103 protein-coding genes, 1 tRNA gene and 2 pseudogenes (2 of these 106 cut by a window edge) are annotated in these 115343 nt (G+C 49.1%); 44 read left to right on the forward strand and 62 right to left on the reverse strand.

Features of this window, described 5'->3' with window-relative positions; genetic code table 11:
* The 9 genes from OMQ46_RS02510 to OMQ46_RS02550 form a co-directional block, all read right to left on the reverse strand.
* Positions 1–99: the start of an urease accessory protein UreD gene (locus OMQ46_RS02510; RefSeq protein ID WP_266235567.1), read on the reverse strand. It extends 723 nt beyond the left edge of the window; the window shows 99 of its 822 coding nt (coding positions 1–99); the start codon lies at positions 97–99; the stop codon falls past the left edge of the window.
* 107 nt (positions 100–206) lie between these two features.
* Positions 207–896, reverse strand: a complete 690-nt coding sequence (gene urtE / locus OMQ46_RS02515) for an urea ABC transporter ATP-binding subunit UrtE (RefSeq protein ID WP_266235568.1) — start codon at positions 894–896, stop codon at positions 207–209.
* A gap of 19 nt (positions 897–915) precedes the next feature.
* Entirely contained in the window at positions 916–1662 is a 747-nt protein-coding gene (gene urtD, locus OMQ46_RS02520) for an urea ABC transporter ATP-binding protein UrtD (protein ID WP_266235570.1), read from the reverse strand.
* On the reverse strand, positions 1659–2801 hold the full coding sequence (gene urtC / locus OMQ46_RS02525) for an urea ABC transporter permease subunit UrtC (RefSeq protein ID WP_266235572.1): 1143 nt from the start codon (positions 2799–2801) through the stop codon (positions 1659–1661). The genes urtD and urtC overlap by 4 nt, the downstream gene beginning before the upstream one ends.
* A gap of 26 nt (positions 2802–2827) precedes the next feature.
* Positions 2828–3751, reverse strand: a complete 924-nt coding sequence (gene urtB, locus OMQ46_RS02530; RefSeq protein WP_266235573.1) for an urea ABC transporter permease subunit UrtB — start codon at positions 3749–3751, stop codon at positions 2828–2830.
* A gap of 98 nt (positions 3752–3849) precedes the next feature.
* On the reverse strand, positions 3850–5088 hold the full coding sequence (gene urtA, locus OMQ46_RS02535; protein ID WP_266235575.1) for an urea ABC transporter substrate-binding protein: 1239 nt from the start codon (positions 5086–5088) through the stop codon (positions 3850–3852).
* Positions 5089–5122: 34 nt separating this feature from the next.
* On the reverse strand, positions 5123–5467 hold the full coding sequence (locus tag OMQ46_RS02540) for an FmdB family zinc ribbon protein (RefSeq protein WP_266235576.1): 345 nt from the start codon (positions 5465–5467) through the stop codon (positions 5123–5125).
* Between the two features lie 11 nt (positions 5468–5478).
* Entirely contained in the window at positions 5479–6702 is a 1224-nt protein-coding gene (gene fmdA, locus OMQ46_RS02545; RefSeq protein WP_266235578.1) for a formamidase, read from the reverse strand.
* A gap of 41 nt (positions 6703–6743) precedes the next feature.
* A complete protein-coding gene (locus tag OMQ46_RS02550; protein ID WP_266235579.1) occupies positions 6744–7880 on the reverse strand; it encodes a porin in 1137 nt (378 codons plus the stop codon).
* Positions 7881–8049: 169 nt separating this feature from the next.
* Here OMQ46_RS02550 and OMQ46_RS02555 point away from each other — a divergent pair, with 169 nt between their 5' ends.
* Together OMQ46_RS02555 and OMQ46_RS02560 are read left to right on the forward strand one after the other, a co-directional pair.
* Entirely contained in the window at positions 8050–8619 is a 570-nt protein-coding gene (locus OMQ46_RS02555; RefSeq protein ID WP_266235581.1) for a hypothetical protein, read from the forward strand.
* Between the two features lie 128 nt (positions 8620–8747).
* A complete protein-coding gene (locus tag OMQ46_RS02560) occupies positions 8748–9617 on the forward strand; it encodes an MOSC domain-containing protein (protein ID WP_266235583.1) in 870 nt (289 codons plus the stop codon).
* A gap of 189 nt (positions 9618–9806) precedes the next feature.
* Here OMQ46_RS02560 and rnk read toward each other — a convergent pair whose 3' ends face one another.
* Entirely contained in the window at positions 9807–10223 is a 417-nt protein-coding gene (gene rnk / locus OMQ46_RS02565; RefSeq protein ID WP_266235585.1) for a nucleoside diphosphate kinase regulator, read from the reverse strand.
* Positions 10224–10431: 208 nt separating this feature from the next.
* On the opposite strand from rnk, the gene OMQ46_RS02570 reads away from it, so the two are divergent.
* From OMQ46_RS02570 to OMQ46_RS02580, 3 genes are all read left to right on the forward strand, one after another.
* The gene (locus OMQ46_RS02570) at positions 10432–10932 is read left to right on the forward strand and encodes a YgjP-like metallopeptidase domain-containing protein (protein WP_266235586.1); all 501 of its coding nucleotides are present in this window, start codon (positions 10432–10434) and stop codon (positions 10930–10932) included.
* Positions 10933–11117: 185 nt separating this feature from the next.
* Positions 11118–11591: a cupin domain-containing protein gene (locus OMQ46_RS02575; RefSeq protein WP_266235588.1), complete on the forward strand. Its 474-nt coding sequence runs from the start codon at positions 11118–11120 to the stop codon at positions 11589–11591.
* Positions 11592–11827: 236 nt separating this feature from the next.
* The gene (locus OMQ46_RS02580) at positions 11828–13108 is read left to right on the forward strand and encodes a PQQ-dependent sugar dehydrogenase (RefSeq protein WP_266235590.1); all 1281 of its coding nucleotides are present in this window, start codon (positions 11828–11830) and stop codon (positions 13106–13108) included.
* Positions 13109–13349: 241 nt separating this feature from the next.
* On the opposite strand, the gene OMQ46_RS02585 is transcribed toward OMQ46_RS02580, so the two are convergent.
* The 6 genes and pseudogenes from OMQ46_RS02585 to OMQ46_RS02610 all read right to left on the reverse strand — a co-directional run bounded on the left by OMQ46_RS02585 (position 13350) and on the right by OMQ46_RS02610 (position 21069).
* The gene (locus OMQ46_RS02585) at positions 13350–13835 is read right to left on the reverse strand and encodes a pyridoxamine 5'-phosphate oxidase family protein (RefSeq protein ID WP_266235592.1); all 486 of its coding nucleotides are present in this window, start codon (positions 13833–13835) and stop codon (positions 13350–13352) included.
* A 184-nt stretch (positions 13836–14019) separates the two neighbouring features.
* Complete coding sequence (locus tag OMQ46_RS02590; RefSeq protein ID WP_266235593.1) at positions 14020–14337, reverse strand: HPF/RaiA family ribosome-associated protein; 318 nt, start codon at positions 14335–14337, stop codon at positions 14020–14022.
* Positions 14338–14413: 76 nt separating this feature from the next.
* Positions 14414–17266, reverse strand: coding sequence for an EAL domain-containing protein (locus tag OMQ46_RS02595; protein WP_266235594.1), 2853 nt, complete (start codon positions 17264–17266; stop codon positions 14414–14416).
* A 5-nt stretch (positions 17267–17271) separates the two neighbouring features.
* Positions 17272–17778 (reverse strand): prepilin-type N-terminal cleavage/methylation domain-containing protein, encoded by a 507-nt coding sequence (locus tag OMQ46_RS02600; protein ID WP_266235596.1) that lies wholly within the window; start codon positions 17776–17778, stop codon positions 17272–17274.
* Between the two features lie 147 nt (positions 17779–17925).
* A pseudogene (locus tag OMQ46_RS02605) lies at positions 17926–19059 on the reverse strand (methyl-accepting chemotaxis protein); the annotation flags it as partial.
* A gap of 396 nt (positions 19060–19455) precedes the next feature.
* Positions 19456–21069, reverse strand: coding sequence for a methyl-accepting chemotaxis protein (locus OMQ46_RS02610; protein ID WP_266235599.1), 1614 nt, complete (start codon positions 21067–21069; stop codon positions 19456–19458).
* 308 nt (positions 21070–21377) lie between these two features.
* Here OMQ46_RS02610 and OMQ46_RS02615 point away from each other — a divergent pair, with 308 nt between their 5' ends.
* A complete protein-coding gene (locus OMQ46_RS02615) occupies positions 21378–22991 on the forward strand; it encodes an AAA family ATPase (protein WP_266235601.1) in 1614 nt (537 codons plus the stop codon).
* A 156-nt stretch (positions 22992–23147) separates the two neighbouring features.
* Here the strand turns inward: OMQ46_RS02615 and OMQ46_RS02620 are convergent, their stop codons facing one another.
* From OMQ46_RS02620 to OMQ46_RS02630, 3 genes are all read right to left on the reverse strand, one after another.
* The gene (locus OMQ46_RS02620) at positions 23148–24188 is read right to left on the reverse strand and encodes a response regulator (RefSeq protein WP_266235603.1); all 1041 of its coding nucleotides are present in this window, start codon (positions 24186–24188) and stop codon (positions 23148–23150) included.
* 3 nt (positions 24189–24191) lie between these two features.
* Positions 24192–27539: a PAS domain S-box protein gene (locus OMQ46_RS02625; RefSeq protein ID WP_266235604.1), complete on the reverse strand. Its 3348-nt coding sequence runs from the start codon at positions 27537–27539 to the stop codon at positions 24192–24194.
* 314 nt (positions 27540–27853) lie between these two features.
* Positions 27854–29347: an alkaline phosphatase D family protein gene (locus tag OMQ46_RS02630; RefSeq protein WP_266235607.1), complete on the reverse strand. Its 1494-nt coding sequence runs from the start codon at positions 29345–29347 to the stop codon at positions 27854–27856.
* 166 nt (positions 29348–29513) lie between these two features.
* On the opposite strand from OMQ46_RS02630, the gene OMQ46_RS02635 reads away from it, so the two are divergent.
* The gene (locus tag OMQ46_RS02635) at positions 29514–30920 is read left to right on the forward strand and encodes a TonB-dependent receptor (protein ID WP_266235609.1); all 1407 of its coding nucleotides are present in this window, start codon (positions 29514–29516) and stop codon (positions 30918–30920) included.
* 65 nt (positions 30921–30985) lie between these two features.
* On the opposite strand, the gene OMQ46_RS02640 is transcribed toward OMQ46_RS02635, so the two are convergent.
* The 5 genes and pseudogenes from OMQ46_RS02640 to OMQ46_RS02660 form a co-directional block, all read right to left on the reverse strand.
* Positions 30986–32908 carry a Cache 3/Cache 2 fusion domain-containing protein gene (locus OMQ46_RS02640; RefSeq protein ID WP_266235610.1) on the reverse strand — a complete coding sequence of 641 codons (1923 nt, stop codon included), beginning with the start codon at positions 32906–32908 and terminating at the stop codon, positions 30986–30988.
* A gap of 106 nt (positions 32909–33014) precedes the next feature.
* On the reverse strand, positions 33015–33803 hold the full coding sequence (locus tag OMQ46_RS02645; protein WP_266235611.1) for a DUF6671 family protein: 789 nt from the start codon (positions 33801–33803) through the stop codon (positions 33015–33017).
* Positions 33800–34719, reverse strand: a pseudogene (gene cysD, locus OMQ46_RS02650) (sulfate adenylyltransferase subunit CysD). Before cysD ends, OMQ46_RS02645 begins: the two are co-directional and overlap by 4 nt.
* Positions 34716–37109 carry a YbcC family protein gene (locus OMQ46_RS02655; RefSeq protein ID WP_266235612.1) on the reverse strand — a complete coding sequence of 798 codons (2394 nt, stop codon included), beginning with the start codon at positions 37107–37109 and terminating at the stop codon, positions 34716–34718. Before OMQ46_RS02655 ends, cysD begins: the two are co-directional and overlap by 4 nt.
* Positions 37106–38680, reverse strand: a complete 1575-nt coding sequence (locus tag OMQ46_RS02660; RefSeq protein ID WP_266235614.1) for an NADH-quinone oxidoreductase subunit L — start codon at positions 38678–38680, stop codon at positions 37106–37108. Before OMQ46_RS02660 ends, OMQ46_RS02655 begins: the two co-directional genes overlap by 4 nt.
* A gap of 92 nt (positions 38681–38772) precedes the next feature.
* Here OMQ46_RS02660 and OMQ46_RS02665 point away from each other — a divergent pair, with 92 nt between their 5' ends.
* Positions 38773–39657 carry a LysR family transcriptional regulator gene (locus OMQ46_RS02665; RefSeq protein WP_266235616.1) on the forward strand — a complete coding sequence of 295 codons (885 nt, stop codon included), beginning with the start codon at positions 38773–38775 and terminating at the stop codon, positions 39655–39657.
* A 105-nt stretch (positions 39658–39762) separates the two neighbouring features.
* On the opposite strand, the gene OMQ46_RS02670 is transcribed toward OMQ46_RS02665, so the two are convergent.
* The 6 genes from OMQ46_RS02670 to OMQ46_RS02695 all read right to left on the reverse strand — a co-directional run bounded on the left by OMQ46_RS02670 (position 39763) and on the right by OMQ46_RS02695 (position 47429).
* Entirely contained in the window at positions 39763–40704 is a 942-nt protein-coding gene (locus OMQ46_RS02670; protein WP_266235617.1) for a TonB family protein, read from the reverse strand.
* A gap of 106 nt (positions 40705–40810) precedes the next feature.
* Positions 40811–41221, reverse strand: a complete 411-nt coding sequence (locus tag OMQ46_RS02675; RefSeq protein ID WP_266235618.1) for an ExbD/TolR family protein — start codon at positions 41219–41221, stop codon at positions 40811–40813.
* A 29-nt stretch (positions 41222–41250) separates the two neighbouring features.
* Positions 41251–41730 (reverse strand): MotA/TolQ/ExbB proton channel family protein, encoded by a 480-nt coding sequence (locus tag OMQ46_RS02680; RefSeq protein ID WP_266235620.1) that lies wholly within the window; start codon positions 41728–41730, stop codon positions 41251–41253.
* 533 nt (positions 41731–42263) lie between these two features.
* Positions 42264–45755 (reverse strand): TonB-dependent receptor domain-containing protein, encoded by a 3492-nt coding sequence (locus OMQ46_RS02685; RefSeq protein ID WP_266235622.1) that lies wholly within the window; start codon positions 45753–45755, stop codon positions 42264–42266.
* 111 nt (positions 45756–45866) lie between these two features.
* Entirely contained in the window at positions 45867–46856 is a 990-nt protein-coding gene (locus OMQ46_RS02690; protein ID WP_266235624.1) for a FecR domain-containing protein, read from the reverse strand.
* Between the two features lie 36 nt (positions 46857–46892).
* Positions 46893–47429: a sigma-70 family RNA polymerase sigma factor gene (locus OMQ46_RS02695; RefSeq protein ID WP_266235626.1), complete on the reverse strand. Its 537-nt coding sequence runs from the start codon at positions 47427–47429 to the stop codon at positions 46893–46895.
* Positions 47430–48020: 591 nt separating this feature from the next.
* On the opposite strand from OMQ46_RS02695, the gene pstS reads away from it, so the two are divergent.
* From pstS to OMQ46_RS02720, 5 genes are all read left to right on the forward strand, one after another.
* Entirely contained in the window at positions 48021–49079 is a 1059-nt protein-coding gene (gene pstS, locus OMQ46_RS02700) for a phosphate ABC transporter substrate-binding protein PstS (protein ID WP_266235628.1), read from the forward strand.
* A 98-nt stretch (positions 49080–49177) separates the two neighbouring features.
* Positions 49178–50155 carry a phosphate ABC transporter permease subunit PstC gene (gene pstC, locus OMQ46_RS02705; RefSeq protein WP_266235630.1) on the forward strand — a complete coding sequence of 326 codons (978 nt, stop codon included), beginning with the start codon at positions 49178–49180 and terminating at the stop codon, positions 50153–50155.
* The gene (gene pstA, locus OMQ46_RS02710; protein WP_266235632.1) at positions 50152–51051 is read left to right on the forward strand and encodes a phosphate ABC transporter permease PstA; all 900 of its coding nucleotides are present in this window, start codon (positions 50152–50154) and stop codon (positions 51049–51051) included. Before pstC ends, pstA begins: the two co-directional genes overlap by 4 nt.
* A gap of 12 nt (positions 51052–51063) precedes the next feature.
* A complete protein-coding gene (gene pstB / locus OMQ46_RS02715; RefSeq protein WP_266235634.1) occupies positions 51064–51891 on the forward strand; it encodes a phosphate ABC transporter ATP-binding protein PstB in 828 nt (275 codons plus the stop codon).
* An 87-nt stretch (positions 51892–51978) separates the two neighbouring features.
* Positions 51979–52641: a hypothetical protein gene (locus OMQ46_RS02720; protein WP_266235635.1), complete on the forward strand. Its 663-nt coding sequence runs from the start codon at positions 51979–51981 to the stop codon at positions 52639–52641.
* On the opposite strand, the gene OMQ46_RS02725 is transcribed toward OMQ46_RS02720, so the two are convergent.
* The 6 genes from OMQ46_RS02725 to OMQ46_RS02750 form a co-directional block, all read right to left on the reverse strand.
* Entirely contained in the window at positions 52642–52941 is a 300-nt protein-coding gene (locus OMQ46_RS02725) for a hypothetical protein (RefSeq protein ID WP_266235637.1), read from the reverse strand.
* A 333-nt stretch (positions 52942–53274) separates the two neighbouring features.
* On the reverse strand, positions 53275–55494 hold the full coding sequence (locus OMQ46_RS02730) for an NADP-dependent isocitrate dehydrogenase (RefSeq protein ID WP_266235639.1): 2220 nt from the start codon (positions 55492–55494) through the stop codon (positions 53275–53277).
* Positions 55495–55898: 404 nt separating this feature from the next.
* Positions 55899–56927 (reverse strand): ABC transporter ATP-binding protein, encoded by a 1029-nt coding sequence (locus OMQ46_RS02735; protein ID WP_266235641.1) that lies wholly within the window; start codon positions 56925–56927, stop codon positions 55899–55901.
* The gene (locus OMQ46_RS02740; protein WP_266235642.1) at positions 56924–58450 is read right to left on the reverse strand and encodes an ABC transporter permease; all 1527 of its coding nucleotides are present in this window, start codon (positions 58448–58450) and stop codon (positions 56924–56926) included. Before OMQ46_RS02740 ends, OMQ46_RS02735 begins: the two co-directional genes overlap by 4 nt.
* The gene (locus OMQ46_RS02745) at positions 58447–59484 is read right to left on the reverse strand and encodes an ABC transporter substrate-binding protein (RefSeq protein WP_266235643.1); all 1038 of its coding nucleotides are present in this window, start codon (positions 59482–59484) and stop codon (positions 58447–58449) included. The genes OMQ46_RS02740 and OMQ46_RS02745 overlap by 4 nt, the downstream gene beginning before the upstream one ends.
* Positions 59485–60297 (reverse strand): hypothetical protein, encoded by an 813-nt coding sequence (locus tag OMQ46_RS02750; RefSeq protein WP_266235645.1) that lies wholly within the window; start codon positions 60295–60297, stop codon positions 59485–59487. It lies immediately after the preceding gene.
* A 328-nt stretch (positions 60298–60625) separates the two neighbouring features.
* Here OMQ46_RS02750 and OMQ46_RS02755 point away from each other — a divergent pair, with 328 nt between their 5' ends.
* From OMQ46_RS02755 to OMQ46_RS02775, 5 genes are all read left to right on the forward strand, one after another.
* Positions 60626–61369 (forward strand): dienelactone hydrolase family protein, encoded by a 744-nt coding sequence (locus OMQ46_RS02755; RefSeq protein ID WP_266235647.1) that lies wholly within the window; start codon positions 60626–60628, stop codon positions 61367–61369.
* A gap of 129 nt (positions 61370–61498) precedes the next feature.
* Positions 61499–61933 carry a chemotaxis protein gene (locus tag OMQ46_RS02760; protein ID WP_266235649.1) on the forward strand — a complete coding sequence of 145 codons (435 nt, stop codon included), beginning with the start codon at positions 61499–61501 and terminating at the stop codon, positions 61931–61933.
* A gap of 188 nt (positions 61934–62121) precedes the next feature.
* A tRNA-Val gene (locus OMQ46_RS02765) sits at positions 62122–62197 on the forward strand.
* A gap of 168 nt (positions 62198–62365) precedes the next feature.
* A complete protein-coding gene (locus OMQ46_RS02770; RefSeq protein WP_266235651.1) occupies positions 62366–62701 on the forward strand; it encodes a hypothetical protein in 336 nt (111 codons plus the stop codon).
* A gap of 41 nt (positions 62702–62742) precedes the next feature.
* Positions 62743–63459 carry an SDR family NAD(P)-dependent oxidoreductase gene (locus OMQ46_RS02775; protein ID WP_266235653.1) on the forward strand — a complete coding sequence of 239 codons (717 nt, stop codon included), beginning with the start codon at positions 62743–62745 and terminating at the stop codon, positions 63457–63459.
* Here OMQ46_RS02775 and OMQ46_RS02780 read toward each other — a convergent pair whose 3' ends face one another.
* Together OMQ46_RS02780 and mltF are read right to left on the reverse strand one after the other, a co-directional pair.
* Positions 63460–64116 (reverse strand): tetratricopeptide repeat protein, encoded by a 657-nt coding sequence (locus tag OMQ46_RS02780; protein WP_266235655.1) that lies wholly within the window; start codon positions 64114–64116, stop codon positions 63460–63462.
* 215 nt (positions 64117–64331) lie between these two features.
* Complete coding sequence (gene mltF / locus OMQ46_RS02785) at positions 64332–65690, reverse strand: membrane-bound lytic murein transglycosylase MltF (protein WP_266235657.1); 1359 nt, start codon at positions 65688–65690, stop codon at positions 64332–64334.
* A 186-nt stretch (positions 65691–65876) separates the two neighbouring features.
* On the opposite strand from mltF, the gene OMQ46_RS02790 reads away from it, so the two are divergent.
* Complete coding sequence (locus OMQ46_RS02790; protein WP_266235658.1) at positions 65877–66197, forward strand: hypothetical protein; 321 nt, start codon at positions 65877–65879, stop codon at positions 66195–66197.
* A gap of 247 nt (positions 66198–66444) precedes the next feature.
* Here OMQ46_RS02790 and OMQ46_RS02795 read toward each other — a convergent pair whose 3' ends face one another.
* Both OMQ46_RS02795 and OMQ46_RS02800 read right to left on the reverse strand, forming a co-directional pair.
* Entirely contained in the window at positions 66445–67413 is a 969-nt protein-coding gene (locus tag OMQ46_RS02795) for a response regulator (protein WP_266235660.1), read from the reverse strand.
* A gap of 127 nt (positions 67414–67540) precedes the next feature.
* Positions 67541–68518, reverse strand: coding sequence for a LysR family transcriptional regulator (locus OMQ46_RS02800; RefSeq protein ID WP_266235662.1), 978 nt, complete (start codon positions 68516–68518; stop codon positions 67541–67543).
* A gap of 158 nt (positions 68519–68676) precedes the next feature.
* Here OMQ46_RS02800 and OMQ46_RS02805 point away from each other — a divergent pair, with 158 nt between their 5' ends.
* Both OMQ46_RS02805 and OMQ46_RS02810 read left to right on the forward strand, forming a co-directional pair.
* Positions 68677–70251 carry a methyl-accepting chemotaxis protein gene (locus OMQ46_RS02805; RefSeq protein ID WP_266235664.1) on the forward strand — a complete coding sequence of 525 codons (1575 nt, stop codon included), beginning with the start codon at positions 68677–68679 and terminating at the stop codon, positions 70249–70251.
* Between the two features lie 22 nt (positions 70252–70273).
* Positions 70274–72388, forward strand: a complete 2115-nt coding sequence (locus tag OMQ46_RS02810; RefSeq protein WP_266235666.1) for a putative bifunctional diguanylate cyclase/phosphodiesterase — start codon at positions 70274–70276, stop codon at positions 72386–72388.
* A 46-nt stretch (positions 72389–72434) separates the two neighbouring features.
* Here the strand turns inward: OMQ46_RS02810 and fae are convergent, their stop codons facing one another.
* From fae to mtgA, 5 genes are all read right to left on the reverse strand, one after another.
* Positions 72435–72986 carry a formaldehyde-activating enzyme gene (gene fae, locus OMQ46_RS02815; protein WP_266235667.1) on the reverse strand — a complete coding sequence of 184 codons (552 nt, stop codon included), beginning with the start codon at positions 72984–72986 and terminating at the stop codon, positions 72435–72437.
* A gap of 180 nt (positions 72987–73166) precedes the next feature.
* Positions 73167–73616, reverse strand: a complete 450-nt coding sequence (locus OMQ46_RS02820) for an RT0821/Lpp0805 family surface protein (RefSeq protein WP_266235669.1) — start codon at positions 73614–73616, stop codon at positions 73167–73169.
* A gap of 474 nt (positions 73617–74090) precedes the next feature.
* The gene (locus tag OMQ46_RS02825) at positions 74091–75698 is read right to left on the reverse strand and encodes a GGDEF domain-containing protein (protein ID WP_266235670.1); all 1608 of its coding nucleotides are present in this window, start codon (positions 75696–75698) and stop codon (positions 74091–74093) included.
* Between the two features lie 327 nt (positions 75699–76025).
* Positions 76026–77105 (reverse strand): NAD(P)-dependent alcohol dehydrogenase, encoded by a 1080-nt coding sequence (locus OMQ46_RS02830; protein WP_266235671.1) that lies wholly within the window; start codon positions 77103–77105, stop codon positions 76026–76028.
* A 116-nt stretch (positions 77106–77221) separates the two neighbouring features.
* Positions 77222–77917 carry a monofunctional biosynthetic peptidoglycan transglycosylase gene (gene mtgA, locus OMQ46_RS02835; protein WP_266235673.1) on the reverse strand — a complete coding sequence of 232 codons (696 nt, stop codon included), beginning with the start codon at positions 77915–77917 and terminating at the stop codon, positions 77222–77224.
* A gap of 140 nt (positions 77918–78057) precedes the next feature.
* On the opposite strand from mtgA, the gene OMQ46_RS02840 reads away from it, so the two are divergent.
* On the forward strand, positions 78058–78381 hold the full coding sequence (locus tag OMQ46_RS02840; RefSeq protein ID WP_266235675.1) for a hypothetical protein: 324 nt from the start codon (positions 78058–78060) through the stop codon (positions 78379–78381).
* A gap of 5 nt (positions 78382–78386) precedes the next feature.
* Here OMQ46_RS02840 and OMQ46_RS02845 read toward each other — a convergent pair whose 3' ends face one another.
* Positions 78387–79547: an HD-GYP domain-containing protein gene (locus OMQ46_RS02845; protein ID WP_266235676.1), complete on the reverse strand. Its 1161-nt coding sequence runs from the start codon at positions 79545–79547 to the stop codon at positions 78387–78389.
* A 183-nt stretch (positions 79548–79730) separates the two neighbouring features.
* Here OMQ46_RS02845 and OMQ46_RS02850 point away from each other — a divergent pair, with 183 nt between their 5' ends.
* Complete coding sequence (locus OMQ46_RS02850; protein WP_266235678.1) at positions 79731–80006, forward strand: cupin domain-containing protein; 276 nt, start codon at positions 79731–79733, stop codon at positions 80004–80006.
* A gap of 260 nt (positions 80007–80266) precedes the next feature.
* Here OMQ46_RS02850 and OMQ46_RS02855 read toward each other — a convergent pair whose 3' ends face one another.
* Positions 80267–82462: a TonB-dependent receptor gene (locus tag OMQ46_RS02855; protein WP_266235680.1), complete on the reverse strand. Its 2196-nt coding sequence runs from the start codon at positions 82460–82462 to the stop codon at positions 80267–80269.
* A 200-nt stretch (positions 82463–82662) separates the two neighbouring features.
* Positions 82663–84708 carry an LTA synthase family protein gene (locus OMQ46_RS02860; protein ID WP_266235681.1) on the reverse strand — a complete coding sequence of 682 codons (2046 nt, stop codon included), beginning with the start codon at positions 84706–84708 and terminating at the stop codon, positions 82663–82665.
* A gap of 214 nt (positions 84709–84922) precedes the next feature.
* Between OMQ46_RS02860 and OMQ46_RS02865 the strand changes: the two genes are divergently transcribed.
* A complete protein-coding gene (locus tag OMQ46_RS02865; RefSeq protein ID WP_266235682.1) occupies positions 84923–85933 on the forward strand; it encodes a sensor domain-containing diguanylate cyclase in 1011 nt (336 codons plus the stop codon).
* A 1-nt stretch (position 85934) separates the two neighbouring features.
* Here the strand turns inward: OMQ46_RS02865 and OMQ46_RS02870 are convergent, their stop codons facing one another.
* Both OMQ46_RS02870 and OMQ46_RS02875 read right to left on the reverse strand, forming a co-directional pair.
* Complete coding sequence (locus tag OMQ46_RS02870; RefSeq protein WP_266235684.1) at positions 85935–86951, reverse strand: DUF3080 domain-containing protein; 1017 nt, start codon at positions 86949–86951, stop codon at positions 85935–85937.
* A gap of 43 nt (positions 86952–86994) precedes the next feature.
* The gene (locus OMQ46_RS02875; protein ID WP_266235686.1) at positions 86995–87312 is read right to left on the reverse strand and encodes a cupin domain-containing protein; all 318 of its coding nucleotides are present in this window, start codon (positions 87310–87312) and stop codon (positions 86995–86997) included.
* A 358-nt stretch (positions 87313–87670) separates the two neighbouring features.
* Between OMQ46_RS02875 and pqqA (OMQ46_RS02880) the strand changes: the two genes are divergently transcribed.
* The gene (gene pqqA / locus OMQ46_RS02880) at positions 87671–87742 is read left to right on the forward strand and encodes a pyrroloquinoline quinone precursor peptide PqqA (protein WP_266235936.1); all 72 of its coding nucleotides are present in this window, start codon (positions 87671–87673) and stop codon (positions 87740–87742) included.
* Positions 87743–87986: 244 nt separating this feature from the next.
* Positions 87987–88193, forward strand: coding sequence for a cold-shock protein (locus tag OMQ46_RS02885; RefSeq protein ID WP_266235688.1), 207 nt, complete (start codon positions 87987–87989; stop codon positions 88191–88193).
* A gap of 49 nt (positions 88194–88242) precedes the next feature.
* Here OMQ46_RS02885 and OMQ46_RS02890 read toward each other — a convergent pair whose 3' ends face one another.
* Positions 88243–88992 carry an SDR family oxidoreductase gene (locus OMQ46_RS02890; RefSeq protein WP_266235690.1) on the reverse strand — a complete coding sequence of 250 codons (750 nt, stop codon included), beginning with the start codon at positions 88990–88992 and terminating at the stop codon, positions 88243–88245.
* A 147-nt stretch (positions 88993–89139) separates the two neighbouring features.
* Here OMQ46_RS02890 and OMQ46_RS02895 point away from each other — a divergent pair, with 147 nt between their 5' ends.
* The 3 genes from OMQ46_RS02895 (at position 89140) to OMQ46_RS02905 (ending at position 91658) form a co-directional block, all read left to right on the forward strand.
* Positions 89140–90441 carry a mechanosensitive ion channel family protein gene (locus OMQ46_RS02895; RefSeq protein ID WP_266235691.1) on the forward strand — a complete coding sequence of 434 codons (1302 nt, stop codon included), beginning with the start codon at positions 89140–89142 and terminating at the stop codon, positions 90439–90441.
* 160 nt (positions 90442–90601) lie between these two features.
* Positions 90602–91000, forward strand: a complete 399-nt coding sequence (locus OMQ46_RS02900) for a hypothetical protein (protein ID WP_266235692.1) — start codon at positions 90602–90604, stop codon at positions 90998–91000.
* A 199-nt stretch (positions 91001–91199) separates the two neighbouring features.
* Entirely contained in the window at positions 91200–91658 is a 459-nt protein-coding gene (locus OMQ46_RS02905) for a MarR family winged helix-turn-helix transcriptional regulator (protein ID WP_266235694.1), read from the forward strand.
* Positions 91659–91715: 57 nt separating this feature from the next.
* Here the strand turns inward: OMQ46_RS02905 and OMQ46_RS02910 are convergent, their stop codons facing one another.
* Positions 91716–92501, reverse strand: a complete 786-nt coding sequence (locus OMQ46_RS02910; RefSeq protein WP_266235696.1) for a hypothetical protein — start codon at positions 92499–92501, stop codon at positions 91716–91718.
* 141 nt (positions 92502–92642) lie between these two features.
* Between OMQ46_RS02910 and pqqA (OMQ46_RS02915) the strand changes: the two genes are divergently transcribed.
* Positions 92643–92714, forward strand: coding sequence for a pyrroloquinoline quinone precursor peptide PqqA (gene pqqA, locus OMQ46_RS02915; RefSeq protein WP_081443609.1), 72 nt, complete (start codon positions 92643–92645; stop codon positions 92712–92714).
* Positions 92715–92773: 59 nt separating this feature from the next.
* Here pqqA (OMQ46_RS02915) and OMQ46_RS02920 read toward each other — a convergent pair whose 3' ends face one another.
* The 3 genes from OMQ46_RS02920 to OMQ46_RS02930 all read right to left on the reverse strand — a co-directional run bounded on the left by OMQ46_RS02920 (position 92774) and on the right by OMQ46_RS02930 (position 95305).
* Positions 92774–94216 (reverse strand): sensor domain-containing diguanylate cyclase, encoded by a 1443-nt coding sequence (locus OMQ46_RS02920; RefSeq protein WP_266235697.1) that lies wholly within the window; start codon positions 94214–94216, stop codon positions 92774–92776.
* 154 nt (positions 94217–94370) lie between these two features.
* Positions 94371–94691, reverse strand: coding sequence for a hypothetical protein (locus OMQ46_RS02925; protein WP_266235699.1), 321 nt, complete (start codon positions 94689–94691; stop codon positions 94371–94373).
* A 32-nt stretch (positions 94692–94723) separates the two neighbouring features.
* Positions 94724–95305 (reverse strand): 5-formyltetrahydrofolate cyclo-ligase, encoded by a 582-nt coding sequence (locus tag OMQ46_RS02930; RefSeq protein WP_266235701.1) that lies wholly within the window; start codon positions 95303–95305, stop codon positions 94724–94726.
* Positions 95306–95412: 107 nt separating this feature from the next.
* Here OMQ46_RS02930 and hmpA point away from each other — a divergent pair, with 107 nt between their 5' ends.
* Positions 95413–96621: an NO-inducible flavohemoprotein gene (gene hmpA / locus OMQ46_RS02935; protein ID WP_266235703.1), complete on the forward strand. Its 1209-nt coding sequence runs from the start codon at positions 95413–95415 to the stop codon at positions 96619–96621.
* A 28-nt stretch (positions 96622–96649) separates the two neighbouring features.
* Here the strand turns inward: hmpA and OMQ46_RS02940 are convergent, their stop codons facing one another.
* Positions 96650–97081 carry an RrF2 family transcriptional regulator gene (locus OMQ46_RS02940; RefSeq protein WP_266235705.1) on the reverse strand — a complete coding sequence of 144 codons (432 nt, stop codon included), beginning with the start codon at positions 97079–97081 and terminating at the stop codon, positions 96650–96652.
* 366 nt (positions 97082–97447) lie between these two features.
* Between OMQ46_RS02940 and OMQ46_RS02945 the strand changes: the two genes are divergently transcribed.
* The gene (locus OMQ46_RS02945; protein ID WP_266235707.1) at positions 97448–97996 is read left to right on the forward strand and encodes a lipocalin family protein; all 549 of its coding nucleotides are present in this window, start codon (positions 97448–97450) and stop codon (positions 97994–97996) included.
* 313 nt (positions 97997–98309) lie between these two features.
* Here OMQ46_RS02945 and OMQ46_RS02950 read toward each other — a convergent pair whose 3' ends face one another.
* Positions 98310–98903, reverse strand: coding sequence for a cysteine hydrolase family protein (locus tag OMQ46_RS02950; RefSeq protein WP_266235709.1), 594 nt, complete (start codon positions 98901–98903; stop codon positions 98310–98312).
* Between the two features lie 122 nt (positions 98904–99025).
* Between OMQ46_RS02950 and OMQ46_RS02955 the strand changes: the two genes are divergently transcribed.
* Positions 99026–99865, forward strand: a complete 840-nt coding sequence (locus OMQ46_RS02955; protein ID WP_266235711.1) for an ion transporter — start codon at positions 99026–99028, stop codon at positions 99863–99865.
* Positions 99866–99896: 31 nt separating this feature from the next.
* Here OMQ46_RS02955 and OMQ46_RS02960 read toward each other — a convergent pair whose 3' ends face one another.
* A complete protein-coding gene (locus OMQ46_RS02960; RefSeq protein ID WP_266235713.1) occupies positions 99897–100364 on the reverse strand; it encodes a Dps family protein in 468 nt (155 codons plus the stop codon).
* Between the two features lie 254 nt (positions 100365–100618).
* On the opposite strand from OMQ46_RS02960, the gene OMQ46_RS02965 reads away from it, so the two are divergent.
* The 5 genes from OMQ46_RS02965 to OMQ46_RS02985 all read left to right on the forward strand — a co-directional run bounded on the left by OMQ46_RS02965 (position 100619) and on the right by OMQ46_RS02985 (position 103762).
* Entirely contained in the window at positions 100619–100837 is a 219-nt protein-coding gene (locus OMQ46_RS02965) for a DUF2061 domain-containing protein (RefSeq protein ID WP_266235714.1), read from the forward strand.
* A gap of 75 nt (positions 100838–100912) precedes the next feature.
* Positions 100913–102094 (forward strand): chromate efflux transporter, encoded by a 1182-nt coding sequence (gene chrA, locus OMQ46_RS02970; RefSeq protein ID WP_266235716.1) that lies wholly within the window; start codon positions 100913–100915, stop codon positions 102092–102094.
* Complete coding sequence (locus tag OMQ46_RS02975; RefSeq protein ID WP_266235718.1) at positions 102091–102579, forward strand: GNAT family N-acetyltransferase; 489 nt, start codon at positions 102091–102093, stop codon at positions 102577–102579. Before chrA ends, OMQ46_RS02975 begins: the two co-directional genes overlap by 4 nt.
* 59 nt (positions 102580–102638) lie before the next feature.
* Positions 102639–102833: a CPXCG motif-containing cysteine-rich protein gene (locus OMQ46_RS02980; protein WP_266235720.1), complete on the forward strand. Its 195-nt coding sequence runs from the start codon at positions 102639–102641 to the stop codon at positions 102831–102833.
* Complete coding sequence (locus OMQ46_RS02985) at positions 102830–103762, forward strand: MBL fold metallo-hydrolase (protein WP_266235722.1); 933 nt, start codon at positions 102830–102832, stop codon at positions 103760–103762. The genes OMQ46_RS02980 and OMQ46_RS02985 overlap by 4 nt, the downstream gene beginning before the upstream one ends.
* Before the next feature lie 63 nt (positions 103763–103825).
* On the opposite strand, the gene OMQ46_RS02990 is transcribed toward OMQ46_RS02985, so the two are convergent.
* From OMQ46_RS02990 to doeB2, 4 genes are read right to left on the reverse strand one after another with little or no spacing between them, the layout of a single operon-like run.
* A complete protein-coding gene (locus OMQ46_RS02990) occupies positions 103826–105187 on the reverse strand; it encodes an NAD-dependent succinate-semialdehyde dehydrogenase (RefSeq protein ID WP_266235724.1) in 1362 nt (453 codons plus the stop codon).
* Positions 105188–105194: 7 nt separating this feature from the next.
* Entirely contained in the window at positions 105195–106466 is a 1272-nt protein-coding gene (gene doeA / locus OMQ46_RS02995; protein ID WP_266235726.1) for an ectoine hydrolase, read from the reverse strand.
* Positions 106463–107737 carry an aspartate aminotransferase family protein gene (locus tag OMQ46_RS03000; RefSeq protein ID WP_266235728.1) on the reverse strand — a complete coding sequence of 425 codons (1275 nt, stop codon included), beginning with the start codon at positions 107735–107737 and terminating at the stop codon, positions 106463–106465. Before OMQ46_RS03000 ends, doeA begins: the two co-directional genes overlap by 4 nt.
* A gap of 53 nt (positions 107738–107790) precedes the next feature.
* The gene (gene doeB2, locus OMQ46_RS03005) at positions 107791–108951 is read right to left on the reverse strand and encodes a N(2)-acetyl-L-2,4-diaminobutanoate deacetylase DoeB2 (protein ID WP_266235937.1); all 1161 of its coding nucleotides are present in this window, start codon (positions 108949–108951) and stop codon (positions 107791–107793) included.
* A gap of 221 nt (positions 108952–109172) precedes the next feature.
* Between doeB2 and OMQ46_RS03010 the strand changes: the two genes are divergently transcribed.
* From OMQ46_RS03010 to OMQ46_RS03035, 6 genes are all read left to right on the forward strand, one after another.
* Entirely contained in the window at positions 109173–109787 is a 615-nt protein-coding gene (locus OMQ46_RS03010; RefSeq protein WP_266235729.1) for a TetR/AcrR family transcriptional regulator, read from the forward strand.
* Positions 109788–109845: 58 nt separating this feature from the next.
* The gene (locus OMQ46_RS03015) at positions 109846–111006 is read left to right on the forward strand and encodes an iron-containing alcohol dehydrogenase (RefSeq protein ID WP_266235731.1); all 1161 of its coding nucleotides are present in this window, start codon (positions 109846–109848) and stop codon (positions 111004–111006) included.
* 16 nt (positions 111007–111022) lie between these two features.
* Positions 111023–112012, forward strand: a complete 990-nt coding sequence (locus OMQ46_RS03020) for a zinc-dependent alcohol dehydrogenase family protein (protein ID WP_266235733.1) — start codon at positions 111023–111025, stop codon at positions 112010–112012.
* A gap of 11 nt (positions 112013–112023) precedes the next feature.
* On the forward strand, positions 112024–113121 hold the full coding sequence (locus OMQ46_RS03025; protein ID WP_266235735.1) for an alkene reductase: 1098 nt from the start codon (positions 112024–112026) through the stop codon (positions 113119–113121).
* Positions 113122–113144: 23 nt separating this feature from the next.
* The gene (locus OMQ46_RS03030) at positions 113145–115088 is read left to right on the forward strand and encodes an SMP-30/gluconolactonase/LRE family protein (protein ID WP_266235737.1); all 1944 of its coding nucleotides are present in this window, start codon (positions 113145–113147) and stop codon (positions 115086–115088) included.
* 243 nt (positions 115089–115331) lie between these two features.
* Positions 115332–115343 carry the 5' portion of a trypsin-like serine protease gene (locus OMQ46_RS03035; RefSeq protein ID WP_266235739.1) on the forward strand. The gene runs 933 nt beyond the window's last position, so the window shows 12 of its 945 coding nt (coding positions 1–12); its start codon is at positions 115332–115334; the stop codon falls past the right edge of the window.

The following is a 115343-nucleotide window of genomic DNA, read 5'->3' on the forward strand; positions in this document are numbered from 1 at the left end:
TTGAAAAACCAACGGCCCCTGGTGCTGTCGTTTTATCAAACGCGTAAACGGAGAGCGATAGGCAAACTCCAGCTTCAGCGATGCGTTCCAGCCATTCATGTAGGAAAGTGCAGTCTTTTTGTCCCTGGCACAGTTCAAAGTTAGTCTCACCAATACCGTTGTGGTTTAACAGACCAGTCTGCCGTCCCTGGCAGTCCAGTGATTGACTAGACAGTCAGGTACTGCTTTATCTTATCTGCATCGACATTATCCCGGTGGTCTTCATGAATAAGCTTGCCTTTGTCGATGACCATAATCCGATCGGCTATCTCCATGGTGAAACTGAGCACCTGCTCGGAAACGACGATAGTAATATCGCGCATTTGTCTGATTTCATTTAAAACTTTGGCAATATCCTTGATGATGGAGGGTTGTATACCTTCCGTGGGCTCGTCCAGCAGTAATACCTTCGGGTTGGTCACCAGGGCTCTGGCAATCGCCAGTTGCTGTTGTTGTCCGCCAGATAAATTACCCCCTTTTCTATGCCGCATTTCATGCAGGACGGGAAAAAGATCAAAAATATCTTCTGGAATGGTTTTCTGTTTGGATACGCCAAGCCCAGTCTCAATATTTTCCTTAACGGTCAGGTTGGGAAAGATCATCCGTCCTTGAGGCACATATGCCAGCCCACTGGCGACCCGTTGATAGCTTTCCGCTTGACTGACATCCTGCCCATCCACAATCACTTTGTCTGATTGGCTCGGTAAAATCCCCATCAGCGATTTGAACAGGGTGGTTTTCCCCATGCCATTTCGCCCCATGATCGCAACGGTCTCATTTTTCTGGGCGGTAAAACTCACGCCATGAACCACTTCACTCTGGCCATAGCTAACATGCAATTTTTCAACTTCAAACATGATTGAATCTCCAGTGATATTAGTGGCCGAGGTAAACTTCAATAACTTTTTCGTCGTTTTGAACTTTATCCATATCGCCTTCAGCAAGAATCTGTCCCTGGTGCAGCACCGTGACTTTGCGGGCAATCTTCTTCACGAATTCCATATCATGCTCGATGACAATAACGGAGCGGTTTTTACAGATCTGATTCAACAACTCGGCAGTTTCATCGCGCTCTTTGGCACTCATGCCGGCAACGGGCTCATCCAGCATCAGCAGCTCCGGGTCCTGCATCAGTAACATACCGATTTCAAGCCACTGTTTTTGTCCGTGACTTAATACCGCCGCCTCGGTCTCCAGTTCATCCAGTAACTGGATTTCCCCGGCGACTCGCAGCACGGTCTCCCTGACCGCTTCATTTGATTCGAAGAACAGGCTCCCAAAGACCGAGCGTCCCTCCGGGTAAGAAACCTCAAGATTTTCATAAACGGTCAGCGTTTCATAAATGGATGGGGTCTGGAATTTTCTGCCCACGCCTGTTCTGACAATTTCATGTTCTGCCTTTTTGGTCAGCTCCTGGCTTTTGAACTTAATGGTCCCCGAACTGGCTTTTGTCTTGCCGCATATCAGGTCGAGCAATGTGGTTTTACCCGCTCCATTTGGCCCAATGATGACGCGTAACTCATTCTTATCGATGTACATATTTAATGAGTCAACCGCCCTGAAACCATCAAAGGAGACGGTCAAATCTTCGATGGCCAACAAGAAGTCAGTTTCAGTACTCATTTGGCAGCTCCTTGTAATTTATTATTTGGCTTGTGGCTGTCACCCGCTTTTTTGCCTAAAGACATCAGCTTTCTGACAACCGGCAGGTTTTTGAAATACTTGTCATAGATACCAGCCAGGCCATTAGGGAAAAACAGCACGACAGCGATGAACAAACCGCCCATCAGGAAAAGCCAAAGTTCGGGGAAGGTCTCTGAAAAGGCGGTTTTACCGGCGTTGATAAGCAGCGTGCCGTAGACGACGCCGACCAGAGACATCCGGCCGCCGACAGCAGCAAAAATAACCATTTCAATCGACGGTACGATGCCCACAAAAGACGGTGACATGAAGCCAACCTGGAGCGTGAACATCGCGCCACCGATGGCAGAGATAACGGCAGCGACACAGAAGATGAAGATCTTGAAGCTGGAAACGTCATAACCGGAGAAGCGAACACGATCTTCCTTGTCCTTCATAGCCAGCAATAGCCGACCGAACTTACTGGTCAGAATGAATTTGCTCAGACAGATCACGGCCAGGAGCAGGATCGCATTGATGAAATACAGTGTGTACTTGGCGGAATCGGTTCTGATATCCCAGCCGTTTAAGGTTTTCAAGTCGGTAATACCATTGATGCCACCGGTATAACCCTGCTGTCCCACAATCAAAATGGTCAGAATGAGTGCAATGACCTGTGTGATAATCGCGAAATAAACACCACCGACGCGGCGTTTAAACATGGAGTAACCAATCAGATAAGCAAACACCGCCGGCACGATAAAGATTGCCAGAATGGCGACCCACAAATGCTCAAACGGCACCCAGAACCAGGGCAGTTCGGTTAACTGATTCCAGTCCATAAAGTCAGGAATACCCGGGGTTGACTGTATCTTGGTACTTTCCGGATCGGAAGCCTCAAGTTTGAGGAACATGGCCATGGCATAGCCACCCAGACCAAAAAACACCCCCTGGCCCAGACTGAGAATACCGCCGTACCCCCACAGCAGGACCAAGCTCAATGCCGCAAAGGCATAAGTGAGATATTTACCTACCAGGTTGAGCCTGAAAAGATCCAGACTCAACGGCAGGACAATAAGAATCAAAATGGCGAGAATAGCGACGCTGATAGCCCCTTCACGCCCACCCAAAAATCTTTGCAAGAAAAAGTTCATCTTTATCCCCTTTATTACTTGCGAACTTTCGCTGAGAACAGGCCTTCAGGGCGAAGCATCAGAATGATGACAAGCGTCAACAGTGTCAGCACTTTGGCCATAGAGCCGCTGATGAAGAACTCAAGAATGGATTGCGCCTGGGCGATAGTAAATGCGGATGCGATAGTGCCAAAGAGACTGGCAGCGCCACCGAACACCACAACCATGAATGTGTCCACGATATAGAGAGAGCCTATCGTTGGACCGGTTGAAGCGATCGTCGTGAAAGCTGCGCCTGCGATCCCCGCAATGCCGCAACCCAGTGCAAAAGTGAGACGATCTGTTCTCTTTGTATTAATGCCTACAGCACCACTCATCATTCGGTTTTGTGTGGTAGCACGGACATTGAGGCCCCAGGAAGAGCGATACATCAGGATGAATACCCCCAGTGTCACCAGGGTTGTCAGTCCAAGTACAAACATGCCGTTGATAGGGATAAAAATGGTTTCTGTCGGTGTATAGGAGCCCATCAACCAGTCCGGTAAGGTTGGACTGACTTCGCGGGCACCAAACAGTGACCGGAACATTTGCTGCATGATAAGACTCAGGCCCCAGGTGGCAAGCAAGGTGTCCAAGGGTCGCTTGTACAAGTGTCTTATCAGCAGGAACTCAACAAAGTAACCGACGATGCCAGCCACGATGAAAGAGGCAAATATGGCGAATATGAAGTAGTAAGACATTAACTCCGGAAAGTATGTCTCTGTCATTTTGGAGAGCATATAGGTGGTATAAGCACCAATAGCCATGAACTCACCATGGGCCATATTGATGACACCCATCTGTCCAAAAATAATGGCCAGCCCCAGTGCCATTAGCAATAAAACACTAAATAGACTGATTCCGGCAAAACCTTGCATGGCGAGAATTGATGTCAATTCTTGTATTGAGTACTCACCCATAATTCTTACTCCAAGGGATTAGTCAATAAAATCAGGATTCAAGATAATTGTGAGAAGGAAGGCAGGCTGCCAGGCAGCCTGCCAACGCAGACAGATGTCTATTGATAACCTTCTGGGAATGGGTTGGGTTCAATCAGCTCAGGCGACTCATAAACCACTTCAGCCTGACCGTCTTTCTTCCATTTACCCACGCGGGTGTAACTCCACAGGTGATGATTAGGGTGAAGTCTGACGTAGCCTTCTGGCGCTGTATCCAGTGCAATTTCCCCTTTCTCGGAGACAGCCACTACTTTATCGACATCGAAACTACCGGCTTCCTCAACAGCCGCTTTCCAAAGCCATGGACCAAGGTAAGCAGCCTGAGTCACGTCACCAATCACACTATCGGCACCATGCATCTCTTTGAAGGCTTTCACAAACGCTTCATTGTTGGGATTATCCAGGCTCTGGAAGTACTTCATGACTGAATAAAAGCCTTCCAGGTTTTCACCACCAATGCCCAATACTTCATCTTCCGTTACGGAAATGGTCAGCAGTGTTTGCTTATCCGCGGTGATACCGGCAGCGTTCAATTGTTTGAACCAGGCCACATTGGAACCACCCACAACGGCAGCGAAGATAACGTCAGGCTTTTTCAGGCGGATCTTGTTGATAACAGAGCCAAACTGAGTATCACCCAGTGGCTTGTATTCCTCACCAACCACTTTGCCACCCAATACATTTTCAATGTGCTTGCGGGCAATTTTCATGGAGGTGCGTGGCCAGATGTAATCTGAACCAATCAGATAAAACGTCTTGGCACCTTTCTCTTCAGCGACCCAGTCGAGACCTGCGAGGATCTGCTGTGTTGCTTCTTGACCGGTGTAAATCACGTTATGCGATTGTTCCAGGCCTTCATAGAATGTTGGGTAGTACAACAGGCCATTCTCTTGCTCGAAAACCGGCAGAGCAGCCTTGCGTGATGCTGATGTCCAGCAACCAAACACCGCGGCCACTTTGTCCTGAACCAGCAGCTTTCTGGATTTCTCCGCGAAAGTTGGCCAGTCACTGGCACCATCTTCCTGGATAATCTCAATCTGGCGACCTAGGATACCGCCACTCTCATTGATTTGTTTGATAGCGAGTTTTTCAGCTTCCTGTGCGCCTGTTTCACTGATGGCCATGGTCCCGGTCAGTGAGTGCAGGATACCGACTTTGACGGTGTCATCGGTCACGGCCAGACCTGTGGTATTCACTTCGTCAGCAACGACCGAGCTACTCATGACACCCGCAGCCATCATGGCACCCAACAGGGCACCTGTTTTGCCTAAAAAGGTTCTTCGGTTAAATATTTTCATCTTCTTTCTCCAGTTGAAAAAATCGAATTGATGCTCAATGCCCAAGCATCCAGGGTCTTGCTGTTTTCTTGGTTTGCATCTGTAGGCCGGGCTTCTCAGTTTGCTGCTTTGCAGAAGCCCTGGCTGTAGTGGAACAGGTATGCGTTCCACTACAGCCACAGCTTGAGCGCCTTGCATGCCGAGGAGCATGGGCCGATGCTTCGTTACGCTCCATGGCTGTTCTTGTGCCCCGGTCCATCAGAGCCAGGCGTGGTGCCGAGATAATTCGGTCAGCCATGGCGCCACAGGCGGGGCAAACAGCAGGAGCTGAGGATTGACTCATTTTTTGCATGGCAGAGAATGAACCACATGAGTCACAGCGATAGTCGTATAAAGGCATTTCATTAGCCCCTAAGAGGTTTTACTCATGTCGGTGCCGGGCGTGACAAACTCCACAGGACCGTCGGGGCTGGGCAGCATGTCGAACTCAAAGATTTCCGTCGGCAGCCACAGCGTGGCGCAGGCATTCGGAATATCGACGATACCGCTGATATGCCCTTCCACAGGCGCCGTACCGAGTATCGATAAGGCCTGTTCACCGGTGTAACCAAACTTCTTCATGTACTCAATGGCATTCAAACAGGCTTGTTTGTAGGCTACATTGACGTCCATGTAGTGTTGCTTACCCTGTTCATCGACAGAAATACCCTCGAATATCAGGTAGTTGCTGTATTTAGGCTCGACAACGCTTGGTTGGAATAACGGATTCTTGATGCCATATTTCTTCACGCCGCCTTTAATCAGATTGACTTTGATGTCCAGGTAACCGGCCATTTCAATCGCGCCACAAAATGTGATTTCACCATCACCTTGAGAGAAGTGAAGGTCACCCATTGAGAGCCCGCCGTCCTTAACATAGACAGGGAAGTAAATTCTTGAACCCTTGGTTAAGTTCTTGATATCGCAGTTACCACCATGCTCACGAGGCGGTACGGTTCTGGCGCCTTCTTTTGCCGCGGCAGCAGCTGCATCTCCTTTGAGCTTACCCATCACTGCAGCTTGCTCTGTGGGGGGGCATGCTAATGGCGGCACAGCATTCGGGTCAGTCGCAATTAACTCGCCCTCACGCTTATTCCATGTTTCCAGCATTTCCTTGGAGGGCAGGCAGCCAATCAATCCCGGATGCATGATGCCAGCGAAACGAACATTGGGAACGTGCCGTGAGGTGGTGTAAATGCCGTGGAAGTCCCAGATGGACTTACGTGCTTCCGGGTAGTGGTCGGTCAGAAAACCGCCGCCATTTTCACGTGCAAACAGCGCATTAAAACCCCATTGCTGATCTTCAAAGGTGCCGACATCCAGGATGTCTACCACCATCAAATCACCCGGTTCTGCGCCTTCGACACCAATTGGTCCACTCAAATAATGGACCTGCTCCAGTTCCACATCACGAATGTCGTCGGCACTATCATTGTTTCCAATTTGGCCGCCAGTCCAATCCATGCACTCGACACGAAACTCGTCCCCGGGTTTGACCATGGCGATCATCGGCAGGTCTGGATGCCATCGGTTGTGAATCTGACCATCCTGTTCCCATGGCTTTTTATCTAAATCTAACTTCACTAAGGTTTTCATCTATCGCTCCTGTGTTGAAGAAAAGCGTTTGATTTCAATAATTAAAATTGCAACTGAACCGACACATCGAAAATATCGGCGTCATCGTCACCTTCAATTTCAAGGTCTTTATAAACGGCCGTCACTGAGGCGTTGTAACCGTCAATGATGTAGTTCACACCGAAGTCTGTTCTTTCAATTTCGCTACCACTATCGCGATCGAAGCTTTGGTAACGGGCAAATGGCATGAACTGGCCCCAGCCCACTTTTTCATTGAAGATATAGCCGAGGCTGGCGTAGTAAGCCTCGCCCTGTTCGGTCAGGAAAACGTCGTCGGTGTCATAGTCGAAGTAAGCTGCCTCAAGAGACACTGCCCCCGCTGCCAGTTTTTTCTCGAGCAACAAGTCAACAGTCCATTGGGAATAATCACCGACTTCGGTTGTAGATGCTGACCCATCGCCCTTTTCACGGGCAGCGACACCAATGGTGAAGATGTCTTTTTTACCCAGGTAATTACCGGTGCCGTAGTAACCCGGCTCTTTATCCCAGAAGCTGTATTGCAGGCGACCCGCGTACATCAGGTCATCGTCTTGATCAGGATTGCTGGTGCTCTCAAGGCCACTGCCATCGGCACCGACAGAGAATCGAAACAGGTCTTTGCCTTCAAAGGCACCAAAAGAATAGGCCAGGCGTTGATCCAGCGCGGTACCGACAATAGCCACACCGTCATCACGACCAATCACACCACCATTCCAGCCGTAACGTGCAGTGATATCAGCCCAGTAGCCATCGCCTGATGTAAAGAATGGGCCTGCCATATTGGCGCGGCTGCTTGGAGACAGGAAACGACCTGCCCAGATTGAAAATTCAGGCGTCAGCTCAAAAATACCCACGGCATCAATAACCTGAAAGTTGTCATTACCGCCTGACTTTTCGGTATTGAGCATGCCTTTGATGTACTTGTTCAACGCACCGGCTAAATACAGCCGTCCATGATTCAAGGTAAAGTCATTTGAATCACTGCCGTCATTGGCGGCATCTTCCGTGCTGTTATAACTACCGATAAATCCAAAGCCGACGCTGACGTACTGATCTTCGCCGAAAGTGATTGTGCCTGCTGCCTGTGACGATAATGGCGCGGTCATGGCGACACTGCCTAATGCTACAGCGTAGGTAAGTGACTTGAAGTGTGTTTTCATCTGTTTGCCCCTGTGAGATGTCGAAAAAACAATTGCGTTTGGAAATTGCTTCAGGGGCAATGTTAGGTTCAGCAGCGCGATGCAGGAATACGTCAAACTGCGTAGAAAAAACTCAGCTTGCTTAATGTAATCTGTGATTAGTCAGGTTATTTAAGGGAGCGCATAGGGAATGAAATCATGTATTAAAATCAAGGCCTTGGAATCGATACCTCTGGTTATTATTTTTACACTTCTGTCAGCCTGTGGCGGCGAGTTCAGCTACAAAAGAGGCGCTGGCGTTGATGAATTAGAAGATCAAAAGTCGCTCTGTAAAAAGCAAAGCCTGACTGAAGAGGCCCTGGGTGAATGTTTAAGAGAAAATGGCTGGGTCGTGGTTGATTTAGATAACGATGCCCCCCTATTAGGCCATTCACTCAAGTCCAGAAAAATACTTAATCCGATATCCACCAGTTATAAAAAAGCCTCTAATGATCCATTTGCTGACAGTACAGAGGCAGCCCTTACAGATGAATCAACTGAGGTAACAGCAGAAGTTGAGCCTCAGAACCCCACAGACATGATCAAAGTTAATTCATGGTGGAAAGCCGGGGCAGGCGCCGATGAGCTCAAGCGAGATGGCGCTGATTGTCTGCAAACACTCTCAGAGCCTCACTCTGCAAATGAGAACTACAGCGAAGTCACGCTGGGCCTCGCCTATTGCATGCAGGATAAAGGGTGGCGTGTACTTTTGGCTCAGTGAATCATTTCGATGCTTTTCTACTGACATCCATGATCACCCTGTGTTGAGCTTGTTTGTCTACTGCCAGACAACGCTGATGAGCACATCCAGTATCAATTCCTATTTGACCCAAAAATGTGAAAAGAAACATGAAAAAAGTCGGCACTATCAGAGAGATTTGGAAATATCCGGTTAAAGGTATGGGGGGCCAAAAAGTCAGTGAATGTCACTTGGGCATGAAAGGACTGACTGGAGATAGAGTCTGGGCCCTGCGTGACACCAAACGCGGAGAGATTCAGAGCTGTAAGATGAGACCAGATTTACTCAGATGCAAAGCACAATTTAAACAACAATCCGGGCCCCCATCACAGCGCCACGAGGTAGATATTTTTATGCCCGATGGGACTGTAATCAGTACCCAAGATCCTGAAATCGAGTCGGTTTTATCTGAACTTGTCGGTCATGAATCCACGCTGGAATATCTGGGCTCGGTTGATAATCAGGACTTCTTCAGGCGATACAAAAAAGATCAGGTTCAATGGCTTGAAGAGCTTAAAGCGACCTTTGAAAGAGAGCCTGGCGAGCCGTTACCTGATCTGGATAACTTGAGTGATGTTCTGGTGGACTACATCACTATCCCAGGCACTTTCTTTTTAGTCATGCCTTTTCATATTGTGACCACATCAACAATCTCACATTTGAAAAAATTGAACCCTTCTGCTGACTGGCGTATTGAGCGCTTCAGACCAAACATCGTTATTGAAACCTTGCCAGACATTGAGGGCTTGGTTGAGCAGGACTGGTTGGGGAAGAAAATCTTGATTGGAAAAAGTGTCGTCAGTTGTGAAAGTTCAACGCCACGCTGTGGCGCTGTAACCAAGAAGCAACAGGATCTCGAACAAGACACCGCTCTGCTTAGAACAATAGTCAAAGATGCTGCTCAGAACTTGGGCGTATATTCACAGACAGATACTGAAGGCATGATAAAAGTTGGCGATGAAGTGTTTATTTCAGACTAGCCTTAACATATCAAACTACGTAGTCACTGAACTGTTTACCGTATTTTTATGCGGTGTTTAATTAAGCTGGCAAGCCATGTCACGTGAAGACGCGCATACCCTAAATATTGAATCCGCATTATTGATATCGAGCTCAATCGATTAAAAAAGCCGACTTTGCGTCGGCTTTTTGTGTCTAGACTGTCTCGCTCAGAGATGGAATTCCCCGGCTCTTTCCGGCTGATAAAGGATCTCTTCCACTTTCACTTTCATGGCTTTGCCATCCGGTGTCGGCCACTCAATTTCATCGCCTTCCAGCAAACCCAGCATGGCGCTGCCCGCCGGAGCGAGAATAGAGATGGTTTTTCCGTCGTCGGTCATATCCTTGGGATAAACCAACGTCAGACAAAATGTTTGCTGTGATGATGACACACTAAACTTCACCGTGGAGTTCATCGTCACGACATTGCCGGGGACGGCGGCAGGTTCAACGACATGGCCTCTTTCCAGTTCGTCTTCCAGTGTCATCAGTTTTTCAAGTTCAGTCGATGACAGCGTGGACAGAATCCGTTCAATACGTTTCACATCCAGTTCTGATAGAACGATTTCGGGTTGTAATGCTTTCATAATGCGTAACTCCAACGCGTACTTTCACCCGCCGAGGTTGGCAAGTGTAAACAGTTAGATAAGGAAGTGGCTCACGGAAAGTGAGCTAGAATGGCTATCATGCCATAAGCGTATCGAAAGTGATATGACAAAAATCCGGCGACGATATTATCGCTGCGGTATAGTCTGATGACTCTGTCATCTCACTGGCTGCAAAGCCATTTCACACATGCAATTAAAGTATTTAACAGGCTACCCGGAACAAGTTCTAAATCAAGTCAGATCAGCGATTGCTGCTGAAACGCTCGGCCAGTTTCTGTTAAAGAAATACCCGCATACCCACGACATCAAAACCAATAAAGCCCTGTATGCCTATGTGATAGATTTAAAGCACCAGTACCTGCGTCAATCCAGCCCTTTAAGTAAAGTGATCTATGACGACAAGCTGGATGTGCTGCATCAGGCGCTGGGTTTACACACCTATGTCTCACGGGTTCAGGGCAGCAAACTCAAAGCCAAAAATGAAATGCGAATCGGTTCAGTATTTAAAACCGCTCCACCCGAATTTCTGAACATGATTGTGGTGCATGAATTGGCGCATTTGAGAGAGAAAGACCATAACAAGGCTTTCTATAAGCTCTGCACGCATATGGAACCGAACTATCACCAGCTGGAGTTTGATGTGCGGGTTTATCTCACTTATCTGGAACAGTTTGGCGAACTGTATTAGCCTTTGTCATTACAGATTTCAACGTACATCTGTTACAGACATGCATAGAAAAATACTGACTCACAATCAGCATTTTCCGCAGACTATCTCATGTTTTTCTCCAGTTACCGTGTCATTCGCTTCTGCAATGATTGGTTCAATCCGAAGCAGTCGCTGACGAGATAAAAACATACTGGAGAAAGACAATGAAACGACTATTAATTCCCCTTCTGCTGTTACTGAGCGCCCCGCTTTATGCCCAGGATAGGATCGAGCGGATGACTGCAGATGAAATGCAGTCTTTCCGTGCAGAGGAAATCGTCTGGAATGATGAAGCTTTACTACCGGATGGGGCTAAAAGCGCCCTGATAGTGGGCGATCCATCTAAACCCGGCGTCTTTATTGCCTGGCTTAAATTCCCTGCGAACTACCCTATCCCGGCACATACACATCCTTTCACCGAGGTGATTACCGTGCTGAAAGGCAGTCTGGGTAATGGCATGGGTGAAAAATTTGATAAAGCATCAGGCGAGATTCTGAATGTCGGAGACAGTTTTGTCTTACCCGCAGGTCATGCTCATTATGTCTGGACAAATGAGGAAGAGACGATAGTCGAACTCATTGCTACAGGCCCATGGGATATTTCCTATATCAACCCGGATGATGATCCAAGAAAGTAATTCACATGCTTCTCCGTTCACCCATCTCCTGGGTGAACGTTTTTTTTGTTTGCCAGCCACTCTCGTTCAATCCGGTTTTCTGCCGCCGCTAGTACCAATCTGCAAGGAACAATCTGCAGGGTTTTGACGTCAGCTTCAGTAAGGGTCAACAAAGAAAGAACGGATCCTTTCTGTAATCTCACATTTGACAGTGTGTGGAGTACATACAGCATCTCACCAACAAAGGAGAAGCGAACATGTCTCACAAACTTACGAAACGAACGACGAATATTATGGTGGCCTCGGCCATTCTGGCTGGCTTACCTGCCATGGTCACAGCAAATACTGGTGCGTCCGAACTCAGCCAGACCGAGGTGATTTCCGGTCTTGAAAACCCTTGGGATATCACCTTTTTCGATGACGGCACGATGTTATATACCGAAAAATGTCGTGGTCTGTCAGTCAGAATGCCTGACGGGTCAGTGAACCATCTGTTGGGTATGAAAGACACGAAAGACTATGCCACGACGGAAACAGATCTTTTCTGTCAGGGTCAGGCCGGTATGAACGGCGTTGCAATCGACCCGAATTTTGAGGATAACCGTTACATCTATGTCTATTCGGCCTCTGACAAAACGCCACCAGCAACCAACCGGGTGCTGCGCCTGAAACTGAATAAAGACTTCACCAAAGTATCGGATCGCACCGATATTGTTGAAGCTATACCCTTCAAGCCAAAACCGACGGATCACCCTTTCGGTGAAGCCGGTGCGCATAACGGGGGTCGAATTGGCTTCGGTCCGAACGATACCTTTCTTTATGTGCCCACGGGTGATAACCACAACAGCCGTATCCCACAGGACCCGCAATCCCTGGGCGGCAAAGTGCTGCGGATTGACCGCAACGGTAACCCTGCACCCGATAATGGCCTGTCTGACAAATACGATCCCAGAATATACACCTATGGTCATCGGAATGTTCAGGGCCTGACATTCCATCCGGAAACCGGCCAGCCCGTAGTCACTGAACATGGCCCATGGCACTCGGATGAGGTGAATATGCTGGTCGCCGGTGGCAACAGTGGCTGGGACCCGAAGCCTAACATGGCGGGTCGTGGCGACTGCCCGGATGACTACTGCGGTTACATGCCTAACCAGAAAGAAGGTATGGACCCGGATAAACGTGCTGAGTACATGCCCATCACGGATATTGAAACCTATCCGAATGCGATTAAACCGCTGTGGCAGAACAATCAGCTGTCTCAAGGTATCAGCACTGCTGATTTCCTGACAGGTGATCAATGGGGTGCCTGGGAAGGACGCCTTGCCGTCGGTTTCATGGGGATTGGCTTCGGTGGTACCCCGGTAGGCAACCGTATCGATCTACTTAAAGTCTCCGATGACGGTAAGCTCGTTGATGTCACCGAGATGACTTTGCCGATGGAACCGGGTCGCTTCCGGGCCATCGCACAGGGACCTGAAGGTGACCTGTATACAGTCATGGGTGAAGGTGCTATCTATCGCCTTAGCCCTGAATAAGCGATTGATCGCACGGCAGGGAAGCTGTGCTTTTTCCTAAACTAAACCTTTGACTGTAAAATCCGGCCTTGCTGCCGGCTTTTTTATATCTGATCGTTGTTTTATAGGACTGGGTGGAATGCGACACCGTTTGGGCTTTTTTGCGTGACGTCGATGCATAAAAAATCGGGCAGGATTCTCCTGCCCGATTATCTCTCAACGGTGGCAGCGTATGCCCTGTTCAGCAAATTGATACATGGTGTTAACCGCCAAACTTTTCATTTTCGCCAATATCGGGCGTGGTGTTTTTGATATTGGCTTTGGCAAACTCATAGAGCTGAAAAGCTTTGCTTTCCTTCGCTTTCCAGTGTTCGCCCATTTCTACCTTGACTTCCAGCAAGGCGACTTCAGGATCGTCCTTGCCTTCGGGGAACCACGCGGCGATAAAAGGATTCCAGTACTTATCGACCAGTTCCTGATTATCAATCAGTTTCGCTTTACCTGAGAGCGAGACGTAAACACCCTCTTCCTGGTCGGAAAAGGTCAGGCAGACATCATGGTCCTTGTCAGTTTCCGAGACTTTCTCGGCACTGCGACGGGTATAAAACCAGAGCGTGCCATCATACTCACCCTGAACAAGATGCATGGGCCTGGCACGAGGCATTTCCTCGTCCAGAGTCACTAACATGCCAACTTTGATGTCTTTAATCATTTCCCAGATTTTTTTCTTATGCTCAGGGCTGGACATAAATAAACCTCCTGTGGAATAAGAAACAAACAAGCGTGGCTGAGCCACGCTTTAAGATTGGGCCAAACTCGTCTGACCACAGCCGATTGTCCCGGAATGTGGTTCTGGCGAGTTCAGTATGGTGTTGAAACAGATGAAGTTGAGGGGCAGCACATCGCTTGCCCCTCGTAGTGTTGGTGAAGTTCTAGTGGTTACGCTGGCGCTCGATAATCTTATCCAACTGACGCACCAGCTTGTCTTCAGCGCCGGTGAGGGCTTGTTTGACATTGGCCCCATCGTGACTGACCACATTGGGTTGATGTTTTTCCAGTCTGGCTTCAATCAGACAACGGATATCATCACCGCCGCCGCGTTTATCGCTGTTTTTATCGCTAATGTGCACCTCGACCCGAGTGAGATGTTCATCAAAACGCTTCAGGCTACGCTGTAACTCTTCACGAATTGAATCGGCCAGTTCTACTGCACCATGGATATTGTGATCCGTATTTACCTGGATTTGCATATATTCTCCTTGTTAAGGAACCGTACGGCTGAGAATAAAAGAGCCAGCAAGTTAGAAATCTAACAGTTAAGAAGGTTCATACAAAAGATGAAAGATCCAGTGTTTCTTGTTTTAGTAATTCGAGAAAGTCTTTTTCCGGTATCGGTCTGCTGAACCAAAAGCCCTGAAACAGCCTGCAACCATTGTTGAGCAAGAAATCTAATTGTTCCGGCGTTTCCACGCCTTCAGCTATCACTTGCATTTCAAGACCTTGTGCTAAAGCGATAATCGATTTGATGATAGCTTGGCTTTTTCGTCCCTGTTCTATATTACGAACAAACTGTTGATCGATTTTTAGCGTATTTAGTGGAAAATCTTGCAGATAAGACAGTGATGAGAATCCTGTACCGAAATCATCCATGGTTAAATCCAAACCTAACTCCCGAATGTCTTTCATGCGTCGGATACAGGTTTCCTTATCTGTAATAGCAACTGTCTCTGTCAATTCTAATTCAAGATAGTGGGGATCAGTCTGGGTTCTGTCCAAAATTTGAGAAAGATTAGTAATCAAGTCTTCCCTATTAAACTCAATAGCAGACAGGTTGACAGCAATAGGAACAACGGGCAGTCCTGTTTCAACTAAGTGATTGATTAATAGACAGCACTGTTCAAACACCCAACAGCCAATATCTATTACCAACAGTGTCTGTTCTGCTATTGGAATAAATTTAGCCGGTGAAATCAAGCCGAGCTCTGAATGCTCCCACCTTATCAGCGCCTCAGCGCCTACTACATCTTGATTGACATCATATTTAGGTTGAAGATAAAGTCTCAACTCATGATTTTTTATGGCATTTCTTAGTGCCCGTTCGAGCTCCATATTCTCGATAGCAAGCAAGGTCATTTCAGCTTGATAAAAGTTGAAAGTCCCTCTGCCCGATGCTTTTGCGTGATACATTGCAGCATCTGCATTTTCCAACATACTTTCAGGAGTCTCAGCATCATCCGGATAAACCGCGATCCCGATACTGGCTGTGATATGGAGAATCTGATCATTAATGAAAAAAGGCTCAGACAAAGCCGCTAGCAATTTTTCGGCAACGGCTGCCAGGTCTTGAAGTGCGTGATGTTGGTCCCCGGTATCCGTGAGTACGATAACGAACTCATCACCACTGATTCTGACCACAAGATCTGTCGTTCGTGAGCTATCAACCAACCGTTTCGCCACCTCAATGAGCAAGTTATCACCCATGGCATGGCCCAATGAGTCATTGATATTTTTGAAGCGGTCCAAATCTATGAAAAACAGGGCGAAAATCGAATTGTCACGACGTGCCCGAGCGATGACCTGCCCTAGACCTTCATGAAGAACCCTTCTGTTTGGTAATCCTGTAAGACTGTCATAGTGTGCTTGTTTATAGAGTTTGTCTTCCCATGCAGCATTGGATAGTGCGACTGCTATCCTATCGCCAAAATTTCTGGCGACTTTTTTTACTTCTTCGTTGATTGAGGTCATGTCACGATATGCAAACCCAACTATCGCCGACAGTGTTTGTTCAACTACAACAGGAATAACCAGATAATAATAAGGTTTGGATTTCATTACCTTCCTGATGTAGGAGTATGGTGGAAGTTCTTCTGCAGACAGAGTTACATAATGTCCACCCAGTGCTTTTAATTTTTCCAAGTCTTCATCAGACAGAACGCTGGGGTTATCGACAGTTTCAATAGGCTTACTGGAAATACGGTAATGCAGCTTTTCTAATTTCGGCGACTTTGGTTCAAGCGTGGCGATTGCCATCATACTGGCATTCAAAATAGGAAGCAGTCTGTCCAGTGCCGCCTCTATCACCTCGTTGGCATCACGTGCAGACAGAATCTGCCTGTCAATTTCAGCCATGGTCGCCTGAACTTCAAACTGCTTTCGAAGCTGATCAGTCATTTTGTTGAATGAATTGGCTAAAGAATAAAATTCATCTCGGCTTGCGACTTCAACCTCATACGAAAAGTCACCCTGAGATAGCTTTTCTGTTGCGACCTGCAATTCTGTTAGAGGTGATAAATAGCGGGTAATAAGCTTGGTGATCAAATAGAGAATAATCAGAATGACCAAACCAACGATGGGAGGATATATGGACTTGAAGTATCTACTGGCTGATAGCGCCACTTTTTCAGGTTTGAGTAAAACAATTACCGGTTCAGGAGAGTGAAACATATTGCGTAGTGGAGCATGCCAGAAACTACCAAAGTAAGCTTCCCGATGTGTTTCTGCAGTTGACCACCTGAAAGAACCACTGACCTGCTCCAGGATATGCTGCTCAACTTGATCTGAGAGTTGAGTGTCGTCTAATGTGGTAAACCAGAGTTCACCATTTTTCCCATAAACCATCAACTCATTCACACCTAGTAGCTCCCTCTCCCATATTGAGTCGTGAAAAAAACGTCCCATCAGGTAGCCGTCTTGAGACGCTGAAAGAGGTACAATGACCCATATTGAGACGGTACCATTTTTTTGATCAGTGGTTGTGATAACAACCTCATCGCTGTTCAAGACAGCCTTGTCTTGGGCATTGAGACTGGGCAAGAGAGTCGGCTGCCCTTTGACAAACCACTCCATATCATTGCTGTAGTGAACTATATGACTGAAAAGTTCTGAGGTATTGTCAGTGCTGTATGGATCAATGATTTGGCCCTCATTATGTAAAGCACTGACTTTGCTTTGTAGGACACGTAATGCTGTCTCGGCCAGTTGAATTCTGGCTATCAAACCCAACGCATATTCTTTACTGCTTTGTCTCAAGTCAGAAAAGGCACTCTGCTCAAGCTCCTCTGTGACTTGATGAAATGAAAGTATCCCGAGAAGCGAAACAGGAATCACGGCCGCAAGTACAAAAGCCCATAGTAGGCGTTTAGCAACAGAGTTCTGGGTAAAGAGCGACCGAGTGAGCATGAAAGCTAAAAATCTCGGGCCAGTCCGATGAACTGACCGTCGCGTGCCAGGATAACGTCATCGAGGCTGTCTTTGTTGGAAATCTGTTTTTTAGTCACCCCATCTTCTCCCATACTGTAAAGGTCATATTCAGTATTGATGGGGTTTAGCTTTCTGTCTTTTCTAACCTGCCCCATTACCCCGGGACCTGCATTTGCGATATTCAGGTAAACAAATTGATTCCCCCATGGGTCTTCACCATTATTAGGCAGATTTCCCAAATCCGCCAGTCCAGCAGGGAAACGATTTGTTTCTACAAAGTATCTTTCAATACTGCCTCGTATAGTTTGTAAGTACCCCACGGCAATCTGATTGTTGACATCACGACGATACTTTTCATAGCTGGGAACCGCTATCATCGCAATCACACCTACGATGGCAACAACCGTCATCAACTCGATTAACGTTAACCCAAAACTTGCTTGAAACGGTCTTGTTAGTTTGATGTAGTTTTTTGTGGTTTTACAGTTCATTACAAACCAAGGTAAGTGCTGTTCATAAATTTACCAACCCCAGACTGGTCAGTGAAGTTCAGCAGTTAGTTAATATTGTTGCCTTTTTATAATGTTAGACACTGCACTGACAATTTCATCTGAGCCTTTTTTTATACTAGTCAGTGTATTTTGTGTGTGCGAAAGTTGCTCATTACATCCTTCCACCAGATCATGGATTGCTTCCATGTATTCAGATGACTTCTCAGTCAATTGACTGTTTTTTTGCACAATTTCGCTGATTTCTACTGTAGCATCTGAAGTATTGGAGGCAAGCTTTCTGACCTCGTCAGCGACCACCGCAAACCCCTTGCCGCTCTCTCCTGCCCTCGCCGCTTCTATTGCCGCATTCAGTGAGAGCAGGTTAGTTTGTGAAGCAATCTGAGAAATCGTAGTGACTATCTCTGAAATTTGTTGAGACTGCTGAGCTAACTCATTCATCACCTGAGCAGCTTTATCTACTGTGTTAGATATATTTATCGCGGTTTTCGAAGCAGTATCGAGTTGAAGAATACCTTCCTCCCCCACATCCAATGTGTTTTGTGCAGTTTGATAAGCCAGCTCTGTTGTCTTGGTTAGCTCGTTCCTCTGATTGATACGCTCGGTTACATCACTGGCAAACTTCACCACGACCTCAACACTACCATCGCTATTCACCACCGGGTTATATGTGGCTTCAAGCCAGATAGTCTGACCGTATTTATCCAATCGTTTGAATAAGCCTGATTTAAACTCGCCAGCAGCCAGACTTCGCCAGAAACTCTCATAGTCTTCGATAAACTCGTCCGGACAAAAAATACGGTGTTCTTGTCCACGAATTTCATCGAAATTGTATCCAACAACAGTACAGAAATTATGATTTGCGTCGATAATCCGACCGGTATGATCAAACTCAATAAAGGCAAGAGAGCGCTTGAGCGCATCAACCAAGGCACTCTGGTGTTTGAGTTGTTCATGCTCCTCTGTGACATCATTAGCAATCTTGATGATTTTATAGACCTCGCCATCATCATTTTTTACTGGAAAGTAGGTCGCATCAAGCCAGACATCGGAACCTGTTTTAGTAATACGGTGAAATACGCCTTTCTTAGCTTCTCCAAGCGCTAAATCTGTCCAAAAGGATTCATACTCTGTTGATGAAGAATAATCATCTGTGCAGAAAACACGATGGTGCACACCTCTGAGCTCATCTAAGCTGTATTGCATCAATTCAAGGAACAACTCGTTCGCTGAAATGATATTTCCATCAGTAGAAAATTCAATAAGGGGGATGTATTCGTTGAGAGCCAGCAAAGATTGTCTGGTATCGACCTTTTGTTGTTCTGATATATCGATGTTTCTATCTTTGTTTTTCTGTTTTGTGCGACTTATTTTATTGAACATCGTTTTTACATCTAAATAACACGTTAGCCTCTCATAAGTATTGTCAATTTTGTGTCAATTCTTAGTGACAATCAGCATCAGATTTTCAGTGATCTAACTGAAAAGGAAGGAAAGTACTTTTGGCTTCGTATGCAAGCCACTCCAGAGTGCTCTCGGCTCCACCTGACTCATGATAATAGGTTTATTCGAAGCGCTAACAGGACTTTTGAATTACCTCTGGCTTAACCTGTTTCGAAAGATTATGCTCGGGGGAAAGACTGCGCTTTGGCGAAGCCGTTATACTTTGAAACGCCCCATCAATTTAGCCATGGCACCTGAGAAATCTCGGATTTCTTGTGACAGCAGATCACCGGTTTCTGCGACTTCTCTGGCCGACTCTGTCTGTTGGTTGAGGCCGTGCAGATTTTTACTGATTTCATCGCCAACCGCCGTTTGCTCTTCAGTTGCTGAAGCGGTTTGCGTTGCCATGTCGTTTACACGCTCCGATGAGTGTTGGATACTTCTGAACACTTCTCTGGCTTCATCGAAAGACTCTGCGGTTTCATCGGCGTTAACTTTACCCTGGTTGATTGCCGTGGAAGATTCCGACACGGCCTGTTGCAGTTGTCCAATGATCTCATTGATATCATCCGTGCTCTGCTGTGTCCTATTGGCCAGCGAGCGAACCTCGTCAGCGACCACGGCAAAACCGCGACCATGTTCACCGGCACGGGCTGCCTCAATCGCGGCATTCAGCGCCAACAGATTCGTTTGTTCAGCCACACTGCGAATGACATCCAGGACAGAAACGATATTCTCGGCATTCTGCTGCAGTATGTTTGAACAGCCCAGTACCCGCTCCATATCCTGACTAAGCGCATTGATACGTTCATCTGCCCGTTTAACAACTTCCATACCACGTGAAGCAAAACCTGCTGTTTGATCGGCTTCAGATGCCGAATTCGTGGCGACTTCTGCCATTTCTTTGTTCGCCAGTGACATTTCATGTACGGCACTGACGATAGATTCAGTGGAAAGATTAAGGTTTTCGTTAATAGATTTTGTCTGCTCAGATGAGGCAGATAACTTCGAGGTAAGGCCTGTGAGGCCGTTGACCTGCTCAAGAATATTTTTGACCAGTTCCTGCAGGTTACCCACGAACTGATTGAATGCACCTGCCAGTTGACCAAATTCATCGCGTGAATCACTCTCGATTCTTGCCGTCAGATCACCATCCCCCGTTGCTATCTCGTTGACGCGTCCAATCAGTTTATTCAAATCATCAGTGAGTCTCTTGGGGATGATATAGCTGAAGAACAAGGACACCGCCAGCACCAATAAGACCACCGAGATAGTAATCAGCAACATTTTTTTGATGTCTGCACGCACCGCCTGATCCAGCGCTTCAAACTTGACTAACAGGGCTTCACCGGATTTATCCAGCAAGTCACGTAATGTGGTAAAAGCTTCCGCTTCCAATTCGGCTTGCCGGTTCACGCCAATCGAATTTTTTCCCATACTCACCAGCTTGTTAGCCTCTTCCAGCCACAGCTCGTAGGCGTTATTGAAGGCCTGTTTATCGCCCAGCACTTCCGGATAGTCCGACATAAACTGGCTGAATTCGACATAACGCTCTGCGACCTGGGCCGCATTTTCAGCAAAGTCAGCCCGTGCCTGTTCCATATCTCCCTCACCATGCCAGACATCACTAGCAGCGAGCTTGGCTTGGTAGAGGTCCCTGTCGGCATTGAGTATCGTCGCGTTGGCAGGCATAAATTGCGTACTTAAACTCTCAATAGCCTGGCTTTGCATTCTGAGCATCAGTGTGAACAGAACGATGACAACGATGAGGGTGATGNCCATNGCCAGGACGGGCAGCGAAGTTTTGATGCGTATGCTGTGAAGATTCATGCTTTGAACGCCTTAAAATAGTGTGGTTCCATGTAGTTAAGCGGCGGATTTCTGGAAATCTTTAACCTATTTCACTGATAGCATCCTTTCTGTGTCAGGATGATGACAGGATCTTTATTATCGACATCTTAAGCTGTGGCATCATTGTGAAAGGGAGTCACAGCGTCACTGATAGAAGCCGTGCTAAAACCTAGCCTGATATCGCGTGAGATGACCTTATTCGGTCAGGCTATGCGCGATAAAAACGCTGCCGTATGAACTAAGCTGCGCTGCCCCGGTCTTTTTTTCTTTCAATACAGGTCAGACAAGTGTCATTTATTGTTTCTCACGACTTCATCAAAGCAACGCAACATCCCGAACTCGCGCCATACCGTGAGAGAGTGATGCGGGAAGAAGCTGACCAGCGTGGTTATATCAAAACCACGGAAATGGAAATTGAGCCCCGGCAATTATCGCTTGCCGCATTGCAGAATATGGCTGAGGTCGCTAAATCACTGGACGATGTGAAATCATCGCGTGCTATCGAAGCTATCCTGATGGCGCGTGATGGTGAATTTGATTCCCCCCTCCCCAATTTCAAAGCCTTTTCCTCCACACTGGAAGCTTATCTCAAACATAAACTGATTGATGGCTGGGTCTATCTAAAAAAGGCCGACGGCAAACTTTACCCGGCCCTGGTAACCGATTTCAGTTACAAACCGGCCACCGCCCATGCGGAAGAATCCCTGCTGATGCATGTCTGTCACCTTTCGCCCAACCTCAAGAAAGGCTATTTCGGCTTCGAGCATGACTACATCGCCTTCAGCCCCGGTGATGTCAACAGAAAACGTATCAATGAAGCTTTGGCGCTGAAACAGGTTTATAAAGAAACAGATGCACTGAAAGCCGACTATGAAGCGAGTTATGCCCGCTATTGCCGGGAAATAAAAGACCAGTTTTCCGAGCAGTTTATTGCCAGCGGCTCGATCTACACCGACAAAACCCAGGCTAATTCCGATGGCACACCCATCGATACCAAAGTCATTCATGATATGGCGGCCAGTGATGTCAAAACCTATTCACAGTTAAGAGAATCCTGTCTGGTCGAGGGCGAGGATAATGTACTGGCGATGCCCGAATGGCCGTTACTCCGGGTGTTTAATCTTAAAACACAGGGTTTCGTCTGGATCCACGCTGATTACCTGACACGTTACCACTATGACCTATCACTAAAAGACAAACTAATTCTGCCTAAAACACATCATGATCTGCTGGATGTACTCACCAGCAATGTCGATATCTTTAGTGGCGATATTATTGAGGGAAAAACGGCCGGCAATGTGATTCTCTGTAAAGGCGTGCCCGGTGTCGGTAAAACCCTGACAGCAGAGATTTATTCGGAACTGATTCAGCGGCCTTTGTACCTGCTGCACTCCGGATCCCTAGGCACCAATGCCAAAGATATCGAAGCCAATCTTCGTGTCATTTTTGCCCGTGCTGAGCGCTGGAACTGCGTGCTGCTGCTGGACGAAGCCGATGTATTCATTGTGACCCGCGGTAATAACATTGAACAGAATGCGATCGTCGCGGAATTCTTACGAACAATGGAATATTTCAGCGGCTTGCTGTTTATGACGACCAACCGACCTTCCGATATTGACGAAGCCATCATCTCTCGATGTGCTGCGATTATAGAATATCAAATCCCGACCCCGGAAAATGCCGCCCGCATCTGGCAGGTATTCGCACAGCAATATGAGTTTGACTTATCCAGGGCATTATTGGCCCAGTTACTTGCCACGTTTCAGGAAATCAGCCCAAGAGATATGAAGATGCTGCTAAGACTGGTATTGCGGGTGTCGCGCAATATGAATGTCGAACCGGATATTAACGTCTTCCGTCAATGTGCGATGTTCCGTGCCATTAAAATTACTGACACCTGACAACACATTCAACGAGACCTGGCGTCAATCTAATCAAGAGTAGCCCCCATCCTGGACAAATTTCAGTGGATGTCCTTGGTTTGCTGAGATGTTGTTAAACTGAAACGTTATAGATCAATGAGCCAGCAAAGAGCTCGGACATAAACCAGATAAAGGCTATGCTTCTGTCGCCGCGGTCTCGGCAAACTTTTCAGTTGCTACGCCCTGCTCTGACAATTGCGCCTTGATTGCCAGTATCTCCGGTAATTCTTGCTCAATTAAGGGGGGCAACGCCGGATCGAAATGTTTACCAGACTGCGACTTGATGAATTCGAGCGCATCTTCTACTGACCAGGCTTTTTTATAGGGTCTTTCACTGGTGAGTGCGTCAAATACATCGGCAATCGCCACGATTCTGCCTTCAATGGGTATGTCTTCGCCTTTAAGACCGCGGGGATAACCGGAGCCGTCCCATTTTTCATGGTGGCTGAGCGCCACTGAATGTGCCAATTGAATCAGCCTCGAATGTGAGTTAGCCAGGATCTCGGCACCGATCTCGGCGTGTTTTTTCATTTCCGCATATTCTTCATCGCTCAATTTACCGGGTTTGAGCAATATCCGATCGGGAATACCAATCTTGCCGATATCATGCATTGGTGCTGCCATCATCAGCTCATCAGCTGCTGTCTTGTCAAAGCCGTAAGCCATGGCAATAATTTTTGAGTAGTGACTCATACGCTGCACATGCAGCCCTGTCTCATTGTCTTTATATTCAGCGGCTCGCCCCAGTCGCTGAATCAAATCAATCTGTGTCTCATGAAGCGCTTCCGCACGAACCAGAGATATGTGTGTTTTGACCCTGGCAAGTACTGTTGAGGGCACCACTGGCTTAACGATGTAATCTACAGCACCAATCTCAAACCCCTGAGCCTCATCAACCGAATCCTGCAATGCGGTCACAAAGATAATGGGAATATGACTGTATTCCGGGTCAGCTTTGAGTCGTTTACAAACCTCAAGACCGGTCATTTCGGGCATCATGATGTCGAGAAGAATCAGATCCGGGCGTTCCTTAGCAACGAGCTCCAGCGCTGCCTGTCCTGAGCGTGCAAAAGAGAGTCTGTAGTCATGCTGCAAAACCTGTCTCAGCACTCTTAAATTGGCCGGCTCATCATCAACAATCAGGATTTTCGGCGAGGATGCATTTCTTAGTGTCATGACTTAACCCTTCGTCAGTTGCTGCTTGATGCTATCAAGATGATGTTGTGCTGTTACAAAGTCGAATTCATCCAGGGCATTTTGTACGCCCTGCGCCAGACTGTGGAGATCCGCTTTAATGCCATTGACCAGTTTATCTACCATGGACTCATCCATTTCACCCAACCCCGTCAAGGCTGAGAGCTGTTCTACCAAATCGAGTGTGTCCGATTCAGTCAGTGTCTGACTCTGGCGGCTGTTTTTTTGCTCCAATTGATGCAGTTCAGCTAACGCTTTCACTTCCAGCGCTAATGCCGACATCGCCTCCTGCAGCGCTTTTATCTCTTCGCTGCATTGCTCACTATCGCTATTCCCCGCCTGTTGCTCCAGACTGATCGAGATCTGATAAATTGCAGTGAGTCCCAGATTACCAGACAAGCCTTTGAGCCGATGCGAATCGGCCTTTAAGGCTGCAAAGTCGGATGCTGCAGCCAGATTCAGCAGATGCGCAGGCAGGTCAGCATGCTGGTTTAAAAACCGGCTTAACTCCTCAACGTAGGTGACGTGACTCCCCCACAAATCAAGTCCCTGCTGAAGGTTGATTTGACCACTATGGTCATCCACCAAGGTCTCGGGTTCAATGTCATCATCAGCAATGCTGATTCCCAGCACTCTGGCCATTTCCCGGGTCAAAGCATGTATATCCACCGGTTTATGAGCAAAGCCATTCATGCCGGCACGTTTCGCTTCCATTTTGTCCTCTGACAGCACACTTGCAGTCAAGGCCACAACAGGCGTTGGACTCAAATCATTTTCAGCTTCATAATCCCGAATCAGTTTTGTCGCGGTAAACCCATCCATCACCGGCATTTGCAGGTCCATCAGCACAATATCCGGTCGAATGTCTTTGAATAATGCCAAAGCATGTTCACCATTTTCTGCCTGAACCGTTTTATGATGTTGGCGCTCCAGTAATAGTGTCAGTAAGGTTAGATTTTGTTCAATGTCATCGGCAATGAGCACTGTCTGAGGTGGCAATGAGAGCGGTTTTCCTTCTGAGACGGGCTCGATCACCACGTCGGTTTTCTGCAAAGGCAGTTCAAAGTAGAAAACACTGCCAACACCCAACTCGCTTTTTGCATACAACTCGCCGCCCATCAGTTCGACGAGTTGTTTCGATATGGTCGTTCCCAAACCGGTTCCACCGAAACGGCGACTCATGGAAGCATCAGCCTGAGAAAATGGTTCAAACACCTGCGCCAGGGTAGTCGCATCCATACCGATACCGGTGTCTTCTATCACGAAGCACAGTTGTTGTTGCGGGTTGCTCGACACACTGAGTTTAACCCCGCCTTTTTCCGTAAATTTAATGGCATTACCGACCAGGTTGATCAATACCTGGCGCAGACGACTTTCATCGCCGATATAGCTTGGATGAATATCGCTGGGAATCTCAAAATTAAGATATAAGCCTTTATTTTTGGCTTGCAGCCACAGTGTAGAGACCACCGAATCGACCAGGCGTGTCAGGTGAAAAGCCGACTCATCCAGTTCTAATTTATCTTTCTCCAGCTTGGCACTGTCCAGCACATCATTGAGCAAGTGCATCAAAGAGCGGGCTGATTGGCTGATCGTTTTGAGGTGTTTTTTGTCTTCCACCGACAAGCTGTCGGCGTCATTCAGAATATCTGTGAAACCGATAATGGCATTCATCGGTGTGCGAATCTCATGACTCATGTTGGCCAGGAATCTCGCCTTACTCTCCGCTGACAGCTCTGCTGCTTCCTTGGCCTCGATGAGATTGTGCTCCATTTGCACTCTCTCGCTGATATCGAGAATCAAACCATCTATCCATAATGGTTTGTCATCCTTCCAGATGACAGAGCCATTCTCCAGTACCCAGATATAGTCTCCATTCCTGTGCTTCCAGCGAAACTCAACGGTGTAATTAGATTTGCTCTCAAGTGCTTGCGCCACTGCCTGATCCGTTTTCTCAACATCATCAGGATGAATCAGGTCGGAAAAATGAATCCTGCCTTCATAAAAGTCTTCCGGATGCCAGCCGCATAAATCAAATATGGCGTCACTGACCAGCACGGCGGTCCAATGCTCATCCAGAAGACAACGAAAACTGGCGCCGGGAATATTTTTGATCAGTGAGCTGTATTGCTCTTCGCTTTTCCTGAGCTTTTCCTGCATTTCCCAGCGTTCAGAAATATCAGTCACAAAACTCACAAACATGGAGCCCTGTTCTTTTAACTGGATATGTCCAAGCCCAAGCCGTACCGGAAAGATATGTCCATCTTTATGCTTGGCAAACACCTCTCTTGCCTGTCCACTTATCTGCGTCTGCCCGGTTTTCTGAAAATTGAGTAAATAGCCCCGGAACTCTTCTATCGCCTCGTCAGGAACGAGTCGGAAAAATGACTGACCGATGATGTCTGAAGGCTGCCAGCCGAAAATGTCAGTGGCAGATTGATTGAAGTCCTGAATAATGCCGTTACTGTCTATAGTAAAAATACCGTCAACGGCCGTGTTCATCATTGTTTGCAGACGACGCTCATTACTGGTTTTCTCAACCAGTAGCTGACGGTAACGTAGCTGTGAAGCGATGGTTGCAGCCAGGGCTGAGATGATTAAGGTTGTGAAAGCAACAATGTAGGATAATTGCTGGTGTTCCTGATTCATTGCCTGATGAATAACCGTCACATCAATATCACTAAACCTGGCGCCAGCCATACCGGTGTAATGCATACCAGAAATGGCAATGCCCATGATAATCGCACTGATCGCATTGATCAGGTTTGCAGATAAGTTCTGGGAGAACTGAGAAAGATAATAGCGAACTGACAAGGCGACAAAGGCAAGCACAATGGCGACGACAATGGAAGCGAAAAACCAGGCCGGCACATACTGGAGCTTGGCCTCCATTTCCATCGCCTCCATGCCTGTGTAATGCATCATGCCGATACCAGCACCCACAAACAGGCTGCTGTAAACTAATTGCCAGAACGTCAGCCTGGCTTTCATCAGTATTTTAAGCGTGATGTAAGTCGCTATCAGACTGGGGATGACTGACAAAAATGTCAGTGTCAGGTCGTAGCCCACATGCCCACCGATGTCGTGGGCCAGCATTCCGACAAAGTGCATACTCCAGACACCAGCGGCCATGATGCAGGCACCCGCAATCACGGCGATATGTCGCTGTCGTTCGACAAGCAGGCTTTGCGCCATAGACGCAAAATGCAGAGCGATAAACGATGCAACCGCGGCAACTATCACTGACAGTACAACTAAGGTGTAATTGTAAGACCCTGTTATATAATTCTGTTGTTCTTGCGGGGCAATAAAAAACGCGTCGAGCCAGTTCATTCAGGGTCCTGATGGTGTGTTGTACCTCAATGTGCAACAGTCGTCCCTGACGTTACCTGAGATTATGCGAAAACATTGTGTACTACTTAAGTATATTTAGCGACCTTACACTCTTAAACTTTAAGGTTGTACATCAATTAATCAGATGTAGGATAAACTAGCCTCAATAAGATTGTGTGAAGACGCGATGACGGCATCGGCGAACTTAAGCATTACCCGCCTCCATGCAGTTTAATCCCGGCGCTGATAACACGACTATTACTTACAGCGCTACCCCGCACCTGAGCCGAGCTCCTGCTAAAGCGATTGAATAACTAGACCAGCGGATAACTGGGCTTGTTTGTTTTGCTTTCACAAATCCAGTTTACCCAGAGTTTCTCGTCTGTCCCTGCTTCCAGCGTGACATAATTTCTGGCCCGAATATATTTATCTGAGCTGAACGGCTTTAGCATGGAGATTTTAATCGTTCTGTCTTCGTTCAGAAACTCATCATCATCGTTAGTCACCGCCATAATACCCAGCCAGGCAATCCGGCTGGGAGAGCTGTGCACAACACCCGATGACACTACCTGATGGATTTTTATTGGCCTGGCTGTTTTGCGAGCGTCGTTGATGATGCCAAGGCAACCCAAATGCACGTCGCCTGAGAGAATGACGGTTCTGTGCTGTTTGTTATCAGCCCGTTTTTCAGCATTATTCAGCAGGCGCATAATCAACCTCGCCCGCTCGCCCTGATGCTCTTTGGCGCGCCAGTGATCTTTGAGATCATCCGTGAGCTCCTCCTCCCAGGGCGTGACGTCAAAGCTGGACTCAGTCAATGAAAAGTCTCGATAAACGACAGGCACTGCAGACAGTACCAGGAGATCGCCCGCATTGATTTGACTATCAAGATGATCATTAACGGCCTGCCACTGCTCATTACTCATTACCTGTTCCCGTGTACGTTCAGCCCGGTTATCCAGCGCCAGCAGATGATAGTTGCGGAAAGAGAAGCCAAAGGCATAATGATTGGCGCTGTTATCCAGCAGACTCTGATTAGCATTTGAGCGGATCTGAAACAATTCAAAGTAGCGCCTGGCAATACTGTATATCCCCTGGTAAACCTCACAGTTTTGCATCGGTTCCGGGAAGCTGCCCCAACCATCAAAGATATCGTGGTCGTCCCACATCATCACACTGGGGATTGAAGCCAGCATCAGTGCCATAGCGGGGTTGGTCCAGCGCTCGCAGTATAGTTTCTCGTAAAAGCGTTCAACTTGATCACGCATTGTGGTATTGAACTTACGCGTGATTTTGTCGGCTTTGTCGAGCATGGACCATTTCTGCAGCTCAGGAACCACAGACCAGATTTCATCAGCGTAGAGCTGGTCTCCTCCCATCATCAGCAATGAAAAAGGGCGCTGGTAATGCTGGCGCTGCATCTGTTCCCAGAGTGCATAAGGTTTCTCAGTTTTGGTCAGGATATCGGCACTGGAAAAGCCATTGCAGGAGGTGTAGGCAAAGCGCGGCTTTTCAGCGGCGGCAGGTACATAGAAAGTCCAGCGATCACGCTGGTGAATATCCGTTGCCCGGGTTTCGTTTAAGCTGATGGTGTAGCCAACAAGATAATTTGCCTCTCGGGGCGGCAGCTCGACTTCAGCGCGCCAGAAAAAACCTTTGGGCGTTTCGGCCTGTCGCTGTGCTTCAACCGACTGGTTATTAAAACTGACGGTCGCTGTAGTCACCGACTTGTCAGATAAGAAGCAAACGGTGTAAAGCTGATTGGACTCAATGCCAAGCAAGGGTCCGGCAGATAATTTAATGGCCATATTCTCTCCCTGATTTTATGCATTCCGATCACAGGATAGCGTGACAAACAATGCGTATTTATTCCAGTGAAAGGGCCCGCTTTTTTTGCGGTTGGCTCGGCCCTGTTATAGTCACTCCACTAAGGCGTTACACTTGATAACTGGATCGCAACTGAAATGAGGCCCTATGGAACAGAATAAATCGCTCTCCCCGGGTGCAAAAGCACTTGCCGTTAATCTGGATGAAATTCGCTATGGTTCATTTGCCGAAATCGGTGCTGGACAGGAAGTGGTACGTTGGTTTTTCCGGGTCGGTGGCGCCGCCGGCACGATTGCCAAAAGTATTTCCGCCTATGACATGAAAGTCAGCGATGACATCTACGGCAAAGCCCCGCGCTATGTCTGCAGAGAGCGGCTGGAAGACATGCTTGATCTCGAGTATAAACTGAATATTGAGCGCCTCAGCGAACAGCGCGGAGAAAACACGGCCTTTTTTGCTTTTGCTGATACCGTATCCGCCCGCAACTATCATGGCACCAATGAGTGTCACGGCTGGCTGGGTATCCGTTTTCAGACTGAACCAGAGGCAGCGCCCAGCGATATCGTCATTCATGTGCGCATGCTGGATAATGAAAACGCGCTGCAACAGGAAGCACTGGGCATTATTGGGGTGAACCTGATCTATGGCGCTTTTCACCTCAGTCATAACCCGGATCTGCTGGTCAAGTCATTGCTGGATAATCTGACTACGGATCGTATTGAAGTCGACATGATTGATCTCAGCGGCGATGCCTTCCTGCACGTCGACAATCGTGTGGTGAGTTTAAGACTGGTTCAACTGGGGCTGAGTGATGCCGCGATGTTCTCGGCTGACGGTAAAGTGCTGCAGCCTTCCGAACACCTGCGTAAGAAAAATGTACTGGTCGAGCGTGGCCGCTTCCGTCCGGTGACCCATGTCAATATTGATATGCTCAATGCGGCCCGGAAACAGTTCGAAGCAGAGGATGATTCGGCGCCGGATGAAACCATCTCTATCATGGAAATCACCATGCATAACCTGCATAGTGGTGATGACGGCATTGACCTGGAAGACTTCATCAGCCGGGCCGATGTGCTGGAAGCCACCGGCCACACGGTCATGATTTCTGACTATCCGGAATATTATCGCCTCGCAACTTACCTGTCCCGCTACACCAAGCGCCGGATTGGGATAACGATGGGGGCACACAGCCTGATCGAACTGTTCGAAGACAAGTACTACAGTGACCTGAAAGGCGGGATTCTGGAAGGCTTCGGTCGGTTGTTCAAAAACAACGTCAAGCTCTATATCTACCCCTACAAAGATGCTGCGACGAAAACACTGTATAAAGTCGATAATCTGCAGGTTACTGAGCAGCAGAAACATTTGTATCAATACCTGAAACAAAATGATGAGATTGAACAGATTCAGGAATTCAACGAAGAATATCTGGATATCTTCTCTCCTGAAGTGCTGAAGATGATCACTGATAATAAGCCGGGATGGGAGCGTCTGGTGCCGGATGTGGTGGCTGATAAAATCAAGCGCCAGCAACTGTTCGGTTACAAGCCCTAGCTTTCCGTCAGCCTGAAAAAGCCCTCATTCGAGGGCTTTTTTTACGTGCACTGATTGTGACATTATCAGGTTTTATATTGAGACATCATGTCACTGATTGCCAGTGCCATACTTTGCAGCTTCTGGCTGGCTTTTGATGTTTCTGCTGCATAATCAGCACTCTCGCGCGCATGCTCCTTAATGCTCGTGACATTGCGGCTGACCTCCTCAGAGACTGCGCTTTGCTGCTCGGCAGCACTGGCTATTTCACTGTTCAGTCCGTGTATCCTATCTGCAGCCGATAAAACACCCTCTATAGCGGCTATGGCTGTCTCGCTGGATTGTACATTGTGATTCGCATGCTCAATCTGCATCAGCATGGTCTGTGACACTTTGTCCACGTCCTCATGCAAGCGCTGAATCAGTCTTTCAATTTCCCCGGTGGAGCTTTGTGTTTTACCGGCCAGGGATCTGACTTCATCCGCTACCACCGAAAAACCGCGCCCTGATTCACCGGCTCTTGCCGCCTCAATGGCCGCATTCAGTGACAGTAGATTCGTCTGCTCAGCGATACTATGAATCACCTCGGATACCTGTCCAATGTCCGAACTGGCTTTTTTAAGTGATAACAGGGTTTGTTCTGACGCTTTGATTTCATCCGCCTGGGATTTCAGCGAACCGGCCATCTCCTTCAGGAATGTTGAGGCTTCAGATGCCTGTTGTTGTACCTGGTTAGAGGCCTGCTCCCCGGACATTGTACTCTCTGCAACGCTCTGTGCAGTGGCACTCATCTCATTGACCGCTGTCGCCGCTTGCTCAGTTTCCTCGGCCTGCTCTTTACTGATTCTGTCTGCGTCCTGAGCAATTTTATTGAGCGACTCAGCAGAATTGACCAGTTCCCTGGACTTCTCCTCTACTGCGACGATGGTTTTCCTGACACGCTCTAGCAGACTGTCAAAACCCTTCGCCATCAGACCAAATTCATCTTCGCTGCTGGAATTAAACCTTTGTGTCAGATCGCCCTCGCCCTCGGTAATAGAAACCAGTGCTTTCGTGGTCTGACTCAGCCGGCTGATCACGACACGCTGTAGTAGCAGATAAACCAGCGCGACCACGGAAAACCCCAGTACGGATGCCACCACGAAATACATCAGGGCTTTTTGCCACAGCAAGCCGGTAATGTCTTCTTCTGAATAGGCGACGACAATCTCATAGCCCCATGGTGTGAAGGATTGCCGATCGACACGCCAGCCTGATCCCGGGTTGTCGATCACTGAACGGATAAGCGCCTCAGTCTGGTGCGCAGCATGTTGGCGGATTTGATTGTTACCATCTACCAGAGCGATAAATCCCTGATCCAGCAGTCGCCCGGAAGCAATCACCGCATTGACTTCCTCCATGTTGACCTTGTAACCGACATAAGCAATGCCGATGACTTTCCCCAGGGCATTTTTCAGGGGCTCATAACCCGTAAAATAAGGCTCTCCCAGGATGTCCACCACACCATAAAAAGCGTCGCCCTGTCGGATCTGTTTGATGGCCAATCCATTGGGATCAAGGATGGTGCCGACTGCACGCTTTCCTTCTTTCTGAACGTTGGTACTGACCCGGACGAAATCATCATTATGTTTACTGAAAATCGTTGCAGTGCCACCGTTAAGCTGAGTCACCTTATCCACCAGCGCATAGTTCAAAGCCTGCGGCTCACCCCCAAAGCTGATATCCGTGACGCTATTGCCGTTGACAGTGATCGAACCTGATTGTGAAATACGGCCTTTGCTGCGAATCATCTCCAGGGTAGAACGCATGCTGCTATTCACCTGATCCAGCATCAGGTTGTTGATCACATTCAGCATGTTCGCCGTGGAATTAGTGAGTTGTTGTGACTGGGCGGAAAGGCGTTTATGCAGGGATTGATTTTCTGAATAAGTTAAGCCGGCAACCGTCAGCATGGCCAATAACAGCATGCACGAAGCCAGGGCGATGAGGAATTTCTTTTGTATGCTCACAGGTGCGCTCTCTCGGTAGTGATGGCTCAGGCCATTCTTTAGTTATTCACTACACAGGGTATCGCCCTGATTTCAAGCAACTTTAATATGCAGACAACGGCCTGATTCAGGGATTACACTGATCACAAAAACGTTCATCACCGCTGACAAGCACGGTCTCAGTGTCCCGGTAACCACAGGATTTGCAGGTGCTTGTGAGCGCTTTGACTTCATTAGTCGGGTAACCACACTGTTGGCAGGCCGGACCATACGCCTTTTCATCCGGCCAGAAATCGATAGCGTCGCACTGAGGACATTTGGATTGAATACGCTCAGCGAGGTTCAGTGCCGCCTTCTGGATCATGAGCTGTCTGAGTGGTGAGTGCATCGCTCTTAAGTCGGGCTCCAGTTCGACGGGCCATTGGGTGAAGGGAGCCTGATAAATACCTGCCACCTCATCTTGCGTGAGCCCTTTGAGAATACCGTCCGGGCATCGGACAATCCATCGCTGCTGCTGAAAATCCGACATTTTGCTGACCAGCTCGTCGATATTATCGGCTTTGATGGCCCTGATCGCAGTTGGGCCCTCAGCAGAGGCGTAGACGACCAGTTCCGGCTCTTTCTGGTACAGGCAGATAATCTCCTGATTCCAGTTCATCAGACCACCAAGCGGTCCGCCACCGAAACTGCCCTCACTACCCAGCCCCATGTTGAGACCGCTCATTTCAGCAGCTTTTTTGGCCTTTTCCAGCGCGCATTCACTGGGTGTCAGGACTCTTTCAACTTCTCCGGCAAAAGTCCCCAGCGTGTCGGTATCGAAAAAATCGATTTCGACCAACTCAATACCGATATCGTACAAAACAGGCGCCAGCTGTTGAGATTTACGATGCCTGGTAAGCAACGCAGCCGTTTTCAAAAATACCCCTCCTGTTTTTTCCGCTCCATGGAGTTGGCCTGGTCTTTATCCAGCATGAGTCCCTGCCGTTCACTGGTTCGGGAATTAATCATTTCAATAATGATATCGCCCACTGTTTAAGAACGGCTCTCAACTGCGCCTGTCTGGGGATAACAGCCCAGCGTTCTGAAGCGTATCCAGCGTTCTTCAATGCTCGCTTTTTCCGATTCAGACAGGTAAGGCAGGATACGCTCATCATCCAGCCCCAGAATCTGGCCAGTGCCCTCATCGACCCAGGAAAGTCTGGGCCTGGCGAAATAGAGCGGCACGATATCAATGTTTTCTCTGAGGATGTACATCCAGATATCCAGCTCAGTCCAGTTCGATAAAGGAAAGACTCTCACTGTCTCCCGCGGGTTCAACCTGGTGTTGTAAATATTCCAGAGTTCAGGACGTTGTGCTTTGGGGTCCCAGCGGTGGGTGGGGCTTCGGACCGAAAAATGCGTTCCTTGGCTCTGGAGCGTTCTTCGTCACGGCGCGCTCCACCCAGGGCAGCATCAAAACCGTGTTTATCCAGCGCCTGTTTCAGCGCCACCGTTTTCATCAGGTCGTTATAGACCACTGAGCCTGATTCAATCGGGTGTACCCCTTCAGCCAATGCAGCCTCATTCACATGAACAATCAGATCCAGGTCGTGCCTGTCGACCAGCCGATCGCGGAAGCTGGCCATCTCGGCAAACTCCCAGGTGGTATCAATGTGCAGTAACGTGAATGGCACTTTACCGGGCGCGAAAGCTTTGCGGGCAAGATGCAGCATGACGGTTGAATCCTTGCCGATCGAATAGAACATGCAGGGATTCTCAAAGCCTGCGGCCACCTCACGCATAATGTGAATACTTTCGGCTTCCAGTTGCTGAAGGTGGTTGAGTGACTTCATTTCGCCAGCTCCCACTGATTACCTGGCAGGTATCGTTCAATCACGTTGTCATCATCCCAGCAGAACAGGAACAGCCAGTTGTTATCGACTAACTGCCTGACGGTCTCATGGTCCGCGATGACTCTCTCTATCGCGGCTTTGGGTGCCGCAATATAGACATTGAGACGCAGGGGCTGATGACGCCATTGATTGCCGTCGTGGATCGACTGATATGACAAGCCGATACGCAAGTCACCGCCGTTGCCCTCAAAAACCCCGATGTGCTGATTAACCGCATTGTGAAGCAGCTTGTTGCCACTGCCGAAAAAGTTGTTATCCGCGACAGACAGGTTGTATTGCATATTGATCCAGTGAGTCACCACCATGGGGGCGGTCATGATCTGTTCCAGTAAGGCGGCATCCGGATCCTGACGCCAGTCGTAATCATGTAGAAATACCCGACCATCGAGCGGCAAGGCGCGTGTGCGATCACGCGGTGCTACAATAAACGCAGCATTGTTGGCCAGTCCCCATTCCGGGCGGACTTCAGACCAGTCTCTGGCACGGTTTGACAGTGCTTTCTCCAGTTTATGGTCGTCAAGCTCCTGCAATCCCGTCTCCATCGTCGCTACGCGTTCACGGCGCGTGGCGTTGGAAGCCTGTTTCAACCAGCCCTCGATCTCCGTGTCGATTTCCCCGAAGCAGCTCACTTCATCGGTGGTGGTGTTATGTAAACCGGCAACAAAACGCGTCTGTTCTGGAATCTGAATGCCCGCTTCTGCCAGCTTCTGTCTTATGACCGCATCATTGAGCAAACTCGCCAGCACACGAACATTGACCTCACCGGTCTGGCCGCCACAGGCACCGCAATCCAGACCCGAGGCATGGAGATTATTGCGGGTCTCACTGCCATGACCGAGCAGGAGTACGGTCGGAGCAAACTGCTGGGTCAGTCCCATGCCCTTCAGAACGCCACTGACCAGACTGGTTTTCTCCTCAAGACTGAGCGGCTGGTCCTGGTTCAGCAGTTCCCAGTCATGATGGTGACTGAGTGAATCAATCAGATTCTCTTTTTTCTTACGCAGAAAATTGTCCTTGAGCAGCTTGAACGCATAAGTCCAGCCCACCGTTTCGACCATGGTGAACGCTGAGACCGAGGAATTGCCCCAGCTCTTCCAGTGGCTCAGCGTGTGCAGGTTATGAAGCTTATCCTGACTTGCTTTTTTCTCACTGACTCTGATCGCCGGTGCAACCAGACCCGGTAACTGAGGACGCACTGTCGGTGTCTCTGCGGGCTGATAACTGATAGGCAGGCCATAGAAGCCGGCAAAGCCGATGGTCTGAATCGCTGGACTCTGATTTTCCAAAGCTCTTCTGAAACGTTCGGAACGAACATCGATGCAAAACGCGGCCTGCAACACAGGCGTATCCTGACCGGATCGTGCTGAAGTTTTCAGGATCTGATGCAGCTTTTTCTGGTATTCCAGTTCCGCCGCATGCGTCCAGGCCCAGAAATAACGCAAATGCTCAATATGCTCATCAATGAGCTCGTTAATTTGAAACTTCTGTTGGGCCCAGCGGGCTTCCAGGGTGCGAAAGTCTGTGGTCTCGTTTTTCTTTTTTAGCTGACGCCAGACAACCAGGTCCCAGGCCATTCTGATCGCGAGCAGTGACTCCACATACTGGCTGTCCTGTCCCTGCAGTTGTTTTTCCCAGCGCTGCCAGGAGAAATAGCTGGCCCAGCCATTGATACTGAGAAGCAGTTTGTGTGCGTATATCTCCAGATCGTAGTTGCTGAGATCGAGTTCAGCGGCGACTTCGGCAAACAGGGTATCGAAATCACCAGGCAGATCGACGAAGGCTTCCCGCAGATGCTTCTCCCCCATCAACAGAGACATACCATAATCATGCGTCGTGAAATCCAGCCAGCGGGCATAGAGACTTTCCAGGTTGTCCGGGTGCTGATTGATAAACTCACCACAAAACTGGCTGATTTGATGGATAGTCTCGTCCTGCCAGCGCATTTTGTGGTGGTCGCGACTCAGATCTGCAATTTCAGCGATACTCAGCCAGACAGCCGGGGAGGATTGCTTCAGACCGGCTCTCAGATCAGGAATGTCAGTGCTCAGCTTATAAGCCTTTGCGGCTGCAATAAGTGATGATTCGGAGATAGTGCCATTATCAAAACTGGCCAGCAGTTCATCCGCAGACAGGGTCGTTTTGACACCGGCCAACGCCGCGTACCTGGCTGAGACCAGTTCGATGGGATGATGACGACATTCCCACAAGGCATTGACAGCGATGAAACGGTCCAGTGGCCAGTTGGGCGCAATCTGTGCGCAGGCATGACGAATAGCTGCAAGCTGCTCGGCACTTGCTTCCCTGTTGAACTCAGCTTTGGCGTCAATCATACCCAGGACTCCTCAATAGATTGTTGTTCGGTCTTGTTGTGCTGAAGTTTCGGACGAAGCACGACAGGCCAGAGCTGAAGTGTCAGGCGTGTCATCATTTCATCCAGATACAGGCCGGAGAATAACCAGCGATAGAGGGTTTGTGTCTGTTTGGCTTGCGGGAAAACCCGAATCTGCACCGTCAGGATAAACAAGGCCAGCACCAGCGCCATTAGCCAGATATCCATGGCTGAGAACATGCCGGTCACTGGCAGTTCAGCTATCAGATTATCAAGCAGCGCCTTGCCGCCAAGATAGAAACCGACTAACCCTGCGGCGATGAACACTGCAGACAGACTGGCCAGTGACAGCCCCTGTCTCAATGCCGAGACCAGATACAGCGCCAGCGCGGCGTTCACCAGCAACCAGATGCTGAGAGGCCCTTGATAAGCCGTCAAAAGAGGAATGGATGCCGTCGCGACGACAGCCAGTGACAAACAGACAAGTGCCGTATCAAACGTCACTTTTTGCTGTGGTGCCAACTGCTTGAGCGTGTAATCCTGAACCGCTTCACCGGTACTCAGGAATGCATAAGCCTTATATAGCGAGTGCGTCAGAAGGTGTAGCAAGGCAAGCTCATACAATCCCAGGGCACATTCGATCAGCATCAGTCCCATCTGGGCACAGGTCGACCAGGCCAGCCGGACTTTGAGGCTGATTCGGGTCACCATCACCAGCGCACTGATCAATGTGCTCAAGCCGGCCACCACAATCAGGGTCCATTGGGCGACCGGTGCCAGTGCCATCAACGGCGCAAAACTGATGAGCAGAAAACCGCCCAGGTTGATGATACCGGCATGTAACAGCGCACTGATAGGTGTGGGTGCCTCTACAACCTGAATCAACCAGCCATGCAGCGGTAACTGGGCACATTTTATCAAGGCAGTCTGCACGAGCAGGAAAGCCGCCGCTTTTTCGACAAAACTCAGTTCGTGGCCGGGTGCGACACTGAGGTAGTAGTCCAGAACGGCGTTGAGCTGGAATGTACCGTGCTGATAATACAACAGCAGCACAGCGCCCAGCAGACAGATCTCGGCGACCCTGGCTAGAATAAATTTCTTGTGCGCAGCCAGCACAGCGCGGGGTCTGTCGGGATAAAACAACAACAGGCGATGGAAACACAGACTGATCGAGACCCAGCCCAGCCATAACAACAACAGATTATTACTCAGCACAACCACAGAAACTGAAGTCAGACTCAGTAATAACCAGCGCCAGAAGCGGTCAGAGCGTGCTTCTGAACGGATGTATCGCTCAGAAAATTTAATCAGAATCACAGCCATGAAGCTGATCAAAAACAGGACCGTAAGATTGATGCCGTTCATCGCCAAAATGCCTGTCGAAGCCTGGTGAGAAAGCAGAAAATAACTGGCTGTGACAATGAACATCGAGACTATGATAGCGAGGGAGACTGTTCTCAGTATCCTGCGGCGTTTGTTGTCAGAGAGACCCGGGTTGCCGGCCAGCCAGGCACCCATGGCTAAAACCAGAGGGATAAGAATGGATAAGTGAGACGAGATGAATTGATTCACAGGCATACCTCCTTTGCTGGCAGCAGTATGTCAAACGCGATAACATAAATAAAATAGATAATAATTAATAAATTAATAAGTTTTGGTTAACCATGGCTAAAATTAACTATCATCATCTTTATTACTTCTGGCGGGTTGCGATCTCAGGCAGCATCACGCGAACGGCGGAAGAGTGTCACGTGTCGCAATCAGCGCTGTCACAGCAAATCAAACAGCTTGAAACCACCATGGACGTACAGTTATTTGAACGCGTGGGAAGACAGCTTGTCCTGACCGATACCGGCAGGAAAGTGCTGAGTTACGCCGATGAAATCTTTACCACCGGTGAAGAGCTGCAATCCTTTCTGAAGAAGGGAGAACTGGCGACACAACGTCATATCAATATCGGCGTACTCACTACCCTGTCGAGAAACTTCACCGAATCCTTCATCAGTCCTCTATTACAGGAAGCCAATGTCAGCTTTACGTTGAGTACCCGGGGGATGACAAACCTGTTGAATGGTCTCAGCAGCCACGAACTCGATCTGGTATTGACCAACCGCTCCGTCAGCCAGCAGAACGACGACGCTATCTGGCAGAGTCAGCTGGTTTCAAGGCAATCCGTCTCTATTATCGGACCTGCTGAACTTAAACCCGACACGACATTCCCGGACGGCTATGACGGCTTGAAGTGGGTTCTGCCTACAGGCATCACAGAAATCCGTTCTGCCTTCGATGCCTATTGTTCGACAGTCGGTTATAGTCCGGCAGTGATGGCAGAAGCCGATGATATGGCGATGCTGCGCCTATTGGTCAGAGACACCGGGGCGGTTACCGCCCTGCCTTCAGTTGTGGTCAAGGATGAAATCGCTAATGGCCGATTAGCCGAATACCAGGTACTGCCAAATGTCTATGAGCACTTTTACGCCATTACCATTCGACGCACCTACGTACCAGAAATTGTGACGGATCTGCTGAAAAAGAATATGGTGGATTGACTGCGAGACTCGTTCAGGCTCTTAACCCGGGGCAATTACTCAATGTGTAATCATTAATTGCCATCTCAACCACCCCGGCCAGATAGCTGGCATCACACTCTCGACTCAACTGGTCAGTTTAAAATCGACTGGCACAACAACAGAGAAAGTCTTTCCAGCCAGATCGCCTCGCACGGGGATGGCTCTGACTGCTTTTTCCAGCATCTTCCTCGCCGCCCTGTCCAGCACTGCATGGCCACTGCCCGGATTGACGATTTTAATCTCTACCAACTCACCTTTCACGAACTGCACGTTGACCAGCACGATGCCTTCCAGATTCCGGCGTATCGCCAGCTGCGGGTATTCCTTATTCTTGGACACCATCGCATACAGCAGTTGCCCATAGCCTTTCCAGGCCGCATTACGATCAACCTCGCCGGTACTGACATTACCCTGGTTCCTTGAGTCTGTGTCTTTGCCGTTAGTGCTGGCACTGGTCGCATTGGGATTAGTGACCTCGGCTGTTGTCTCGGCGCTATTCTCTGTCACAGTCTGATCCGGCGCGGTGTCAGCCTCGACAAGCTCGGTGGCAGGCGGCGCTTCTACCGGCTCGGGCTCAACCTTTTCTTTCACGGGTTCCGGCTTGGGTTTCGGTTTTGGATCTGGCTTGGGCTGTGGTTTCGGTTCTGGCTTCGGCTCTGGTTTTGGCTTCGGTTCAGGCTTTTTTTCCGGCTCGGGTTGTTTCGGTTTCTCGACTTCAGGCAGCGCTGGCGATTCCGGCTCGACTTTGGGTTCGACCTGTTCCACCTGCTCCGGCACCAGGATCTGATCCGGTTTCTGCAGCTCATTTTTAGCTGTCAGCAATGGTTTGCTATCAATCGGTTTTGGCTGCATGACTTCCGGCACCGGCGGGGGTGGCTCAGGTTCAGGCATGGGCTTAGGCTCGGATTCCGGTTCTGGCCGTAGCTGATTCACTGACACGACGATTTTCGTAGGCGCTGCCGGTTGCGCCGATTGCATGGAAGGCATAAAGGCCACTATCACCAGCAGATGAATCAACAGTGCCAACAGAAAGCCGGGCCATAGTCGATCAGCCCCAATAGCACTTGATGATGATAAATCTGTAACCAGGGCAGTCATAAAAAGACCATCTGAACAAAGGCCGCTTTCAAACTCACTGCCCCGTCTCAGGCTGCATCACAAAGGTGAAATTACTGATACCGGCACGCTGGATCGCAGCCATCACATCAGCCACCGCGCCATACTCGGCCTTTTCGTCAGCAAAGATCTCAACAATCTGATCCTGATTAGTTGCTGCCACCAGTAGCCTGGCATCCAGCGAATCAGGCGTCACCGGTTCTTTATCAAAAAAGGTACTGCCATCCTCGGTGACACTGATAGTGACAGACTCAGGCTGCGTCACCGCAATATCTGCTGTGGCCTTGGGTAAGTTCAGCGGCACCGCATTCATCAACAAAGGCGCCGTCACAATAAATATAGTGAGCAATACCAGCATCACATCCACCAGCGGGGTGACGTTGATTTCGCTCATCATGTTTTCACTACCACCGCTATTCATTGCCATGGCGTTTGCCTCTTATGAATAATGAAAAATCAGTTGCCGGTTTGTCTGTTGGAAATCGCACCGGACTTAAGGGCTAATAACTGAAAAGCGGAGGCGAAATTATTCATCGTCGCTGATGACAGACGCACCTTACGCAGAAAATAGTTATAAGCCAGCACCGCCGGAACCGCCGTGGCAATACCAACCGCTGTCGCAATCAAGGCCTCGCCAATCGGCCCGGCCACCACATCCAGACTGGCCGAACCGGAAGCCGTGATTTCTTTCAGCGCATTCATAATCCCCCACACCGTACCGAACAGACCAATAAACGGTGCCGTGGAACCCACGCTGGCAAGAATCGACAAGCCGTTTTCCATCCGGGCCTGCTCCACATGCGCCTGCTGCTGCAATGCGTGGTTCAGAATCTCCCGTTTTTCATCGTTACTGACCTTGCCCTCCAGCGTCTGAATTAAATCCAACTCAGTCAGCCCAGCATGGCAAACACGCGCTAGCCGACCTTTTTGATTCATCTGCGCGTCATCAAGCTCCCTTATGTGGTTAGACTCGGAAAAGCGCCTGAGAAAAACCCTATCTGCCCTTGCATAACGCAGGAACGTGACATATTTGGACATGCCCACTGCCCAAATCAGGACGGATAAAAAGATAAGAAAGATAAGCACGGATTCAACGATATTCGGCGCAGTGATATCCATTGGTGATTTTCCTTAGTGATGATTGGCAGATTGAGAACACACACGGCTAAACTCTGGGAAAGGTGGCGTCTCTACTAACCATGCCAATTAAGAAAGACAAAGTGACAACGGTCACCCAATCAAGCATCCGGCTGCATAAGTTGCACTACTAGCAAAAAGAGGATGAAAACAGCAATACAAAGGTATTTGATTAACTTCAAACTCAACCGGAATTTACGGTGAATATCCATATTCATTTATCCAGGTATGTGATGCCAGCAGTCATTTCATGAGCTGAGAAATAACGATTGAAGAAAAAATGCTGACCCTCATTACATCAAGAGCCAGCACTGAGAGAGACCTATCATGAACTAGAACTGCCAGTGCATGCTTAACCAAGCTCCTCTTGGGGCGCCGGGAGCGACAAAGTTTGTACTGTTCCATTCCAGTGAATTATGGTTATAACCGTCAGGTCCAACAGCACCATAGGTTGCAGGAGAGAAAGGGTTTCGACCCAACATTCCAGCTGTAAAATATTCTTTATCGAATATGTTATTTACAAGTAAATTGACTCTGAAGTTGTCTGTAAAACGATATGTGCTCTGTAAGTTAAAAATCATGTATCCAGGAACTGTGCCGGGATTGTTGGATGCTTTTCTTGGAGCTGTCTCCATACTTCCAGAAACTTCAACTGACTCATAGACAACTTGGCCGGGACGATGTTTGTTATTTTCATTCCCGCGAACATAGCTCTCTGAGTGTGCTATTGCTGTCAGGCCTACCTGCCACTTGGGTGTCACGTCATAAGTTACTGTCGCGTTGAGATTATGCAATGGCACCCCCGGCATACGAGCTCCGGGCTCCACATCAATCACTCGACTGTAGTTATTGTTTCCAGAAAATCCTTCATATGAACTACTGTTATCATGCCCACCAGTAGTGAAATTATCTTGAAATGTCGCCTCAGTTAACGAGTAGTTGATGCTAAATCCCCATTTATTTTTTTGACCTGAAATACCTAGCTCCAAGCCTTGTCGTTGAGTTTTCCCAATACTGTCAAAAAAATCCTGTCCTCCAAAAAATGAGACTAGATATATATCATCTTTGATGTTTGTCTTGTATGCAGTGACATTCCATTCAATAAAATCATCAATGTATCCCCGAAGGCCAACTTCAAATGTCTCGGCTTTAATTTGTGGCAGATAAGGGTCACCTGACAGTGTCGAAGGTAATGAGCAACTTCGTTTCTCCGCAAGACTTTTGTACATATTATTTGGCGAAACAGGTGTTTTATCTAGTGCACAACCAAGTTCAATCACAGATGGGACACGCACCCCTTGAGCAAAATTTGCATAAACATTGAGCTCATCCCTAGCTTGCCATGCCACGCCCAGAGAAGGATTTAAAGAGTAGTAGCTAAACTCTTCGGTTTCCCCACGGTTAAGAAAATTGAGTTCGTCAGGAACGACGTATCCAGTAGGGCAATCCTCCCCCGGTGCACATGCGTCGTAGGCGTTAGGGTTGGCTTCATATCTCGCTATACTCGAAACATAACCTCGTCCCCATGTTCTGGATTTGATACGGTTTTCACCATGCGTATCATTATATCGGGCTGAAAAATTAAAGTGCCACGTATCTACAGGGCTCCATGTTTCACTGAAATAGATACTCTTAGTAAGTTGTTCACCATCAAAGTTATTGTTGGCGATAGGCCTGTCGGCTGCAATATACTGGTCCCTGATTTCATCCGGTGCAAAATAAAACTCACGATCAGCTGTTAACAGACCTAACTGCTGAGTCGTAATGTATTCAGCATAGGGCCGGTCAACAGACGCTCCGATCATAAATTTGTGCTTGTCTGTGTTCCAATTCAATTGAATCGAGGCCCCATCAGTGAGTTGGTTAATTGTGTTATCTGTAAGAATCGCTGTCGGAGTGCCATCGACAAATCCCGGTGCTGTCAGGGCGTTATCTCCACCGTCTACAAACTGTCTCCGGTTATTTTCATCTTCCAAATAAATATCCTCTTCTGCTGTAACAAGAGTATCCCCAATACATGTATCTGCGTTCCTGGGATTTTTAAAAACAAGCGCGTGTTTGACTCCGTCAGGTGTGTAATAATAGAAGTATGTTTGCCCGAAATATGCAGAGAATAAAGGGTCTACGTTTTTATATTGTGAAAGGATGTAAAGAGGTTCAAACTCATAAGAAAATTCCGAGTTTGAATAGGAAGTTCGCTCTCCAGGAGGAAGCGTTTGGTATCCTTGCTCATCAACAGAATTAAGAAACAAACTATTCTCATGGTTTTTTTTCTTGTGGAAATTATCTAGCGCCATCTCGACATAATAGTCAGGAAGATCAGGATTGATCATCGATGAGTCGAGAGTTGCAAAAGCTTCCTCGAAGTCGGTCTTTTGCGTGAATTCATAATATGGAGATGATGGGTCAAGAATCGAAAAGAAATCGCCATTTGGCAAATCGAATACAGCATAATCTGGAAGGCCATATTTGTTATTAGAATCAAATATGCAAGTAAACTCTTCTCCTTCATCTAAATTACGTTTTACATATTGATCTTCGAAATCGGTATAAACGTCCGCTCCCTGTGACTCACGTTTACTCTTCCTACGATAAACCTGTCCCGTGATACTAAAAGTGTCATTCACTTGATAGGCGCCAGATAATTGAAACTGTTGCAACCTGTTCTTAGTAACGTCTGGTGATGTAAAAACACGTTCTCTATCAGCAGCATACTCTTCGGTTGGAATCAGACCATTCCCAACCAGGCTTGTATCGACAATCAAAGTACTAAGGTGAAGATCTAATTTCTCACCTCGGTAACTCGCTTTACCAAAAAACTGATTCACCTTACTGGGTGAATTGTCACGCCAGCCCTCCTCATCAAAAAAGCTACCAGCACCAAACAAACCTACAGTCCCGTTATTCCAGCCTTTTTCTGCCTGAACCTGTTTGCGCCCAAATGAACCACCAAGAACCTGAACATCAGTGCCAGTGTGGTTAAACCCATCTTTTGTTTTTAAGGCAAAGGACCCCCCCAACGTATTCAAACCAAAGATAGGGTTAGAACCGGGAAACACATCAACACTAGCAATAGCATTCATTGGCATCATGTCCCAGTTAACGACATCACCAAAAGGCTCATTCACTCTTATACCATCCAAGAAAACACTTAAACCTTGCGGAGTACCAATTTGAGGTCCTGCCGTAAAACCACGATATTGCAAATCCATCTGGAAAGGATTGCTTTGGTAGTCGTTGACTGTAACGCCCTGAAGTTTTGAATTAAAAAGGTCTGTCATACTGATCGAGTGAGACTCCCTGATCTCCTTTGCAGAAATACTTTGTACGTTACCCGGAATTTCCTCCTTGGTCAGACCCAGTCCGGGTAAGGGACCCACTTCATAAAAGCGCTTCGCACGCACTTTAACGGTATCCAGAATCAGACGGTCCTCCCCCAATCCAGGTAATCCTTCCTGCCCCGGCACCAGGAAATAACCGCCAGCCTGATCATCCACCACTTGCAAGCCACTGCCTTGCAGTAGTTTTTCGAAACCTTCAGTAACCTTGTATTGCCCTTGCAGCCCATCGGTGCTTTTGCCGTCAGCTAAGGCCGGGTCGAAGGTTAAGCGCACACCGTTCTGGGCAGCATAACTGGAAATCGCCGTGCTCAATGGACCTGCAGGTATATCGTAAGTTGTTTCTGTGGAAGTAGATTCAGGCGCATCAGCAGCAAAGGCGGTTTGCTGTATATCAACGAGTGGCGTTGCCCCGAGAATGGCCAGGGTGATACTAAGGTGGAGGATTTTCTTGGGGCTGATCGCACCCGGATTAACTGGTTTCACTTTTCTCTCCCGCTATATTTTTTGGCTTTTATACTGGTTATGCCAATCGAGATTGGAAAAGTGTCAGTCGATTTTGAAAAAATTATTAATTTTTGAAATTCAACGTTTCATCTAGCCAGACTCTTTCTGAGCTGGCTTTATCATGGTCCAGTAACGGGTATGGCTCTCGACCTGAATCGGCAGAATCTGGCTGATGCTGTTCAAGGTGGCATCCGTGTCAGTCAAAGGGAAGGCACCTGAGATAGTCAGATCAGCAATAGCCGGGTCACAACGTAAAACGCCGGTATGGTATCTGGAAAGTTCATCGACAAAGGTTTTCAACGGCATTTTGTCAGCAATAATAAAGCCCTGTGTCCAGGCTTTGGCTGAGAGGTCGAAAGCCTCTTTTTCAGGGAGTTTATTACGTGTGAATGAGACTTTCTCACCCGCGTTAAGCCTCACAGAGTGTGAACTCACGTCACTGGCCTTAACTTCGACCGCATCTTTGAACACACCCACCTGACTCTGCTTGTCATGAATACGCACACTGAACTGGGTGCCGAGTGCGGTGGCAGAGCCATGTTCGGTTGTGACGATAAAGGGGCGATGTTGCTCGACGGGCTGCTTGGCAGTTTCGATGTATATTTCACCCTGAAGCAGTTGAATATGACGGTATTGCTTATCAAACTGCACCGCCACTGTTGTATTGGTATTCAGCACCAGTTTGCTGCCATCCTGTAAGGTGACATGCTTTATTTCACCTTTGGCTGTAGCGAAATCAGCCATCAGTCCATGCCAGGGTTTGTGCTGATAGGCGAGCCAGCCACTGGTGCCGACCATAAACAAAAGGCTCAGGTGTTNGATANCACGACGTCGTTGCTCAGCGAAAATGGCGAGCCTCTCATGCAGTGGACGATCCAGCACAGAAAGACTGGCTCTGCTGTCGAGCCCGGCAAAGCGTCCTGTCACCGATTCCACTTTTTGCCAGGCTCGCTCATTTTCAGCAGAGGCTTTGAGCCAGTCTTCCCAGTCCCGGCGATCTCCGTCGGTGGCCTCGCCAGAAGTCAGCAGCACGTACCAGTTAGTGGCTGAGGTGAGTGGGTTGGTGGTCTTCGGGTTCATTGTCATTTTGCCAATATGCGGGGGTTGGCTGGCGTGCTAGGCGAATTCGATACAGTGCAATAAAGCTTTGGCAATGTATTGTCTGACCGAGCTGACCGAAACCGACAGACGAGAGGCAATTTCGGCGTGACTGATCCCTTCAAGCTGGAACCAGAGGAACGCACTGCGAATATGATCCGGCAGACCATCAAGCATCTCGTCGATCTTAGTCAATGCTTCTACCATCATACAGAGCGTCTCTGTCGATGGTGACTCAGCTTCCGGCAACTGGGATAGTGCCATGAGATAAGCTTGTTCAATATCCCGCCGACGCAGATGGTTGACCATGATGCCATGGGCAATAGTAGTCAGAAAGGCGCGGGGTTCTCTAATGTCGGACAAATCATCTTTCTGCAATACACGGGAAAAGGTATCGTGCATCAGATCCGCGGCGTCATCACTGCAACCCAGTTTTCTTCGCAGCCAGCTCAGGAGCCAGAGATTATGTGAGCGATAGAGATCGCCGACGGTCTCATTTTTGACTGACGCTGTCGTGTCATTATCTACCTGCTGATGAATAGATGGTGTATTCATCACACACTCCCCCAGAGCCTGGCTAGCTCAGCAAAATAATTGATTGACTCCAAGATGTGATGAAATTCACACAACTTGTTTCCGTTAAATTACTACTTGCAAACCCTCATTAAACATAGGAAAAAATCCTGAAATTTAAATTTCTGGGTTTACGCCAGGAGTGAGTCGTCTTTTCCGTAGGTAGCAGGCTTGACCGATATCATCTTCAAACTCAGCATCGCTTTCCCTTCTGGTCAGCGGCATCGGATCTGGCCACCTTCGGCAGGTGGAGGCCGGTTAGATGTGCGATTCAGTGTCATTGATCGTCGCTGAAAAGCCCGATCACCCGGAAACGAGTTGAATACGCTGAATGAGCCTCGCAGAGGACATTAATATAACCTCGATCCCGTGGCGATAATCCCGGGACTATGAACGTTTTTTTACCGATTTACTCTCCGCCTGATTGCTGCAGTGCCGGCAGACACATCATGCTGATTGCATGTGCTGCATGCATTTATTTCATCACTGTCATAAAACTTTAATCAAACTTCTTTAACGTGCAGCAAATACACATGACGTATTGCATTAGGTTTTTCTAAATCGGGAGTTTTTATGAAGTTATTAGCACGCAACTTAAAGTCGGTCCTGTTGGTAGGTGCTGTTGCTGTCGGCCTGTCATCAGCCACAGCTCACGCAGAATTGAAGCTGAATGGATCTGGCGCCAGTTTCCCCGCACCGCTTTATAACAAATGGTTTAAAGACTACAGCAAACAAACCGATGGCGTTCGTGTTGATTATCAATCAAAAGGTAGTGGCGCGGGTATTCGCGACTTTATCAATGAAACTGTCGACTTTGCTGCCAGTGATGCGGCAATGAAAGACAGCGAAATTGAGCAGGTTAAAAAAGGCACTATCCTGCTGCCGATGACGGCTGGTGAAGTGGTGCTTTCTTATAACCTGGATGGCGTTGAGCAACTGAAACTGCCTCGCGATGTTTACCCTGCTATCTTCATGGGTAAAATCAGCCACTGGAACGACCCGAAAATTCAGGCTGCCAACCCTGGTGTTGAGCTGCCAGACGAGAAAATCACTGTGGTTGTTCGTTCTGATTCCAGCGGCACCAGCTATGTATTTACTAACCACCTCGCTGCGATTAATCCTGAATTTAAAGACACCGTCGGTGCTGCTAAATCTCCCAACTGGCCCGATGATATCAAGCTGGTCAAAGCACCTAAAAACGATGGTGTGACAGCCACTATCAAACAAACCCCCGGCGCCATTGGTTACATTGAGTACGGCTTTGCCAAACTGACCGGCTCACCCACTGCGATGCTGGAAAACCAGGCTGGCAACTTCATTCCTGCTGGTAGCGAAACCGGTGCAGCCGCGCTGGCTACAACCACCTTCCCGGAAGGAAATCTGCCGGGCAGCGACGTTCCTGACCTGCGTGCCTGGGCCACTGACCCATCTGGTGAAGATGCCTACCCCATCGCTTCATTCACCTGGCTGCTGGTTTATAAAGACCAGGATGATGAAAAAGCCAAAGCGCTGCGTGACCTGATCGAATACATGGTGACCACCGGTCAGGAATCGGCTGAAGCAATGGGTTACATCCCACTGCCCGAAAATGTAGTAGAGCGCGTTCGTAACGCTTCAGCAATGATCAAATAAATCATTGAGAGCTAACTGCTTTGGTTCAATGCTGCAAGCGCCTGACTGGTGCTTGCAGCATTTTGCTATCAATCTCCGTATCCTGAACAGGTCTTCTCATGGTCTACGATCCCTTTAAACCAGCCAGCAGCACGCGGACACTCTCTGCACCACCCTCTGCTTCTGACTACCTGAAAGATGCCATTTTCAGAGCCTTTGCTTACTTCTGTGCGCTTTCCATTCTGCTTCTTGTGGGCTACATCGTATTCGAGCTGGGCTCTCAAGCCATGCCCGCGATAAAAGCACACGGCCTCGGCTTTGTTACAGGCACCACATGGGACACCAACGAGCAAGTTTTCGGGGTACTACCGGAAATTTGGGGAACAATCTACAGCTCACTACTGGCCTTACTGATTGGCGGTGGGCTGGGTGTAGGCATTGCCATTTTCCTGACTCAGGGGTTTGTCCATGCCAAGATTGAAGTGACATTCAGAACCATCATTGAATTGCTGGCCGCCATTCCTTCTGTTGTCTACGGTTTATGGGGCATTTATGTACTCATCCCCTTACTCAGACCCGGTGCGGAATGGTTACATGAAAAACTGGGCTGGTTCCCCCTGTTTGGCACTGAACTGAGCGGCCCTGGCCTGGCACCGGCTGCCCTGGTGTTATCAATCATGATATTACCCACCGTCGCGGCTATCTCTGCTGATGCCTTCCGTCGGATTCCCTACAAAGTGAAAGAGGCGGCTTACGGCATGGGGGCGACGAAATGGGAAGTCATACTGAAAGTCATGCTGCCCACCGCCTCTTCGGGCATTTTAGCCGGTATGGTACTGGGTTTCGGCCGCGCTCTGGGTGAAACCATGGCACTGGCGATGCTGATTGGTAACGTCAATAACATCAGTGTTTCCCTGTTTGCGCCTGCCAATACCCTGGCCTCATTACTGGCCTCCACTTTCCCTGAAGCAGGCCAGTTGGAAATTCAGGCACTGATGTACGCCGCCCTGGTGCTACTGGTTATTACGTTTATCGTTAATGTCGCTGGGCTCGCAGTACAGCAATACACCATGCGTAAATTTGAGGGCAAAAAGTGAATCAACTCGACGAACAGGTCATGCCACCCCAATTCGATCTCCCCTCGCTGGAGAGGAATGCACTTGAGTGGCGGGCGCTGAAAAATACATTGTTGACAGGTTTGGTATGGGTACTCGCTGTCATTGCCAGTATCCCCCTGTTCTCTGTCATCTACATGCTGATTGTGGAAGGCGGTGCACGTCTTGATATGGAAGCAATCACCGCCCTGCCACCGGCCGGGTTTGAAATGGGCGGCGGTTTCGGTAACGCGATTGTCGGCACCCTGGTGATGGTGGGTATTGCTGCCGCTATCAGTATTCCTCTCGGCACCATGGCCGCCATCTACCTGGCCATACTCGACCCCAGCAGCAAGCTGGCCACGACTTCCCGCTTTCTGGCGAAAGTACTGACCGGCTTCCCTTCTATTCTGGCTGGTGTCTTCATTTATGCCGTACTGGTGGTGACTACCGGTACCTACTCGGCCTGGGCCGGTGGCGTGGCATTGGCGGTATTGATGCTGCCTACCGTGACCCTGGCTGCCGAAGAAGCCATGAAACAGGTACCGCAAAAGATGAAAGATGCGGCATTCGGTATGGGCTGTACCAATACACAGGTCATCCTGAAAGTCGTTTTACCTACAGGCCTGCCGGGTATTCTGACGGGCGTGATTCTGGCTGTAGCCGGGGCCGCCGGTGAATCTGCTCCATTACTGTTCACGGCGCTGTTCAGNAACTNCTACATGGCGGAACTGGCTGAGCCAACTGAATCTCTGTCAATTTTGATTTACAACTTCTCCGGTATGCCGTTTGACAATCAGATCGAGCTGGCCTGGGCCGCGTTCTTGGTACTGGTTATGATTGTACTGATATTCAATGTCCTGGCTCGCGTTGTCGGCAAAAGCAAATTTAAAGATTAGTCGAGGTTTAACATGAACAATCAATCCGAACTGGACACTTTTATCGCTGAAAAGTACGTGCCACAAGGCCCGGTCGTGCTGGACTGTCAGGTAAACAACATTTACTACGGCGACTTTCGTGCCGTGCGTGACACCAACATCCCGGTTGAAAAAAACAAAGTCACCGGTTTTATCGGCCCCTCCAGTTGCGGTAAAAGTACGGTGCTGAGAAGTATGAACAGAATGAATGATCTGATTGATTCGTTCAGGTTCGACGGTCAGATTCATTACCATAACCAGAATATCTACAGTAAAAAGGTCGATGCCGTTGTCGTCAGAAGATACATCGGCATGGTATTCCAGTTACCGAACCCGTTCTCGATGAGCATTTATGACAATGTCGCTTTCGGCTTGCGTCTGAACCGCTTTAAAGGTGACGAAGAAGAAATGGTTGTCAGAGCATTAGAGCGTGCTGCTATCTGGAACGATGTGAAAGACAAGCTCAATAACAGCGGACTGTCTTTGTCAGGTGGTCAGCAGCAGCGTTTGTGTATTGCCAGAGCTATCGCCACTGAGCCTGATGTCCTCTTGATGGATGAGCCCTGTTCTGCCCTGGACCCCATTGCCACACGTCAGATTGAAGAACTGATGATCGAGCTGAAACAGCACTATAGTGTCGCGCTGGTCACGCATAACATGCAGCAGGCGACCCGTGTTGCAGATGTGACGGCATTTATGGGCGTGGATATCTCTAAAGGCGGTCGCACCGGTCATCTGGTAGAGATGGGTGACACGCAACAGATTTTTGAAGATCCCAAGCAGAAATTGACTCAGGCTTATGTCCGGGGTGAGTTCAGCTAATTGATGATGAGTATGATTAAAACGGATGTTAATCAGACTCGGGCTGCAGTTACTTGTTTTATCACGGTGTCGGGGTAAGGCTTGATCATGACACCATCACGGTTAAACTTGGCTGAGATCCGATCTTCTCTGAACCGGACACAACAGCGGTTCCATCAAATCAATGCTACGCTGACTGTTAAAAAGACGCCCCCCTCGGATGAGGTCATCGCCAATCTCCTGTCGGGGTATGCCTTGATCGATCAGTTTATCGCTCAGGGCATTGAGCTGTTTGAGTACGGGAATTCGCATTACTTACTTGAGCTCAATCATACCGTGCTGTTTGAACATGCACCGGTGTCAGCGACTGAAGATGCCTCTCAGTTTGAAGCAACCGAAAGTTACTTCTACGAAAACCAGACAGCAGGTATCGGACAATTAATGGAGTGGCTGAATATTCACGACCACGACAGTGTCTGGAAGCAAGCTGCCGGCATTTTTACCTTTATGCTCAGTCAGCCACAGTTATTTCTCGAAGGCAATCACAGAACCGGCTCGCTGATCATGAGCTACGTGATGATGCAACAAGGTCATGCCCCTTTTGTTCTTACTGCAGAAAACGCCAAATTCTTCTTCGAACCGGCTGAGATGACAAAAAAACGCAGTAAAAATAATATTGTCGATGACTGGCTTTACCTGCCAAAGCAAACCAGAAAGTTTGCCGGCCTGTTGGAAAGTGAACAGAACAGGGACTTTGTGCTTGCTCTGTGACTAGTGGTAAGCATCAGTAGATTTTTTCTGCTTGAGCTCGCCACGATTTGATTCCAGTATCCGCTCAAACTTATCGGGGTCCTGTTTGAGGATATCGACGTATTCCTGAACCATTTGCTGCCAGCCCGCTCCTGCGTGAATAGAGAATTTTTCCAGGGCCACAATCAATAGCTTGGCGGCCACGCGTAACTCTTTTTTATCTGCTTCACCATACCAATTGACTAACTCGTTATAGAGCACTTCAATTTTCTCCAGTGGCGTAAATTCAATAGTCAAATCATCTGGTGATTGTGTTTTCATACGCTTCGTGCCTGCTGATTACAGTGTCTGAAATTATGCCTAGTGGATGTCGGCCTTATTGATTAAGCACCTGCCATTGACATTATCTACCCAAATCGTGTGCCCAGGGGCTGCCAGATCAATTTAATTTTGCGCCTGGCAATGCCCGAATCGCTGAGCAGATGCCTCAATTATGAAAACCCAGCTTTCCTAAAATAAGGCGTAAATATCTCATTATGACCGCAGTCAATGACGCTAATATGACAAGCTTGAATGATGACGCCAGTCAAACAGCATAAGCATAAAAAAAAAGCCCTCTACTGAGGGCTTTTCATCTGCCATTGGCTGTTGCTGTTAAATCAGTTTAGCCAGGATCTGGTTAAAGGTCTCGCTGGGACGCATGATATTGAGCATCTCGGCATCATCAGGCAGGTAGTAGCCGTCCATATCGACACTTTTTCCCTGCACCTTATTCAACTCATTAACGATCTGCGGTTCCTGATCAGACAATGCCTTGGCGATAGGCTCGAAAACTGTTTTCAGCTCGGCGTTATCCTCCTGCTCTGCCAGCGCCTGTGCCCAGTACATTGCCAGATAAAAATGGCTGCCACGATTATCCAGATCACCGGTTTTCTCTTTGGGTGATTTGTTTTCCTGAAGCAGTTTGCCAGTGGCTGCATCCAGCGTATCGGCCAGCACTTTAGCTTTGGCATTGTTCTGCGTGTTGGCCAGGTGTTCGAGCGATGCAGCCAGGGCCATCAGTTCACCCAGAGAATCCCAGCTCAGGTGATTTTCTTCCAGGAGTTGGCTCAGCAGTTTCGGTGCAGTGCCTCCGGCGCCGGTTTCAAACAGGCCGCCGCCTTTCATCAGTGGTACGACAGACAGCATCTTGGCTGAGGTACCGAACTCCAGAATCGGGAACAAATCTGTGTTGTAGTCACGTAGTACATTACCGGTTACCGAGATGGTATCTTCGCCCTTACGCATCCTGTCCAGGGTAATTTGCGTTGCGACCACCGGATCCAGAATCCGGATATCGAGCCCATCGGTGTCAAGATCGGGCAGGTACTGATGGACTTTGCTAATCAATTGAGCATCGTGAGCACGGTTCTGATCCAGCCAGAAAATCGCCGGGGTGTCAGACAGTCGTGAGCGATTCACGGCAAGTTTGATCCAGTCCTGAATCGGCTCGTCTTTGGTTTGACACATACGGAAAATATCACCCGCCGCCACATCAAATTCGAAGATGGTGTCACCATCCCGATCTGTCACTTTTATCACGCCTTCGGCTTGTGCCTGGAAGGTTTTGTCATGGGAGCCGTATTCTTCGGCTTTTTGGGCCATGAGGCCAACATTGGGCACAGTGCCCATGGTGACCGGATCCAATGCGCCTTTGGCTTTGCAGTCATCAATGACCGTTTTATAAACACCGGCATAACAGCGATCAGGAATCATTGCCAGCGTGTCTTTCTGCTCACCGTTTTTATCCCACATCTTACCGCCGGCACGAATCATCGCCGGCATGGAGGCATCCACAATCACATCAGACGGCACATGGAAGTTGGTAATACCTTTATTGGAATCAACCATGGCCAGACTGGGTTGCTCAGCGTAAATCTCTTCGATATCGGCTTCAATCCGGGCGCGGGTGTCAGCATCGACATTGTCCAGACGACTGTAAAGATCACCAAGACCATTATTGAAATTAACGCCTAACTCATCAAACAACGCGCCGTGTTTTGCAATCAGCTCCTTGAAATAGGTTTTCACGGCAAAGCCAAACAGAATCGGATCCGAGACCTTCATCATGGTGGCTTTCAGATGTAAAGACAGCAGTACATTGTCCTGCTTGGCTTTGGCGATAGCATCGGCATAAAAGGCCTGCAGACTGCTGGCTCGCATTCGGGTAGCATCGATTACTTCACCGGCCAGTACAGGAATGGATTGCTTGAGCACGGTTTCATTGCCGGCTTTGTCCACAAAGGTCACTTTATATTCATTGACCTTGCTCGATGTCACAGACTGTTCGCTGCCATAGAAATCATCTGCTTCCATATGGGCTACATCTGTCGCGGAATCAGCTTTCCACTCCCCCATAAAATGCGGGTTGCTGCGGGCATAGTTTTTCACTGCTGCCGGGGCCCGGCGGTCAGAATTACCTTCACGCAGGACTGGATTCACAGCAGAACCAAGCACTTTGGCGTAGCGATCTTTAATTTTCTGTTCTTCGTCGTTTTTCGGGCTGTCCGGATATTCCGGCAGATCATAACCCTTGGCCTTGAGTTCTTTGATCGCGGCTTTCAGCTGTGGAATAGACGCCGAGATATTCGGCAATTTGATGATATTGGTGTTGGGGTCCTGGGTGAGTTTGCCCAGTTCTGCCAAATGGTCAGGAATGCGCTGCGCTTCAGTCAGATTATCCGGGAAGTTGGCAATAATGCGACCCGCCAGTGAAATATCACTGATCTCAAAATCAATATCCGCCGGTTTGGTGTAAGCGCGGATGATAGGCAGCAACGAAAATGTCGCTGCAGCGGGTGATTCATCAACTTTAGTGTAGATAATTTTCGACATGCTAATTCCTATGTAACACCTTATCCAGACCGCAGAGACACTGAGACTCTGCAGCATTGCAGTTAACAGGTTTGTGATGTGGATTGTAATGGGCGCAGTGAAGTTAAGCTATGCGCCGCTCAATGGCGATTTATTATACCGATTCAGCCAGGCTTTGTTTGCCTGGTTTGGTAAAACGTTCAGGGCTGAGTCACTTTTCTGGGCTTGTAGATGTCTCGACTTCGCTCGTCATGACACCATTCTTGTCATGCCGACGAGTGGAGGCATATCTGAAAAGCGTTGAGATGTTTCGGCTCCGCTCAACATGACACCAGCCTTGTCATGCCGACGAATGGAGGCATCTGCAGGGTTTGTGTTGACGCAACTGCGCTTGATATAAACGCAACCGCTATCAAACTCACCAGCTACGAGGCCTGCTCCCCACGGGCAAAAACAGCCAGAGGATGCGTGGTAATGATGTGCATCATCACACGCTGGCCCGGCTCTGCGATGTTCTCATGACTGCAACGAATTTTGACCATAGCGCCAGTATCAGTTTTGATACCGTACAAGCGGGCACTCCCTTCATAACGGCTCCAGATGATCTCGCCATTACCGGTGTCATCCAATGTTAACGAGAGATCGTCCGGTCTGAGCAATAAGTCGACATCACCCTGCGCACCATTCACCGGTGCTGCCGGTGCATTACCCAATGCGGTGGCAACGATATTACTTGCCGCATCCAGCGTACCGGGCAGAAAACTGGCATCGCCCAGGAATCGGGCAACAAAGCGATTTTGTGGTTCGCTGAAACAGCGCTCCGGTGTGCCAATCTGTTCCAGCTTGCCGTCTTTGAGTACACCAATCCGATCGCCAACAGACAGGGCTTCTTCCTGATCATGGGTGACCCAGATAGCCGGTACACCGGCATCTTTCAGTGCGTGACGAATTTCCCAACGTAAATCGTCTTTCAGTGCCGCGTCCAGATTGGATAAGGGTTCATCCAGCAAAACAAAAGCCGGCTCATGCGCCAGTGTCCTTGCAAGAGCGACACGCTGTTTCTGGCCACCGGATAGATTCGCCGGTCTGGTATCCCGCCAGGGGCTCAACCCCAGCAGTTCAATCCACTGTTCCGCTTTGCTTTTGTCTTTGAGTTTGAAGCCGACATTTTCAATCACTGTCAGATGCGGAAATAAGGCAAAGTCCTGAAACACCATGCCGACCTGCCGTTTCTCAGGCGCAATCGTTTTGTTGGCCGTCACTGTTTGCGAGCCCAGCCTGATCGTGCCTTCCGAAATCGGAATCAGTCCCGCCAGTGCCTGGAGAATGGTGGTTTTGCCACACCCGGTGGGGCCGACCAGTGTCAACAACTCGGCATCACCCAGCGTGAAACTGAGGTTGTCGACAACTTTTTTCTGACCGTAATGGACAGAGACATTCTGCACTTCAATCATGAGAGAGAGGGTTCCTCTTCGATGACATCGGTCTGGTTCCAGCGCTCGCCATAAAACATGACGGCCAGAGCCAGAGCGGAGATCACGACTAATAACAGCCCGGGGATCGCTGCCTGCCCAAAATAGCCGGCTTCATAGACACGCCAAAGGTAAGTGGCCAACGTCTCAAAATCCAGCGGGCTCAGGATCAACGTTGCCGGTAATTCTCGCATGACCTCAAGGAATACCAAAGCGGCACCGGCAACGATGCCACGAATACTGAGCGGCAGTGTTATGCGACGGAAGGCCTCTTTGCGACAGGCCCCGAGCAATCTGGCTGCCTTCACCAGACTGGGATCAAGACGCTCAGAGGTAGAGCGAATCGACCCCACCGCGAGGGGTAAAAAGCGCATCACATAAGCCAGCACCAGCAGAGCCAGCGTCTGGTAAAGCAATGAGAGCTGCAGACCAACATAGACCAGGGCTGTGCCCATCACGATACCGGGTACCCCAAAACCGAGATAACTCACCCGCTCCATCAGTCGACCAAACTTACCGCTGATAGCCGCCTGGGCTACAGGCAAGGCAAAGATGACCGTTGCGATCGCCGCAAAAAACGCAGCATAGGCTGAGTTCCAGGCATAAACCAGCTCAAAGTTACCGGCGCCCTCCCGCCAAAGCCAGATAGCAAACACAGCCAGCGGCAGGATGATGGATAAGGCAATCACCGGCATGGTGGCCAGCAGCATGGCTGAGATACGAAGCCTGCCCGGCCATAACGTCAGCGATTTGCCCGGTCTTTCATGGGTTCCCTTCACGCGTGACTCCAGAAACAAAATCAGGCCGACGATTACCAGCAATTGTAGTGACAGCATCGCCGCCTGACTCAAACCGAAGCTGTTGTACTCGACATAAATCATGCGGGTAAAGGTATCCAGGCGCAGAATAGCTGGGGTACCAAAATCAGAAAGCGCATACATCGCAGCCAGGAGTGCACCGGCTGCAATGCCATTGGTGATTCGGGGCAACACGACTGACCACAAGCTGCTGAGCAAAGACATTCCCAATGTGCGGGCAGCGTAAACCAGACTGGCATCAAGACTCAGCAATGAGGCTCGCACGGTTAGCATCACAAAAGGATAGGTGTACAGCGCCATCACCACACTGGAACCTAACAAGCCATCAAAACTGGGGGTAGTCAGGCCGGTTAACTGTTCGATTTCGCCACCGGGACCGAAAGCCGCATAGAGCGTGAAAGCACCGATATAACTGGGGATAGCTAATGGTGCAGCCAGCACAACCAGCCAGAACTTACCCCAAGGCAGCCTGACATAGGCTGTGAGCAGTGCCAGCGGCACGCCAAGGAGTACCGCCCCGCCGGCAGTGAACAGCATCAAAGCCAGCGTATTGGTGAGAATCTCCAGATTACGGGCATCAAAAAACTGCGGGCTGTCTGCTGCCAGTGCTATCAATACCACCACCGGCATCACTGCAATCAACGCAATGATAAATGCCAGTGGATACGACGGGGACCATCGCTTCATAGCACCCCGACATTGCGCATCAGATCGATGGTAGGTCGCAGATCAGCCAGACGAGTCAGATCAATTTGCGGCGGATTGATGGTATTAAGTCTCGGCAGCCCTTCCGGTGGCATAACGCCATTGACCAGCGGAATCTCACAGGCCTCCTCGGCCAGATATGACTGAACTTCCCGGGTCAGCAGATAACGGATGAAATTAACCGGCAGCTCCCCTTCCCTAAGCGCCAGAATACCGGAAGCATTGACCAGACAGCCGGCATCATTATTGGTGAAAGCCAGATCCACATTGGCATCCGGTTTACCGGCTTTCAGGCGCAGCGAGTAATAATGATTGGCAAGACCGATATCGACTTCACCACGCTCTACCGCCATGACCACACCCAGTTCACCGGCAAATGTTTTGGCTTTCCTTTTCATGGCTTTCAGCCAGTCGGCAGTCACCTCATCTCCCTCGAGAATCCGCATCCCGGTGACAAAAGACTGAAATGCTGCATAAGCCGGTGCCCAGCCGATACTGAAGTCGGTATCAGGCAACGCCATAATATCCTGTGGGATTTTATCAACAGTCAGTCTTTCCGAATTGAAGGGAATGGTTCTGATTCGGCCCGTGATCGGCACCCAATCTGGAAACTGGAATTCCTCTCGCAGCTGGCCGGTCAGGTCACTGGGTAATGGTTGTGCAAGTTGGTCGGCGGTCACCATGCCCACCGCACCAGAGTCAACCGCCCAGAACAGGTCTGCACGACGCACCCCGGCTTTGGCTTCAGCCAGGATGGCATTGGTCAGTGAGGCGGTCGGTCCCCGTCGGATCTTCAGGTCCAGATCCGGGTTACGGTCCTCAATGGCTTTAATCACATTTTCATACAGACCACCCTCGCCACGTCCCAGGTAAAGCGTTAGTTCACCCTCCAGTTTGGGCAGTTCATCGACAGATAAGGCCCTGGCCGGATCGGCAAGCACCTGTCTGATATTGAGTGGCAAAGCCCCGGCAGCGGCGAGCGCTGCCAGAGTTTGTATGAATGTTCTGCGTTGCATTTAGAAAACGTCCTTTCTCTCTTGAGCAGATTGTTCCAGCAGCGCATGGGCTGTGTCGATTTTCCCTTTCATGCTGTCAACGACATCACGGACATCATCAAGGCTTTCATCATTCTGAATAGCCTGTGGCAGGATCACGTTGAAATCTTTTTCCAGATCTTCTACCAAGTCGGCATCCAGTGAAATCAACTCACCTTCGACACCTTCAAACAGATTCAGGTAAGTGTCGTGAACGATGCCCACGGCTTCTTTAGGCAATTTCTCAGCATATTTAGCCACGACGCGATCCAGACGGTTTTTGATGGCATCGAGCGCTTCCAGTGAGTTGGTCGGGTTTGCCTGCGTGGTAGCAACCTTCTCAGTCAGGCCTTTGTCCTGATACTGAGCGGCCAGTTTCACGGCACCGAGTGCCTGCCACAGTGACTGTTCCAGGAAGCGTTGTTGTTTCAGGATTTCTTCCATCGGGGCCTGCTCTTCCAACGCGCCTTTAACACCGAACAAGCCCTGCCAGATTGAGGCATAAACTGGTACGTAATTGGTTTCAATGGCCGAGTGGAATTTGACTTCTTCCCAGTATTCAACCAGTTGTTCAGGCTTGGCAGCTTCGACACCCCCTTCCTGATAGCGGTTAATCATGGCTTCCACTTTTGTACTGAGCCAGTTTACTTCTTCGCTGTAGGTGTCGATATTGTCAGACAGGTGATTAACATGCTCACCCACAGGGCCATTTGCAAATGTAACCGGCGTGGTAAACAGTAAGGCAGCACTCAGTAGTGTGATCAGGGGCTGGCGTTTGAACCGATTGCTTATCATCGTTTTATCTCCTGGAATTAGGATAAGTCAGTAAATTAAGGACACTCATGATAATGATACTCATTTCTATTATCAGGGTAAACCAGATACAACATTGTTTCGCATTCTCGACTAGTGCCCTACTTCAAACTCAAATCAGACATACTTGTCATGTTTGAGTTCACCCCCACCAACGCCTTCGGCCAGGACTTAAAGCGGCTTATTATGAAGCAAAAACACGCTTTCTCCTATCCTCGGACTATCACTGGCGACCACCCAATGCTGATGTGAATTAACCAGACAATGTACAATTGCTTCTTTTTTCTGAACTCAAAAGAAGCTGAACACTATGAAAATTCAAAGCGATTTTGTTGATCTGGATACCCCCACCGGGGTGATGCGAACCTATATTCACCGCCCGGTTGGCGACGGCAGTTACCCGGTCATTCTGTTCTATTCTGAAATTTTCCAGCAAACCGGCCCGATCGAGCGTGCAGCACGTCTGATGGCGAGTCACGGCTATGCCGTGCTGGTTCCAGAAGTCTTCCACGAATTAAATCCGATTGGCACCGTGTTGGGCTATGATGACGCCGGCCGGGATAAAGGTAATGCCGACAAAGAAGCCAAAGACGTTCAGGGCTATGATTCAGACAATGTCGCAATGATTGAGTACGTCAAAACCCAAGACTGGTTCAACGGCCACATTGGTGCGATGGGTTACTGCATCGGTGGTCATCTGGCATTCCGCGCCGCGCTGCAACCCGAAGTCAAGGGCACGGCCTGTTTTTACGCCACCGACCTGCATATCCAGAAGATTCCTAACAAGCCGGGGCAACACAGCATGGAACGACTGGATGATATCAAGGGTGAGCTGCTGATGATCTGGGGCAAGCAGGATAACCATGTGCCGAGAGAAGGTCTGGATAAAATCCACCAGCAATTGAATCAAACTGACATTACATTTACCTGGCATGAGTTCAATGCAGAGCATGCTTTTATGCGAGATGAAGGTGATGGCGGCCGCTACGATGCCCAGACCGCCATGATTGGTTACCAACTGGCACTGAACCTGTTTAGTCGCACGCTGCGATAGTTCAAAACTGGCTTTATTCAAGGGGAGTTACCTGTTTCAGGTCTCCCCTTTTTTATTTTGTTAACCAGTTCACATTATGAAACAGTTCACAAGTGCAAAATTCCTACATCAACTTGTGAGCGTAGAAAGATGACTCAGCAAAAGAAAACACCCTTGTTATTAAGTTGGCATAAGGAGTTCGAACAGGACAAAGAAATCATAGATGAACAGCACCGTGCCATTCTCGCCAGCATCAACTCCATCTATTACCTGTTTTTAAAGGGCGAGGATAACAATCTGATCAAGCATCTCATGATGCTCTATTCCCAACTGCAAATGCATTTCAAAACGGAGTTGCTCATACTGCGCCAGCATGAGTCACCATTGGTCAGCGATTATGAGCATCAAGCCGAGGCATTACTGACATCTTTGCTTGATATCTGTGATGTCAAAAACCTGGATCATCAAACACAGGCACTTTTCGAGCAGTTCAAGAAATGGTGGCAAGCCCATCTTCAGTTGCATCAGCAAATTACCCCCTACTTATTCAAATGGGATGGCGACTTCTGTCGGGTCGTCGCCTGATTCGCCCAGATAACGGGCCCTGGCTTCAGGAGCGTGATCTATCGCACTGAGTCGAAGCAGACCGCTTTTTTTAAAGTTCAAAGTCAATTTCGAGACAGCTAAGCACCTCTTTCTTCGTGGGTTTCCAAAAAAAACCAAACAAACGCTTCACATTCTCAAAAGATGTTGTAGAATGCCACGCTTTCTTGGGGTGCTTAGCTCAGCTGGGAGAGCATCGCCCTTACAAGGCGAGGGTCGGGGGTTCGATCCCCTCAGCACCCACCAAGAAACCTTCTTTTATACAACAGTGCCGCTGAACCTTTCAGCGCTGTAAAAACTTCCGGTGTTTCTCTTTAGCTATAAGACAGTCATTCTGTTTATTGCCAGCGTCCTGTTTGCCCGCCTCTCAGCAAACAAGCAAAATAGCCATGGTTATCAAAATTCTGGAAGCTTATGGAAAATAAAGCTGGCTCAGTCATGACCCTCTATCACTGGAATATTCTGATATTACCCAGTGAACAGGAAATTTTCGTCGGCTTGCGGCAACGTCCTGAAACGGTGCCACCTTTCAAACCCGCCGTTGATGAGGATGAATTACTGCCATTCACGCTCAGAAACAGCAGCCCGATAAAAGAGTTTGACGAGGCTCGCGGACTCGGCTTCACCGAATCCGGACGTCGCTACATCGTCATCGGCCAGCCGAGTGATCCAACCGGCATGATAAGAATGAGTGTGAGTCAGATGATGCCTGCTGAGGATATTCGCTGGAAATTCCCTTTCGCTGATTAACCACGACGTAAATTTCACCGGCACTGACACACAATGTCCTCATGAATTCTACACTCATCATCGGAAGTAACAGCCATATCGCCCGGGCCATTATTCGTCGTCTTCAAGAGGCTGAACCGTCTGAAAAGATTATCGCAGTCAGCCGTGGTCAGCAGCCTGCAGAGTTAGAGGGTGTCGACTGGTATCAGTCTGATTATTCCGAACCTTCAATCGCTGAGCTGGTAAAACGTTTCACGGATTCAGCGTTGACCTTCAACCGGGTTTTTATTTGCCTGGGGATATTACACGATCAAAAAGTCAGTCCTGAAAAGCGACTGGAAGAGCTCAATTCAGACGCGATACAACACGTCTTTCAGATCAACGCCATAACCCCGGCTCTTTGGCTGAAACAACTTCTGCCACTGTTGAAACAGGCAAGGGGCTGCAAAGTCACTATCTTCAGTGCCCGGGTAGGCAGCATTGGAGACAATCACCTGGGTGGCTGGTACAGCTACCGTGCCAGTAAAGCAGCACTGAATATGCTGCTCAAATCAACCGCTATCGAATACGCCAGACGGGCGCCTAATGTGAAACTACTGGCTTTTCATCCCGGCACAACCGACACGCCTTTATCGAGACCATTCAGTAAACAGGTGCCCGAACACAAACTGTTTCAGCCGGACTTTGTGGCAGAGCAGTTGCTTAAGATTCTTGAACAGCTTGAGCCGGACGGCGAATTATCTTTTCTCGATTGGCAGGGTCAACGTGTTGACTGGTAATTATTGACCGGTCATTTCGCTGAAGATCTGGCGCATGATGGCCGGATCCACATCTTCTTCCAGAATAGCTGAAACCTGCAGCAGCCCGATCTGTGCACGCAAGTGTTGTTTCAGAGCCGCACGATGGAAATAGTCACGGGATTTTTCAAAATCAGGACGTTGCCCTTCCGTCTGCATTATCGCTTCTGCCAGCAGGGTTTCTGCCAGTGTATTTTTTTCTGCAGCCGCTTCTTCAAGATAGGCTTTGGATTTATCAGGGTCTCTTTCAACCAGATCTGTTACAGGTAATTGAAAGTTTTCAACGTAATTCTGCATTTTGGGCGAGGGCACCATCACCATGTTGGATAACACTCTCCCTTCACCTTCCTCATTGGGCAAGCTATAGACCAGCCCCATTAATGTCTGTGAATGGACATTACCTTGCTCGGCGAGCGATTCGATTTGCTCCAGATCCTTTTCATCGATCTGAGTGACCAGGTCCATTGCGAACTTTTCATACTGATTGGGGTGTTGATCGGCATCAATGCCACCAGTGGTGAACAGTTCAATCGCCACGGGAATATTCAGGCTGGTTTGATTTTCCTCTGCATTGAGTTGTAGGGGTATCAGGCTTATCCCGAAAAACAATGTCAGCATCATTTTCTGGTGAATAGTCATAATTCCCTCTCTCTTGGTAACGAAATAAAGACAGGCTGAAACTTGAAAAAGTCCCTGATCCAATGAAAAGCTGGAAGGTGTGCTTCACCCACCCCATGAATGGTGATTTGTCATCATAAAAATTGAGCATCATTGAGGTGAGAGCCCCACTCTCCCCTAACCAAGCTCAATATGGATGCTGCCACAATATCAGCCACAAAGAATGAGGGTTGAAACTACTGCAATTCGTTTTCAAGAATATGCTGATACTCTCTGATACGCTGCACATAGCGGACCGGTTCAGTCCCCCTGGCGTAGCCGTATTTTAAGTTTTGATAGTACTTCTTCTGGGAGAGTAAAGGCAGCACCTGCTTCATATCATGCCACTCATAGGGGTTTAAATTGAGCTGCCTGGCCAGTGACTGTGCATCATGCATGTGACCTCTACCGATATTGTAAGCAGCGAGTCCGAGATAGAGTCTGTCGAGGTCTTTCACCCGGTCATCAAACCGCCCCATCATTCGTCTCAAATAGCGTGCGCCACCGATGATACTCTGTTTGGCATCAGTCCTATCCACCACATCCATGGCCTTGGCAGTATTTCTTGTCAACATCATGATGCCTTTGACACCAGTGGGTGAAACTGCGTCGGGGTCCCAGTGAGATTCCTGATATGCCTGGGCAATAAGAGTCAGATAAGGCAAGTCGTATCTGTCTGCCGCCACCCGGAAAAACTTTTTATAACGTGGCAAACGTTTGTCGACACGACGTTTCAGCACACTGACATCGACATAATCAAATTCTCTGAAGTAACCGAAGTAGCGGTCCCTCAGCTTGCTCATGGCTTTGCTTTTTTCAAACTCACTAAACCATTGTTTCAGCTCAGCCTGTAGCTTAGCTGCGCCAGCGGGCAGGTACAGTGCAACAGACTGTGATTCGGTCAGTTGCATCATGACGCGCAACTCAGGGAAATAACGTCGATTGATTTGCATGATTGTGGAATCGGCAACAGTGCAGTCCAGTTTCTGCTCAGCGACGTGCTCAAGTAACTCTTCAGTGGAGCGCTTCTCCGTCTCCTGCCATTCAAGCTGAGGATTCCTGTTCTGCTTGATTTCACTCAGCCTTTCCGAATAACTGCTGTCTGCCACAACGGTAATACTGACCTCAGAGAGCTCATCATAACCTTCAGGCTTGTAGCCATCCCGATGGCAAACAAGCACCTGATGAACGCTATCGTAAGTCGGTCCGGGAAGAAATTTCTGATTTCTTGATGGCAGAACTGTTAAGCCGGCCGCAGCCACATCCGCACTGCCGTTTTCCAGGGCATCAAAAATATCACCAATACTGTCTTTAACGATAAACTTTGGCTCTAGATTCAAAAATTCGCTGTATCGTTGCCCCATGTCATACTCAAAGCCTGTCGGCTCTTCATCGGTATTGATATACCAGGTGGTAGGTGAGTTACGAGTAACAACCCGGAGCTGTCCAGAACTTTTGATTTCCTCAAGCGTGCGTTGTTCTCCGCTTTGTGGAGACTCGCCGCAGCCGGTCAGCATGATAAACGGGATGAGTATGAATAATCTGAAGTGATGCATGGTGCTAACATGACATCAACAGTCTCGTATTTCCAGGCCGGCTCAAGCAGCTGAACACCCTAATTCATCGCCACAACTGGTTTTGGAGAGGTTTGTAAAATAATGACAGCCCACTAAACAGGCTTGTAAAAAACTCTGTTGCGCGCTACCTTCAGTATCAGGCTTCTCTTAAGAAGAGCAATAAAGATGACTACGCTTTCATTGTTAATTCTGACTGTCTCAAACCTGGCTTCAGCCCCAATTGAACGAAGCAATATCACGAGTTGCGCTTACCAGGCTGGTACCGCTTATGAGATTCAGCAGATCCGACAAAAAGAAGGACACAACTGGAAAGAATTTGAAGCCAATATCATGCAGATCTACAGTGAGTCCCAGGGCCGCAAAGATTTGCTCCTCATCGCCGAGCGCGTATTCATCCAGCCGGTCGAAACCGACGCCGATACCATACATGATCAGATTTTCAATGCCTGTGTGCAGCGTCAGCAAGGGACAGAACCCCTGATTTAAGCTCCTTATTTTAATTGTCTGCGATCCTAACTTTTTCAGCCTGATTTCTGTGCTCGTACTTTGCATAACGTCTATCAGTAATGAGAAAGTTAGTTCTTCAAAAGACTTGACGGACTGTAATCCCATATCACAGACATGATATCTGCTGATTTGAAATCGCATCAGAATTTTGAATTGTGCTCTCCGCTGTGGAGATCACACTATTGGTCAGGTTCCAGTGTGATGAAATAGTGGCGGGGAGAGAACCCTAGAGCTTACCCTGCGCCCGCCGGTAATCAGAAAAATCAACAACACGGGTATTGCGCTGTGCTGGAAGAGAAATTAACTCGGCGGTCTTGCCGTCAGCATGAAGATTACTGAGGATGATTTCTGTCTGTTGCAAGAGATTCTCGACCGGCGTCATGGCCTGTTCAGGTCTAATCACCAGCCCGGCTATCAAGGAAGAGGCCCCCTCTTCATCTTCGCTGGGATAATCGCGCATGATGGCCCTTTCAATACGTTGCATGAGGTTTTGATGACTATCAGCATCACTCTCTGCAAAAAATAGAAACTCGTCATCTCTGAATCTCACCACAACATCGCTCTGCCTCAAAATCTGAGCTAACTGATGAGCCAGTTGGATGTATATTTTGTCATGCACTTCATGCATAAAAGAACTGTGCTTTTCATGACTGAGCCGAACATGGCAATGAACCAGCAGTCCCTGCTTTTGTTTCTGCCGGGACAACCTTGACAGGGCTGAACTGATTGCCTTGAGTCCGGATTGGCGGTTCATAATCCCGGTAACGGCATCAATCTGCAGCTTTTCCTGCAACTTTTGATTAGCTACAAGCAACTCCAACTGGGTTTTTATCAGGCGTCGTCCCAGCCTGAGCTTGGCCTCCATGTCAATTCGATTGACTGGTTTTGAAATAAAATCGTCAGCCCCCGCATTGAGCGCTTCCGCCTCAGCATGTCGATCTGTATTGGCTGTCATCATCAGAATAAAGGGTTCAACCATCAGGTGCATACTTCGGATATGCTCACAAAGCGCTATACCGGTCACTTCCGGCATGAACCAGTCCATAACAATAATGTCCGGCGCCCCTGGTTTTTGAAGAATTTCCAGTGCTTCTGAAGCCGAGGAAACGGCTATTGGCCGATAATCGAGGCTTTCAACTATCTTCTGACAGATTAAAGAGTCGATTTCTGCATCATCAACAATCAACACTTTCATAGTATTTTGTTAACTGGTTCACATAAAACCACTATAGACCTGAATTGATAGGAAAACCAGTACCTTAAATTCACCTCTGAAGGTCAATCAGGTCGTTTTTTTAATCCATCCCAGCTTTGATCTGGTCTCAATCTAAAAGCATCTCTGTACTTTTATCCCCATGCTCAGTCGCCTGACTGCTTCGGCGCTTTGGACAGAGCATTTGCTGTATTTGTTGTTCGAAGACATTCAGCCATTCACCCTCGGCCTGTGGATGAGTGATAAAACTATACTTAATCCGGGGGGCCGGTGATGTCAGTGGTCTGAAACAGGTGCCTTTGAGACAGGCCGTTGCCATAGAATGGACAATAAAGGCAATTCCTGCACCGGCTGCCACAAAACCAATAGCAGCATGGCCAGACTGCGCTTCAACAATTTTTTTAGGGTAAAAGCCTGACTGCTCGCAATGTTGAATGATGTCGTCGAAAAGCATTGGATTCATTTGCCTGGGGAAGAGGATTAGTGTCTCCTTTGCCAGGGATGATAATGACACTTCTTTCATCATAGCGAGAAAATGGTTATCCGGTAGCATCAGACCTAAAGGTTCCGATCTGATATCAATTCGCTTTAACTTGGGATCTTCAGGCCGTGACATGATAAAGGCACCATGCAGATGCTGTTGTGTGACATCCTCAATCAACTTGTCCGTCATTGCTTCTGAAAACTCGAATTCACACGCAGGCAGTGCCTGTCTGACCTCTCTGATCAGACCAGGGAAGAAACTAGCCATCGCAGCACAGGTATAGCCAATCTTGATGGTTTCGGCTCCCTCCTCTCTGGTTTTCAATGAGGCGACGGTCTGCTGCAGCTGCTCCAGCACGATTGGCAGCGTGCTATATAAAGCCTTACCCGCGTTTGTCAGCACGACCGAATTTTTATCTCTGATAAACAACTTGCACTCCAAAGCAGCCTCAAGTTGAGCAATATGTTTCGATAATGCTGGCTGTGAAATGAATAGTGCTTCAGCGGCCCCCCTGAAGCTGAGTTTTTCAGCTACAGCAAGAAAAGACCTGAGTTGTTTCAGGTCAAATTTAAACTGATAACCCCGAGCAATCAGCTGATTCATATTTAGTATTAGACCTTTCCAGTAAATAGCTTATAACCTCGACTACGTCACATTTTTTCACCTTGTGAAAAAATGTTAACGAGAGGTTCCTGACACTTGCTTATCTCTGTGAACCCTTCTGCTGGAGATTAAGCGGCTGTTGAAATGTGAGGCCAGCCATGAAGATTAATGAACCAGTTACTCAGGTGGAAGAAAGTTATTCGAGTCAAGCCAATATTCTTTCCACCACAAATAGTAAGGGAATTATTAGCTATGTCAATAAAGACTTTATTGAAATCAGTGGGTTCACAGAAGCAGAGTTAATCGGAAAAAGTCACAATACCGTTCGTCATCCGGATATGCCTCCGGAGGCATTCTCCATGCTCTGGGGCAGGGTTAAGTCCGGCCAATCCTGGATGGGTCTGGTCAAAAACCGCTGCAAAAATGGAAACCATTATTGGGTGGATGCTTATGTCACCCCCACAGTCAGGGATAACGGAGAACTCGAATACCAATCCGTCAGACGGAAACCGTCACCTGAACGGGTAGAAAGAGCCCAACATCTATACCAAGGCCTTAGAGCAGGCAAAAAGATGAAAGCGCTCAAAAACAACTTATCTTTTCGAACAGTATTGATGCTTTGGGCCGGTTTACCCATCGTCTCCGCGCTGTTACTAAGTTTCTCTTTTCCTTTCCTCCCTCCTCTCTTATTAGTTTTTATCGCCCTTCTAATCTCAATAGCCGGCCTATGGCGCTCAAGTCAGGCTCTGAATGACTTGTTCAAGCATGCCGTCGAAATTGTTGATGATCCGGTTGCACGGTATGTTTATACCGGTCGGCAGGATGAAGTCGGCAATCTGATGCTCGCTATGCGCTTTCTGGAGTCAGAAACAGCCGGACTGGTTGGACGTATCGCGGATAGTGCAGGTGCAATGGGTCATAAAACACAGTCACTTGGAGACGCCATCATTGCCTCTAAAGGTTATGCCGAACAGCAGTTTAACGAGACTGAACAGGTTGCTACAGCGATCAATGAAATGGTGGCATCGATTCAGGAAGTATCCCAAAGTGCACAAAGTACCAGTTCGATGGCCAATGAGGGCTTACAGGCTGTTGAAAAAGGTCAGGCTGTCATCAACACCAGCACAGAAATCAACAAGCAGCTGCAGGAAAGCCTGGTCAATGCCTCAGACACTATTAAGGCACTGGAAAAAAGCAGTCAGAATATCGCCATTGTGCTGGATGTGATCAATGATATTTCCGAGCAAACAAACCTTCTGGCCCTTAATGCGGCAATTGAGGCTGCACGGGCCGGCGACGCGGGTCGTGGCTTTGCCGTAGTAGCAGATGAAGTCCGTTCTCTGGCCAGTCGAACCCGGTTATCGACCGAAGAAATTCGTAGCATGATGGAGCGTTTACAAGATGATGCCACCACGGCCGTGAAAGCCATGGAAAAAGGTATTAGTCACGCTGAGGTGAGCGCCAGGCAAGGTGAGGAGATTGTTGACGCTTTTAAACACATCATGCACACCATTGAAAATATCAATGATATGACGCGACAAATTGCAGCCGCTGTAGAACAACAAAGTCAGGTCTCTGAAGAAATCAACAAAAGTATTCACACCATCAGAGACTCTTCTGATCGTAATTATAAAGAAGCAGATAACACCGTGACCATCAGTGATCACATGAATCAAGTTATCTCAAACTTCAAAGAGCTGACGACACAGTTCTGGGCGAAACAAACCGACTGAAGGGAACGATAACGGTAATTGTATGCTCAACCTGAAAAATCACCCTGAGATTCTGGAAGAAATATTCAAACGCTCCCAGGAAGGGATTATCGTGACCGATGAAAAGGTCAACATGATTGCCTGTAATGACGCTTTTTGCCGAATCACCGGGTACAGTCGGAGTGAACTTCTGGGTAACAACCCGAGTATGCTCAGTTCAGGTAAGCATGATACCGATTTCTATGGGCGGATGTGGCAAACAATCCGAGAACAAGGCTGGTGGCAGGGAGAGGTTTGGAATCGTAATAAACACGGCGAGTTTTATGCAGAACTTCTGACAGTCAATCGTTTAAAACTCAGTGACGATCAGCCACCGATTTACATTGGAATGATGTCTGACATCACCAAAATGAAAGAGCATCATGCCACCCTGGAAAAACTCGCTCACTATGACTCCTTGACTAAGCTGCCCAATCGTAATCTGCTGGAAGACCGGTTTGATCGTGCTGTAGCCAAAAGTGATCGGATGCAGGAAATGCTGGCTGTGTGTTTTCTGGACCTGGATGATTTTAAACCCGTGAATGACACCTATGGTCATTACGTGGGCGATTTGTTGCTGATTGAATTAACACACCGGATAGAAAAAACCATACGCGAGCAGGATACTGCTTCACGCTATGGTGGCGATGAGTTTGTACTTTTACTTGGAGAGCTTCACAACCGGCAGGACTGCGAAAACCTGTTGCATAAAATTCTCAATGTATTGAGCCAGCCCTATGAAATTGAGGGCAATATTATCAATATCGGTGTTTCTATTGGTTATACTTTGTATCCCTTTGATCGTGGCTCACTCGAGTCCTTGATTGATCACGCCGATCAGACACTTTACAGAGTCAAGAACAGTGGTAAAAACAGCATCTCTATGTATGGCGATGCCAATCTGGTCAATCAAAATTCGCGACATAGCTTTAATCAACCTGAGGTACTCACAGCGATACATGAAGGTCAGTTAAGACTTCATTTTCAGCCCAAATTAAACATTGCCAACGGTGAATTGATCGGTTTTGAAGCACTGGTTCGTTGGCAGCACCCGGAAAAAGGGTTGTTAATGCCGCTGGAATTTCTTCCCTCGATCAATGAGTCAGAAGTTGAGATCAGTCTGGGCTTGTGGGTCATACATGAAGCGCTGACAGAGCTTCAAAGATGGCATGAGCATGGAATGAAAGTCACCGTCAGTGTCAATCTTTCTGCTTATCAACTTGCCCGCGGCAATTTTGTTGAAGCGTTGAGAAAGATTTGTCATGACTTTCCGGAATTGGATCTGAGTTATTTCCAAATAGAGATTCTTGAGAGCCATGCACTCGATGAGCTGTCTACAATCAAAAACGTCATACATGCCTGTAAAGAACAGCTCAATATCACAACAGCCCTGGATGACTTTGGTACAGGTTATTCCTCCCTGAGTCATATTCGAACGCTACCGATCAGCTCAGTAAAAATCGACCAGTCATTTGTTCGGAATATGCTCAATGACCCTAATGATTTCAAAATTGTCGAAAGCGTAATTTCTCTGGCGACTTCCTTCGATATTGATGTAATAGCCGAAGGCGTCGAATCTCTTAAGCATGGTCAGATCTTACTTTGCATGGGCTGTAAAATGGTGCAGGGTTATGCCATTTCCAGACCGATACCCGCTGATGAAGTACTGACCTGGTCTTGCGATTTCGTCGCCCCTGCTCTTTTGCTGGAAGAATATCGCAGCATCAGTTGTTTGAGAGTTTCCCAGCTTCGCTTATTTGCTCATTTTCTTGATGTTGAGGTGGAACACGCAAAACGTCGTATCCTGCCTTCGGATCCGCTGCGTCGGGCAGTTCGCCCCGATACTATTTTCAGCGAGAACAGCCACTGCCGCTTCTGGCTGAAAAAAGCGTTTCATGTACATTTCATAGAACATACTTTTCTGCACTATCTTGACCAGGAATACAGCCGACTTTCCTATCTGATCAGCAATTGTCTGACACTGCTGAAATGTGGTGATGAAAAAGATGCCGCTGATGACTTTCAGATAGCGGAAACCCAGTACCGCAAGTTACTTGATGTCATCGCTAAAAAGCTGGAACGCCTGAATCAGGATGCTGCAGTGAACACGGTGCATTGAGACATCAACAGTCAGCCTGTATTGGCTGACTGTCGATAGCCTAAGCCTACCAGAGTGACTCACCCGTCTCCGGGTTATACATTTCGTGATGTATGGTGTTGCGGTTTTCAATCAACGCATCAATGCTCGGTGATCCCGTCATGGCACGTTGAATCGCCAGTTTCATCGCCTCGTAATTAGTCCGATAAAGGTCTTTACGATCGACATCAGGATTCGCCGCCGCTTCCGGCGAAATCCAGATCATGGCAATGATGCAGAGTTCTTCTGCCTGTTCTTTCGGGATTACGCCTTCAATCACACTGTCCAGGACAGCATCAGCCACTGCAGATTGGACAACGCCGCCAAACAGGGCGACATAAGCACCGGATTTAATCGTGACTTTGGGCACAATCATAGTGGCCGGTTTGACCTGTTGATTGGTGGCACGGATGGCAAACATTCGGGTATGCCCCTCTGTTTGTCCCATCAGGTTGGCAAAGGCCATACCTGCCGGACCTTTAACACTACCAATCAAAATCTCGGGCATCGCATCGGTACCCTGATCATCACTTGCGAACACGGTGGCCTCACCGGTTCTAAACCAGACTGGTTCTGACATTATTTCACTCCAGAAAATAGAAAAAGCGCGCAATTTTATGCCTGTTTTCAGATGACTCACAAGCATTAATTGATCATGCGTGAAATCGCTAGAAAACGGTATTACCCAAAAGGCTTATTGGCTGAGAATCTGGAATAAAAAAAGCCGGCTTGTGCCGGCTTTTTTCAGTGTTTAATGTGTTTATTGATTGACCCACTCACCACTGGCGTTCCGACAAGCGGTGCCCGTCACCACCTCCTTGCGTCCATCCATGTAAACATCCATCTCGTATTCACGACAGGGCTGACCACCTGAATTGTAGGTCCGGGTCGGCGTGAAGTCGTAAGCATTTCCGGTATCAGGGTTCTGCCAGGTGTTGGTTCTACCCGTGGGGTAAGTCTCCAGGGTACTGGCTGCGCGGCGACGATCCAGTTCATCCATGTCGGCACCGATTTTGCCACCGATAATGGCACCAAGCAGTGTCCCACCGATGATAGCCGCTGTCTTGCCGGAACCGCCGCCGACATTAGAAGCCAATACGCCGCCAACAGCACCACCAACACCGGTGCCGACGGTTTGTTTATCAACGCTGCAACCTGCTACAAAGAGGGGCAGACTGAATGCGACCATTAGAATTAATCTGGATTTCATAGCTTCTCCTTTTTGAAATCAGCCATAATTTGACTCATCCTAGACAACTCAGGTTCAAGCTTGCACTGTTAAATTTGTTTTAATGCCTAATAGTTCACAGCTAGCTGGATCAAGATTGTTTCAGCAGGCTTATTTTTCACATTATTTTCGCTACTGGCCACCTAATATGACCATCTTTAGCTCTGGGAAAAAATAATGACAGAAACAAAATCAAAGCCTGCTGCAACGGGCTCTGCCACTCGTCTGCCTTGTCGGGGATGCACCAGAGATTGCAAACTGTATCCTGTCTGCAATGGCACGCCATGGCGCCTGTCGGACTCAAAATCACCACTTCATTAACGCTGCTTAAGGGCAACACGCCCGATAATACAGACAGTGTCTGAGGCAATAAACATAAAACGGTAGAGGCTGGGCTGTGAACGTTGAACTGCTGATCGTCGTCAAAAGCTTGTCAGCGCGGTGATTTGAAGAGAATCAACCGCCTTTGACCAGCGACAGTTCCCCCAGCGCCTGGGCAAAAACCGTATTCCGGCCCGCGGCCTTGGCACGGTAGAGGTGCCTGTCTGTCCGTCTCAACAGATCAAGGCCCTTTTCATCATGTGCGTTAAGTTCTGCAACGCCAATACTAATCGTGTAGTTTAAAGCATGGTTTTCCCATTCCACGCTGTCATTGCGTACTTCAGACATCAGGCGTTCGGCAATGACACTTGCCTCATCGATAGTAGTCCCAGGCAATAACAGTGCGAACTCCTCACCACCATATCGACAGACCACATCACCGTCACGGGTGACCTTTCGGCATAAAAACGATAAGGAACACAGCACCCGATCACCGGCCAAATGCCCGTATTTGTCATTGACACGTTTAAAGTGATCAACATCCAGCATTAACATGGACAAGGGTCTTTGTTCCTGACGTGCACGCAGATAACCAACATCCAGTTCCAGCGCCAATCTGCGCCGGTTCACCAGGCCCGTCAGCGGGTCGGTCTCTGCCTGAATCCGAAGCTCGGACTCCCGATGTTCACTGTGGCGGACGGTTCTGGTCAAATGTAAACGAGTCCAGAACAACCAGATAAGTAAGGCAGCCAGTAAGCTGAAAGCCAGACTGATTGGCCAGAGCCAGTGATTGAGCTTGTTTGATGTCTCTGGTGAATAAATGAAGCGTTGAAAATCGATGGGATCAGCAATGCCAATTTCACGGTACAGATCGGCGATCCTTTGCCAGCGTTCCAGGTTGCTGTAACCCAGTTCAATCAGCTCTGGCTGAATATAGCTCCTTAATACTCGCGCCTCTTGCAACATAAATTCCAGATCATAGTCAGCATTTCGAACTGGATAAGTCTCCAGGATATGCTTGGCAACCTGCTTCGGGTTTTGTAGAGCGTATGCCCAGCCACGTAACACGGCTTGCCTGAAACCAGCGACCAGCTCAGGCTGATTTCTCAGGGTTGATTCATTGGTAAATAGCAGATCACCGTAAAGATCAATACCGTAGTCCATGGGGGATATGACACTGGGCTGGTAGCCTCGACGCTCAAGAATAAAAGGTTCATCACTGGCGTAGCCGAAAATCAACTGACTTTCACCACTTTGTAAGCTGGCGAGGTTCCATTTTTCAGCATTGTTGTTAAGCCGGTTCATCTCTACGCCCGCGCGGGCAAGGGCAGTAATAATTTCAACATCTATCACCGAGGCAGATCTATCTGTCACCAATGGAAGTGAAACAGGGTTATTCCCGATGTCTTTGAGGCTGTTAATGCCATATTGCTCGAGTGTAATGAATACGGCAGGCGAACGCTGCATAATGGTGGCAAGCATCACCACGGGTAAGCCGTGAGCGTGATGAATCAGTAAATCACTGCGGGTAACGCCGAATTGAGCACGATGGAAAACCACTTCCTCGACCGGGTTGAGGCTGTCACCCTCTTTATTGACACCGGCGCGAATCTCAACATCGATACCCGCCTCAGCAAAATACCCCTGTGATTTTGCCGCGTAGTATCCGGCAAACTGAAATTGGTGATACCAGGGAAGTTGTAATATAACCTTGTCGGCCAGTGCCTGACCGGTAATGGTCAAGGCAAGCAGAAGAAAGGCGAGTCTATGGATTGATCTCTGAGGTAGGCACATAACGATGAGGCTTCGTCATCCTGACCTATCAGCCCTTCACCACTCCATTTAAGCCAGCAATTGAGAGCCCCTCAATGATGCAGAAATGTACTCTCACCAATTACCCGTCCCACACTTTCCCTGGACAGATATGTCTATATCAATCACTGTGAAGTCTAGCAAATCCTCTGCACACGACTACCCCGTGAAATGAGGGGGGTGTCATTTAAATTACTGGCTGTTTCTGGAGGCCTTTTATTGTTTTTCCACTTGTTGCTGACCAAGCTGAGTCTATATTCAGGCTGTGCTGATTGCCACTTTCAGCACACCATCACGCTGATGTGAGAACAAATCATACGCCTCAACGATCTGGTCGAGACTAAAACGATGGGTCACCATGGGCTCGAGGTTCAAGCGGCCGGATTGGATCACACGCATTAACCGACGCATCCGTTCCTTACCACCTGGACACAAACTGGTAATAATTTTGTGATCACCCAGCCCAGCACTAAAAGCATTCAGCGGAATCGACAGATCAGTAGAATAAACGCCCAGGCTGGAGAGCGTGCCGCCAGGTTTAAGCACGCGCAAAGCCGCTTCGAAAGTATCCTGTATCCCCAAAGCCTCGATCGAAGCGTCTACACCACGCCCGCCGGTGAGTTTCAAAATTTCATCTACGACGTCGACTTTGCGAAAGTCCAGTGTGATATCAGCCCCCATCTTTTTGGCCATGTCCAGGCGTTCATCCACCCCGTCCACGGCGATAATCAGGCCGGCACCGCGAAGACGCGCCCCAGCTGTGGCACTCAGCCCTATCGGACCTTGAGCGAAAACTGCCACCATATCGCCAATTTTAATATTGGCTGATTCGGCGCCGGCAAAACCGGTAGACATGATGTCCGGGCACATCAGCACCTGCTCATCGGTCAGTTCATCCGGGACGGGGGCAAGGTTGGCCTGGGCATCCGGCACCAGCAAATACTCAGCCTGCGCCCCATCAATCGTGTTACCGAAACGCCAGCCTCCCATGGGCTTGTAACCATGCGCATGGCTTCCACCATCCTGTGCCGGATGGCCATCCTGGCAGGCATAGGAATGAAAGCCCGGACAGATTGCACCGGCAATCACCCGCTGTCCTTCCCGGTAGCCGTTCACATTCTTACCCAGCTTTTCAATAATGCCCACGGGCTCGTGGCCTATCGTCAGCCCTGTTTCAACCGGGTATTCACCTTTGAGAATATGCACATCGGTTCCACAGATTGTGGTTGTGGTGACACGGATAAGCGCGTCATTGTCGCCAATAGCCGGCACGGGTTTGTCTTCAATCTCAATACGACCAGGCTCAACAAAAACCGCTGCTTTCATCATTTCAGCCATAACAAGCTCCCGTAGTTATCTATAAAACTAAATTTAACAGGGGGTTATGAGTGCTTCAACATCGATCAGCAATGAGACTGATCCAGATCAAATCTTGGCTGTGAAACACAAAATGTTTACTGTAAAGGTGCCAGCCAGGCTGCGCCACCCAGTCTTTCCTGTTGCTCCAGATTCCAGTGAGCACGTTCTAACAGGTGAGGCTGTGGCCGAGCAGGGTCGTAGTTGAGCGGACTGGGTAGCGTCGACGCCAGCAACGCAGACTGCATCGGTGTCAGTTGGGCAGCTGATTTGGAGAAATGATAGCGACTCGCGGCTTCCAGACCGAAAACCCCAGGTCCCCACTCAGCAATATTGAGATAAACCTCCAGAATGCGCTGCTTACCCCAACTCATCTCTATCAACAACGTAAACCACACTTCCAGCCCTTTTCTCAACCAGCTGCGCCCGGTCCACAGATACATATTTTTAGCCACCTGCTGGCTAATCGTACTGGCACCGCGCAGTGCTTTTCCTTTTGATGCCGCTTTTAACGCCGTCAGAATCGCGTCGAAGTCAAACCCCTGATGCTGGGGAAATCGCTGATCTTCTGATGCCACCACAGCCAGGGCGGCCCGTTTGGGGATTGCATCCCAATCGAGCCACTGCTGATGAAGATAGAAATTGCCCTCACTGCTCAACCAGCGGTCCGCCATCACCATCGTATAAGGCGGATTAAGCCAGCGAAACGGCAGCACCATCAACAGGCTGAGAGTCACCGCGGCCAGCACGATCAACAACAAATAGCGAATAAGCAGTCGTTTAAAATTTTTCACATCGAAATCCTAGCAGATGCTGTTCACGAGGTAACCAAATGCTGACACTGCTTGTGGCTTTGATACCAGTTTAGGTAGTATGAAGAGATTGTCAGTCAACGGCGGCTGCCGCGCTCATTAAAACCTGATTGGGATAGATTATGAATAAATTTTTTCTTGCCGGCCTGATATTGCTCTTGGTCGGTTGTACTACGGCATCGCCTAAACAGTTTTATCGTCCGGCTAACTCAGAAGCGCAACTTGAAATCAGCGGCCGTTTCAATGAACTCACCTTTGAACACCAAGTGCTTGTTAATGGTGAAACAGTCATAAAGGGTGACCTGCCTTACGATTATGAGGCGACAAGCTTTTCGGGTATTTATCAAGGTCGTACAGTCAGCTCAGACTGTCAGTGGAAAAAGAAAATAGACCTTTCCTGTCTGGTCAGTATTGATGGAGAAAAAGCCGCCACACTGACTTTCTAATATTATCACCGCCCCAGATTCATATCATCATCAGGTGAACGTTTTTCCTGCTCATCTGCCAGCAGGTTGACGATATGCTCAAATTGATCGCGTTCGTCAATGACGGCCTGTACACATTCCGGGTCAAGCTTTCCAGCCGCAGTCATTGATTGAAGCTCTATCAGTGCCTCATCAACAGACCAGGCCTTTTTATAGGGACGTCGACTGGTCAACGCATCAAAAATATCAGCCACGGTAGCGATTCTGGCTTCCAGCGGAATCTGCTCACCGTGGAGACCGTTTGGATACCCTGATCCATCCAGATATTCATGATGATATGCCACAATGTTCTGCATTACTTCGGTATCGCGCATGTCTACCAGATCATAGTCGGCCAGTAGCCGCCGCAGTAGTACCACGCCTTTGTTGACATGGGTTTTCATGATTGCACGCTCTTCCTCATTGTGCCGGCCGGGCTTACACAGAATACTGTCAGGCACACCGATCTTGCCGATATCATGCAAGGCAGCAAACATGAAAATATGTTCAATCCATTCATCACTAAGCTGATATTTCGGGGCAAGCTGTTGAGCGATTATATGAGCGTAATGGGCCATTCGGTCGAGATGCAGACCGGTTTCGAAATCCCTCATATCAGTAAAATCGCGAGCTACCTGAGTCGTCGCCAATAATGACTGCACCATCGACATTTCTGCGGCGATCGTCATATTGATGACTTGTACATGAAGCACCAGCTCACGCTGAGCGCTTTCACTGAAAACTTCCGGCTCTATCGCATCAAAGAAAATAAACCCGATAAAGCGTTGTCCATGCAGCATTGGCACAATAAAGGTAGATCGATAACCTTTCTCCCTGAGCCAGTCAGCATGGTTCGAGTCCAGCTTATCAAAGCTGTCAGCCTCATTGACGACACAATATTGGATTTTTTCTGCCAGCTCAGCCAGATGAGGGCAGTCAGACAGAAGCAGTTTTTGCGGCTCATCACGCGACCCAGTGATGCAACTGGTCAGGAATGTTTTCAGCTCATCCGTTTTGCTGTCATAGAGCGCACAGCTCAAACGGGTGATCGCGGGTATTTTTTGCAATACAGCCTGGTGAAGAATTTCCAGCCGACCGTTTAAAGTATCCGGTTGGTTGGCCAGCATGGAGATAACTCTTGCATCCATTTCAACCTCCCACTCCTGTGTATGGTTCGATATTACGCCTGGACGGGGCGACTTTAAAGTCATTTCGACCCGGCTTTTAAATTCACCTTAAACAAACAAGTTCTGCTACTATTCGCCGGCCGCATTCTCTGCGGATTTAGTCAGCCCTGCTATGCAGGGAGTTTCTTTATACAGGGATCATCAATGCCTAAAATTATTATTGACAAAAACCCGTCCGAAGCGCGTCTCGAAGAACTGGGAGTGGCCAGCTGGGAAATCTGGGATTGCCCGGTGACAGAGTTCAGACTGGATTTTGACGAAACTGAGAAAGCCTATTTGCTTGAGGGTGAAATTATTGTGACTCCGGATGGTGAGCCACCAGTGACCGTCGTTGCCGGTGACTACGTCGAGTTTCCTGCCGGTCTCAAAAGCTTTTGGCAAGTCACCAAGCCCCTTCGCAAACACTACAGCTACGACTAGACAACAAGGCATCTTCGGGTGCCTTTTTTCTTATTAGCTTTGGACTGCTGTTATATCAGTCGAACAATCAGGCTATCGCGCTTACGACATGGCTGGGCCCAGTAATATCAATATCGCCATGTTGCTCAGTCTCCAACTTGAAGCTGGCAAGATGGCCGGATTCAACTGGCGGAGCTGCTTTTAAGGCGTCTTGCTGTTCGCCTTGAAAACAATTAAAGGCGGGGTCAGGTCCCGGGCATGAGTGCCCGGGACCTAATCAATCAATAGAAATCAACGGTTGCGGTCAGACTGACTGTACGTGGTGCTCCCAGCACCAGATAGCCATTACCCGGGTAACCACCAACTGAAGCCCAGTAGTCACGGTCAAATAGATTGTGTACACGTGCTCTCAGTGTCAGATCTTGGTTGCCCATAGCGACGATGTAGCGGGCGCCAACATCCACCGTTGTCCAATCATCAACTTTGAGCGTATTCGCATCGTTTGCGTAACGTGAACCGGTATAAGTCACTCGAGTATCCAGTGCCAGACCATCAAATTGTGGTAGTTCCCACTCAGCGCCCATTGTTGCCTGCCATTCAGCGACCCCAATAACCTCATTACCATCAATAGACTCATCACCGGTGTCTTTTTGTTCTGCATCAAGCCAGGTCACACCACCGAGGAGTTTGATGTTGTCGGTTGCTTTGCCATATAAGGTCAGTTCCACACCCTGATGCTCATCTTCACCGGCTTCTGTGAAAACATTATTCTCAACATACGCACGTGGTTTTGTTGTTGTGAAATAAGCCAAACCGAGACCGAGCAATTCACTCTCATACTTCCAACCTAACTCCTTTTGCTCAGCCACATATGGAGATAGGGACTCGCCCGCATTGACAACCGGATTTCCTCCTGAACTAGCAGGTGCTGTCTGGCCTCTTGCAAGACTTTCGATGTAGTTCGCGTACACAGACATTTGATCGGTCAGTTTTACCACTGCTCCGATAGTCGGCGTAACCTCATTCTCATCATATTGCGCTGTACGACCAGTCTGATTTTGATAGTCATAGTCTTCACTTTTAAGCGTTTGATATCTTGCACCAAGCGTTAGCAAAAACTTATCTTGCATAAATGACAGGGTATCGCCCAAGGCAAAGCTGTTTAATCTCACGCGATTACCAAGCCGAGGATCATAAACATCGGCCAATGCTGGTTGTTCATAGTAGGTTGGGTTGTACAAATTACTTGTTAACCCACCTACAAAACCAAAAGCGTTTTTCGTTTCTGATACAAAATAGGAATAGGCAGTTACCCATTCATGTCCTACTGAGCCAGTACGAAAATTGCCTTTCAATCCGAGCTCGCCTGTTTGAACTCTGTCGATACGCTTATTATCAAACCGACTGACTCTACCTTCACCAGTTACACCACTTACAAGACTCAAGTTACCCAGGGAGTTTTCTTCTTCACCGTGACGCATACCGTAAGCAGCCCAAGCAGTGAGATTTTCGGCAAAATCATATTCAGCTCTGAAGGTGCCGAAATGGTCTTCTTCGTTAGAATAAGACCAAGGTTGAGCCCAGTTACTGCTTGCGTCAGGTTCAGAAGGAATAGTGCTAATTTCAGGAAACGGGAAGGAACTCAGCGCGACATTGGTTCTTGTTTCATCCAATTGATGATTTTGATAGCCAAAGTCTGCAGATAGGCGTAAACGCTCTCCTCGGTAATCCAACCCGATACTGAACAAATTTAATTCTGCCTCTTCGTCCTCAATGGAGGAGCCACCGTTATGATGCGCTGCATTAACACGGATGCCAAACTCGTCATTTGCACCATAGCGACGAGCTACATCAGCGGCAATGTTTCTGTCATCGTGATGAGAGGCTCCTAACGTAATTCGATTTAGGTCATAATTTGGTGCTCGCTTGGGTAACAAGTTGATAGCGCCTCCGATGCCGCCACCATTTGGATTGGCACCTGTTAAAAAGGATGACGCGCCCCTAAAAACCTCGACACGCTCAAACAATTCAGTAGCAATATATTGACGAGGCAGTAATGAGTAGAGGCCGTTGTAAGCAATATCATCTGAGTTAAGAATGAACCCCCTAATAAAATACGCTTCCTGAAAGTTACCAAAACCTCTCGCTACTCTGACCCCCGGGTCAGCTTTTAGTACATCCCCCACACTTTGAGCCTGGCGATCCTGAATAAACTCATTGGTATAGCTGGTAATACTGAATGGGGTTTCAAGATGATCTCTGGTGCCGAGAATACCGGCACGACCACCCTCAGCGACCTGACCACCCTCGAATGCCGGTGACAGCCCTTCTGCTGAGGCATCAGCACTGGCAGTAACGGTTAAGGCATCCAGCTCAACTGCTTTTTCTTCATTGCTGTCAGCGGCTAATACCGGGAAACTGAGGGATCCCAGAGCCAGCGCAATGCTGAGCGAGATCTGTTTGAAATGGGGTGACATCTACCTGTTCTCCAAAGAAATGCTTTGAGACAGTATTTTACGAGACGCCTATGATTATGTAAATGATAACGTTTACTATTTAGTTTTGTTGAGAATCTAGAGTCCGTTATTGCCATTAGCCGATCACAGTTATGTCAGAAACTGATGTCTGATTAAGGCGAGTCGCCTTTGTCTTTCACTATTCGCTGAATCAAACGTTTTCAGGGGACTTCAGGCTGGCTCACCCGCAGTGGGGAGACCGGGTAGTCTGTCAACTTCACTGTGTCTGATTGTGTGAGACTGATATTGGCGGCAGGTACCTGATAACAACGACAGCGATACAGCCAGCTGGGTAAAAGTGCATGAGCCAGTGTGGGCTCATAGGGGACATATTCTGGAGAGCCGTTCATATTCAAAGCCTGCGTCTTATGATCATACTGACCGTACAAGGGCGTGTTTTCCGGCCTCAATATGACGACTTTATCCCCCACCACCTCGGCAAAGTAGTCATCGTATTGCATAAAAGCACGGCCGGGTTTGCTTTGTTCTTCTGGCAGCGTCAGGTCCCGGCCTATCATTGGGTGTGAAGCCGAGATTCCCATTATCGACAGCACTGTGGTCGGCAGATCAATCTGGCTGGCAATAGTAGCAAGCCTGTTGGGTTCAATATCGGCACCCAGAATTAATCCGGGTATGTGATATTTCTCTATTGGAACCAGGTTATCACCCTCAACACGGTTGTGATGATCGGCCACTACCAGAAACACGGTATCTTTCCAGTATTCGCTCTGACGTGCTTTTTGGAAAAACAGCCCCAGTGCGTAGTCGGCATAACGGACTGCATTTTCCGGTGTTTGCTTTTTTCCCTCTATCTTTATCCGACCATCGGGAAACTCATAAGGAGAGTGGTTAGAGGAAGTAAAAGCAAAGCTGAAAAACGGTTGGTCACTCCTATGATGCTGCTGCAACCTTTCATGCAGTTTGTTAAATACATCTTCATCCGAGGCTCCCCAACTCCCCTCAAATACCGGATTCTCAAAGTGATCACGATCGATAATGTGCTGGAAACCATTACCTACAAAGAAACTTGCCATGTTGTCAAAATGCGCCTGCCCACCATAGATAAATTCGGTGAGATAACCTCTACTCTCAAGTAATGAAGCAATGGTAAAGAAGTTCTGCTGTGATAAAGACAACTTAACCACACTGCGCGCCCGGGTAGGCAGAAAACCACTGATTACCGCTTCAATGCCGCGTACAGACCGCGTGCCTGTGGCATAGAGGTTTTCAAACCACCAACCCTTTTCACTGAGCTTGTCCAGTTCCGGTGTGTCGCCGCTGCCACCCAGCGTTTTCACGTAGTCGGCACTGAGACTCTCCTCCAGGATCAGGACCAGATTGAGTGGTTTCTGACGCTGAATGCTTGCATGTTGTGGATTGATGATGGGTGGCTTAGCGTCGGCATTCACGATCAATTCGGGCTTCTCCTGATCGATTTCCGTCAGAATCTGTTCATGGCTAAGATCGCCATAGACCTCGTTGGATTGTTCCTCATGCTTGAGATTGTAAATGGCAAAATACACGGACCATGCTGAGTTCAGCATCAAGTCATTGACGAGCGGATCGGGTGTGATGGCAAAAGTAGAAGGATTTGCCGGACGGTGATCGAGAGAGGATCGAATCATCATTACCGTGAGTAGGAGCATCAATGGCCAGGCCAATATCGTCTTCCAATAAGCCCAGTCTGGCTGTTTCTGCTTCAGCCAGAGTTTGCTGAGCCGAAACATGGCATAGGCTACTGTCAGGGTAATGAGTAAACCGCCAATCAATGTCAGGCGATACCCCTCCCACAACATTGACATGACTTCCTGTGGATATTTCAGATACTCGATAAACAAGCGGTTTGGACGCTGACCATATTCGATAATAAAGGTGGGCGTGGCCAGTTCCAGAAATACAATAAGCGTCACCGTCAACACCGCCCACAGGCCAACAAGGCGTTGCCAGAACTGCCAGCTAAATTGATGCGCTAAGAACGGAATCACTAATAGCAGCGGTGCCAGCAACATGCCTGACAGAATAAGATCTACCCTGAGCCCATTCATCATGACTACAGCGAACTGGCCAGTGCCATCCAACCGTTCAAATTGCCAGACTGTCAGCAATAACCTTGATAAACCGAGAATAGTAAGATAAACCAACAGCAGTTTAATTAATGCTGAATATGGGCCAAGAAAACGGTTACCAGGATAAGTTTGCTGTGTCATCGCCTGTTATTTCTGTAGTAAAGCTGGCGAGACTCTAGCTTGCTTGGCTTAAAGTAAAATTAAATGTGCGTTATTGCCTTTGTGTCTTTTTGATCAAATCTTTCAGTAATTTTATTGGGTTATTCAGGCTACAAAACACCTTTAAATCAGGAAATTCCCTATTGATGACAGGGGTTTATCATGTAAGCTAGCAAAAAACTGCAAAGGAATGGCTGTGGCACAGTTTAATAGCACCTCCCATCCCAAGGTAAGTAATGATTTGCTCAGGCAATGGCAAACCATGCTTGATTTGCTGGCTGAATACATCGCGGTTCCGGTCGCGCTTATCATGCGACTCGACCATGACAAAATAACGGTTTGTGTTAAAAACAGCGCTGTCAGCAATCCTTATCAAATCGGAGAAACAGAAGTCCTTCTTGGCTCGGGCCTTTACTGTGAAGAAGTGGTGAGAAAAAATGCGCCACTATTCGTTGAAAATGCCCTCAATGATCCCGCCTGGCAGAATAACCCTGATGTGGAAAGGCACATGATCAACTACTTTGGTCTACCTTTACGCTGGCCTGATGGAGACATATTCGGCACGCTCTGTGTGCTTGACTCCAAGTCTCACCATTACGATGACAAACAACTTGGCCTGATAGAACAGATGCAACTGATGGTAGAAAGTCACCTGGATCTACTGGAAAAAAATCATAAACTGGAAAAATTAAGCCGGGATTTGAAAAATCTCGCTGACACGGATGAATTGACCGGTATCTGGAACCGTCGTGCCTTTATCGCGGAAAGCAATAAAGAATTGCAGCGCGCCCAGCGTGGTAAAAACCCCGTTTGTCTGTTGATGATGGATATCGATGATTTTAAAGAAATCAACGATGCCTTCGGTCATGAAGTCGGGGATGAAGTGCTTAAACTCTTTACTCACTGTATCTCAGCCAACAAACGCACCTACGATATTTTCGGACGCATTGGGGGTGAAGAGTTTGCCATGTTGATGCCTGAAACCCGACGCGCTGAAGCGATGGACCTAGCGGAACGGATTCGCAGTAAAGTGAGTGAAATTTTCTTCCACAAACACAGTGGTGACATCAAAATCACCGTCTGTATCGGTGTCTACGAACTGGCCAGTAATGACACCACGATTCTGGCGGCGCTTAGCAAAGCTGATGAAAGACTCTATGCAGCCAAACGCGCCGGAAAAAACAGGGTCATGGACTGCATCAGCTGAGTTAACCGGCCATCGGTTGCATACCACACTGACGTAATAATGCCTGCCAGTGCGCTGTGTGCTGTTTAATCGCCAAATCAAACTGCTGCCAAAGGCTGTCGTTATTGTTGATATTTAACACCTGTTGGTAATAAGGCTCGAAGGCGTCAGGCATATCAGACGCCTGAGCTCCGGCCAGTGCAGCCAGGCCGCCAAAAATCTGCTCGCCATCACGACTCACCGTCGAAATATAGGGTTGTATCCGGGCAATGTAGACATTAAAAAACACCCCCTTCACCCGCTCTGCCTGGGGATTAGGTCTGCCCTGATAGCATAATGGCTTTCCATCGATTTTCTGTTTCAGCAGCGCTGAAGCATCATTGAGACGGCTAATCAGTAATCGAACGCTGTTGATGAGCTGACCGCCACTGTGATCAAACACCCAACGTTGCTGAATCCTGCCCATTTTTTCCAGCGCCGCATCGGGCGAAGCTGATTTGAGGCTATGCAGTACCTCCCGGGCATGATTCAGGTCAGCGCTCAGTGCGCCCGGACTGACATGGGTCTCGCCCTGCTGATAAAAGCCGCTCGACTGACTCATGAGTTCTGCCATGGGTTCATCGGCCCAGACCGCATTCCAGAAATACTGTGGGAGAGAGGCTTTTTTCTGTTGTATCGCCTGCATCAGCGCCGTTTTCAACTTATCCTGCTCAATCTCAGGCAGACACTGCCCGGCTTTGTCGATAAACCGCAGTTGGTAACGCAAGTCATTGAGTGGCGTCATCACCCTGCCCATGGCGGAGTTACGTTCCCCAACAACCACCTGCAGTTCACAGCCATACAGCGACAGGAAATCCAGCATGTTGATTTTGATCTCATCAATATCAATCCGCCGATCACGCATTCGGGGAAAGGTCTGCACTTCCATCAGCGGCGTGGTCCGGGCATTCAGCTCCAGCACTCTGGCCAGACGCTCAATATAACTCTCCATCATGCTGTCAGGCTGAGAAAACGGATCACAGGCCGTCAACAACAGCATCAGGAGGGTGATGAAACAAAGTCGGAAAAAACGTGGCATGGACTCAGGTGATCAGCGTCATTGCCTGTTGCGTTGACAGAAAGATCTCGCTGTCAGTGAGAGCAACAATGTCATGTTCCTCACCGGATTGAGCAAACAAATAATCACCTTTGTGCAACTCCACCCCACCAATCAATACCTGACCGTTGAGAATCATCATCTCAGCCTCTCCTTGGTAGACATGCTGAGGAAAGTGCGCGCCTTTTTTCATTCTGATGATGGCCGTTCTGCCGCCTTTGTCATTGACTCTAAACAGACTTTTGTCGATGCCCTGTTGATCGGCGAACTGCCAGTCGCGCTCTGTTGCTCTGTTCACTAACATTGTTATTCCCTGATTACGCATTGCTTATTCGTTCAAGCCCGGGGCGCTGAGTGGCCGTATGACTGCTCACTGGGTTAGCTTGTGTATTGTCTCAGGTCAGCTGCCCGAGAATCGGTGGACACTCCCCCGACAAGATTGCTTATCTGTGATGTTCAGAACATCGGAGATGACCGGAGTTCCGGCCAGTCGATCAGTATTTCCAGGGAGGTTGAATGCTGAATCGGCGTTTGATGGCAAACGCCAGGCTTGGCTTAATCAGTAAATTACTGAGTGATCAGACGTAATTTGCTGATTTCAAAACACTTGCTCTGTATTATCTTGTAATCGTGTTAACAAAAAGTGTCAGGAGGTGAGAACCATGTGGACCAAGCCAGACTACAATGACATGCGTTTTGGTTTTGAGGTTACGATGTATATCAATAACCGTTAATCAAAACTGATTAACCGACTGGGAAACCCCGCTATGGCGGGGTTTTTCATGTCTGAAAATATTTTTTGACAGCAACAGATAAACCCGATAAATTGAACTCAGCTTGAAAGTTGATCTGAATATTTATTTTTCATTTCGATGCATTACCTTAAGTAGCTCGTCCTGTTTATTAATAAGTACTTCTGCACACCTTCCAGCTATACCGCCTGTTAGGGCATGTTTTTATTAGTAAATAGGATTATCTATGTCTACATCTACCGGTACTGTAAAGTGGTTCAACGAAACTAAAGGCTATGGCTTTATCGAACAAGAAAGCGGCCCGGATGTTTTTGCGCATTTCAGCCAAATCAAAGGCGACGGTTTCAGAACCCTGAAAGAAGGTCAACGTGTTGAGTTCACCGTAAGCCAGGGCGCTAAAGGTCCTCAAGCTGAGAACATCACTGCACTGTAATCTGATTACAGTCAGTCATAAAAAAAGCCCCGTTTTTCGGGGCTTTTTTTTAGGCCGTACCCGGTTCGATTTCAATCACTTCTCTGGCAAACCGCTCATAGGCCTGCCATAGCTGTTTAGCCATACTGTCCGGGAAAACATGACACTCGCCCTTTCTCAACGCGTCAATGATGCCATCCGCCACCAGGCTCGGGGGTTCAGCCACATCACTCAACCCTGCACTGTCCGCCATATCGGTGGCAATCGGACCGGGATGGACGCTCAACACCACCGTTTTCTGCTCTGCCATTTCGTGGCGTAATGCCTGGGTAATGGAATAGGCTGCTGCCTTGGAGGCGGCATAGGTGGCGAAAGCAGGAAACGAACGCAGTGATGCAATTGAATTCAACTGCACAAAGGCACCACCGCCGTTGGCTTTTAGTACTGGCGCAAAGGCTTGAGCCATCCGCAGAAGTCCAGCAACGTTAATATCCATCTGGGTTTCCAGCGCGTCAATCGACTCAGGCTGTAGTGGGCTGGCATTCTTCAAAATGCCGGCATTGTTGACCACAATATCCACATCCTGTGCGTTAGCCGCCGCAGAAATAACGGTGCCGGGTTGGCTCAGGTCGATATGAATGGCTGTTACTTTATCCGCGTATTTTTGCTCGAGATCAGCGACTGAGTTCAAGTCACGAACGCCCAGATAAACTTTACGGGCACCTCGCGCAAGAAAAGTCTCAACGATAGCTTTGCCAATGCCGCGATTAGCGCCAGTCACCAGAGCCACTTTGTAATCAATATCAAAGGATGTGTTCATGAGTTCGGCCTCAGCTGTCCATGATGGGGATGTCATGCTGACTCGTCGAAATCGATAAAGTTCAGCCGCACTTTTATTGCTATCAGTCGCCGAGTCACCTACATTATTCTTCAACCGACTCAATCAAAATGACAATGACGCCAAACAATGGATAACTATAAAGCACTTCTGGATCAGTTCCTGACAACGAGTCTGCATTGGCTGAGCAGTCCCAAGTTCTACTCACAGATTGGCCTGATTCTGCTGGCGCTGCTCATAGCTTTCCCATTGGCGAAGTTCCTCAAATCCCGCTCCCCCCTGCTTCGTCAGGCGCCCACTGATGGAGCCATGCTTAACCTGAGACAGGGGATTTACCGTTTGCGGGATCTTGTCCTGCCCCTGATGATGATACTGGCCTTGTCGGTGGCAGCAGACATCGGTCAGGCATTGTTGGCGCAGAGCTGGCTGATCAGGATCAGCCTCAGCGTCGCTGTGATCTTTATGCTTTACACCATCATTAACCGCTTCGTTGAAAAACAACTGTTCAGAAAACTCGCATTGTGGATGATTTTGCCGATTGCCGTGCTGCATATCCTGGGCTGGCTGGATGAGGTAGTTGCCTACCTTGAGACAATTTCACTGCAAATCGGTAACTTCAAGATATCCGCCTATGGTGTAGCCAGGGTGTTGATTTTCGGTTCAGTCCTGTTCTGGCTGGGCAGACTCTCCAATAACGCCGGACAGCAGATAATCCGCAACCAGGAAGACCTGGATCTGGGGACGCGAGAAGTCTTTGCCAAGCTGTTCCAGGTAACCCTGTTTGTGGTGGTATTCCTGATGTTGCTGCAAATCATGGGCATTAACCTCACAGCCCTTGCTGTCTTCGGTGGTGCTGTCGGTGTGGGTTTAGGCTTTGGTCTGCAATCGATCGCCTCCAACTTTATTTCCGGGATCATTTTGTTGCTGGACCGCTCTCTTTCCGTAGGCGATTATGTCGAAATGGAAGACGGTCGAGCTGGCACCATTCGTGAGCTGAAAATGCGCTCTACTACGCTGGAAACCTTTGATGGCAAAGACATCATGGTACCCAACGAACAATTTATCACCACCAGTTTTACCAACTGGACGCACAAAAATCAGAAACAACGTTACTCGCTCACTTTCCAGGTGGCCTACAAAACAGACCTGCACAAACTGTTTGAACTGGTTCGTGAGGTGGTGGCCAGTCATCCCCAGGTCATCAGTGGACCGGATATTCCCATTGAGGAAAGACCGGATGCAGAAATCCAGGGGTTTGCTGATTCCGGTATCGATATCCTGGTTGAATTCTGGATGGAAGGCATCGATGACGGTCGTAACCGGGTGGGCGGTGATTTGCTGCTGATGATATGGGATATCCTGCAACAACACGGTATTGAAATCCCATTCCCGCAACGCGAAATCAAAATCCTGGGACAACCCGCTCATTAAGCGTCCAGGGCAGAGCACGCATTGACTGTCCGACAACTTATTGTCTTGTGCGCAACATTTCATGCTAAGATGATGATAAAGCGTTTCTGACCTTCACTTCTTATTCACAAAAGCTGTTATTGAATGGCAACAGGTCAGTGACAACAATAGCGAGGTGAGTATGAAGTTCTCCCCCTTAATCGCACCGTCAGTCGTCTTGATGATAGTGGCATTCAACCAGACATTTGCCGGATCAGCACCGGATAGCCAGCCCGGTGCTCACATCAAAGCAGAAAATCAACGCATTTCCCAGATCAGCAAAACCTGTTATCAGAGCTGGAAGCAACTCAACTGGACCATCGGTGAAAATGCCATGTCCGCTGAGGATCATCCGGCATTCAGCCAGGGCATCAAACGCATCTGTCAGGCTCGTGCCGAACTGTTCTTCGAAGGCTATGAGATTACGCCTTTCATTGAACCTGAATCACAGGCGCAGATCTTTCCTATTGTGTTTCGGCCCGATGTTGAAGAAATCAAACAGCATCTGCGTCAGAACCTGCCTAAACTTCGTCTGATTTAATCCGGGGCTGAAGACTGAGCCCCTCTGTGCAGGGTGTCTGAGCACTTCAGGAAAGTCATTTTACTGCCGGTGTGCCGTTGTATTTTTGCCGCCTCGCTTAACAGCGGCTGTAAATCTTCCTATATTATGCATAATATGGTGTGCAAATGGATAAACACGTTTTGTGTTGCACGCAATGCATAACAATGAGGATTAAGGCATGTCGCAATTCGAAAACCTGAAACTGGACAAGCAATTATGCTTCGCGCTGTACAGCGCTACCAATAATATCACCCGTCTCTATCGCAGTTTGCTGGATGACTACGATTTGACTTATCCGCAGTATCTGGTGTTGTTGGTATTGTGGGAGAAAGACGGCATCGCCATCAAAGAGGTCATGAAGAAACTCAACCTGGATTCAGGCACCCTGTCACCGATTATCAAACGCCTGCAGAATGCCGGCATGGTGGAGAAAGTACGCACAGATAAAGACGAGCGCATCGTCCGCCTGCTACTGACTGACAAGTCCAGGAAGCTGGAACCAATGATTGCCAAAGTACAGGAACAGGTGGCCTGTCAGACGCAACTGAACTCAACCGAGTTTTTCGAACTGCTCGACCGGCTAAATCAACTGGCCAGCAGTCTCAGTAACCGAAATGCCCGGGATTCTGCCGCCTGATCAGTCAACCAGCCAGCTTTACTTAAAACTTGAAAGGCCCCAATTTATTGGGGCTTTTTATTGCCAGTGTATAGTGTTGGCAATTCGAAGCGCCAACCAAACAAACAGCAATGGTAACAGGACCATGATCAGCACAAACTCGGCAAGCAGATAGACGGCTGCCTCGACGCCCTGCTCAGCACGACTTTTCACCTGACTCAGTTGAGTCTGTAGATCAAACCTGTCACGCAGGTGACTCAACCAGCCCCCCGACTCTGACTGGTAACTCTCGTTGAGTTGATCAACACTGCTTTGCGCTGATTCGAGCACGGCAACAGCTTGCTGACGCTCTGTCTGTAACCAGTTTTGCGTCTGGTGAGACACCACAGCCAGCATGGGCACAGTGAATCTCAACACGGTCAGGATCACCAGCATTTTTAAGACGACTCGACCTGAGTTACCGACTGCTGGCCGCAGAGTCGACAGCTGCAGCGCCATCACAGCGAGCAAGACAAGCAGTATCTGAATTAAAGCATGATCTGTCAGCATCAGAATAATCTTCTGCACGCCAATTGATGCTGAGGCAATGAGTAAAACCGTAGAGACTTGCTCTATCAGATCATTCAGTGGGTCGAGAACCTCTCCGGGTGTCAGTGTCAGACCAACGCCCATAGGCTCAATCGACATTTCCGTTCCCTGAGCAACAGAAATCACGGCATTGAGCCCCCTCGCCAGTGCATAGACCGTCAGCGTAATCTTCAGCATCTGTGTCAGCTGCTCACTGAAAACCGCTTCCAGAGGCAGACAGGCAAGCAGCAGGCAAACCAGTGCGACTGCAATCGATAACTTCTGTCTCAGTGCCATCCTGTCTCCTGCTCGTTTTTCAGCTCAGGATAATCCTGAACAATATCGCGCCAAAGCCTGATTGTGCATCTGGTGGCGATCTCTAAAATAACAGACAACTACTTGAACTTCTCAAGTAATCACTCAACGAGGAAATTTGTTATGTGGACTAAACCAGAATATTCAGACATGCGTTTTGGCTTTGAAGTGACTATGTACATCTGCAACCGCTGATACACAGCCTGAACGCAATAAAAAGCCCCTTTCAAGGGGCTTTTTTTATGCCTGATGGTTTATTCCGCGAGCTTGATGCAGTTCCTGCCAGCCCCTTTGGCAAGGTAAAGCGCCTTATCTGCACGCTCAATCAAGGTGGTCATGCCCTCCCCTTGTTTGAGTTCAGAAAGGCCCGCGCTCACAGTGACGGTCAGTCTTTGATCCTCAAAATGGAATGTCCAGGCTGAAATAGCACGTCGAATTGCTTCTATTCGCTGCATGGCATGAGTCTGGTCGCAGTCAGTGAACATGACCAGAAACTCTTCACCGCCCCAGCGACATAAAACATCTTCCTTACGGATGTGTAGCTTGATAATACGGGCTACCGCTTCCAGCACTTCATCACCATGCTGATGACCATGGTTATCATTCACCTGTTTGAAGTGGTCGATATCAATCAATGCCAGAGAGATGGCCTGCTGACTGCGTCGGGATTTAGCCAGGGCCTGCTCGAACAGACTATCAAAGACCTGGCGGGTGGCAGCACCGGTCAGCTTATCACGGGAGGCCATGGTCTCGAGTTTTCCCTGATATCCCCGCAGCGCCAGATGAGCGATGATCAGCACCACGACACTGATAGCCAACGAGACCAGAAGGTTAATCCATAAAGCGGCTTCAACTTTCTCTGAAGCCGGATCATTGATCTGTTCCACGATCAGAAACCAGTCAAATTCCGGCACCAGACGACTGTTGAGATAGATCACATTACCGTTCTTGGCTTCGAAGGATACGGAAGCACTGGGCGTGGTCAGAATACGGGTGAACAGTTTATCCAGGCCTTCCTTATTCTGAATATGCAGTTCATCACTGTACTGACTGCTCTGCAGCATCACATCGCCCTGGCGATTAACGAAATAAATTTCGCGGCCATAACGACGCTGATAATTTTCAATCAGCTGAACCACACTCTCCATAGACAGCCCTACACCAATAAGACCGATAAATTCCCCCTCACGGTCTTCCACCCGATAATTGACGAAAATACTCAGTCGGCTTCGATCAGCCGTATCCTGGTCGATGTTGATCTCGTAATCCTGATTCATATGGCGGGCATGGAAGTACCAGTCATCCGCCGGTTCATCTTTTGAGACCTGTTTGATGATGCCGTCAGGATGATAGTAGAGTCGGCTTTTTTCAGAAACGAAAAAGGCCGTGATGGTTTCGTATTTTTCCTGGATTTGAGCCAGATAACGCTGCATCTGCTTTGGATCCTGCTCGCCGTTGGCGACCCAATCTATCGCGAAGGTATCGTTGGCCATCAATGAGGAAATCAGCACCGGCTGCAGCAAATCCCGTTGAATCTCGGAGTAGATATTGTCACTGGTCAACGGCAGCATTTCCTGTTGCAGGCGTTCTGCAATGGAATCACGCGCAACAAAATAACCGATCAGACTGGTTGCCAGAAACCCCAGCAATACAATGACACTGATGATGACGCTATAGAGACGTTTACGGCTGCGCATAATAGGCCTGACTTGCCTGAAAAAAGCTGACATGATAGGCAAGCTGGGTTTTAAATACCAGTTTTAAAAAAACATTTTTGTGATCAATGCAGCCTGCTATCGTCAGCGGTCGTATAACATCTGGCGCCTGCTCACTCAAATACTGCCAGAGGCATCAGCGCTCATCCTCATCGGGTAAATGATAATGCCGGTCTTCGGACTCTTCACCGCCAATCCGATTGAAGTAAAACACACCAAAGGCAAAGCTGACCACAAGCAGCAGGTAGAAAATGTCCAGATCGTCATCCTTGAACAGACTCAGCACTGCCCAGGCCGGTGCGATATAAAAGACGATACTGAAAATCACGGCCAGTGGTCTGCCAAACTCATTGTAAGCACCACGATAGGCGTATCGACTGAACAGACCGGTCAGAAATCCACCAAACAGCGCCAGAATGAGATAGAGAACCATACCGATAATGCTGACGTTCGACATAAATGCCCCTTCATTGCCTTAAACTACACTACTTAGATGTCTGAGTTGGCCTGAGGTTCAGGCAATTGTAGACCTGTCTCTGTAATTATCCGCATCATGGGTATATCCAGCGCGTGCGGATGAATAGTTTCCAATCGCCCCATTTCCATTCCCACGCCAATAGTCTCGACAGGCTCCGACCTCTCAGCCAGGGTCCTGTCGTAATAACCGCCACCGTAACCCAGTCGATAATGGGCTTTATCAAAGCCGACCAGAGGCACCAAAAATCTGCTCGGCGTTAACCACTCAGGCTGTGCTGGCACCGGAATATTCCAAGTGCCCTGAATCATCGGTGTATCCGGCTGCCAGCGCGCAAAGTCTAATAGACGGCTGCGATTGTTGATAACAGGCACAGCGAGTGTCCAGCCTGCCCCAAGCAACCCCTCCGCAAGGACACGGCAATCGATTTCACCTTTAATGGGCCAGTAAATACCCAGTATGTCGGGCGGACAGTCTTCCAGATACATTGCGACGTGTGCCAGACAAGATTTACTGATCTGTTTATGTGCCTTTTCAGTCAGCGAAGCTCTCTCTTCAAGCAAGCGCTGACGTTGTTCCTGTCGCCAGGTTTTCATTGAAATATTCCTCTCATTGGATTATCCACTTGACGAAATTATAACTGGTAAATAATATGCATCTTATAAATACGCATTTTATATACTTGTTTTAAGGAGCCCTGCTCATGCACCCGGAAACCATCAATACTATCAAAGCCACAGTCCCCGTTCTTCAAGCCCATGGTGAACAGTTGACCCGTCTTTTTTATCAGCGGATGTTTGAAAATAATCCTGAAGTGAGGGTTTTCTTCAATCAGGCTCACCAGCAGGCTGGCAGTCAACAAAAGGCGCTTGCCGGTGCCATTTGTGCTTACGCAGAAAACATTGACGATCCGACTGCCCTGGTAGCAGCGGTAGAGTTGATTGCACAAAAGCATGCCTCATTGGGGATCCAGCCGGAACACTATCCGATCGTAGGTCAGAACCTGCTGGGCGCAATTAAAGAATTACTGGGTGATGCGGCAACTGATGACATCATCAATGCCTGGGCAGAGGCCTATCAGGTGTTAGCTGATATATTCATAAAGCGAGAAGCGGAAATCTATCGCCACCACGAACAGCACCATGGCTGGCAAGGATTTAAACCTTTCACGGTGGTTAAACGGGAAGCCAACAGTGCAATCATCAGCTCGTTTTATCTTCAGCCGCTTGATAATCAACCACTGTCCCCCCATCAGGCGGGTCAATACATTAGTGTGCGGGTTCCAGCAGGCAAAAATGCCGAGTCGATGCGTAACTACAGCCTTTCCAATAAGCCGGGAGAGGACTTTTATCGGATTAGTGTCAAACGCGAAACAGCCGTTCAGGATGATGCACCCAACGGTTTGGTTTCCAACTTTCTGCATGATCAGATTGATACCGGTGATACCATTTGGGTGGGACCGCCCTGTGGCGAATTTACCATTCGTACGCCGACGGGCAGCCCCATGGTGATGATTGCCGGTGGCGTGGGAATCACCCCACTTTTGTCGATGCTGCATGCCAGCCTGGAGGAGTATGAGAAGGCACCGGTGACCTTAATACAAGCCGCCGTAAATGGAGAAAAGTTGGCGTTTGCTGATGAAATTGCCGCATTGAAAGCGCATCATGAACACTTCGATTGGCATATCCGCTACAGTGACCCGACGGATAATGATCGTTATCTGGGACGCTTTCACAGCGAGGGCTGGATCGATGAGGCATTACTGACGACGCTGGATAAATCGGCAGATTTTTATCTGTGTGGCCCCAGCGGCATGATGCAGCACTGCTTCCAATTACTGACAAAATCCGGCGTTGCGCGCGAACAAATCCATCTGGAAGCATTTGGGCCGGCGCTTCAGCTGGCCGGCTGAACCTTTACATAGCTCAGGGATGAGCGAATCAGGCCACATTCAAGCTTTGCTGAAGCTTGGCTTTATTTTTAACGACATCTTCAAGCGTATAGCCGTCCAGTACTTCCAGGAACGCCTTCTGTGCTTTACGCAGTGCACTGTAAAGAATGCAGACATTGTCTATTGGGCAGGCACACTTATCACCGAAACATTCAAGCAACTCCATATTCTCAGTTTTCCGGATCACCTTGCCGATATTAACCTCTGCAGATGGCATGGCCAGCTTCAAACCACCACCTCGGCCACGCTGACTGAGAACGATTTTTTCCTGCACCAGTTTCTGGGCGACTTTTGCCAGATGGTTGGTGGATATACCATAGCGCTCAGCCGCGTCTTTAACCGTCGCTGGCTTATCACCGGGATGAATCGCCAGGTAAATCAGCAGACGCATCGCGTAATCCGAGTGTGTAGTGAGCTGCATTAACGTACTCCTTAAAACTGCGGTATAGTCTATCCCAATTAAAATGGGTATAATTTATACCGATTTATTTATTATTGCTGCTTCTGACTCTGGTCATCGCCCCGTTATTGCAAGCAATTTTCCAGCCACAGGCAAATGCCACCTTTAAGACAGCAGCCAGATACTAAAATTCTTTATTCGCAGTTCAACCGGAGAGTCACTCCTCTTCTTCGGTTCGCTTTGAGCCTGCCAGTTGCAGGCTCTTTTTTTGACCGGCAGATCTCTTCCTTTTTGTTGCACAGATTGAGGGCAAGCCGCGCTAAACTGGGGCTTCACGACAAATTCACAGATGCGAGCCAACACTGACTCAAAAATTAGGAGTCAGTTATGCCCTCATTAAAAAAAGCAGGCCTGATAGTCATGGCCTGTTTCAGTCTGTTTGGATGTCAGACCGTGTCAAAACCGCCACTGGAAACCGTCGACTATGTGGATATCGAACGCTTTATGGGCGACTGGTATGTCATCGCCAATATACCCACTTTTATAGAAGAAGAAGCATACAACGCCGTAGAGTCTTACGCGCTAAATGACGACGGCACCATTGCCACCACCTTCACCTTTCGTGAAGGCAGCTTTGACGGTGAGCTGAAAACCTACCATCCCAAGGGGTTTGTTGAGAATACTGAAACCAATGCGCTCTGGGGTATGCAGTTCATCTGGCCGATCAAGGCCGACTATCGCATTGTCTATCTCACTGAAGACTACAGTCAGGTGATCATTGGCCGGAATAAACGGGACTACGTCTGGATTATGGCAAGAACACCACAAATTCCTGAAGACGACTATCAACACATGCTGGCACTGATTGGAGAAATGGGTTACAACACCAGCCTGGTCAGAAAGGTGCCACAGCAGAGACTGGGTGACCGGGAATAAGCCGGTATATATTTTGTCAGACTGGTCTATGACAGCAGTTGTGCCGAACATTGACTTCTACCCGATTCTTTCAGCACCGGGTAGAAACAATGCCAGAAAACCTATCACTGGCAGTCAATGAACGTTAGAGAAAAATTTACAATCATCACCGACACTTGTCTGACCCTGCTTCGATCAGTGCCCCATGCTCTCTGTGCCAGATACCAGCATCGCTGAGTCACATATCCCGCCGTACTCCGGTGAAAAGCCGTTCAACGCTTATCAATCGCACTACAGTCATCAGGTGAATAGCGCTCGCAACCCGCCAAACGACTTATAGCTTTAAATCGTCGACAGAATTAATCACTGCTGCATAAAGATCACGGGTAGAGGCCAGCGCCGCTTCATGAACCTGTTTGGCGGGTAATGTTGAGCCATTTGGTGCATCAAGACTGCGTGTGGCAGTGGCACTGGCCACGACAGTGGGGTTATAGCCCAGGTTGAACCCACCATGAGCGGTAGAATTGACACACATATGCGTCATAAAACCCGCCAGAATAATATTATTTATCCCCTGTCCGCGAAGATATTCATCCAGCGGTGTCTGAACAAAAGCATTAGGGAAATTTTTGGTGATGACGTGCTCACCATCAATGGGCGCGACTTCTTCAGCAATTTCACCCAGCGCGGTGTTGAGGTCATAGGGTGAACCGGCTCCGCCATCATGCTGAATGTGGAACACCGGCACCCCGTTGTCCCGGGCCAGTTGCAACAGTTTTTGCGCTTCTTTGAGGGCGGGCTCTACCCCTTCCAACTGCATGACGCCCTGACGGTAAGTATTTTGGCAATCAATCATAATCAGGGCCGAATCACGCAGGGCTGAGGGCTCATGCCCCAGGCCGACGATATCTCTCAATGTCGTAGTCATTAATGGTATCTCCTGTTTTTTCCTGACCTTAGCACAATACGATTCATGGAACACATGACGCTTGCATTAATCCGGGCGACCGCTATTATTCCGCGGGAAGTAACTACCGAACCGGAGCCACAATGCAAGGTCTTCACAGCAAATCATCGTTCAGCCTGACCCGCGTTTTTAACGCCATCAGAAGCAACCCGCTATTTGAGATTATCGTGGTTGGGGTGATTCTGTTTTCCGCCCTGCTGGCGGGCGCAAAAACTTATGATATTCCACCCACTTTTCTCAATATCGTGGTCTGGTTGGATTACAGTATTACCCTGTTTTTTCTTGTTGAAATCAGCATTCGCTTTTTTGCTGAAGAACGAAAATGGCAATTTTTCAAAAGCGGCTGGAATATTTTTGACAGCCTGATTGTTATCGTCAGTCTGATCCCGATCGAGGACAGCGAGCTGGCCCTTGTCGGTCGTTTGATTCGCATCTTCCGAGTGTTACGGATGGTCTCGGTTATCCCGGAACTGCGCACGCTGCTCAATTCATTACTGAAAGCCCTGCCTCAGCTGGGTTACGTGGCATTGCTGATGTTTATCATTGTTTATATTTATGCCGCTGTAGGCACCACGTTCTTTGCCAAGATCAATCCGACATTATGGGGAGATATCACAGTATCAATGCTGACATTATTCCGGGTAATGACTTTCGAAGACTGGACCGATGTCATGTACGAAACCATGGCCGTTCATCCCCTGAGTTGGGCTTTTTACGTCAGTTTTATCTTTTTGAATGCTTTTGCCTTTTTAAATATGCTGATTGGTATTGTGGTCAATGTGATGGAAAAAGAAAGCGCCGAACAGTGGCAGCGGGATCATGCTGATGAACCCACAGTGGCTGATCTGTCACGCCAGATTGCAGAACTCAAAGCGTTACTGGTGCAACAATCGGAGCTTCAGGCAATAAAAAAGGGAGCCTGAGCTCCCTTTTATCTAACCTGGCTGAAGCAGATTACTGCATGGCACGCAGCATCCATGCGGTTTTTTCATGAACTCGCATGCGATCACCCACCAGTGCGGCAGTGGATTCGTCATCAGCATCCTGCGCTTTTTTAAGCACTTCACGGCAGGTTTTCACCACTTGCTCATGACCGTGGGTGAGCGTCACAACCATATCGGCGGCGCCAGGGACGCCTTCAACTTCTTCGATGCTGCTCAGTTCGGCAAATGACTTGTAGGTGCCGGGCGCTGCAATACCCAGTGTACGAATGCGCTCAGCGATGTCATCAACAGCCTGAGCCAATTCAGTGTAATGCTCTTCAAACATCAGGTGGAGTTCGCGAAATTGCGGACCGGTCACATTCCAGTGGAAGTTGTGAGTCTGCAAGTACAGTGTGTAACTGTCTGCCAACAGGCGCTTGAGGCCGTCAGCAATATCTTGTCTATCCTGCTTGTTGATACCAATATCAATGGTACTCATTATTATGCCTCCTTGTTCAGAGTGAAAATTGACCTTAGTCAGGCGACGAAAACGAGTTTCGTCTGATTACGCTTCACATTGTATGAGTTACTTACATTAAAGTGAAACAAGTAATTCTGGTCACATTAATCGACTGTGTCGATGAAATATCGTTCTTTTATCTATTACGTTTTTTTCAATCACATTGATTGAACTAATTTGTTTTACCTGTTCAAGATAATTAATGATAATCATTCTCAAAGGGAGGAATGATTATGGCTAAAACAATCAGTTTCGCAATTGTGCACTTCAGTGTCGCTTTTACCGTAGGTTACCTGTTAACCGGCAGCATACTGTTTGGCAGTGTCATGGCAATGGTGGAACCCGCTATCAACACGGTAGCTTTCCACTTCCATGAAAAAATATGGAATCGCTTGCAGCAAAAAGCAAGCAAAACACCGGCTCAGTTTGCCGGCTCTGCTCAAACCGGCTAGGCTTCTGTTACGGTGACTTGCAATCCTGACTCAGGCAAGCATAATTCACGCTCATGACAAATGAATGGACACAGCATGAGCAAGCAAGGTACAGCAGCTGAAGTTTTTATCGCCTTCATCAAACTGGGGCTGACCTCATTCGGTGGCCCCATTGCTCATATTGCCTATTATCGTGAGGCGTTTGTGCAAAAACGCCGCTGGCTCACGGAAGAACAATTCGCCCAATTGTTGATGCTGTGTCAGTTTCTGCCCGGCCCCGCCAGCAGTCAGATGGGTTTTAGTGTGGGCCTGATGCGTGCCGGGTGGCTGGGAGGACTGGCTGCATTTTTTGCGTTTACGCTGCCCTCCGCCTTTCTTCTGTTTCTGTTTGCCCAGTGGTTACCTTATTTATCTGACACGGTTGGCAGCGCTGCTATACATGGGCTCAAACTGGTAGCGCTTGCCGTTGTGGCGCAGGCTGTCTGGCTGATGTCAAAACAACTGACACCGGACTGGCGCCGACGTTTTATCGCGCTGGCCACTATCCTGTGTCTGCTCGTTATCAATCATCCCCTGATCCAGATAGCAGTCGTTATTGGTGGTGCTCTGGCCGGCTTGATACTCTGCAGAGACCAGCAATTACCTGCCAGCCGGTTTGAGGTCGATTATGGTAAACGGGTAGCCTGGCTTTTATTAATCGTGTTTTTTGGTCTGTTGTTTTTTCTGCCCGTGTTGGCTGATAGCCATAGTCTGGTTGCCGTCATGGATGCCTTTTACCGCGCCGGCGCGCTGGTTTTCGGTGGCGGCCATGTAGTGCTGCCACTACTGGAACAAACCGTCGTTGAACCCGGCTGGGTTGCCGCGGATGAATATCTTGCCGGTTACGGTGCTGCTCAGGCTGTACCCGGACCGGTATTTTCTGTCGCAGCCTATCTGGGTGCGCTGTTGCCGGGAGACATGGGCGGCATGACCGGCGCAATATTAGCCTTATGTGCCATCTTCTTGCCCGGTTTTCTGCTGATTGGCGCCATGCTGCCACTCTGGCAGTCGGTGCTGAAGTATCCATTGGCGGCAAGCGCACTGGCTGGTGTTAATGCGAGTGTGGTCGGATTGCTGGCGGCGGCCTTGTACGACCCTATCTGGGTCAGCGCTGTTCAGCACATAACTGATTTTATTATCGGTCTGATTGGTTTTATTATGCTGCAGTTTTTCAGATTGTCAGCACTTCTGGTTGTTGCCTGGTGTGTGCTGGCCAGTATTGGCGCTGCGCTATTATGAATTCAGCTCGAATTCGTCCTGCCACTTCACAGGACGTCCCTGAGATCACCTCACTGTTACAGGCCTGTGCTCAGTGGATGAGTAACAAGGGCATGCACCATTGGCTGGGCGTTTATGATGAATCCGCCGTATTGGCTAATCTAGAGGCTAAACAGGTTTACGTGTTGGAGACTGGGGACGGGGTTCAGGGCTGTATTGCACTGGGCACCCATAAATCGGATTATTACGATGACTGTTGGCCGCAGGCACCAGATGCCGACTTTTATATTACCCAGCTTGCTGTTAATCCTGATGCGCAGGGCCAGGGATTCGGCAAACAGTTGATGCATTACTGCATTGAGCAAACTGGCAACGCGACCCTGCAACTCGATGCGGTGGATCACTATCCTGCCCTGCTCAGCTTTTATCACTCACTCGGCTTCGAGATTATCGAGACCGGTATCGGACTCGGCGATAAACGTCATCTTTTCCGCCTTTCACGCTGAGCTTGTTACATGACACAATGGACTGAGGCTATACATCCCATTGATATGGAGGCCAGACCATGCTTCATCCATTGGAAGTAGACACCATCATGTGCCCATACTGTGGCGAGCATTTCACAGTGCTGATCGACTGCAGCGTATCTGAACAGCAGTATATTGAAGACTGCGAAATATGCTGTCGACCGATCGAGTTTCATGTGCTTGTGAATGATAACAATGACTTCGATGTCACCGTCCATTCAGAGAATGAGTGACTGACAGTATCAACTGGCGAACTCAGTCAGTTGTGACTACCCTGTGGCAAGCAAAACAGAAAACAATGCTGATGTCGACGCGAACCCTGTTCTTTTTCCTCATGACCCTGCTGGCAGGCACGGCCCATGCCGAAAACTTCAGTATTACCCCGGTTAAAGACAATATCTACCAGTTCAGTAACGGCACCCATCATGCCGTGTTTATTGTCACTGATGACGGTATCGCGCTCACTGATCCCATTTCCACGGATGCGGCTCGCTGGCTCAAAAAAGCGCTCGAGACACGTTTCGAACAACCCGTACGTTATGTCATATATAGTCACAACCACCCGGATCATGTTTACGGGGGAGAAGTCTTTGCCGGTCCCGGCGTCACCTTTATCGCCCATGAATGGGCCCGGGATGATCTATTGGCTACGCAAGCCGAAACAGCAATCCCCAATCTGGTCTTCAATGATGAGATGCGCCTCTACCTCGGTGATACACCGATTCACCTCCGCTACCACGGCCCCAATAACGGCAAAGGCTCGATTTCGATCCACTTTCCCAGCGAGGGTGTGTTGCATGTCGTGGACTGGATCGTCCTGGGCCGTATGCCTTACAAAAGTCTGCCGGGGTATGATATCCGCGGTATGATCAATTCAACCCGTGACGTGCTGGCGATGGACTTCGACATACTGGTGGGCGGCCATGCTGAGCGTGGAGATAAAGACGATGTCCGGTTTTATCTGAGTTATCTGGAACAACTCTATGCTGCCGTACTTGATGGCATGCAGGCGGGCAAAAGTCTGCAACAATTGCAGCAGGAAATCCGACTTGACCAATTTCAGTCACTCAACATGTATGAGGCGTGGTTACCACTTAATATTGAAGGTGTGCATCGGAATCTGATTGACCAGTCCTACTTACATCTTCGCCCCCGACAATAGCAAAGCAAGCTTGAACGATATGAGCCGGCGCCTATCGCCGGCTCTTTCACTTATACACTTATATCACTTGATCCAAACCTGTTTGGCGTTTACAAACTCTTTAATGCCATGAGGTCCCAGTTCACGACCATAACCGGATTTTTTAATCCCCCCGCTCGGCAGCCGCGGATCCGTTTTAACGATACCGTTAATAGCAACCTGACCGGCCTCCAGTTTCATCGCGATATCTTCTGCTAATGCGGCATTACCGGTCCAGACACCGGCACCCAGTCCGAACTCACTGTCATTGGCAAGTTCAACCGCATGCTTGGCATCTTCGGCGCGGATGATGCACATCACGGGCCCGAAGGTTTCTTCACGAAATGCCGTCATTTCAGCTGTGACATCCACCAGCATCGTGACCGGATACAGAAATCCTTCGCCATCGGGCATTTCGCCTCCCATCAGGCAACGGGCACCATCAGCGATCGTCTCAGTGACCTGACGGTGCAAGTCTTCACGTAAATCGAAGCGCGCTATCGGACCGATGTCCGTTTCTTCTGAGAGTGGATCCCCCAGTCTGAGCTTCTGCAGTCGCTCGAAAACCCGACCAATAAAATCATCGTAAACCGGCGCTTCCACGATCACACGCTTGGCCGCAATGCATGACTGACCGGCATTGATAATACGGGACAGCGTGGCTACATCTGCCGCCGATTCCAAATCGGCATCCTGCAATACGATAAACGGGTCACTCCCCCCCAGTTCCAGTACCGAGGGTTTGATTTCTGAGGCTGCGGTCGATGCCACCTTACCGCCGGCAACGGGTGAACCAGTGAAAGACACTGCGGCAATGCGTGGATCACGAATAGCCTTTTCAACCAGGGGGGTTTCAACCGGCAGATTCACCATAATATTGTCTGGCACACCCGCTTCACGAAAGACAGTCTCGATCGCCTCAGCACAGCCGGGCACATTGGGGTCATGCTTCATCACACAGGTGTTACCGGCCATCAGTGCCGGCGCCAGATAACGAAAAGCCAGCCATAACGGTGCATTCCAGGGCAGAATCCCCAGTAGAGTGCCCAGCGGCTGGTAGCAGACATAACTCAGAGAGGCATCTGAAGGCAGTTCTTCCCGGGTTAGATACATTTCTGCATGTTCTGCATAATGCTCAGCACACCAGGCGGCTTTCTCGACTTCCGGCCCCCCTTCCTTGACCGGCTTACCCATTTCCTCTGCCATTAACTTAGCGAGCAGGACTTTGTTGTCACGTAACCTGGCTGCAACGGTTTTTAATACCTCAGCGCGCTCGGCTAAGCTTTTCCTGGACCAGGCCTTGAATGCCTGATGTGCAGCAGCGATCTGGCGCTCAATGCCGGCCTCATCCAGCGCCTCGTAATTGTTCAGGACCTGGCCTGTGTACGGATTGGTTGCATGTAACATCAGCACCTCACTTTGCATTTTTGGCGGTTTTAGGGGTCACATCGTCATTCTGTGGATCGGTTTTCTTTTCGGCTTTTTTGACCGGCTCTAATTCCACTGGCTTTTTCTGCCCCTGATCCGGTTTGACGGTAAAGTTGCGATCCAGCGAGAAGAATGACTCGCAGCCATCGGCAGTAATATGGATGGTGTCAGAGATCCCGCAGGTCTTATCACCATCCACGCCCCACATCCAGGGAATGACATGAAATGTCATGCCTTCTTCCAGAATCGCTGATTCGCCCTGCTTGAGGCTGCAGATATACCCCTCATCCCAACTGGGCGGGAAAGCGATCCCGATCGAATAACCGGAGCGGGTTACCAGCCTGGCACCGACATCGTTATTGGTGATGATATTGCGAACCAGGTTATCCACATCAGATACGGTCATTCCCGGTTGAACCACTTCATGCACGGCATTCAGTGCCATTTTCATGCGCTCCTGAGCTTTGTACATGGAGTCACTCAGCTCACCCAGCACCACGGTACGCATCAGTGCTGTGTGGTATCGCCGGTAGCAGCCACCGACCTCAAGAAATACATGCTCGCCCGGCTGTACAGTCCGTCCTTCCCAGGTCGCATGACCGATCATGGTTCTCGGACCAGAGGTGACGTAGGGCATCACAGCGGGCGGCTCTCCCCCGGCTTTGAACATGGCACTGCTTATGGCGGCCCCGATCTCATTTTCAGTCACCCCTGCGGCTGACGCTTCCAGCCCCGCCTGCATTCCTGCCTCAGTAGCCGCGGCGGCTTTGCGCATCAGATCGATTTCAACGTCAGATTTGCGGATCCGGCCCTGCTCGACAATACCGAAACAGTCCAGTAGTTTGCCGTCAGTCAAGGTGGTGTGAATGAAGTCCTGCTGGTAGGCCGGGAAGAAGTAACTATTGCGTTCATAGCCTATGCGCTTGTTGGCGAGGCCAAACTCACGCAATGCATCGACCAGCATCTGGATCGCATCACCGGTATCGGGATAGGGCCGCGTTCGTTCGACCCAGGTTCGGGCGATGATGTTGGATTCCTCCATCTGTCGGGTGATCATGAAGGGTTCCTGCTCCAGCGGCACCACCAGCGCCTGGAAAAAGGAATAACCGGTGGTCTGATAGTCTGTGAGGTACATGATGTTTTCCGGATCAGTGATCACCACCGCATCCAGCAGACGCTGGGCAATCCGCACCCGTAACTCACTGAGCCGGCGTTCATATTCCTCAAAGGGAAAAGTCATGTCATCACGTTGTCTCATGCCGCTTCCTCCATGACTTTTTCAGTGATTTCAACCAGAATCTTCAGCCCTTCCTCCAGATCACTGTCCGGAATCGTCAGGGGCGGTATCAATTTCACCACTCGGCCGCCGGTGCCACATGCAGCAATCAACAGGCCGGCTTCAAAGCAGCGTTCGACAATCGCTTTGGCCCGTTCGCCGGTCATCACATCCAGACCGAGAATCATACCTCTGCCGCGGATCTGAACCTGGTCGTAGCGCTGCTCAAGTGGTGCTAAGGCATCATTCATCCGATCGCCCTTTTCATGCACTTCTTTCATCAGACTGTTGTCTTCGAAGTAACTGAGCGCCTCGCTGCCGGCAACAAAAGAAATGCTCTGGCCGCGGAAGGTGCCGGTGTGCTCACCCGGAGACCAGTACTCATCCACTTCCGGCTTAATCAGGTTCATCGCAATGGGCGTACCCATTCCACCCAGGCCTTTAGCGAGACAGATGATGTCTGGGTCAATACCCATATCATCAAAGCTGAAGAAGGAACCTGTGCGGCCCATGCCCACCTGGATATCATCGACTATCAGCAGCGCGCCCACCTCCTTGGCCAGTGCCGCCACGGCCTGCAACCACTCTTTCGAGGCGACATTCACCCCACCTTCAGCCTGCACCGTTTCCAGCAGAAAAGCGGCCGGCGGTGTCACGCCGCTTGAGGTATCGCGATACAGACTGCGCATATGCTCAATGCTTTCCAGACCACAGCCGGACTCGCACCCCATACAGGGCTTGTTACAGCCAAAGGGATAATGTGAAACATGATTCAGGGGTACACCCGCTGCGCCACGGAAATAACGGTTCGCTGTGGCAGCCAGTGAGCCCAGCGTCATACCGTGAAAGCCCCGTGTGAAGGCAACAATTTCCTGTCTGGCCGTCACCCGTCGTGCCAGTTTCATCGCTGCTTCCACCGCGTTGGTGCCGGTGGGGCCGATGAACTGCATCTTGTGATTCATGTTTCGCGGTTTCAGCACGACCTTTTCGAAGCGCTCCATAAACCGGCGTTTCGCGGTAGTCATCATGTCCAGCGCATGCGTCACCCCGCCTGATTGAATGTAATCCACTACGGCCTGAGTCATGCGCTCATTATTGTGGCCAAAATTGAGCACCCCGGCACCAGCGAAAAAGTCGATATATTCTTTGCCGTCCTCATCCCGCTGCCTTGCATTGCGTGCCTTATCGAACACAACCGGGTAAACACGGCAATAGGCTCGGATGGCGGACTCACGCTGTTCGAATACACTCATTAAATACCTCCACAAAAGAAACGCCGATGCTACGGCAACGGAAAACGGGTCGGTTATTCTGCAATCGGCGCACCGACCAGGCGCGAATAGAGTCGAGTGACAAGGGGTATTAACCTGTCATTGAAGTCATACAAGGGACTATGGCACACGGCCTGATGTTCAGGACCGTCATCGGCACCAATCAGGGCAAAAGCCCCCGGAATCTGTTCCAGGTAATAACTGAAATCTTCTGAAGCCATCACGGGTATTGGCAGGCGCTGATCCAGGCTGTCTTCTCCATGATCCTGCTGCCATTGATGGCGCACAAAAGCCGCCTGCGAAGCATGGTTAATGGTCGCGTTGTAGCGTGGAAAATGTCTGACTTCGGCTTCTACACCATAAGCTGCGGCAGTTTGCTGGCTGATCTCGGTAATCAGTGAATTTACCCGATCCCGGGTAACGATATCCGGCACGCGGATACTGCCGCCAATCAATGCCGTATCAGGAATCACGGTCGGCGCACTGGGCGCTTCGATCGAAGTCACACTGACCACAGCGGTAGACTGGGGCGCCAGGTTGCGGCTGACGATTTGCTGCAGGGCCTGTGTCACGGCACTGGCTGCCAGCACCGGGTCATGACAGAGTTCCGGCTGACTCGCATGTCCGCCTTTTCCCTGCAGACTGATCTGAAAAGTACCGTTGCCACACATCACAATGCCGTCCGGGCAGACCAGTTTGCCAAAGGGAATCACCGGCCAGTTGTGCCAGCCGAAAATCATATCAATCCCTTCCAGCGCACCGTCATCGATCATTTTTTTTGCACCATGGCCCCCTTCTTCCGCTGGCTGGAACAACAGGGTTACCGGCCCCGGCAGGCTGGACTCAACCGATTTCAGCCAGCGCGCTGTCGCCAGTAATGTCGCAGTGTGACCATCATGACCGCAGGCATGCATAAAACCCTCATGCTCTGAGCGCCAGTCATGTTCATTTTGCTCAAGAATGGGTAATGCATCCATATCAGCTCGAAGCGCGATATGTTGACCATTGCTATTGGGGTTAAGACGTCCCAGGGTGCCCAGCTCGGCGCAGGCTTGCCAGGGAATCTGCAGGGCGCTGAGTTCACGACGAATCAGATCAGCGGTACGCACTTCCTGCCAGCCCAGCTCGGGATGCCGGTGCAGGTCACGGCGCAGTTGCTGCGCACTATCGATCGCTTGTTGCCAGATGTCGCCCATCTTGCCCCCTGCGGTTTGACTCAAAACGGTGCACGTTTCGATGAAATGTGATGTGGAAGCCCGCTGTGGAAGCATTTTTGTTTCGACAACGAGACTTTCAGGCTCAGACTAACACCAAGCAAGCCTTGTTCCAACATTTTGAACCCTAAACAATAAGTCCTTGTTCAGGCATCGATAATCATGACTAGACGACTGGTCTATTTTCTGAAATAATGAGCTTCATGAATCAAGCAGCCAGTTCACGTTACAGTGATACCCGACAACATATTCTCAGCACTGCCCAAACCATCATTTTGGGAAAAGGCTTTGCTGCGGTCGGTCTCAATGAGATTCTGAAAACGGCTGGCGTGCCCAAAGGGTCCTTCTATCACTATTTCGACTCTAAAGAACATTTCGGCAGTGTGCTGCTGGAAAATTATTTTGATCAGTATATGTTGACCCTGGATAGCCACTTTCAGGGTGATGACAGCAGCGCGGTGGATCGTTTACTTGATTATTTCGATAACTGGAAAAATTCACAGTGCAGTGACACCTCAACCGACAAGTGCCTGGTGGTCAAACTCAGCGGTGAAGTCACCGACCTTTCCGAAAGCATGCGTCTGGCGCTGAAACAGGGAACCCACCGTGTTATCAACCGACTGGCAGCAGTTGTTCAGCAAGCCATTGACCATGGTGAAATCTGCATTGACGATGACGCTCGAACTGTCACAGAAGAGATCTATTATTTATGGATTGGTGCCACCTTGCTCACCAAGGTCAACCACAACCCTGACGCTTTGCATGTCGCGATGAATGCATTGCATGCACGTTTGAATTTAACCAAGGCTGCTGTCTAAGGCCTTTTTATTTGCCCAATAACTAGACGACTGGTCTATTAAATATCAAAGGATCTACGTGAATAATTTTGAGTTTTATAACCCGACCCGCATTGTCTTTGGCAAAGGACAAATCAATGCCATCGACCAGTTGGTTCCGGCATCTGCCAGAGTACTCATCCTTTTTGGCGGCGAGAGTGCTAAAAAATACGGCACCCTGGATGAAGTAGAGACGGCACTGGGTCAACGTCATGTAGCGTTTTTCGGCGGTATTGAAGCCAATCCCAGCTACAGCACCCTGATGAGAGCCGTTAAGCTTATCCGGGATAAAAAACTGGATTTTCTGCTGGCTGTCGGTGGTGGCTCGGTTATCGATGGCACCAAGTTTGTTGCAGCCGCAGTGGCCTGCGGGGATGATCCCTGGGAGGAAATCCTGGTCAAGGGCGCTCGTGATATTCGCACTGCGCTGCCGTTCGGTAGTGTGCTCACTCTGCCGGCGACCGGTTCAGAAATGAATACAAACTCAGTTATCACCCGTTATGAAACACAGGAAAAACTGGCATTCAGTAGCCAGCTTGTTTTCCCCCAGTTTTCAATACTGGATCCAAGCAAAGCCTACACCCTCCCCGGCAAACAACTGGCCAATGGCGTGGTGGATGCCTTCACCCATGTGGTTGAACAATATCTGACTTATCCAGCAGCTGCCAGGATTCAGGACCGCTTTGCCGAGGGGCTGTTACAAACCTTGATAGAGATAGGCCCTGCGCTTCTGGAAAACCCGGAAGATTATGCGCTTCAATCTGATTTCATGTGGACAGCGACACTGGCTTTGAATGGCTTAATCGGTGTCGGTGTGCCACAGGACTGGGCCACGCATATGATCGGTCACGAAATTACGGCTTTGCATGGCCTCGACCATGCGCAAACCCTGGCGATTGTGCTTCCCAGCGTGATGCAGGAACAACGTGCCGCTAAACGCGACAAACTATTACAGTACGCGGACCGCGTCTGGCATATCAATGAGGCAGACGAAGAACGCCGCATTGATCTGGCCATCAGTAAAACCCGCGGATTTTTTGAGCAGATGGGCGTGAAAACACGGCTCAGTGATTACCAGATCGGCGCAGAGGCTATTCCGCTGATGGTCCAGCAACTGGAAAAGCATGGACTAACCCAACTGGGTGAGCGTGAAGATATCGACCTTGATAAGAGCCGCCGGATTCTGGAAGCCAGTCTCTAAAAACAAGGAGTCAGCCATGTCAAAAGTAGTCAGATTCAATCAAACCGGGGAACCGGATGTTCTAAAGCTTGTTGATGAAGAAGTGCCGCCACCGGGCGAAGGTGAAATACAGATTCAGGTTGCAGCCATCGGACTGAACAGGGCCGAAGCCATGTTCCGTCGTGGTCAATACCTGGAAGCGCCTCAATTTCCGGCACGGCTTGGCTATGAAGCTGCAGGAACCATCAAGGCCGTTGGTGAAAATGTGCATGGCTACAAGGTGGGTGATGCCGTCAGCACCATACCCAATTTCCCGCTGAATCGTTATGGCGTCTATGGCGAAGTCATTAACGTTCCCGTCACTGCGGTGGCTTTTCACCCGCTCAACCTGAGTTGGGAGGAAGCAGCCGCAGTCTGGATGCAGTACCTCACGGCTTATGGTGCCCTGATCGATATTGCCAAGATGCAACCCGATGACTTTGTGCTCATTCCGGCCGCCTCCAGCAGCGTGGGTCTGGCCGCCATTCAGTTGTGTAATCTGGTCGGGGCCGTACCCATCGCGATGACCCGCCATAGTGATAAGAAACAGGAATTACTCAATCATGGCGCCCGGCATGTAGTCGTCAGCGAAGAAGAGGATGTCATCGCCGCCGTGGAAAATATCTCTGAGGGTCAGGGTGCCCGTATCATCTTCGATCCGGTTGGCGGTCCGATGCTGGCGACCCTGGCCGAGGTCGCTTCCAGCCACGGCATTATTTTTCAATATGGCGCCTTGAGCCCTGAACCCACTCCATTCCCCTTGTTCAGTGTGCTGGGTAAAGGTCTGACTATCCGTGGCTATACCCTGTTTGAATTCACCCAGGATCCGCAACAACTGAAACGTGCCAAGGACGATATCTACGGCTGGCTGGAAGGCGCTCAGCTGAAACCGCTGATTGCTAAAACCTTCAGCCTGGATGAGATTGTCGAAGCGCATCGTTATCTCGAATCCAATACCCAGTTGGGCAAAATTATCGTTACTGTCTAAAAGGAATGTCTATGAAGCAAGCATCAGAATCCACAGCGGATTTGCAGTCACCATTACAGGTTGGCGCCATTCAGCTGAAAAATCGTTTTGTCATGGCACCACTGACCCGCAACCGTGCCGGTGAAGGTCTGGTTCCGACCGATATGATGGTCGAATATTACCGTCAGCGTGCCTCTGCCGGTCTCATCATTACCGAGGCCACACTGGTCTCTGAGGACGGCATCGGTTATCCCAATATTCCCGGCATTTACAGCGAGGCTCAGATCGAAGGCTGGAAAAAGGTGACCGACGCGGTCCATCAGGCGGGGGGCAAAATCGTGATGCAGATCTGGCACTGTGGCCGTGTTGGTCATACTTCCCTGCTCAACGGCAAGCTGCCGATGGCGCCTTCGGCAATTAAACCCGCCGGAGAAGTCATGACTTATGAGGGCATGAAGCCTTATGAAACACCGCGAGAAATGTCACTGGACGATATCAAACGCATCAAAGAAAACTTCCGCCAGGCCGCGCACAACGCTTTAAGCGCCGGTTTTGATGGTGTTGAAGTCCACGGTGCCAACGGCTATCTGCTGGATCAGTTCCTGCGTGACGGCAGTAACCAGCGTAGCGATGAGTATGGTGGCAGCCTTGAAAATCGGGCAAAGCTGTTGCTGGAAGTGGTTGATGAAGTCACCCGGATCTGGGGCGCAGATCGAGTCGGTGTCAGACTGTCGCCATTGCAGCCATTTAATGATGTCCACGACAGCCATCCAGAACAGACTTTCCGCTACGCCGTCGAGCAGCTCGACAAATTCGGTCTTGCCTATCTGCATATCACCGAAATGGGTATCGATAACCCGGGTGCGGCCGGTCCGGCATTTGATATTCACTCGTTGCGTCCGCTCTGGCATGGCATTTATATGACCAATTACGATTACAGCCTGGACAAGGCCAATGACATCATCAGCAGAGGCGAAGTCGATCTGGTCTCATTCGGCAAACTGTTTATCGCCAACCCCGATCTGCCATTACGTTTCGAAAAAAACGCGCCGCTCAACGAGCCCGACCCGGACTCATTCTATGGCGGCGACGAACGTGGCTATATTGATTACCCCTTCCTCGAAGCTTGAGGCCTCAATCCATTAAAGGAGGAATGATGAAACTCAAATTTTTATCTCTAGCAAGCCTGGCAGCCTCATCGCTGGGACTGATGGCGGCACCGGTCATGGCAGACCGTGCAGCCGCCGAAGCCAATCTGCATAAACTCAATGTGCCAGACGGTTTCAAAGTTGAAGTCTACGCTGAAGTGCCGAATGCCCGTCAGATGGCTGTCGGTCAGTCCACCGGCACCGTCTTCGTCGGTACCCGTGGCAAGAATGTTTATGCCGTGGTCGACAAGAACAAGGACCGTCAGGCTGATGAAGTCGTCAATATTCTCAGCGATCTTAAAGTCGGTAACGGTGTGGCCATGCACCAGGGTAACCTGTATGTGGCTGAACAACACCGTATCGCCCGCTATGCTGCGCCGGGTTTTGATTTGACCCTGCCATTCGAACAGATGCGTGAAGTCGTTTTTGAAGACCTGCCAGATAAAGCCCATCACGGCTGGCGCTATATTGATTTCGGCCCGGACGGCAAACTGTATGTCACGGTCGGCGCCCCCTGCAATATTTGTGAGGTTAATGGCTACGAGGGGACGATTATTCGCATGAATCCGGATGGCAGTGAAGCGGAAGTTTATGCACACGGCGTGCGTAACTCTGTGGGTATCGACTTCCATCCCGAGACCGGTGATTTGTATTTCACTGACAACAACGTCGATATGATGGGTGATGATAATCCGCCGGGCGAATTCAACGCGGCCCCGGAAAAAGGCATGCACTTTGGATTCCCGTTTTATGCCGGTGGCGATGCCCGCCATCAGGACTGGAAAGACAAACAGCCGCCCCAGGAAGTCACTTTTCCTGAAGTCGAGTTTCAGGCCCATACCGCCAACCTCGGTTTCAAATTTTACACCGGCAAAATGTTCCCGGCTGAGTATCAGGGTGACGCCATCATCGCTCAGCATGGTTCCTGGAACCGGACTGAGCCGGTGGGCTATAAACTGGAGCGTGTCACTTTCAACGACAACAATCAGGTCACAGGTCACCAGACCTTTATCGATGGCTGGTTGATCGAGGGTGAAGCCTGGGGTCGTCCCACCGATGTCCTGCAACTGCCCGATGGCTCTTTGCTGGTCTCGGATGACTACAACGGCGTGATTTACCGTGTCAGTTATGGTGAAGAGCAGGAAACCACTGCTGTCAAACCGGCTCAGACCAGTAAACAAACCGTGAAAGGACTGAGAATGCCGGAATCGGTTATTGCTCACCCGGACGGTCGCCTGTTTATCAGCGAAATCGGCGAGTTTGGCAAAAAAGATGACGGTCAGATCAGCATCATCAACACTGATGGCAGCAAAACCGTGCTGGCCAGCGGTTTGAATGATCCGAAAGGACTCGATTTATTCAACAACGAACTCTATGTTGCTGATATCAATCAGGTCCTGAAGATTGATATGGACGGCAAAATTGAGGTTCTTGCTGACAGCAGCGATTTCCCAGGTAAAGCTGAATTCCTCAATGATGTGGAAATCGACGGCAGTGGCAATGTCTATGTCTCAGACAGCGGCACTGACACCGGTCAAAATGCCGGTATTTATCGAGTTTCCACCACGGGTGAAGTCACTGAAATTATGGATAACCAGGCTGGTATCAAACGTCCCAATGGACTATTGATGGATGGTATTGGCAGTCTGCTGGTTGCCGACTTCGGTACCGGTGATTTGTATCGTTTTGATATCGCCTCAGACAAGGTCAAGGATCTGAATACCGGATTCGGTGGTGCTGACGGTCTGGTTCGCGACACCCGCGGTTTCCTCTATATCAGTGACTGGAATAACGGCAAAGTCTGGCAACTGGCCGGTCCGCGAGCGACCCCTCAGATCATCGCCGATAATCTGCAGGCTGCTGCTGACATTGCCCTGTCAGCGGATGGTCAGTATCTGCTGGTGCCGGACATGAAAGCCGGTGAATTAATTCATCTGCCATTACGGTAAAATTCACTTTAAGCAGACTTTAAAGCCGGGGTCCTGGGATCCCGGCTTTTATTTGACCGCCCTCTGCAATGTTTAACTTCGCTTCAGTGTCGGTTTATGTGACTGTTTATAAAAAAACTGACCTACGTACCCGGGTCTATTTCACACAAAAGACATGACTTTTTCACACATCATCACTACATCATGCTAAATTGATATCAGGACAGTCTTTGCAAACAGTTTGCTGTTTCGGGGGGCGTTCAGATGCGACAATTT

The organism is Methylophaga sp. OBS1, assembly GCF_026319365.1.

Excerpts from the sequence above, each read along its gene's own strand:
- urtE (WP_266235568.1), bottom strand. The coding sequence starts at position 896 with ATGTTTGAAGTTGAAAAATTGCATGTTAGCTATGGCCAGAGTGAAGTG.
- urtD (WP_266235570.1), bottom strand. The coding sequence starts at position 1,662 with ATGAGTACTGAAACTGACTTCTTGTTGGCCATCGAAGATTTGACCGTC.
- urtB (WP_266235573.1), bottom strand. The coding sequence starts at position 3,751 with ATGGGTGAGTACTCAATACAAGAATTGACATCAATTCTCGCCATGCAA.
- urtA (WP_266235575.1), bottom strand. The coding sequence starts at position 5,088 with ATGAAAATATTTAACCGAAGAACCTTTTTAGGCAAAACAGGTGCCCTG.
- OMQ46_RS02540 (WP_266235576.1), bottom strand. The coding sequence starts at position 5,467 with ATGCCTTTATACGACTATCGCTGTGACTCATGTGGTTCATTCTCTGCC.
- fmdA (WP_266235578.1), bottom strand. The coding sequence starts at position 6,702 with ATGAAAACCTTAGTGAAGTTAGATTTAGATAAAAAGCCATGGGAACAG.
- OMQ46_RS02550 (WP_266235579.1), bottom strand. The coding sequence starts at position 7,880 with ATGAAAACACACTTCAAGTCACTTACCTACGCTGTAGCATTAGGCAGT.
- OMQ46_RS02555 (WP_266235581.1), top strand. The coding sequence starts at position 8,050 with ATGAAATCATGTATTAAAATCAAGGCCTTGGAATCGATACCTCTGGTT.
- OMQ46_RS02560 (WP_266235583.1), top strand. The coding sequence starts at position 8,748 with ATGAAAAAAGTCGGCACTATCAGAGAGATTTGGAAATATCCGGTTAAA.
- rnk (WP_266235585.1), bottom strand. The coding sequence starts at position 10,223 with ATGAAAGCATTACAACCCGAAATCGTTCTATCAGAACTGGATGTGAAA.
- OMQ46_RS02570 (WP_266235586.1), top strand. The coding sequence starts at position 10,432 with ATGCAATTAAAGTATTTAACAGGCTACCCGGAACAAGTTCTAAATCAA.
- OMQ46_RS02575 (WP_266235588.1), top strand. The coding sequence starts at position 11,118 with ATGAAACGACTATTAATTCCCCTTCTGCTGTTACTGAGCGCCCCGCTT.
- OMQ46_RS02580 (WP_266235590.1), top strand. The coding sequence starts at position 11,828 with ATGTCTCACAAACTTACGAAACGAACGACGAATATTATGGTGGCCTCG.
- OMQ46_RS02585 (WP_266235592.1), bottom strand. The coding sequence starts at position 13,835 with ATGTCCAGCCCTGAGCATAAGAAAAAAATCTGGGAAATGATTAAAGAC.
- OMQ46_RS02590 (WP_266235593.1), bottom strand. The coding sequence starts at position 14,337 with ATGCAAATCCAGGTAAATACGGATCACAATATCCATGGTGCAGTAGAA.
- OMQ46_RS02595 (WP_266235594.1), bottom strand. The coding sequence starts at position 17,266 with ATGCTCACTCGGTCGCTCTTTACCCAGAACTCTGTTGCTAAACGCCTA.
- OMQ46_RS02600 (WP_266235596.1), bottom strand. The coding sequence starts at position 17,778 with ATGAACTGTAAAACCACAAAAAACTACATCAAACTAACAAGACCGTTT.
- OMQ46_RS02620 (WP_266235603.1), bottom strand. The coding sequence starts at position 24,188 with ATGACACTAAGAAATGCATCCTCGCCGAAAATCCTGATTGTTGATGAT.
- OMQ46_RS02625 (WP_266235604.1), bottom strand. The coding sequence starts at position 27,539 with ATGAACTGGCTCGACGCGTTTTTTATTGCCCCGCAAGAACAACAGAAT.
- OMQ46_RS02630 (WP_266235607.1), bottom strand. The coding sequence starts at position 29,347 with ATGGCCATTAAATTATCTGCCGGACCCTTGCTTGGCATTGAGTCCAAT.
- OMQ46_RS02635 (WP_266235609.1), top strand. The coding sequence starts at position 29,514 with ATGGAACAGAATAAATCGCTCTCCCCGGGTGCAAAAGCACTTGCCGTT.
- OMQ46_RS02655 (WP_266235612.1), bottom strand. The coding sequence starts at position 37,109 with ATGATTGACGCCAAAGCTGAGTTCAACAGGGAAGCAAGTGCCGAGCAG.
- OMQ46_RS02665 (WP_266235616.1), top strand. The coding sequence starts at position 38,773 with ATGGCTAAAATTAACTATCATCATCTTTATTACTTCTGGCGGGTTGCG.
- OMQ46_RS02675 (WP_266235618.1), bottom strand. The coding sequence starts at position 41,221 with ATGGCAATGAATAGCGGTGGTAGTGAAAACATGATGAGCGAAATCAAC.
- OMQ46_RS02680 (WP_266235620.1), bottom strand. The coding sequence starts at position 41,730 with ATGAATCAAAAAGGTCGGCTAGCGCGTGTTTGCCATGCTGGGCTGACT.
- OMQ46_RS02695 (WP_266235626.1), bottom strand. The coding sequence starts at position 47,429 with ATGAATACACCATCTATTCATCAGCAGGTAGATAATGACACGACAGCG.
- pstS (WP_266235628.1), top strand. The coding sequence starts at position 48,021 with ATGAAGTTATTAGCACGCAACTTAAAGTCGGTCCTGTTGGTAGGTGCT.
- pstC (WP_266235630.1), top strand. The coding sequence starts at position 49,178 with ATGGTCTACGATCCCTTTAAACCAGCCAGCAGCACGCGGACACTCTCT.
- pstB (WP_266235634.1), top strand. The coding sequence starts at position 51,064 with ATGAACAATCAATCCGAACTGGACACTTTTATCGCTGAAAAGTACGTG.
- OMQ46_RS02720 (WP_266235635.1), top strand. The coding sequence starts at position 51,979 with ATGACACCATCACGGTTAAACTTGGCTGAGATCCGATCTTCTCTGAAC.
- OMQ46_RS02725 (WP_266235637.1), bottom strand. The coding sequence starts at position 52,941 with ATGAAAACACAATCACCAGATGATTTGACTATTGAATTTACGCCACTG.
- OMQ46_RS02730 (WP_266235639.1), bottom strand. The coding sequence starts at position 55,494 with ATGTCGAAAATTATCTACACTAAAGTTGATGAATCACCCGCTGCAGCG.
- OMQ46_RS02735 (WP_266235641.1), bottom strand. The coding sequence starts at position 56,927 with ATGATTGAAGTGCAGAATGTCTCTGTCCATTACGGTCAGAAAAAAGTT.
- OMQ46_RS02740 (WP_266235642.1), bottom strand. The coding sequence starts at position 58,450 with ATGAAGCGATGGTCCCCGTCGTATCCACTGGCATTTATCATTGCGTTG.
- OMQ46_RS02745 (WP_266235643.1), bottom strand. The coding sequence starts at position 59,484 with ATGCAACGCAGAACATTCATACAAACTCTGGCAGCGCTCGCCGCTGCC.
- OMQ46_RS02750 (WP_266235645.1), bottom strand. The coding sequence starts at position 60,297 with ATGATAAGCAATCGGTTCAAACGCCAGCCCCTGATCACACTACTGAGT.
- OMQ46_RS02755 (WP_266235647.1), top strand. The coding sequence starts at position 60,626 with ATGAAAATTCAAAGCGATTTTGTTGATCTGGATACCCCCACCGGGGTG.
- OMQ46_RS02760 (WP_266235649.1), top strand. The coding sequence starts at position 61,499 with ATGACTCAGCAAAAGAAAACACCCTTGTTATTAAGTTGGCATAAGGAG.
- OMQ46_RS02770 (WP_266235651.1), top strand. The coding sequence starts at position 62,366 with ATGGAAAATAAAGCTGGCTCAGTCATGACCCTCTATCACTGGAATATT.
- OMQ46_RS02775 (WP_266235653.1), top strand. The coding sequence starts at position 62,743 with ATGAATTCTACACTCATCATCGGAAGTAACAGCCATATCGCCCGGGCC.
- OMQ46_RS02780 (WP_266235655.1), bottom strand. The coding sequence starts at position 64,116 with ATGACTATTCACCAGAAAATGATGCTGACATTGTTTTTCGGGATAAGC.
- mltF (WP_266235657.1), bottom strand. The coding sequence starts at position 65,690 with ATGCATCACTTCAGATTATTCATACTCATCCCGTTTATCATGCTGACC.
- OMQ46_RS02790 (WP_266235658.1), top strand. The coding sequence starts at position 65,877 with ATGACTACGCTTTCATTGTTAATTCTGACTGTCTCAAACCTGGCTTCA.
- OMQ46_RS02795 (WP_266235660.1), bottom strand. The coding sequence starts at position 67,413 with ATGAAAGTGTTGATTGTTGATGATGCAGAAATCGACTCTTTAATCTGT.
- OMQ46_RS02800 (WP_266235662.1), bottom strand. The coding sequence starts at position 68,518 with ATGAATCAGCTGATTGCTCGGGGTTATCAGTTTAAATTTGACCTGAAA.
- OMQ46_RS02805 (WP_266235664.1), top strand. The coding sequence starts at position 68,677 with ATGAAGATTAATGAACCAGTTACTCAGGTGGAAGAAAGTTATTCGAGT.
- OMQ46_RS02810 (WP_266235666.1), top strand. The coding sequence starts at position 70,274 with ATGCTCAACCTGAAAAATCACCCTGAGATTCTGGAAGAAATATTCAAA.
- fae (WP_266235667.1), bottom strand. The coding sequence starts at position 72,986 with ATGTCAGAACCAGTCTGGTTTAGAACCGGTGAGGCCACCGTGTTCGCA.
- OMQ46_RS02820 (WP_266235669.1), bottom strand. The coding sequence starts at position 73,616 with ATGAAATCCAGATTAATTCTAATGGTCGCATTCAGTCTGCCCCTCTTT.
- OMQ46_RS02830 (WP_266235671.1), bottom strand. The coding sequence starts at position 77,105 with ATGGCTGAAATGATGAAAGCAGCGGTTTTTGTTGAGCCTGGTCGTATT.
- OMQ46_RS02840 (WP_266235675.1), top strand. The coding sequence starts at position 78,058 with ATGAATAAATTTTTTCTTGCCGGCCTGATATTGCTCTTGGTCGGTTGT.
- OMQ46_RS02845 (WP_266235676.1), bottom strand. The coding sequence starts at position 79,547 with ATGGATGCAAGAGTTATCTCCATGCTGGCCAACCAACCGGATACTTTA.
- OMQ46_RS02850 (WP_266235678.1), top strand. The coding sequence starts at position 79,731 with ATGCCTAAAATTATTATTGACAAAAACCCGTCCGAAGCGCGTCTCGAA.
- OMQ46_RS02855 (WP_266235680.1), bottom strand. The coding sequence starts at position 82,462 with ATGTCACCCCATTTCAAACAGATCTCGCTCAGCATTGCGCTGGCTCTG.
- OMQ46_RS02860 (WP_266235681.1), bottom strand. The coding sequence starts at position 84,708 with ATGACACAGCAAACTTATCCTGGTAACCGTTTTCTTGGCCCATATTCA.
- OMQ46_RS02870 (WP_266235684.1), bottom strand. The coding sequence starts at position 86,951 with ATGCTGTTGTTGACGGCCTGTGATCCGTTTTCTCAGCCTGACAGCATG.
- OMQ46_RS02875 (WP_266235686.1), bottom strand. The coding sequence starts at position 87,312 with ATGTTAGTGAACAGAGCAACAGAGCGCGACTGGCAGTTCGCCGATCAA.
- OMQ46_RS02885 (WP_266235688.1), top strand. The coding sequence starts at position 87,987 with ATGTCTACATCTACCGGTACTGTAAAGTGGTTCAACGAAACTAAAGGC.
- OMQ46_RS02890 (WP_266235690.1), bottom strand. The coding sequence starts at position 88,992 with ATGAACACATCCTTTGATATTGATTACAAAGTGGCTCTGGTGACTGGC.
- OMQ46_RS02895 (WP_266235691.1), top strand. The coding sequence starts at position 89,140 with ATGGATAACTATAAAGCACTTCTGGATCAGTTCCTGACAACGAGTCTG.
- OMQ46_RS02900 (WP_266235692.1), top strand. The coding sequence starts at position 90,602 with ATGAAGTTCTCCCCCTTAATCGCACCGTCAGTCGTCTTGATGATAGTG.
- OMQ46_RS02905 (WP_266235694.1), top strand. The coding sequence starts at position 91,200 with ATGTCGCAATTCGAAAACCTGAAACTGGACAAGCAATTATGCTTCGCG.
- OMQ46_RS02910 (WP_266235696.1), bottom strand. The coding sequence starts at position 92,501 with ATGGCACTGAGACAGAAGTTATCGATTGCAGTCGCACTGGTTTGCCTG.
- OMQ46_RS02920 (WP_266235697.1), bottom strand. The coding sequence starts at position 94,216 with ATGCGCAGCCGTAAACGTCTCTATAGCGTCATCATCAGTGTCATTGTA.
- OMQ46_RS02925 (WP_266235699.1), bottom strand. The coding sequence starts at position 94,691 with ATGTCGAACGTCAGCATTATCGGTATGGTTCTCTATCTCATTCTGGCG.
- OMQ46_RS02930 (WP_266235701.1), bottom strand. The coding sequence starts at position 95,305 with ATGAAAACCTGGCGACAGGAACAACGTCAGCGCTTGCTTGAAGAGAGA.
- hmpA (WP_266235703.1), top strand. The coding sequence starts at position 95,413 with ATGCACCCGGAAACCATCAATACTATCAAAGCCACAGTCCCCGTTCTT.
- OMQ46_RS02940 (WP_266235705.1), bottom strand. The coding sequence starts at position 97,081 with ATGCAGCTCACTACACACTCGGATTACGCGATGCGTCTGCTGATTTAC.
- OMQ46_RS02945 (WP_266235707.1), top strand. The coding sequence starts at position 97,448 with ATGCCCTCATTAAAAAAAGCAGGCCTGATAGTCATGGCCTGTTTCAGT.
- OMQ46_RS02950 (WP_266235709.1), bottom strand. The coding sequence starts at position 98,903 with ATGACTACGACATTGAGAGATATCGTCGGCCTGGGGCATGAGCCCTCA.
- OMQ46_RS02955 (WP_266235711.1), top strand. The coding sequence starts at position 99,026 with ATGCAAGGTCTTCACAGCAAATCATCGTTCAGCCTGACCCGCGTTTTT.
- OMQ46_RS02960 (WP_266235713.1), bottom strand. The coding sequence starts at position 100,364 with ATGAGTACCATTGATATTGGTATCAACAAGCAGGATAGACAAGATATT.
- OMQ46_RS02965 (WP_266235714.1), top strand. The coding sequence starts at position 100,619 with ATGGCTAAAACAATCAGTTTCGCAATTGTGCACTTCAGTGTCGCTTTT.
- chrA (WP_266235716.1), top strand. The coding sequence starts at position 100,913 with ATGAGCAAGCAAGGTACAGCAGCTGAAGTTTTTATCGCCTTCATCAAA.
- OMQ46_RS02975 (WP_266235718.1), top strand. The coding sequence starts at position 102,091 with ATGAATTCAGCTCGAATTCGTCCTGCCACTTCACAGGACGTCCCTGAG.
- OMQ46_RS02980 (WP_266235720.1), top strand. The coding sequence starts at position 102,639 with ATGCTTCATCCATTGGAAGTAGACACCATCATGTGCCCATACTGTGGC.
- OMQ46_RS02990 (WP_266235724.1), bottom strand. The coding sequence starts at position 105,187 with ATGTTACATGCAACCAATCCGTACACAGGCCAGGTCCTGAACAATTAC.
- doeA (WP_266235726.1), bottom strand. The coding sequence starts at position 106,466 with ATGAGACAACGTGATGACATGACTTTTCCCTTTGAGGAATATGAACGC.
- OMQ46_RS03000 (WP_266235728.1), bottom strand. The coding sequence starts at position 107,737 with ATGAGTGTATTCGAACAGCGTGAGTCCGCCATCCGAGCCTATTGCCGT.
- doeB2 (WP_266235937.1), bottom strand. The coding sequence starts at position 108,951 with ATGGGCGACATCTGGCAACAAGCGATCGATAGTGCGCAGCAACTGCGC.
- OMQ46_RS03010 (WP_266235729.1), top strand. The coding sequence starts at position 109,173 with ATGAATCAAGCAGCCAGTTCACGTTACAGTGATACCCGACAACATATT.
- OMQ46_RS03020 (WP_266235733.1), top strand. The coding sequence starts at position 111,023 with ATGTCAAAAGTAGTCAGATTCAATCAAACCGGGGAACCGGATGTTCTA.
- OMQ46_RS03025 (WP_266235735.1), top strand. The coding sequence starts at position 112,024 with ATGAAGCAAGCATCAGAATCCACAGCGGATTTGCAGTCACCATTACAG.
- OMQ46_RS03030 (WP_266235737.1), top strand. The coding sequence starts at position 113,145 with ATGATGAAACTCAAATTTTTATCTCTAGCAAGCCTGGCAGCCTCATCG.